At 65.7% G+C, this 108,517-nt stretch carries 115 protein-coding genes and 1 tRNA gene (1 of these 116 cut by a window edge); 57 read left to right on the top strand and 59 right to left on the bottom strand.

Translation table 11 applies throughout. The features are described 5' to 3' along the window. Positions 1-664, bottom strand: partial view of a hemolysin family protein gene (locus AB4Z10_RS17710; RefSeq protein WP_441471807.1) — the 5' portion only. It extends 599 nt beyond the left edge of the window; 664 of the gene's 1,263 nt are visible here — the first part of the coding sequence; it begins with the start codon at positions 662-664; its stop codon lies off the left edge, out of view. A 126-nt stretch (positions 665-790) separates the two neighbouring features. Between AB4Z10_RS17710 and AB4Z10_RS17705 the strand changes: the two genes are divergently transcribed. Next, positions 791-1,438: a DUF938 domain-containing protein gene (locus tag AB4Z10_RS17705; protein WP_441471698.1), complete on the top strand. Its 648-nt coding sequence runs from the start codon at positions 791-793 to the stop codon at positions 1,436-1,438. 133 nt (positions 1,439-1,571) lie between these two features. Next, complete coding sequence (locus AB4Z10_RS17700) at positions 1,572-2,171, top strand: DUF6778 family protein (protein WP_441471697.1); 600 nt, start codon at positions 1,572-1,574, stop codon at positions 2,169-2,171. 34 nt (positions 2,172-2,205) lie between these two features. Here the strand turns inward: AB4Z10_RS17700 and AB4Z10_RS17695 are convergent. The 4 genes from AB4Z10_RS17695 to AB4Z10_RS17680 form a co-directional block, all read right to left on the bottom strand. Next, positions 2,206-2,292 (bottom strand) — tRNA-Leu (locus AB4Z10_RS17695). A gap of 80 nt (positions 2,293-2,372) precedes the next feature. Then, positions 2,373-3,029 carry a DUF1190 domain-containing protein gene (locus AB4Z10_RS17690; protein ID WP_441471696.1) on the bottom strand — a complete coding sequence of 219 codons (657 nt, stop codon included), beginning with the start codon at positions 3,027-3,029 and terminating at the stop codon, positions 2,373-2,375. Positions 3,030-3,057: 28 nt separating this feature from the next. Further along, on the bottom strand, positions 3,058-4,623 hold the full coding sequence (locus AB4Z10_RS17685) for an AMP-binding protein (RefSeq protein WP_441471695.1): 1,566 nt from the start codon (positions 4,621-4,623) through the stop codon (positions 3,058-3,060). A gap of 221 nt (positions 4,624-4,844) precedes the next feature. Beyond that, positions 4,845-7,664, bottom strand: coding sequence for a phosphoenolpyruvate carboxylase (locus tag AB4Z10_RS17680; protein ID WP_441471694.1), 2,820 nt, complete (start codon positions 7,662-7,664; stop codon positions 4,845-4,847). A gap of 177 nt (positions 7,665-7,841) precedes the next feature. Between AB4Z10_RS17680 and AB4Z10_RS17675 the strand changes: the two genes are divergently transcribed. From AB4Z10_RS17675 to AB4Z10_RS17665, 3 genes are all read left to right on the top strand, one after another. Further along, positions 7,842-8,462, top strand: coding sequence for a DUF2239 family protein (locus AB4Z10_RS17675; RefSeq protein ID WP_441471693.1), 621 nt, complete (start codon positions 7,842-7,844; stop codon positions 8,460-8,462). Continuing rightward, positions 8,459-8,902, top strand: coding sequence for a DUF1330 domain-containing protein (locus AB4Z10_RS17670; protein ID WP_441471692.1), 444 nt, complete (start codon positions 8,459-8,461; stop codon positions 8,900-8,902). Before AB4Z10_RS17675 ends, AB4Z10_RS17670 begins: the two co-directional genes overlap by 4 nt. Before the next feature lie 114 nt (positions 8,903-9,016). Then, positions 9,017-9,910, top strand: coding sequence for a DMT family transporter (locus AB4Z10_RS17665; RefSeq protein ID WP_441471691.1), 894 nt, complete (start codon positions 9,017-9,019; stop codon positions 9,908-9,910). 16 nt (positions 9,911-9,926) lie between these two features. On the opposite strand, the gene gpt is transcribed toward AB4Z10_RS17665, so the two are convergent. The 5 genes from gpt to AB4Z10_RS17640 form a co-directional block, all read right to left on the bottom strand. Continuing rightward, the gene (gpt, locus tag AB4Z10_RS17660; protein ID WP_441471690.1) at positions 9,927-10,436 is read right to left on the bottom strand and encodes a xanthine phosphoribosyltransferase; all 510 of its coding nucleotides are present in this window, start codon (positions 10,434-10,436) and stop codon (positions 9,927-9,929) included. A gap of 122 nt (positions 10,437-10,558) precedes the next feature. Beyond that, entirely contained in the window at positions 10,559-12,367 is a 1,809-nt protein-coding gene (locus tag AB4Z10_RS17655) for a methyl-accepting chemotaxis protein (RefSeq protein WP_441471689.1), read from the bottom strand. Positions 12,368-12,691: 324 nt separating this feature from the next. After that, complete coding sequence (locus AB4Z10_RS17650) at positions 12,692-13,462, bottom strand: competence/damage-inducible protein A (RefSeq protein WP_441471688.1); 771 nt, start codon at positions 13,460-13,462, stop codon at positions 12,692-12,694. Between the two features lie 201 nt (positions 13,463-13,663). Continuing rightward, the gene (locus AB4Z10_RS17645) at positions 13,664-14,518 is read right to left on the bottom strand and encodes an FkbM family methyltransferase (protein WP_441471687.1); all 855 of its coding nucleotides are present in this window, start codon (positions 14,516-14,518) and stop codon (positions 13,664-13,666) included. Positions 14,519-14,583: 65 nt separating this feature from the next. After that, a complete protein-coding gene (locus tag AB4Z10_RS17640) occupies positions 14,584-15,765 on the bottom strand; it encodes an HD-GYP domain-containing protein (protein ID WP_441471686.1) in 1,182 nt (393 codons plus the stop codon). A 220-nt stretch (positions 15,766-15,985) separates the two neighbouring features. On the opposite strand from AB4Z10_RS17640, the gene map reads away from it, so the two are divergent. The 8 genes from map (at position 15,986) to AB4Z10_RS17600 (ending at position 24,579) form a co-directional block, all read left to right on the top strand. Continuing rightward, the gene (gene map, locus AB4Z10_RS17635) at positions 15,986-16,810 is read left to right on the top strand and encodes a type I methionyl aminopeptidase (RefSeq protein WP_441471685.1); all 825 of its coding nucleotides are present in this window, start codon (positions 15,986-15,988) and stop codon (positions 16,808-16,810) included. Further along, positions 16,807-17,559 carry a RadC family protein gene (gene radC, locus AB4Z10_RS17630; protein WP_441471684.1) on the top strand — a complete coding sequence of 251 codons (753 nt, stop codon included), beginning with the start codon at positions 16,807-16,809 and terminating at the stop codon, positions 17,557-17,559. Before map ends, radC begins: the two co-directional genes overlap by 4 nt. Positions 17,560-17,591: 32 nt before the next feature. Then, on the top strand, positions 17,592-17,963 hold the full coding sequence (locus AB4Z10_RS17625; RefSeq protein ID WP_441471683.1) for a DUF488 domain-containing protein: 372 nt from the start codon (positions 17,592-17,594) through the stop codon (positions 17,961-17,963). A 203-nt stretch (positions 17,964-18,166) separates the two neighbouring features. Continuing rightward, entirely contained in the window at positions 18,167-19,582 is a 1,416-nt protein-coding gene (locus AB4Z10_RS17620) for a circularly permuted type 2 ATP-grasp protein (RefSeq protein WP_441471682.1), read from the top strand. A 73-nt stretch (positions 19,583-19,655) separates the two neighbouring features. Further along, positions 19,656-20,597, top strand: coding sequence for an alpha-E domain-containing protein (locus AB4Z10_RS17615; protein ID WP_441471681.1), 942 nt, complete (start codon positions 19,656-19,658; stop codon positions 20,595-20,597). Positions 20,598-20,661: 64 nt separating this feature from the next. Continuing rightward, on the top strand, positions 20,662-21,489 hold the full coding sequence (locus tag AB4Z10_RS17610; protein WP_441471680.1) for a transglutaminase family protein: 828 nt from the start codon (positions 20,662-20,664) through the stop codon (positions 21,487-21,489). A gap of 42 nt (positions 21,490-21,531) precedes the next feature. Then, positions 21,532-22,281 carry a proteasome-type protease gene (locus tag AB4Z10_RS17605; protein WP_441471679.1) on the top strand — a complete coding sequence of 250 codons (750 nt, stop codon included), beginning with the start codon at positions 21,532-21,534 and terminating at the stop codon, positions 22,279-22,281. A gap of 72 nt (positions 22,282-22,353) precedes the next feature. After that, on the top strand, positions 22,354-24,579 hold the full coding sequence (locus AB4Z10_RS17600) for a putative bifunctional diguanylate cyclase/phosphodiesterase (RefSeq protein ID WP_441471678.1): 2,226 nt from the start codon (positions 22,354-22,356) through the stop codon (positions 24,577-24,579). A 9-nt stretch (positions 24,580-24,588) separates the two neighbouring features. Here the strand turns inward: AB4Z10_RS17600 and AB4Z10_RS17595 are convergent, their stop codons facing one another. Together AB4Z10_RS17595 and AB4Z10_RS17590 are read right to left on the bottom strand one after the other, a co-directional pair. Further along, positions 24,589-25,188: an exopolysaccharide biosynthesis protein gene (locus tag AB4Z10_RS17595; RefSeq protein WP_441471806.1), complete on the bottom strand. Its 600-nt coding sequence runs from the start codon at positions 25,186-25,188 to the stop codon at positions 24,589-24,591. Positions 25,189-25,309: 121 nt separating this feature from the next. Continuing rightward, positions 25,310-25,579, bottom strand: a complete 270-nt coding sequence (locus AB4Z10_RS17590; protein ID WP_441471677.1) for an usg protein — start codon at positions 25,577-25,579, stop codon at positions 25,310-25,312. A gap of 158 nt (positions 25,580-25,737) precedes the next feature. Here AB4Z10_RS17590 and bcsS point away from each other — a divergent pair, with 158 nt between their 5' ends. Then, a complete protein-coding gene (gene bcsS / locus AB4Z10_RS17585; protein ID WP_441471676.1) occupies positions 25,738-26,469 on the top strand; it encodes a cellulose biosynthesis protein BcsS in 732 nt (243 codons plus the stop codon). Between the two features lie 3 nt (positions 26,470-26,472). Here the strand turns inward: bcsS and AB4Z10_RS17580 are convergent, their stop codons facing one another. Genes AB4Z10_RS17580 through AB4Z10_RS17565 form a run of 4 tightly spaced genes read right to left on the bottom strand, consistent with a single transcriptional unit; the run spans position 26,473 to position 29,738 of the window. Continuing rightward, positions 26,473-28,074, bottom strand: coding sequence for an NTP transferase domain-containing protein (locus AB4Z10_RS17580; RefSeq protein ID WP_441471675.1), 1,602 nt, complete (start codon positions 28,072-28,074; stop codon positions 26,473-26,475). 12 nt (positions 28,075-28,086) lie between these two features. Beyond that, a complete protein-coding gene (locus AB4Z10_RS17575; RefSeq protein ID WP_441471674.1) occupies positions 28,087-28,779 on the bottom strand; it encodes an XdhC family protein in 693 nt (230 codons plus the stop codon). 4 nt (positions 28,780-28,783) lie between these two features. Continuing rightward, entirely contained in the window at positions 28,784-29,413 is a 630-nt protein-coding gene (locus AB4Z10_RS17570) for a LysE family translocator (RefSeq protein ID WP_441471673.1), read from the bottom strand. Position 29,414: 1 nt separating this feature from the next. Next, positions 29,415-29,738 (bottom strand): XdhC family protein, encoded by a 324-nt coding sequence (locus AB4Z10_RS17565; RefSeq protein ID WP_441471672.1) that lies wholly within the window; start codon positions 29,736-29,738, stop codon positions 29,415-29,417. Positions 29,739-29,898: 160 nt separating this feature from the next. Here AB4Z10_RS17565 and AB4Z10_RS17560 point away from each other — a divergent pair, with 160 nt between their 5' ends. Beyond that, the gene (locus AB4Z10_RS17560) at positions 29,899-30,555 is read left to right on the top strand and encodes an esterase/lipase family protein (protein ID WP_441471671.1); all 657 of its coding nucleotides are present in this window, start codon (positions 29,899-29,901) and stop codon (positions 30,553-30,555) included. On the opposite strand, the gene AB4Z10_RS17555 is transcribed toward AB4Z10_RS17560, so the two are convergent. The 3 genes from AB4Z10_RS17555 to AB4Z10_RS17545 form a co-directional block, all read right to left on the bottom strand. Then, positions 30,545-31,762: a vWA domain-containing protein gene (locus AB4Z10_RS17555; protein ID WP_441471805.1), complete on the bottom strand. Its 1,218-nt coding sequence runs from the start codon at positions 31,760-31,762 to the stop codon at positions 30,545-30,547. The genes AB4Z10_RS17560 and AB4Z10_RS17555 overlap by 11 nt on opposite strands. A 133-nt stretch (positions 31,763-31,895) precedes the next feature. Continuing rightward, positions 31,896-32,276 (bottom strand): nuclear transport factor 2 family protein, encoded by a 381-nt coding sequence (locus AB4Z10_RS17550; RefSeq protein ID WP_441471670.1) that lies wholly within the window; start codon positions 32,274-32,276, stop codon positions 31,896-31,898. Positions 32,277-32,330: 54 nt separating this feature from the next. Then, on the bottom strand, positions 32,331-33,251 hold the full coding sequence (locus AB4Z10_RS17545) for an AAA family ATPase (protein ID WP_441471669.1): 921 nt from the start codon (positions 33,249-33,251) through the stop codon (positions 32,331-32,333). A gap of 122 nt (positions 33,252-33,373) precedes the next feature. Here AB4Z10_RS17545 and AB4Z10_RS17540 point away from each other — a divergent pair, with 122 nt between their 5' ends. Then, entirely contained in the window at positions 33,374-33,727 is a 354-nt protein-coding gene (locus tag AB4Z10_RS17540) for a SnoaL-like domain-containing protein (protein WP_441471668.1), read from the top strand. Positions 33,728-33,881: 154 nt separating this feature from the next. Here the strand turns inward: AB4Z10_RS17540 and AB4Z10_RS17535 are convergent, their stop codons facing one another. The 3 genes from AB4Z10_RS17535 to AB4Z10_RS17525 all read right to left on the bottom strand — a co-directional run bounded on the left by AB4Z10_RS17535 (position 33,882) and on the right by AB4Z10_RS17525 (position 37,667). Then, entirely contained in the window at positions 33,882-34,691 is an 810-nt protein-coding gene (locus AB4Z10_RS17535) for an FAD binding domain-containing protein (protein WP_441471667.1), read from the bottom strand. A 17-nt stretch (positions 34,692-34,708) separates the two neighbouring features. Beyond that, on the bottom strand, positions 34,709-37,072 hold the full coding sequence (locus tag AB4Z10_RS17530; protein ID WP_441471666.1) for a xanthine dehydrogenase family protein molybdopterin-binding subunit: 2,364 nt from the start codon (positions 37,070-37,072) through the stop codon (positions 34,709-34,711). Between the two features lie 94 nt (positions 37,073-37,166). After that, positions 37,167-37,667, bottom strand: a complete 501-nt coding sequence (locus AB4Z10_RS17525) for a (2Fe-2S)-binding protein (protein ID WP_441471665.1) — start codon at positions 37,665-37,667, stop codon at positions 37,167-37,169. A gap of 327 nt (positions 37,668-37,994) precedes the next feature. Here AB4Z10_RS17525 and AB4Z10_RS17520 point away from each other — a divergent pair, with 327 nt between their 5' ends. Further along, positions 37,995-39,338, top strand: coding sequence for a methyl-accepting chemotaxis protein (locus AB4Z10_RS17520; protein WP_441471664.1), 1,344 nt, complete (start codon positions 37,995-37,997; stop codon positions 39,336-39,338). 47 nt (positions 39,339-39,385) lie between these two features. Here the strand turns inward: AB4Z10_RS17520 and AB4Z10_RS17515 are convergent, their stop codons facing one another. The 3 genes from AB4Z10_RS17515 to AB4Z10_RS17505 form a co-directional block, all read right to left on the bottom strand. Then, positions 39,386-39,838: an SRPBCC family protein gene (locus AB4Z10_RS17515; protein WP_441471663.1), complete on the bottom strand. Its 453-nt coding sequence runs from the start codon at positions 39,836-39,838 to the stop codon at positions 39,386-39,388. A 135-nt stretch (positions 39,839-39,973) separates the two neighbouring features. Next, the gene (locus AB4Z10_RS17510; protein ID WP_441471662.1) at positions 39,974-40,492 is read right to left on the bottom strand and encodes a flavin reductase family protein; all 519 of its coding nucleotides are present in this window, start codon (positions 40,490-40,492) and stop codon (positions 39,974-39,976) included. Positions 40,493-40,633: 141 nt separating this feature from the next. Next, positions 40,634-41,323 carry a GntR family transcriptional regulator gene (locus AB4Z10_RS17505; protein WP_441471661.1) on the bottom strand — a complete coding sequence of 230 codons (690 nt, stop codon included), beginning with the start codon at positions 41,321-41,323 and terminating at the stop codon, positions 40,634-40,636. Positions 41,324-41,501: 178 nt separating this feature from the next. On the opposite strand from AB4Z10_RS17505, the gene AB4Z10_RS17500 reads away from it, so the two are divergent. From AB4Z10_RS17500 to AB4Z10_RS17465, 8 genes are all read left to right on the top strand, one after another. Continuing rightward, positions 41,502-41,828, top strand: a complete 327-nt coding sequence (locus AB4Z10_RS17500; RefSeq protein ID WP_441471660.1) for a cupin domain-containing protein — start codon at positions 41,502-41,504, stop codon at positions 41,826-41,828. Beyond that, positions 41,825-43,057, top strand: coding sequence for an NAD(P)/FAD-dependent oxidoreductase (locus tag AB4Z10_RS17495; protein ID WP_441471659.1), 1,233 nt, complete (start codon positions 41,825-41,827; stop codon positions 43,055-43,057). The genes AB4Z10_RS17500 and AB4Z10_RS17495 overlap by 4 nt, the downstream gene beginning before the upstream one ends. Positions 43,058-43,449: 392 nt before the next feature. Next, complete coding sequence (locus tag AB4Z10_RS17490) at positions 43,450-44,373, top strand: branched-chain amino acid ABC transporter permease (protein WP_441471658.1); 924 nt, start codon at positions 43,450-43,452, stop codon at positions 44,371-44,373. Between the two features lie 4 nt (positions 44,374-44,377). Beyond that, entirely contained in the window at positions 44,378-45,763 is a 1,386-nt protein-coding gene (gene livM / locus AB4Z10_RS17485) for a high-affinity branched-chain amino acid ABC transporter permease LivM (RefSeq protein WP_441471657.1), read from the top strand. Further along, entirely contained in the window at positions 45,763-46,617 is an 855-nt protein-coding gene (locus AB4Z10_RS17480; RefSeq protein WP_441471656.1) for an ABC transporter ATP-binding protein, read from the top strand. The genes livM and AB4Z10_RS17480 overlap by 1 nt, the downstream gene beginning before the upstream one ends. Further along, positions 46,614-47,345, top strand: coding sequence for an ABC transporter ATP-binding protein (locus AB4Z10_RS17475; protein WP_441471655.1), 732 nt, complete (start codon positions 46,614-46,616; stop codon positions 47,343-47,345). The genes AB4Z10_RS17480 and AB4Z10_RS17475 overlap by 4 nt, the downstream gene beginning before the upstream one ends. Positions 47,346-47,469: 124 nt before the next feature. Beyond that, the gene (locus AB4Z10_RS17470; RefSeq protein ID WP_441471654.1) at positions 47,470-47,844 is read left to right on the top strand and encodes a DUF6867 family protein; all 375 of its coding nucleotides are present in this window, start codon (positions 47,470-47,472) and stop codon (positions 47,842-47,844) included. Positions 47,845-47,972: 128 nt separating this feature from the next. Further along, complete coding sequence (locus AB4Z10_RS17465; RefSeq protein ID WP_441471653.1) at positions 47,973-49,088, top strand: branched-chain amino acid ABC transporter substrate-binding protein; 1,116 nt, start codon at positions 47,973-47,975, stop codon at positions 49,086-49,088. Positions 49,089-49,148: 60 nt separating this feature from the next. Here the strand turns inward: AB4Z10_RS17465 and AB4Z10_RS17460 are convergent, their stop codons facing one another. From AB4Z10_RS17460 to AB4Z10_RS17430, 7 genes are all read right to left on the bottom strand, one after another. Next, positions 49,149-49,613, bottom strand: coding sequence for a VOC family protein (locus tag AB4Z10_RS17460; protein ID WP_441471652.1), 465 nt, complete (start codon positions 49,611-49,613; stop codon positions 49,149-49,151). Positions 49,614-49,853: 240 nt separating this feature from the next. Beyond that, positions 49,854-50,519, bottom strand: coding sequence for a class I SAM-dependent methyltransferase (locus AB4Z10_RS17455; RefSeq protein WP_441471651.1), 666 nt, complete (start codon positions 50,517-50,519; stop codon positions 49,854-49,856). Positions 50,520-50,580: 61 nt separating this feature from the next. Then, a complete protein-coding gene (locus AB4Z10_RS17450; RefSeq protein WP_441471650.1) occupies positions 50,581-51,159 on the bottom strand; it encodes an RBBP9/YdeN family alpha/beta hydrolase in 579 nt (192 codons plus the stop codon). 43 nt (positions 51,160-51,202) lie between these two features. After that, positions 51,203-52,507, bottom strand: coding sequence for an adenylosuccinate lyase (purB, locus tag AB4Z10_RS17445; RefSeq protein WP_441471804.1), 1,305 nt, complete (start codon positions 52,505-52,507; stop codon positions 51,203-51,205). Between the two features lie 141 nt (positions 52,508-52,648). Beyond that, positions 52,649-53,332: a ribulose-phosphate 3-epimerase gene (gene rpe, locus AB4Z10_RS17440; RefSeq protein WP_441471649.1), complete on the bottom strand. Its 684-nt coding sequence runs from the start codon at positions 53,330-53,332 to the stop codon at positions 52,649-52,651. Positions 53,333-53,368: 36 nt separating this feature from the next. After that, complete coding sequence (locus tag AB4Z10_RS17435; RefSeq protein ID WP_441471648.1) at positions 53,369-54,052, bottom strand: glutathione S-transferase family protein; 684 nt, start codon at positions 54,050-54,052, stop codon at positions 53,369-53,371. Between the two features lie 47 nt (positions 54,053-54,099). Next, entirely contained in the window at positions 54,100-55,077 is a 978-nt protein-coding gene (locus AB4Z10_RS17430; RefSeq protein WP_441471647.1) for a hypothetical protein, read from the bottom strand. A 264-nt stretch (positions 55,078-55,341) separates the two neighbouring features. Between AB4Z10_RS17430 and AB4Z10_RS17425 the strand changes: the two genes are divergently transcribed. The 3 genes from AB4Z10_RS17425 (at position 55,342) to AB4Z10_RS17415 (ending at position 58,924) form a co-directional block, all read left to right on the top strand. Next, a complete protein-coding gene (locus AB4Z10_RS17425; RefSeq protein ID WP_441471646.1) occupies positions 55,342-56,592 on the top strand; it encodes an NAD(P)/FAD-dependent oxidoreductase in 1,251 nt (416 codons plus the stop codon). Between the two features lie 194 nt (positions 56,593-56,786). Further along, entirely contained in the window at positions 56,787-57,926 is a 1,140-nt protein-coding gene (locus AB4Z10_RS17420; RefSeq protein WP_441471645.1) for a dipeptidase, read from the top strand. Positions 57,927-58,105: 179 nt separating this feature from the next. Continuing rightward, a complete protein-coding gene (locus tag AB4Z10_RS17415; RefSeq protein ID WP_441471644.1) occupies positions 58,106-58,924 on the top strand; it encodes an RNA methyltransferase in 819 nt (272 codons plus the stop codon). Positions 58,925-59,029: 105 nt separating this feature from the next. Here the strand turns inward: AB4Z10_RS17415 and AB4Z10_RS17410 are convergent, their stop codons facing one another. Next, a complete protein-coding gene (locus AB4Z10_RS17410; RefSeq protein WP_441471643.1) occupies positions 59,030-61,174 on the bottom strand; it encodes a TonB-dependent hemoglobin/transferrin/lactoferrin family receptor in 2,145 nt (714 codons plus the stop codon). 501 nt (positions 61,175-61,675) lie between these two features. On the opposite strand from AB4Z10_RS17410, the gene AB4Z10_RS17405 reads away from it, so the two are divergent. Continuing rightward, positions 61,676-62,953 (top strand): flavin monoamine oxidase family protein, encoded by a 1,278-nt coding sequence (locus tag AB4Z10_RS17405; protein WP_441471642.1) that lies wholly within the window; start codon positions 61,676-61,678, stop codon positions 62,951-62,953. On the opposite strand, the gene AB4Z10_RS17400 is transcribed toward AB4Z10_RS17405, so the two are convergent. Next, a complete protein-coding gene (locus AB4Z10_RS17400) occupies positions 62,942-63,892 on the bottom strand; it encodes a bifunctional helix-turn-helix transcriptional regulator/GNAT family N-acetyltransferase (RefSeq protein WP_441471641.1) in 951 nt (316 codons plus the stop codon). The genes AB4Z10_RS17405 and AB4Z10_RS17400 overlap by 12 nt on opposite strands. A 135-nt stretch (positions 63,893-64,027) precedes the next feature. Here AB4Z10_RS17400 and murI point away from each other — a divergent pair, with 135 nt between their 5' ends. From murI to rpsD, 3 genes are all read left to right on the top strand, one after another. After that, the gene (gene murI, locus AB4Z10_RS17395; RefSeq protein WP_441471803.1) at positions 64,028-64,888 is read left to right on the top strand and encodes a glutamate racemase; all 861 of its coding nucleotides are present in this window, start codon (positions 64,028-64,030) and stop codon (positions 64,886-64,888) included. Between the two features lie 63 nt (positions 64,889-64,951). Further along, entirely contained in the window at positions 64,952-65,182 is a 231-nt protein-coding gene (locus AB4Z10_RS17390) for a hypothetical protein (RefSeq protein WP_441471640.1), read from the top strand. Between the two features lie 301 nt (positions 65,183-65,483). Continuing rightward, positions 65,484-66,101, top strand: coding sequence for a 30S ribosomal protein S4 (rpsD, locus tag AB4Z10_RS17385; protein ID WP_441471639.1), 618 nt, complete (start codon positions 65,484-65,486; stop codon positions 66,099-66,101). Positions 66,102-66,371: 270 nt separating this feature from the next. Here rpsD and AB4Z10_RS17380 read toward each other — a convergent pair whose 3' ends face one another. Beyond that, entirely contained in the window at positions 66,372-66,692 is a 321-nt protein-coding gene (locus tag AB4Z10_RS17380) for a DUF1059 domain-containing protein (protein ID WP_441471638.1), read from the bottom strand. Between the two features lie 76 nt (positions 66,693-66,768). Between AB4Z10_RS17380 and AB4Z10_RS17375 the strand changes: the two genes are divergently transcribed. After that, positions 66,769-67,077, top strand: a complete 309-nt coding sequence (locus tag AB4Z10_RS17375; RefSeq protein ID WP_441471637.1) for a hypothetical protein — start codon at positions 66,769-66,771, stop codon at positions 67,075-67,077. Positions 67,078-67,108: 31 nt separating this feature from the next. On the opposite strand, the gene AB4Z10_RS17370 is transcribed toward AB4Z10_RS17375, so the two are convergent. Further along, entirely contained in the window at positions 67,109-67,261 is a 153-nt protein-coding gene (locus tag AB4Z10_RS17370) for a hypothetical protein (protein WP_441471636.1), read from the bottom strand. A gap of 210 nt (positions 67,262-67,471) precedes the next feature. On the opposite strand from AB4Z10_RS17370, the gene AB4Z10_RS17365 reads away from it, so the two are divergent. Then, complete coding sequence (locus AB4Z10_RS17365) at positions 67,472-67,714, top strand: hypothetical protein (RefSeq protein WP_441471635.1); 243 nt, start codon at positions 67,472-67,474, stop codon at positions 67,712-67,714. Positions 67,715-67,770: 56 nt separating this feature from the next. On the opposite strand, the gene AB4Z10_RS17360 is transcribed toward AB4Z10_RS17365, so the two are convergent. Together AB4Z10_RS17360 and AB4Z10_RS17355 are read right to left on the bottom strand one after the other, a co-directional pair. Then, on the bottom strand, positions 67,771-68,487 hold the full coding sequence (locus AB4Z10_RS17360) for an MgtC/SapB family protein (RefSeq protein WP_441471634.1): 717 nt from the start codon (positions 68,485-68,487) through the stop codon (positions 67,771-67,773). A gap of 119 nt (positions 68,488-68,606) precedes the next feature. Continuing rightward, a complete protein-coding gene (locus AB4Z10_RS17355; protein ID WP_441471633.1) occupies positions 68,607-69,233 on the bottom strand; it encodes a Spy/CpxP family protein refolding chaperone in 627 nt (208 codons plus the stop codon). Positions 69,234-69,406: 173 nt separating this feature from the next. On the opposite strand from AB4Z10_RS17355, the gene AB4Z10_RS17350 reads away from it, so the two are divergent. The 5 genes from AB4Z10_RS17350 (at position 69,407) to AB4Z10_RS17330 (ending at position 74,780) form a co-directional block, all read left to right on the top strand. After that, on the top strand, positions 69,407-70,405 hold the full coding sequence (locus AB4Z10_RS17350; RefSeq protein ID WP_441471632.1) for a P1 family peptidase: 999 nt from the start codon (positions 69,407-69,409) through the stop codon (positions 70,403-70,405). A 123-nt stretch (positions 70,406-70,528) separates the two neighbouring features. After that, positions 70,529-70,843: a hypothetical protein gene (locus AB4Z10_RS17345; RefSeq protein ID WP_441471631.1), complete on the top strand. Its 315-nt coding sequence runs from the start codon at positions 70,529-70,531 to the stop codon at positions 70,841-70,843. Continuing rightward, positions 70,840-72,300: a methyl-accepting chemotaxis protein gene (locus tag AB4Z10_RS17340; RefSeq protein WP_441471630.1), complete on the top strand. Its 1,461-nt coding sequence runs from the start codon at positions 70,840-70,842 to the stop codon at positions 72,298-72,300. Before AB4Z10_RS17345 ends, AB4Z10_RS17340 begins: the two co-directional genes overlap by 4 nt. A gap of 42 nt (positions 72,301-72,342) precedes the next feature. Further along, positions 72,343-73,131: an ATP12 family chaperone protein gene (locus AB4Z10_RS17335; RefSeq protein WP_441471629.1), complete on the top strand. Its 789-nt coding sequence runs from the start codon at positions 72,343-72,345 to the stop codon at positions 73,129-73,131. A 119-nt stretch (positions 73,132-73,250) separates the two neighbouring features. Beyond that, the gene (locus AB4Z10_RS17330) at positions 73,251-74,780 is read left to right on the top strand and encodes an acyl-CoA carboxylase subunit beta (protein ID WP_441471628.1); all 1,530 of its coding nucleotides are present in this window, start codon (positions 73,251-73,253) and stop codon (positions 74,778-74,780) included. A gap of 9 nt (positions 74,781-74,789) precedes the next feature. On the opposite strand, the gene fabF is transcribed toward AB4Z10_RS17330, so the two are convergent. The 6 genes from fabF to AB4Z10_RS17300 all read right to left on the bottom strand — a co-directional run bounded on the left by fabF (position 74,790) and on the right by AB4Z10_RS17300 (position 80,470). After that, positions 74,790-76,055, bottom strand: a complete 1,266-nt coding sequence (gene fabF / locus AB4Z10_RS17325) for a beta-ketoacyl-ACP synthase II (protein ID WP_441471627.1) — start codon at positions 76,053-76,055, stop codon at positions 74,790-74,792. Between the two features lie 10 nt (positions 76,056-76,065). Continuing rightward, positions 76,066-76,581 carry a winged helix-turn-helix transcriptional regulator gene (locus AB4Z10_RS17320; RefSeq protein ID WP_441471626.1) on the bottom strand — a complete coding sequence of 172 codons (516 nt, stop codon included), beginning with the start codon at positions 76,579-76,581 and terminating at the stop codon, positions 76,066-76,068. Between the two features lie 73 nt (positions 76,582-76,654). Next, entirely contained in the window at positions 76,655-77,794 is a 1,140-nt protein-coding gene (locus AB4Z10_RS17315; protein ID WP_441471625.1) for an ABC transporter permease, read from the bottom strand. Then, positions 77,791-78,684, bottom strand: coding sequence for an ABC transporter ATP-binding protein (locus AB4Z10_RS17310; protein WP_441471802.1), 894 nt, complete (start codon positions 78,682-78,684; stop codon positions 77,791-77,793). The genes AB4Z10_RS17315 and AB4Z10_RS17310 overlap by 4 nt, the downstream gene beginning before the upstream one ends. A gap of 29 nt (positions 78,685-78,713) precedes the next feature. After that, positions 78,714-79,673 carry an HlyD family secretion protein gene (locus tag AB4Z10_RS17305; protein WP_441471624.1) on the bottom strand — a complete coding sequence of 320 codons (960 nt, stop codon included), beginning with the start codon at positions 79,671-79,673 and terminating at the stop codon, positions 78,714-78,716. Continuing rightward, entirely contained in the window at positions 79,670-80,470 is an 801-nt protein-coding gene (locus tag AB4Z10_RS17300; RefSeq protein WP_441471623.1) for a CerR family C-terminal domain-containing protein, read from the bottom strand. The genes AB4Z10_RS17305 and AB4Z10_RS17300 overlap by 4 nt, the downstream gene beginning before the upstream one ends. A gap of 20 nt (positions 80,471-80,490) precedes the next feature. Between AB4Z10_RS17300 and AB4Z10_RS17295 the strand changes: the two genes are divergently transcribed. From AB4Z10_RS17295 to dksA, 3 genes are all read left to right on the top strand, one after another. Further along, positions 80,491-81,864, top strand: a complete 1,374-nt coding sequence (locus tag AB4Z10_RS17295; protein WP_441471622.1) for an MBOAT family O-acyltransferase — start codon at positions 80,491-80,493, stop codon at positions 81,862-81,864. Positions 81,865-81,964: 100 nt separating this feature from the next. Then, on the top strand, positions 81,965-82,873 hold the full coding sequence (locus tag AB4Z10_RS17290) for a hypothetical protein (protein ID WP_441471621.1): 909 nt from the start codon (positions 81,965-81,967) through the stop codon (positions 82,871-82,873). 184 nt (positions 82,874-83,057) lie between these two features. Continuing rightward, entirely contained in the window at positions 83,058-83,480 is a 423-nt protein-coding gene (gene dksA, locus AB4Z10_RS17285; RefSeq protein ID WP_441471620.1) for an RNA polymerase-binding protein DksA, read from the top strand. 120 nt (positions 83,481-83,600) lie between these two features. Here dksA and AB4Z10_RS17280 read toward each other — a convergent pair whose 3' ends face one another. From AB4Z10_RS17280 to flgF, 6 genes are all read right to left on the bottom strand, one after another. After that, positions 83,601-84,578 carry an HAD family hydrolase gene (locus AB4Z10_RS17280; RefSeq protein ID WP_441471801.1) on the bottom strand — a complete coding sequence of 326 codons (978 nt, stop codon included), beginning with the start codon at positions 84,576-84,578 and terminating at the stop codon, positions 83,601-83,603. Positions 84,579-84,740: 162 nt separating this feature from the next. Continuing rightward, positions 84,741-85,463 carry a 2'-5' RNA ligase family protein gene (locus AB4Z10_RS17275; RefSeq protein ID WP_441471619.1) on the bottom strand — a complete coding sequence of 241 codons (723 nt, stop codon included), beginning with the start codon at positions 85,461-85,463 and terminating at the stop codon, positions 84,741-84,743. Between the two features lie 320 nt (positions 85,464-85,783). Continuing rightward, positions 85,784-86,536: a flagellar basal body L-ring protein FlgH gene (gene flgH / locus AB4Z10_RS17270; protein WP_441471618.1), complete on the bottom strand. Its 753-nt coding sequence runs from the start codon at positions 86,534-86,536 to the stop codon at positions 85,784-85,786. A 17-nt stretch (positions 86,537-86,553) separates the two neighbouring features. Further along, entirely contained in the window at positions 86,554-87,609 is a 1,056-nt protein-coding gene (gene flgA, locus AB4Z10_RS17265; RefSeq protein WP_441471617.1) for a flagellar basal body P-ring formation chaperone FlgA, read from the bottom strand. A 16-nt stretch (positions 87,610-87,625) separates the two neighbouring features. Beyond that, positions 87,626-88,417, bottom strand: a complete 792-nt coding sequence (gene flgG / locus AB4Z10_RS17260) for a flagellar basal-body rod protein FlgG (protein ID WP_441471616.1) — start codon at positions 88,415-88,417, stop codon at positions 87,626-87,628. A gap of 21 nt (positions 88,418-88,438) precedes the next feature. After that, the gene (flgF, locus tag AB4Z10_RS17255; protein WP_441471615.1) at positions 88,439-89,182 is read right to left on the bottom strand and encodes a flagellar basal-body rod protein FlgF; all 744 of its coding nucleotides are present in this window, start codon (positions 89,180-89,182) and stop codon (positions 88,439-88,441) included. Positions 89,183-89,465: 283 nt separating this feature from the next. Here flgF and AB4Z10_RS17250 point away from each other — a divergent pair, with 283 nt between their 5' ends. From AB4Z10_RS17250 to AB4Z10_RS17230, 5 genes are all read left to right on the top strand, one after another. Beyond that, positions 89,466-89,963, top strand: coding sequence for a flagellar basal body-associated FliL family protein (locus AB4Z10_RS17250; RefSeq protein ID WP_441471614.1), 498 nt, complete (start codon positions 89,466-89,468; stop codon positions 89,961-89,963). A gap of 43 nt (positions 89,964-90,006) precedes the next feature. Beyond that, a complete protein-coding gene (gene fliM / locus AB4Z10_RS17245; RefSeq protein ID WP_441471613.1) occupies positions 90,007-91,134 on the top strand; it encodes a flagellar motor switch protein FliM in 1,128 nt (375 codons plus the stop codon). A gap of 11 nt (positions 91,135-91,145) precedes the next feature. Next, a complete protein-coding gene (locus tag AB4Z10_RS17240; RefSeq protein ID WP_441471612.1) occupies positions 91,146-91,607 on the top strand; it encodes a DUF6468 domain-containing protein in 462 nt (153 codons plus the stop codon). Beyond that, positions 91,604-92,437: a MotE family protein gene (locus AB4Z10_RS17235; RefSeq protein ID WP_441471611.1), complete on the top strand. Its 834-nt coding sequence runs from the start codon at positions 91,604-91,606 to the stop codon at positions 92,435-92,437. The genes AB4Z10_RS17240 and AB4Z10_RS17235 overlap by 4 nt, the downstream gene beginning before the upstream one ends. A 276-nt stretch (positions 92,438-92,713) precedes the next feature. Next, positions 92,714-96,118 (top strand): hypothetical protein, encoded by a 3,405-nt coding sequence (locus AB4Z10_RS17230; protein WP_441471610.1) that lies wholly within the window; start codon positions 92,714-92,716, stop codon positions 96,116-96,118. A 107-nt stretch (positions 96,119-96,225) separates the two neighbouring features. Here the strand turns inward: AB4Z10_RS17230 and AB4Z10_RS17225 are convergent, their stop codons facing one another. The 3 genes from AB4Z10_RS17225 to AB4Z10_RS17215 all read right to left on the bottom strand — a co-directional run bounded on the left by AB4Z10_RS17225 (position 96,226) and on the right by AB4Z10_RS17215 (position 99,186). Next, positions 96,226-96,570 (bottom strand): lipid-A-disaccharide synthase N-terminal domain-containing protein, encoded by a 345-nt coding sequence (locus tag AB4Z10_RS17225; protein WP_441471609.1) that lies wholly within the window; start codon positions 96,568-96,570, stop codon positions 96,226-96,228. Continuing rightward, positions 96,570-97,313, bottom strand: coding sequence for a glycosyltransferase family 2 protein (locus AB4Z10_RS17220; RefSeq protein ID WP_441471608.1), 744 nt, complete (start codon positions 97,311-97,313; stop codon positions 96,570-96,572). The genes AB4Z10_RS17225 and AB4Z10_RS17220 overlap by 1 nt, the downstream gene beginning before the upstream one ends. A 181-nt stretch (positions 97,314-97,494) precedes the next feature. After that, complete coding sequence (locus AB4Z10_RS17215) at positions 97,495-99,186, bottom strand: ArnT family glycosyltransferase (RefSeq protein WP_441471607.1); 1,692 nt, start codon at positions 99,184-99,186, stop codon at positions 97,495-97,497. A 238-nt stretch (positions 99,187-99,424) separates the two neighbouring features. Here AB4Z10_RS17215 and AB4Z10_RS17210 point away from each other — a divergent pair, with 238 nt between their 5' ends. After that, entirely contained in the window at positions 99,425-99,601 is a 177-nt protein-coding gene (locus tag AB4Z10_RS17210) for a DUF4118 domain-containing protein (RefSeq protein WP_441471606.1), read from the top strand. Positions 99,602-99,631: 30 nt separating this feature from the next. Then, complete coding sequence (locus AB4Z10_RS17205; protein WP_441471605.1) at positions 99,632-100,069, top strand: hypothetical protein; 438 nt, start codon at positions 99,632-99,634, stop codon at positions 100,067-100,069. A 117-nt stretch (positions 100,070-100,186) separates the two neighbouring features. Here the strand turns inward: AB4Z10_RS17205 and AB4Z10_RS17200 are convergent, their stop codons facing one another. Both AB4Z10_RS17200 and AB4Z10_RS17195 read right to left on the bottom strand, forming a co-directional pair. Beyond that, positions 100,187-100,321, bottom strand: a complete 135-nt coding sequence (locus AB4Z10_RS17200) for a DUF7696 family protein (RefSeq protein WP_441471604.1) — start codon at positions 100,319-100,321, stop codon at positions 100,187-100,189. Positions 100,322-100,330: 9 nt separating this feature from the next. After that, positions 100,331-100,537, bottom strand: a complete 207-nt coding sequence (locus AB4Z10_RS17195) for a hypothetical protein (protein WP_441471603.1) — start codon at positions 100,535-100,537, stop codon at positions 100,331-100,333. Positions 100,538-100,937: 400 nt separating this feature from the next. On the opposite strand from AB4Z10_RS17195, the gene AB4Z10_RS17190 reads away from it, so the two are divergent. The 6 genes from AB4Z10_RS17190 (at position 100,938) to AB4Z10_RS17165 (ending at position 105,118) form a co-directional block, all read left to right on the top strand. Further along, the gene (locus tag AB4Z10_RS17190) at positions 100,938-101,159 is read left to right on the top strand and encodes a hypothetical protein (protein ID WP_441471602.1); all 222 of its coding nucleotides are present in this window, start codon (positions 100,938-100,940) and stop codon (positions 101,157-101,159) included. 565 nt (positions 101,160-101,724) lie between these two features. After that, the gene (locus AB4Z10_RS17185; protein ID WP_441471601.1) at positions 101,725-103,788 is read left to right on the top strand and encodes a DNA cytosine methyltransferase; all 2,064 of its coding nucleotides are present in this window, start codon (positions 101,725-101,727) and stop codon (positions 103,786-103,788) included. A 31-nt stretch (positions 103,789-103,819) separates the two neighbouring features. Then, a complete protein-coding gene (locus AB4Z10_RS17180) occupies positions 103,820-104,122 on the top strand; it encodes an ASCH domain-containing protein (protein WP_441471600.1) in 303 nt (100 codons plus the stop codon). After that, entirely contained in the window at positions 104,115-104,318 is a 204-nt protein-coding gene (locus AB4Z10_RS17175; RefSeq protein WP_441471599.1) for a hypothetical protein, read from the top strand. Before AB4Z10_RS17180 ends, AB4Z10_RS17175 begins: the two co-directional genes overlap by 8 nt. Further along, a complete protein-coding gene (locus AB4Z10_RS17170; protein ID WP_441471598.1) occupies positions 104,308-104,760 on the top strand; it encodes a hypothetical protein in 453 nt (150 codons plus the stop codon). Before AB4Z10_RS17175 ends, AB4Z10_RS17170 begins: the two co-directional genes overlap by 11 nt. Positions 104,761-104,875: 115 nt before the next feature. Then, on the top strand, positions 104,876-105,118 hold the full coding sequence (locus AB4Z10_RS17165) for a hypothetical protein (RefSeq protein ID WP_441471597.1): 243 nt from the start codon (positions 104,876-104,878) through the stop codon (positions 105,116-105,118). A gap of 208 nt (positions 105,119-105,326) precedes the next feature. On the opposite strand, the gene AB4Z10_RS17160 is transcribed toward AB4Z10_RS17165, so the two are convergent. After that, positions 105,327-105,689, bottom strand: coding sequence for a hypothetical protein (locus AB4Z10_RS17160; RefSeq protein WP_441471596.1), 363 nt, complete (start codon positions 105,687-105,689; stop codon positions 105,327-105,329). Positions 105,690-106,008: 319 nt separating this feature from the next. Between AB4Z10_RS17160 and AB4Z10_RS17155 the strand changes: the two genes are divergently transcribed. Then, complete coding sequence (locus AB4Z10_RS17155; protein ID WP_441471595.1) at positions 106,009-106,191, top strand: hypothetical protein; 183 nt, start codon at positions 106,009-106,011, stop codon at positions 106,189-106,191. Positions 106,192-106,228: 37 nt separating this feature from the next. Beyond that, entirely contained in the window at positions 106,229-106,678 is a 450-nt protein-coding gene (locus tag AB4Z10_RS17150) for an NUDIX domain-containing protein (RefSeq protein ID WP_441471594.1), read from the top strand. Positions 106,679-106,951: 273 nt separating this feature from the next. Here the strand turns inward: AB4Z10_RS17150 and AB4Z10_RS17145 are convergent, their stop codons facing one another. The 3 genes from AB4Z10_RS17145 to AB4Z10_RS17135 form a co-directional block, all read right to left on the bottom strand. Next, positions 106,952-107,116: a hypothetical protein gene (locus AB4Z10_RS17145; RefSeq protein ID WP_441471593.1), complete on the bottom strand. Its 165-nt coding sequence runs from the start codon at positions 107,114-107,116 to the stop codon at positions 106,952-106,954. Between the two features lie 182 nt (positions 107,117-107,298). After that, complete coding sequence (locus AB4Z10_RS17140; protein WP_441471592.1) at positions 107,299-108,057, bottom strand: SOS response-associated peptidase family protein; 759 nt, start codon at positions 108,055-108,057, stop codon at positions 107,299-107,301. Next, positions 108,050-108,430, bottom strand: a complete 381-nt coding sequence (locus tag AB4Z10_RS17135) for a hypothetical protein (protein WP_441471591.1) — start codon at positions 108,428-108,430, stop codon at positions 108,050-108,052. Before AB4Z10_RS17135 ends, AB4Z10_RS17140 begins: the two co-directional genes overlap by 8 nt. Positions 108,431-108,517 lie beyond the last annotated feature (87 nt).

The following is a 108,517-nucleotide window of genomic DNA, read 5'->3' as shown; positions in this document are numbered from 1 at the left end:
CGATCACCTCGACCTCGCGGCGCGGCGTCATCAGGGCGCGCGCCGAGCGGTCCGCCAGTCGCATCACGCCAGCGATCATCTCGCGTTCGTCGCGCTCCAGCACGCCGGCGGTCTCCGCCTCGGCAATGATGGTGCGCACCTCCTCCTCGGTCACCTTCTCGTCAGTTTCGCCCTTCTGGCCGAGCAGTGCGAGCACCGACTTGCCGGAGACGTCGAGCAGGAATACGAGTGGCGCGCCGATCTTCGACATGAACAACATCGCGGGAGCGACGCGTGCCGCCACACGCTCGGGGTCGCGCAGCGCGATCTGCTTCGGAACCAATTCGCCGAGGATCAGCGACAGATAGGTGATCGCGACGACGACGATGCCGACGCCGAGCGTATCCGACACCGATTGCGAAAAACCCTGGGTGCCCAGCCATTCCGACAGGCGCGCGCCCAGCGTGGCGCCGGAGAAGGCACCGGAGAGCACACCGACAAGCGTAATGCCGATCTGAACAGTGGAGAGAAAGCGGCCGGGGTCTTCGGCCAGGCGAATCGCGGTCGCGGCGCCCTTGTTGCCCTGGTCGCTAAGGACCCTGAGGCGAGCCGGCCGCGACGAAACTACCGCGAGCTCGGACATGGCGAGAAGTCCATTCACGATCGTCAGCGCCAGGACGATCAGGATTTCGGTTAACAAAACCAATCCGTTTGCTGCGGCGCTGCGACATTTGGCAGCCCGCTTCCACGCTCCTTATAGCGGATCGTTGCACTAACGCGATAAGCCAGACGAAAGAATCGTGAGCGAATGATGACGAAGTCGAGGTTCTGGCAACCGACGCAGGGCGAACATGCGGGCATCGACCGCCGCTTGCAGGCACCGGCCGCCGAGCGTAATCGCGATGCGATCCTGGACGTGTTGCGCCATGTGCTGCCGCCTTCCGGGCTTGTGCTGGAGATCGCGAGCGGCTCCGGAGAGCATGCCATCCATTTCGCGGCCGCCCTGCCCGCCCTGACTTTCCAGCCGAGCGATCCCGCTCCCGACGCGCTGGCGAGCATCGCAGCCTGGACGCAGGCATCCGGGCTAACAAACATCCTGCCGCCGCTGATGCTCGACGCCTGTGCCCCACAATGGCCGGTCGAAGCTGCCGACGCCATTCTCTGCATCAACATGATCCATATCTCGCCCTGGAGGGCCACCGAGGGCTTGTTCCGCCAGGCGCGGCTGCTGCTGAAGCCGGATGGCCCACTCTATCTCTACGGCCCCTATCGCCGGCCCGGTCGGCCGCTCGAACCGAGCAACGCGGCCTTCGACGAAAGCCTGCGCGGCCGCGATCCTGAATGGGGCCTCCGCGACCTCGGAGAGATTACGACCCTTGCCGCAGCGAACGGTTTCGGCACCCCGCAAGTCATCGAGATGCCAGCCAACAATCTGAGCGTGATCTTCCGAGCCGGTTGAGAGAAACCGCCGTCGAAAGCTCCGCAGGCGCCTGCCAAAGCCACCCCCGCAAAGCCTCTGTCTCGTCCATTCGTCGGGCTGGCGAATCCGGCGAGCGCTGGATTACGCCGGCCACTGATCCAAGGGGGCGTTCATGATTAAGCGTATTCTATGCCTAGGCTTTTTGGCGTTTGTTCTTGCTGGCTGCGTCACCATGCAAAACCCGCTGTCGCAGCGGGACGTCGAAACCTTCCGCCTCGCCAGCATCCATGTAGAAACCGACGTTGCAGCGACCCTGTGGTGGGGGGACGGGGACCGCGCCTATGCGAGATCCAAGGGACGGTCGGAGGCCGAATCCGAAGAACTCTCCAAGACGCCTGAAGCGCGCGCTTTTGTCGCCAAGCTGGCTTCCGCGAAGATCGGCAACGCTCTCGAGGAGCAGCTGAAGCCGGTCATGACCGGTCACCGCCCGGTGAAAATCAGGATCAATCTGCGTCGGCTCTACATCGCCTCGGCCATCCAGCGGGTGGTCGTGGGCGGAGGCCACGAGATGGTCGCCGATGTCAGCGTGACAGACGCCAAAACCGGAGCTGTCCTCGTGAACTATCCGGAGTTCAGCGCGATCGCGCTGGCCGGCCAGGGAATCGGCGGAACAATGCTCGATGCGGCCTTGATGGCCGATCCGATCGATCGTCTGGCCCTGAACTTCGCCACCAAGTATCGCGACTGGTTGGCGCCGCAACACGCTCCCTAGACCGGGCTGCTGATGAATCACCTCGCGGCCAGCTTGGTGCGGACGGCGGGACTCGAACCCGCAAGCCTTTGAAGGCGCAAGATTTTAAGTCTCGTGCGTCTACCAGTTTCGCCACGTCCGCAGGCGTCACAGCGATAGCGGGCGGGCACGGTGCGCGCAAGCCTCCGGCCCGCCTTCGCACAGGGCGATCGCAGCGTTCCCTCAGTGCGGGCGCGCCGGCTTGTACCATTCGACCCCGTCTGGATCGACATAGAGCCCCGGCGGCACGTTCGAACCGATGCTCTTCTCCTCCATCGGAACGCGCACCGTGTCGTCGCGGTCGCCGCGTTTCACATAGGTGCCGGAGGCCTGTTCGGAATGGCGGTGTGCGCCGCGCCCGACGCTGCTGGCAAGCCCGATCACGCCCTGCCGGCCCCCAACCTTGTCCTGCAGTTCCGTCACCGGGCGGCCGACGAAGGCGACCTTGGCGCTGCCTTCGACCATGGGCAGGGCCCGCCTCGCTGCGCCCTCGCCCGTCACCCTGACGCCGACGAAACGCGGCACATAGGTCGCGCCACCCTTGCCGAAGGATTCCCAGCCGCCGGCCGAGACGACCTGCGCCCCGCAGCGCTTGTGGGCACGCTCGCAGGCCGTGCGCGTGGCGTAACGTGGCGCCCGTTGCTCGAATTCGGCGCGTGCGTTGCGATAGGCGAACTCGCATTGCTCTGCGCTGAGCAGGCCGCCTGCGATGCATTCGTCGCGCCGGACATAGGTGTTTCCGGGGCTCTGGGCCGCCAGATCGCCTGGGCTCGCAAGCGAGAGGGCAGGCGCAAGCGCGGCGACGCGCAGCGTAACGAGAATCGAGGCCGGAATCATCATGCGGTGAAACAACATTACAATTATGGCTTTACAGCAGCGCGCGCCGCGAGGCGGCGAGCTCCCGGGTTGCGCCATAGTCGATTTTGCCATTGCCGAGCACGGGGATCGATGGCGTCACCAGGATGGCGCGCGGCACCCACAGCTCCGGGAAGCCTTGCGCCTTGGCCGCCTCCTGCAGCGCCGCACGGTCTGCGTCGGGCTTCTCGGTGACGAGGATGAGCTGCTCGCCTTTGCGCGGATCGGGCAGGCCGACCACGACATGGTTCTGGTCCGGCCAGAGCTTGGCGATCATGGTCTCGACCGCTGCGAGCGAAACCATTTCGCCGCCGAGCTTCGCAAAGCGCTTGGCCCGGCCACGGATCGCGACGAAGCCGTCCTCGATCACGACGATGTCACCGGTGTCGTGCCAGCCGCCCTCCGGCGGGATGACGCGACCCGGCTGCTCCGGGTCGAGATAACCGGCCATGACGTTCGGCCCGCGCACGGTAAGCCGGCCGCCCTCATGGATGCCCTCGACGGGCTCCAGCTTCGCCTCGATGCCGGGCAGGAGCTTGCCGACAGTGCCCTCCCGGATCGCCGCCGGCGTGTTGACCGCGAGCACCGGCGAGCACTCGGTACAGCCATAGCCTTCGAGGATGGTGGTGCCGTAGGGCTCCCACATCCGCTTCGTCTCGGCCTTGACCCGCTCCGCCCCGGCGACGACGTAGCGCACGCTGCCGAGATCGTTCTTTTCCGCAGCGCGAGCGTATCCCTGCAAAAACGTATCGGTCGCCAGCAGGAAGGTCGCCTTCATGTCGCCGATCAGCTTCGGCACCTGCTTGTAGTGCAGCGGGCTCGGATAGAGCACAACCTTCATGCCGTGCAGCAGCGGCACCATCATCCCGGCGGTCAGCCCGAAAGAGTGGAAGGYCGGCAGCGGATTCATGAAGACGTCCCGCTCGGAGATCGCGCCGGCGGCATGGGCAAAGACCTGCCGCGCATTGGAGACGATGTTGGCATGGCTCAGCGCCACGCCCTTCGGCTTGCCCTCGGTTCCCGAGGTGAAGAGGATGACGGCCGTGTCGTCCGGCTTGGCCTCATAGGAACGATGGACGAGCCCCGGCAGCAGGCTCTGCAACGCGCCGAGCGCCTTGTCGAAGCTGGTGATCTGCTTGCGGAGGTCCTCGAGATAGACGACGCGCCGCCCCTCGCCGAGCGCCGCGACCTCCTCATCCAGCTTGCCCTGATCGACGAAGCGGCGCGAGGTGACGATGGTCTTGAGCTGCGCGACCTCCGCCGCCGCCCGCAGGTTGCGGACGCCGGCCGTGAAGTTGAGCAGCGCCGGCACGCGGCCATAGGCCAGGAGTGCGAACAGAGTCACCGCCATGCCCTGCATGTTCGGCAGCAGCACGCCGACATGCTCGCGCTGGGCCGTCAGCGCCGCAAGCCTGCGGCCGAGCACCAGCGCGCCCAGCACGAGCCGGCCATAGGTGATCGGCTGACGCTCGGGGTCCTCCAGCGCGATGCGGCCCTTGCCGTGGCGCGCGATGGTCTGCAGCAGGGCGCGAAAGATCGTGATCCGCGCGCCCGCGGCGTCGAAGCTGGTGGCGGCCATATCTGGCGCGTCTCCCGGTCAGCATGTCCTCTGCCGGTCAAACTAGTGAGATCGGCGCCGGTTTCAACGCTGCTTCAGACAATGCGCGGGTGCCACAGCCGTCATGCTCGCCCTTGTGGCGAGCATCCACGTCTTGAACACTGCCCTCGAAGAAGAGAAGACGTGGATGGTCGGGATAAGCCCGACCATGACGCGCGGGGCGCGGCAGCCGCCTCCCGGCATTACCCGAAGGCCCCGATCTCGTGCTGGATCGCCCCTGAAATCTCGCGGATCAGCGCGAACAGCGCCAGGATCGGCGCGAAGACGTCGCGGTGCAGGGCCTCGTAGGTGCCGCCTTCGCGCGGACCCGGAGGCTCGCCGAAATCGAGGCCGATGGTCGGGTCGGGATCGCGGGGGAATATCTCGGCCAGGAAAGCGAGACAGGCCGGCACATCGAGGCGCAGCAGCCGCTCGATCAACGCCTCGCGCGTCAGCCCCGCATGCGGCCGAAAATCCGGGATATGGGCGCAGGCAAGCCAGATCCGGTGCATCGCCGCGAGCCTGAGAGCATGGAGCGCCGCAAGCCGCGCCGGCATCTGCGGGGTGTCCTCCGCCGCCACCTTTAGCTTCAGCGCATCGGCCGAGAGCCGCCAGAACAGGCGGCGCAGCGCGGGCGCCAGCTCCAGCCGCGACAGCGCTTCCGCCACCGCCAGCAATTCCTCGCGCCGGCCTTCGCGCACCGTTCGGCGTGCCCGGTCGAACCAGCTGCCGGGGTCGAGCGAGTCGAGATAGGCCCGCAGCACGTCGAGGTCGCTATGCGCCATCGCATAGGCTGCGAGCCGATAGGCGCGATCGAAGCGCTCGGAGCGCTCGCGCATGGCGCGGAAAAGATCCGGCGAGCGCGAGGCCGCGTGGCCGACGCCGTGCATGCTGTTCGCCATCCAGCCGAGCTGCTGGAGGATGGCGTTGTTGGGGATGGCGCGCAGCTCGCGCGGATGCCGGATGCGTGTCGGCCCCGTCCCTTCCGACTGGCGCGCGGCCGGGCGCGAGCCGGTCTTGTCGAGCAGCGAGGGGCCGAAGGTGCCGATCAGGGCGGCGTAGCCGGGGTCGTCGACCAGTACGTTCATCTCCTCGCGCACGGTCTGGAAGAACTCGCTGGCAAAATCCGGCTCGTCATAGATCGGGTCGTCCACCTCCTGGGTCGGCGCGAACACCGCTTCGGCGATCCGGCCGACCGTCGCACCAGCGAGCTGCGAGGTGCCGAACAGGAGATAGCCATCGCTGCCCTGGAAGCTGGTCTCACGTACCGTCCTGATGCCGGCGCGCGCGAAGGCCTGCCGCGCATAGGCCGGGTCAAGATAGGCCAGCCGGTCCGACAGGCTGTCGGGATGGGCGCCGCGCCCGACCGACTCGCCATGGGTGTCGAAGATGACGAGCTCGACATCCTCGAGTTCGTAGCGCGCGAGCAGCTCGCAGATGCGGATGCGCAGCCGCTCGACCCAGAAGGTCGAGGCGACCTGCCCGATATAGCGCCCGGAATCGGAATAGCCGAACTGGATACACAGCCGCCCGTGGCGCTTGAGGTATTCGCGGAAATGCGGGCTACGGAGTGCCTCGTCGATGATGCGCGGCCCCTGTTCCAGCGCGTCCGAGGTCTCGAACAGCGGCGAGATCTCGATCCGGTCGGCGATACCGAAGCGACTGGCGAGCCAGAGCGCACAGAGCAGCGTGTAGCCGGTCTCGGTTTCCGCGATCAGGAAGCGCACAGGCTTCGTGCCGTCGATATGCTTCACGATCTGCGCGATCGTCATCATCATCCGCGCCGCCGAGGCCCGCTCGGCCGCCAGCGCCCCGAAATCGACGGCAACCGGTTCGACCTTGCCGAGCTCGGTGTTGGCCGCAGCGAGGAAGGCGCGGCGTTGGGCGGGCTGGCCTGGCTCCTCCTCCAGCGGAATGACCGAGCGCAGCGCGTTGTGGAGCTGCGAGGCGTTGAGCCGGAAATGCGGCAGCGCGATCGAGACGCCATGGGCGAGGCAGCCGGCCCGGATCTGTGCAAGTACGAGCCGCGTCTCGTCGTCGGCGGCATCGGCCAGGGCTGCGTCGAGCATCTCGATCAGGCCGGAGGCCTCCGGCAGCGCGGTCTCGCGTTCATGCACCAGTGAGAGCGCGAAGGCCTGCAAGGCCTGCAGCGAGGGCTGCGTGCCGATCGGCGGCGCCAGCGCGAGCTGGCGCTCCACTGCCGCCAACGCCGTGCCGACCAGCGCGTGGACAGGCCCAGCCACCGGCACGTTCGGCAGCTTTTCGAGGATGCGCGCGAACTGCCCGCTCTTCGATTCCAGCCGGTAGCGCAGCGTGTCCCACCAGCCGATATCGGTGCGCCCGTCCGTATCGCAGCCGACCCAGGAAGCGAGCGTGATCGGCTTCGGCGCAAGCTCGGTCCAGCGCTCGGGCCAGCGTTCGAGGGCGATAGCAAAGAACGCGGCGTTCAGCCGGTCGAGGGCATCGCGCGCATGGCGCACGGCGTAGCGCGCCTGCTCGAACTCGTCCTGCAGCGTGATCCGGCCATCGGGGCGGAAGCTCAGATCGGCCTCTCCGACGACCGCCTCCCCCGCAGTGCCGCCGGAGGCGAGATCGGCGAGTGCATGGCAGAGCCGGCGCGCCATGCCGAAGGTCGGATGCGCGGTGAAGACGGCGGCAAAGCGCGCCCGCTCCACGGCCTGCCGGAAATCGTCGAAGGACGCGGCCGCACCGGCCACTCCCTCCGCCAACCCGGAGAACACAGTCGCTTCATCCTTGTCGAGCCCGACATAGCGGGCGACGCGCACGGCCCGCTGCCGCAGAGCCTGCCGCCCGAGCTGACGAACCAGTTCGCCTGCCCCTTCCACGGTCAGTTCGCTGCGGTCCATCAGCCGGGTCAGCCAGAGCGTGACCCGCAGCACCGGGTTGCCAAAGGGGTCGTCGCGAGAATCCCGGCGCGCCTCCTCGATCCGACTCAGCAGTTCGTCTGCGAGCGCCTCGACGCCGGGAACTACCGGGCTTTCCTGCGCGATCTCTGCAGCCATGACCGCCCTCCCGTGGCGCGTCCGGCTTCGTAGGCACAGCCGGTTCGTGCTGCATTGCAGCATCGGATGACCGCAGCCGCAAGCCGGAACGGTATCGCCGACTCGGATAAATTTTACCCGGATCATATTGCGCGGACAAAACTACCCGGATAATAAACCCTCCGTCGAGGAGAACAGATGTCCACCAGCCTGCCCATGCACTGCACCGCCTTCCATGACGCCACCCGTATCGCCGGGGGGGCGCTGCCCGACGTCGCGCTCGCCGTGAAGGCGGCGCTGGCAGCCGATGCAGCAGCAGCGATCCTCGTCTTCGACGACGCAAGCGGAAAGGTCGTCGACCTCGATTTGCGCGGCAGCGATGCGGAGATCGTCGCACGGCTTGCGCCTCAACCAGACAAGGCCTCGAACACCGCTTCGGAAACAGGCGGTGCCGAAGCGCCGCGCGGGCGGGGCCGGCCCAAGCTCGGCGTCGTCGCGCGCGAGGTCACACTGCTGCCGCGGCATTGGGACTGGCTCGCTCTGCAGCCCGGCGGCGCTTCCCAGGTCCTGCGGCGCCTCGTCGACGAAGCGCGCAAGAACAATGGCGGGCGCAGCCGCGCCCGCGCCGCGCAAGCTGCCGCCTATGCCTTCATCTCCGCCATGGCGGGCAACCGCGAGGGCTTCGAGGAAGCCTCGCGCGCCCTCTTCGCCAGCGACGGCGAAGGTTTCGCCACCCACAGCCGGTCCTGGCCCGCCGATATCCGCGCCTACGCGCAAAAGCTGCTTGCAGGTTCGGCCGATCCGGAGCCGCGCCCGTGACGGCCTATCTCGCTCCGAGCTGGGAATCCGGCCGCGACCTCTTCAAGCGCAACATCGCCGGCGACGTCGTGATGCTCAATCTCCTGCGATTGCGGGAAATTGCCGACTACTCCGCCACGCCGCAGCTGGCGCCGGACGAACCGATCAGCGGCGCGCAGGCCTTCGAGCACTACGTCGCCCACACCCTGCCCTATCTGGAGGCCAGCGGCGGTTCTCTGCTCTTCATCGGCGAAGGCGGTCCGTTCTTCATCGGCCCGGAAGCCGAGCGGTGGGATCGCGCCATGCTGGTCAGGCAATCCTCCGTGCAGAACTTCCTCGCCTTCGCCAGCCACGAGGCTTACCTCGCCGGCTACGGGCACCGCCTGGCCGCCATCGAAGATTCGCGCCTGCTGCCGCTGGTCCTGACGCCGCCGGCGGCAGGCGGCAACCGCGCGGCATAGGCGGCACGCCGGGGCGGGCTGCGCTCAGCGCCATTGCCGGGCCTTGCGCCCAACGGCATAGCGGCGGCACTGCGCTCGCCGCGCCCCGCCCGGATCTCACAAGGCCGCCTCGACATGACCACCCGCGCGCAATGGCTCGGCATCCTCTGCGGGCTGCTGACCTCGATGATCTGGGGGGTGCAGGCCGTGGTCTCGCGGCACGCCATGCTGATCGACCTAACCCCTGCCGACGTCACGATCCTGCGCTTCGTCTCGGCCGGAGCCGTGCTGCTGCCCTGGGCGCTGAAGAACATGCGCCCCTTCCCGGTCGGTTCGCTCGGCTGGCCGCGGGCCTGGGTCATGGCCCTGCTGATCGGCCCGCTCTACAGCCTGATCCTCGTTGGAGGCGCCCATTTCGCGCCGGCCCTGCATTCATCGATCATCTCGCCCGGCCTGATCCCGGTATTCACCGCCCTGCTGGTCTTCCTCGTCACCGGCGAGCGCGCCGGGCGGATGCGGCTGATCGGCCTCGGGATTCTCGTCATCGGCATCGGCATCTTCTCACGGGACGCGCTGGCGGTGACGCCGTCGCGGCCGGACGCCTGGATCGGCGATCTGCTCTTCGTGCTGATCGCCTGCCTGTGGTCGATCTTCGGGTTGCTGGCCAGGCGCTGGGGCGTGAGCTCGCTCGAGGTCACCGCCGCCTCGTGCCTGCTCTCGGTGCCGCTGCTGGTGATCGTCGCGCTGGTGCTACCCATTCACATGGCGCGGGCACCCTTCGCCGAACTGCTGCTGCAGGCGCTCTATCAGGGCGTGCTCGTCGGGGTGGTCGCGCTCTATCTCTACGCCCGCACGGTGGCGACGCTCGGCGCGGCGAAGGCAACGCTGTTCCTGCCGCTCGTGCCGATCGCGACCGCTACCGCCAGCGCCCTGCTGCTGGCGGAAACCCCCACGCCGACGGAGCTCGTCGGCATGGCCGTGGTGGTGACGGGTATGCTGATCGCCTTCCGCTCACCCTCCGTCGGCTGAGCGGGCGAGCGTCTTCTCAGCCCTGATGCCCCTTGGCGATCGGCTCGACATAGGTGAGAGCCATATCCCAGGGGAAGTAGATCCAGGTGTCCTGGCTGACCTCGGTGACGAAGGTGTCGACCGTCGGCACGCCGGCCGGCTTGGCATAAACCGTGGCGAAATGCGCGTTCGGCAGCATTTCGCGCACGACGCGGGCCGTCTTGCCGGTGTCGGTCAGGTCGTCGACGACCAGCACGCCCTTGCCCTTGCCGTCGCCGATCGCCTTGATGTTCGGCGCGATGTCCTTGAGCACCCTGAGTTCGGACTGGTTGCGGTAATCGTGATAGCTCGCGACGCAGACCGTCTCGATCATGCGCAGGCCCAGCTCGCGGCAGATGATCGCCGCCGGCACCAGACCGCCGCGGGTGATGCAGACCATCGCCTCGAAGGGTCCCTTTTCGGCGAGGCGCCAGGCGAGCGCGCGGGCATCGCGGTGGAACTGATCCCAGGAAACCGGGAAAGCCTTGTTCGAGGACGGTTCGGCCATGGCGTCGCGCTCCGGGCTGGTGGCGGCGCAGGACGCGCCGGTTTTAAGTCCGAAAAGCCTATCGGCGCGCGCCTGACAAGAGGCACGCGCCGAACATCCCCAGCCGAGCCGGCGATTGCGCCTCAGAATTCGGCCCAGCCATCCGCTCCGCCGCCGGACGCCACTCTCCGGCCACGGGGGATGGACACCGCCGACGGCACGGCGCGCAGCGCCGGTGCCGCAGCGCGGATGGGCTGTAGCGCCGGCCTGGAATGCTCGCTTCCAAGCCTGAAAGACGCCGCCATCGTGCTCAATTGCTCGGTTTCCAGCTGGAGGTCGCGGGCAACCCGGGCGCTCTGTTCGGCAAGGAGCGAGTTCTGCTGCGTGATCTCGTCCATATGCGCGACCGTGCGGGCCATCTCGTCGATGCCGTTGGCCTGCTCGGTCGTTGCCTGCGAGATCTCGCTGACGGTCGAGGCGACTTTCGAGGCCGCATCCACGATCTCGTGCAATGTCGTGCCGGCATCCTTGACGAGGCCGACACCCGCTTGAATCTGTTGCGCGGAATTCGCGATCAACGCCTTGACGCCGTTGGCGGATTCGCTGCAGCGGGCAGCCAGCGCACGCACCTCGGTCGCAACCACGGCGAAGCCGCGTCCTGCCTCGCCGGCCCGGGCAGCCTCGACCGCGGCATTGAGCGCCAGCAGATTGGTCTGGAAGGCGATCTCGTCGATCATCGAGATGATCTCGGAGATGCCGGACGAGGCCTTCTCGATCCGCCCCATCGCCTCCACCGCCTGCGTGACGATGGCGCCGCCGCGCGCGGCAACTGCGCTCGCATCATTGCCGAGCTGCACCGCCATTTTCGAATTGCCGGCGCTGTGCTTGACCGAAGCCGCAAGCTCTTCCGTCGTCGCCGCCGTCTGCTGCAAACTGGCGGCATTGGCCTCCGTTCGCTCCGCCAGCTGCTGGCTGTCGGAAGTGATCTTCAGCGAGGCGCCATCGATGCGTCCTGAGATGTCGCGGACCGAGCCGACCACCTCCGCCAGCGTATCGAGCAGATCGTTGACCCCGTTGCAGAGCGTAGCGACTTCCCCGCTCTTGCCGTCGAGCGGCACGCGGCCGGTCAGATCCTTGTTCTTGGCGAGCGCGATGACCTCGCTCGTCTCCTTCACGGCAGCTTCGAGCTGCTTGCCCTTGAAGGTCGCGGTGATGTCGCTGGCGAACTTCACGACCTTGTAGGGCCGTCCCTGCGCATCGAGGATCGGGTTGTAGCTCGCCTGGATCCAGATCTCCTTGCCGCCCTTGCCGATGCGCCGGTACTGCCCGGCGTCGTATTCGCCGCGTCCCAGCCGCTCCCAGAAGGCGCGGTAGGTCGATGATTCGCGCTCTGCGGGATCGACGAACATCCTGTGGTGGTGGCCGACGATATCCGCAAGTTCATAGCCGAGAACGCTCAGGAAGTTCTCGTTCGCGTGCAGGATCTTGCCGGAGAGATCGAACTCGATCACGGCCTGCGCCTTGTCGATTGCGGCGCGCTGCCCTTCGAGATCGGCAAGGCGGTTCTTCTGTTCGGTGACATCGAAAGCGTATTTGATCACCCCGATCGGCTTGCCGCCGGCGCCCATGATCGGATTGTAGCTCGCCTGGATCCAGACTTCCTTGCCGCCCTTGCCGACGCGAAGGTATTGCCCACGCGAAAATTCGCCTCGCCCAAGATCGACCCAGAACTGCTGGTAGCTCGCGCTGATCTTTTCTTCCGGCGTCACGAACATGCTGTGGTGCTGACCTTTGATTTCGGCCAGCGTGTAACCCATCGTAGTGAGAAAATTTGCGTTTGCGTCCAGTATTTTCCCGTCGATATCGAATTCGATGACCGCTTGCGATCGGTTGATCGCCTCAAGCTGGCCCGCGGTATGCTTGTTCGAGAATAGGCCGGAAAAGAGCGACATCAATATCCCCCCTTTTGGCGCGGCCCCGCGCATCAGGCTTCGTCTCGGGCCAGCGCCGTCATGAAAGCCGTCATCGAACGCCCGCTACGCGAAAACGTAGCGACAAGAGCCGAATTCTTTTCGGCTACTGGGGGATCATGGCGTCAACTGATTGATGAATGATGTATATGTAGTTCAATATGCCATAAGACATAAAATAAAGAAATATTCACGTATAAAATACTGCTACAAAACAATAAGAAGACAGGCCATTACCCTATTCCGCATCGTTTTGGAGCAGAAAACAAGAGTTGAATCGTGCCCTAGCCGCAAAGGCCGAAACACTTATTTATCGTCTTTCCTACTTTGATTTTCGAAAGCAATCATAGCCTTCACATCGCCCATGGCAGCCTGGAGCTTGTCTGCTTCGCGCGACCGCACGACGATGTTCGTGTCCGGCCCGGTGTCCGACCAAAACGGATAGGAGCCGATCGAGACCGCCGGATGAGCCCTAGCGATCTCCGCCAGCGGGCCGCCTATATCGCCCTCGCGGAGACCGGCGCGGACGGTGTCGGAGAGGATCTTGGTCCCGGTCCGCAGCGTCGGTGCCACGACATCGAGCATGGCTTGCATGATCGCCGGAACGCCAGCCATCACATAGACATTCCCGATATTGAAGCCCGGCGCCTTTGAGATGGCATTGGCGATCAGTTCGGCACCGGCGGGAATGCGGGCCATCCGCATGCGCGCCTCGTTGAGCTCGGCCGGCGAGAAGCGCTCCGACAGCATCGCGACCGCGCGCGGATCGTAGTCGATGTCGACGCCAAAGGCGGCCGCGACCGAATCGGCCGTGATGTCGTCATGGGTCGGCCCGATACCGCCGGTGGTGAAGACATAGCTGTAGCGGTTCCGCAGGGCGTTGAGCGCCGCGACGATCTCCTCGGTGACGTCCGGCACCACCCGGACCTCGCGCAACTCGATGCCGATATTGGTGAGGTACTCGGCGATATAGCCGATGTTCTTGTCCTTCGTGCGCCCCGACAGGATCTCGTCGCCGATCACCAGGATCGCGGCCGTCACGATGGCGGCGGAGGAACTGGCTTCACTGGCGGTCATGGCGGCGCTCCTGGCTTGCAGCACAAGAGCTATAGCATCAGGCCGAAAAGTGGAATCGACTTTTCGGAAAAATGCGATGCGATAACAGATAGATAGAATACCACCGCCGCGTCCGGCGGGACGCGCGGTGGTCTATGGCATATTTGCGCGGTGCTCAAGCAGCTCCGCAGACGCGCCCCTGCGCGGCACGGACGCGCCGGTTCAGGCGCGCTTGCGCTCGAAGGCGAGATTGAGCCGCGTCTGCGAAACGAGTTCGTAACCGCTGCGCGTCAGCAGCCCGACGAGGTCGCTCTGCCAGCGCTGGCGCGAATCCTCGATGATGATGAAGCTCGGCCAGAGCGCCTCCGGCGCATCGCGCAGGAAAGGCTCGAGAATGATGTCCTCGGCGCCCTCGACATCGAGCTTGATCGCGTCGATCCGCTCATAGCCCTCGCCCTGGACCAGAGCGAGCAGGGTCATCGCCGGCACCTTCAGCGCGGTTCCCGCGCTCGAATTGATGATACGGACGCTCGACTCGCCGCGATTGGCCTGATCGATGAACAGGGTCAGCTCGCCCGGCTTGTCGGCCAGAGCGCAGGCCACCGCCTTGATCGTGCCGAACGGGTTCTGCGCGATGTTGAAAGCGAGCCGCGCGAAAATATCCGGCTGCGGCTCGACCGCGAGGATGCGCGCGCCGCGCCCCGCCTGCGCCGCCACGAACAAGGAATAGGCGCCGACATTCGCGCCGACATCGATGAAGGTGAAGCCTTCGCGCAGCCGCGCCGTCAGCATCTCGCGCTCCGACACGTCGAAACTCTGCGGCGTGAACAGCACGCGCTTCTCGCAGATATTGCCGTTCGGATGGAGCCGCATCCTGGCGCCGAGCGCCTCGATGTCGACCGGGGTACCGTCGAGCGCGCGCACGGCGATGCTGCGCAGCGCAAGGGCGAGCTTGCGCCCCAGGAAGCTGTTGGTGGTCGCGCGTGTCCAGGCGATGATGCGTGCGACGAAGGCTTTCGGGGCAAAGGCGCCGTAAGGCCGCTCCTCGCCAGCGGATTGATCGATCATGGTGGCCATCGGGCCAGCCTGATACACCTCGCGGCGCCGGGACGCCAGTCGTCAGGATACACAATCGCCTGACGTCACCGCGCGTCGGCGAAACGCGAATGGATCTCGCCGAACAGGGGCGCGATCTCGATGAAGACATCGACGAGCCGGGGATCGAACTGCCGCCCACGTTCGCTCAGGATCACGGCGACCGCCTCGTCATGCGTCATCGCCGCCTTGTAGACCCGCTCCGTGACAAGAGCGTCGTAGACGTCGGCAATCGCCATCAGCCGCCCCGCCAGCGGAATGGCCTGGCCGGCAAGACCTTGCGGATAGCCGGCCCCGTCCCAGCGCTCATGATGCGTATAGGCGATTTCCTTGGCGAGCCGGAGAAAGGAGCTCGATCCGCCCAGATGGCGCTCGGCATTGGCGATGGCGACACGTCCGAGCTCGGCATGGGTTTGCATCACGGCCCGCTCTTCCTCGTCGAGCTTTCCGGGCTTCAGCAGGATGCTGTCGGGAATGCCGACCTTGCCGATGTCGTGCAGCGGAGCCGACTTGAACAGCAGGTCCAGGGCCGCGTCGTCCAGTTCCTCGGAGAAGAGGCCTCGCTCCCGGGCGCCCTCCGCAAGCGCTCGCAGATAATGCTGGGTGCGGCGGACATGATTGGCCGTCTCGTTGTCGCGCGTCTCCGCGAGCGACGCCATGGCCAGGATGATGGCATCCTTCGCCCGCTCCGCTTCCTCCAGCGCGGCCGAGAGCGAATTCACCAGCGCGATGTTCGTCATGGCGACGGCCGCGCTGTTGGCGATCCGCCTCAGGGCCCGGATCACCTCGGGCTGGGGACGATGACGGCGGGCCCAGTAGGCACCGATCGCGGCGACCGGGTCGTCCTGCCTCACCGGCACCATGACCAGGCTGCGCACGAAGGTCGGACGATAGGCGGCATGGGGAACGCGGTCGTCCGCGTAGATGTCCTCGATGACGACGATCTCGCCGTGCCGCATGGCCCAGCCGGAAATGCAGGCCTCCATCGGAAAACGCTGGCCTTTCCAGAGCGGCGTAACGGCGTCCTCGTCGGCATAGTAGCAACGGCCGTTCTCACGCAGGACGAAGCTGATGCCGTCCGCGCCGGTCAGCCCCCGCGCGTTGCGGCGCACCACGGCCATGACCTCGTCGAGGCCGCGGGCCATTGCGAGATCGACGACCAAGGCATCGAGCGCGCTGAGCGTCGGGTCGGGAGTATCGGCGGCCAGGCTGGAAACAGACGCTTGCATGTGTCCAAAGGGAAGCGAGCCGGTCGAATCGAGGGTGCGGCGACGAATTGCCTCAAAAAAGTTACAATCCCGCAAATCCCGAAGCAACAATCATTCGCGCGCCACGAACCTTACGGCATCACGGAAGCTGCATGCCCGCACCCGCATGCCTCCCGCATTCAACCGGCTTGCGCCTCCCACCAAACGCAATAGATATGGGGGGAGGAGTTTTCCGCGCGCGATGACATTCGAAGACACCATCGGCCGCTCGCGTTCGCGCGAGCCCGCCATCAAAATTCATGGCCCCGAAGCCTTCGCGGCCATGCACAAGGCCGGGCGCCTGACGGCGGAGGGGCTCGACATGCTCGGCTCTTATGTCAAGCCGGGCGTCACCACCCAGCGCCTCGACGATCTCGCCTTCCAGTTCGCCATGGACAACGGCGCCTACCCGGCAACCTTGTTCTATCGCGGCTACACCAAGTCGATCTGCACCTCGATCAACCACGTCGTCTGCCACGGCATTCCCGACGACAAGCCGCTGCGCGAAGGCGACATCCTCAACATCGACTACACGCTGATCGTCGATGGCTGGCACGGCGATTCGAGCCGCATGTACGGCGTCGGCGAGATCTCGCGGAAGGCCGAGCGGCTGATCGAGATCACTTATGAGAGCTTGCTGCGCGGCATCAAGGCCGTGCGCGCCGGCGCCACGACCGGCGACATCGGCTTCGCCATCCAGCGCTATGCCGAGGCCGAGCGCTGCTCGGTGGTGCGTGACTTCTGCGGCCACGGCATCGGCCAGCTCTTCCATGACGCGCCGAACATCCTGCATTACGGCAGCCCCGGCGAAGGCATCGAGCTCAAGCCGGGCATGGTCTTCACCATCGAGCCGATGATCAATCTCGGCAAACCGGGGGTGAAGGTGCTTTCGGATGGCTGGACTGCGGTGACGCGCGACCGCTCGCTCTCCGCCCAGTTCGAGCATCAGATCGGCGTCACCGAGACGGGCTGCGAGATCTTCACGCTCTCGCCGGCCGGCCTCGACAATCCGCTCGCCGCAAAATGAGCGCCGGCGTCGGCAAGGGACCACGCAAGGCACCCTCGCCTGACGTCTTTGCCGAAGCCCCTGCCCCGCAAGCGCCGGCGCCGCATTATCACGGCCACCGCGAGCGGCTGCGCGCCCGCTTCCAGGAAGGCGGGGCCGACGCGCTGCCCGATTATGAGCTGCTGGAGCTGCTGCTGTTTCGTTCCATCCCGCAGCGCGACATCAAGCCGCTCGCCAAGGAGCTGATCCAGCGCTTCGGCTCCTTCGCCGAGGTGCTGGCCGCGCCGGCCTCGCGTCTCACCGAGGTGAAGGGCGTCGGCGAGGGCGTGGCGCTCGATCTCAAGATCGTCGAAGCCGCGCTGAAGCGCATGGCCAAGGGCGCGGTCTCCAAGCGGCCCGTCCTGTCCTCCTGGTCCTCGGTGCTCGATTATTGCCGCATGGCGATGGCCTTCGCGGAACGCGAGCAGTTCCGCATCCTCTTCCTCGACAAGAAGAACGCACTGATCGCCGACGAGGTGCAGCAGACCGGCACGGTCGATCACACGCCGGTCTATCCGCGCGAGGTCATGCGCCGGGCGCTGGAACTCTCGGCTTCGGCGATCATCCTCGTGCACAACCACCCGTCCGGGGACCCGACGCCCTCGGGGGCCGACATGCGGATGACGCGCGAGCTCGTCGATATCGCCAAGCCACTCGGCATCGCCATCCACGACCACATCATCGTCGGCCGCGACGGCCATGCGAGCTTCCGCAGCCTCGGCCTGATCTGAGCCGCACACCACCTCCACGGGAGGCAGAGCACATGTCGCAGCTGACAGTGAAACGTGTCTACGATTCGCCGGCCCCCAGCGATGGCATGCGAATCCTGGTCGATCGGTTGTGGCCGCGCGGCATCGCCAAGGACAGGATCGACCTCTGGCTCAAGGAGATCGCGCCCAGCGACACCTTGCGGCACGAATTCCACGGCCACCCCGACCGCTGGGATGAGTTTCGCGCAGCCTATGCTGCCGAACTCGGCACAGCGCCGGCGCAGGCGGCCGTTGCCACGCTGGACGAGAAGCTGAAGGAAGGCCCGGTGACCTTGCTTTACGCTGCGAAGGACGAGCATCGGAACAATGCCGAAGCCTTGAGGCTCTGGCTGCAGGAACGATCCATTTCGACTAAAACCGCCTAGAAGCGCCCTCGCCGCGAGGCTTGGCGGCAGAAGTGCCCGCCGTCGGCGCGATTTCATCTTCGCGTATTTCCGCTCGGTTGCGCGAACACCTCACGCAATCTTGCTCATGAATTAGGCAGACCCGACCAATTGGCGGCCTCTCCCCCCTCTTCCCGAACGCCAGCGAATGCGCATAGGCTGGCCGAAAAGGGGAAGAGGGCAGCATGGTCGCATTCGATGAAATGACCGGCTCGGGCACGGAGCTGCGGCCCGCCTACGAAGCTCTCGACCGCTGGCTGAAGGAGGCCCCGCCGGAAACCCTCGCCTTGAGGCGTAGCCAGGCCGAACTGTTCTTCCGCCGCATCGGCATTACCTTCGCCGTCTATGGCGACGCCGAATCGACCGAACGGCTGATCCCCTTCGACATCATCCCGCGCGTCCTGACCAAGCCGGAATGGACCAAGCTGGAGAAGGGCCTGCGCCAGCGTGTCACCGCGCTCAACATGTTCCTTGCCGATGTCTACGGGCCGAAGGAATGCCTGAAGGCCGGCATCATTCCGCCGGATCTGGTCTACCGGAACGCCTGCTACCAACTCGAAATGGTCGATTTCAAGGTGCCTCACGGCATCTACTGCCACGTCGCAGGCATCGATGTGGTGCGGGTCGACGCGGATACCTTCTACGTCCTCGAGGACAATGCGCGCACGCCCTCCGGCGTCTCCTACATGATGGAGAACCGGGAGGTGATGCTCAGGCTCTTCCCCGAGCTCTTCGCCACGCATCGCGTCGCGCCGGTCGATAATTATCCGGACCAGTTGCTGGCGACGCTGCGCTCGGTCGCACCGCGCAGCGCCCCCTCCGACCCGACGATCTGCCTCCTGACGCCCGGCCAGTACAATTCGGCCTTCTACGAGCACTCCTTCCTCGCCGACAAGCTCGGCGTCGAGCTGGTCGAGGGCTCGGACCTGCTGGTCAAGGACGACGTCGTCTACATGCGCACGACGCAGGGGCCGAAGCGCGTCGACGTGATCTACCGGCGTATCGACGACGATTTCATCGATCCGCTCGTCTTCCGCAGCGACTCGATTCTGGGCGTGCCGGGCATCATCGGCGCCTACAAGGCCGGCAACGTCACGCTGGCCAACGCGGTGGGTACCGGCGTCGCCGACGACAAGGCGGTCTACAGCTACATGCCGGAGATCGTGAAGTTCTTCACCGGCGAGGAGCCGATCCTGAAGAACGTCCCGACCTTCCGCTGCCGCGAGCCGGAAGCCAACGCCTACGTCCTCGACAATCTCGAGAAGCTCGTCGTCAAGGAGGTCAACGGCTCCGGCGGTTACGGGATGCTCGTCGGCCCGCACGCCAACAAGGCGCAGATCGAGACATTCCGGCGCAAGCTCAAGGCCCAGCCCGAGGGCTTCATCGCGCAGCCGACGCTGGCGCTCTCGACCTGCCCGACCTTCGTTGCCTCGGGCGTGGCGCCGCGCCATGTCGACCTGCGTCCCTATGTGCTTTCCGGCGCCAACGGCATCTCCTGCGTGCCCGGCGGGCTGACCCGCGTCGCACTCAAGGAAGGCTCGCTCGTCGTCAATTCGAGCCAGGGCGGCGGCACCAAGGACACCTGGGTGCTCGACGCATGACGGACGCAGCCTCACGCCACGCCATCATGTCCCCGCAACCGACTGCCCTGCTGCGGAAAGGCTCTCGCTGATCATGCTTTCGCGTACTGCCGACAGCCTCTACTGGGTTTCCCGCTATGTCGAGCGGGCCGAATATCTCGCCCGCATCCTCGACGCGACCACCCGCCTCACCAACCTGCCCTCGACCTATGGCGGCGCCGGCACGGAATGGCAGAGCGCGGTCTTGACCGCCGGCTGCGAGGACACCTTCGCCCGGGCCTATGGCGAAGCGAACGAGCGCAATGTCTGCGATTTCCTGACCTTCAATCCCGACAACCCCTCCTCGATCCGCAACTGCCTCGCCCAGGCGCGCTCCAATGCGCGAGCGGTGCGCACGGCGCTGACCTCGGAGATGTGGGATGCGCTGAACGGCGCCTGGCTGGAACTGCAGCGCTTCGAGAAGAAGCGCATGGATCGCGAGGAATTCGCCCGCTTTCTCGACTGGGTGAAGAACGTCTCGCTGGTCTTCGATGGCTCGGCCTACCGCACCATGCTGCGCGACGACAGCTACTGGTTCTCGCGGCTGGGCGTCTATATCGAGCGCGCCGACAACACCGCTCGTATCCTCGACGTGAAGTACCATATGCTGCTGCCGGCCAACGAACAGGTCGGCGGCTCGCTCGACTACTTCCAGTGGACGACAGTGCTGCGCGAGGTTTCCGCGCTGACTGCTTATCACTGGGTCTATCGCGAGGCGGTGAAGCCGATCCTGATCGCCGATCTGCTTATCCTGAACCGCCGCATGCCCCGCTCGCTCGCCGCCTGCTACGAGAACATCTCGCGCTTCCTCGACCATCTCGGCGACGCCTATGGCCGGCAGGGCGCGGCCCAGCGCCAGGCGCGCAAGACGCTGGCGGGCCTCAGCAACACCCGGATCGACGATGTCTTCGATCATGGGCTGCACGAGTTCATCGAGGAGTTCATCACGGAGAACAATCGCCTCGGCAACACCATTTTCGAGCAGTATCTGCAATGAAAGGCTTGCTCGCGTTCAGGCTCGCCGCAAAAACGCGGCTGCGGTAACCCGCTCGGATTGGATCATGCGGATCAGGATTTCCCACACGATCAGCTACGACTACGCCGAGCCGGCGCGCCACATCACGCAGATCCTGCGCCTGACGCCGCGCGACCATGACGGCCAGCATGTGATGTCCTGGCGCATCGAGCCGAGCGTCGACGGCCGTTTGCGCGCGACGCAGGATGCGCACGGCAACATCGTCCATAGCTTCTACGCCGAAGGCCCGATCTCTTCGCTCGGCATTCGCATTGACGGGTTGATCGAGACGATCGATCTCGCCGGTGTGGTTCGCGGCGGCCTCGAACGGGTTCCCTGCGATGTCTATCGACGCGAGACCTTGCTGACCGGACAGGACGAAGCGCTCCGCAGCTTTGCGGACGAGGTGACGGCGGGCGCCGCCACGCCGCTGTCGCAGATGCATGCTCTCATGGCTGCCGTCGGCGACAGGATGAATTGCATCGATGCCAGCGGCCGCAGCGGCGTCGGCGCGATCGCGGCCTTTGCCGAGCAGGAGGCGATCGCGCAGGATATTGCCCATGTCTTCATGGCCTGCGCCCGGCATCTCGGCATGCCCGCCCGCTACGTCTCGGGCTATGTCGCGCACTCAGACGGCCTGCCACACGGCAATGGCGCCCATGCCTGGGCGGAGGTTCATCTGGACGACTATGGCTGGATCGGGTTCGACTGCGCCAACGGCCTGTGCCCGATCGATACGCATGTTCGCGTGGCAGTGGGGCTCGACTTCGCCGATGCTGCGCCGGTCCGCGGCTCGCGTCAGGGCGGCGAGGGCGAAAACCTCAACGTGCTCGTCAGCGCCCGCGAGGCCGAGGGCCGTTTCGCCAACCAGTGATCGCGCCTCCCCGGGAGTGCCGCAGATGCAAGGACAAGCCCCGTGACCTACTGCGCCGGAATCCTCGTGCAGGATGGCCTCGTCATGATCGCCGATACCCGCACCAATGCGGGGCTCGACGACATCTCGACCTTCCGCAAGCTCCACGTGTTCTCGTGGCCGGGCGACCGGAACTTCGGTCTGATGACCGCCGGCAACCTCTCGATCACCCAGTCGGTCGTGAGCTTCCTGCACGAAGGCCTGCCCAATCCGGAAACCGGCGAGGTCGACACCCTGCAGAATGTGAGCTCGATGTTCCGGGCCGCGCAGCTCGTTGGGCGCTGCATTCGCCATATCCGCGAGATCGACGGCACCGCCCTGGAGGAAGCGCGGGTCAAGTTCGACATCTCAATGTTGTTCGGTGGCCAGATCAAGGGGCAGCCTATGCGGCTCTTCATGATTTATGGCGCCGGCAACTTCATCGAATGCGGTGTGGACGCGCCCTTCCTCCAGATCGGCGAGCACAAATACGGCAAGCCGATTCTGGACCGTGCCGTGACCTTCAAGACGCATCTCTACGATGCCCTCAAGGTCGGATTGATCTCGATGGATTCGACGATGCGTTCCAATCTCGGCGTCGGCTTGCCGATCGACCTGCTCGTCATGCGGCGCGATGCCGACGATCTCGAACTCAACCGGCGGATCGAGGCTGGGGAGCCCTATTTCCACGACCTGCGCGAGCGCTGGTCCGCCGCCTTGCGGGCGGCCCACATGGCGATCCCGCGCCCGCCTTACCTCCCCTCCGAATCCTGATGCTATCGAACTGCAACGGGATATCAATAATTTCGGCTTTAGATCGCGCCAACGACCTGCCTTGGATAACGAATGCTGCAACCGTTTGCCGCGAAGATGACGAATGCGGGGGCCTCCGCTCGTATGTTCGCGAGCACGGTGGTGACTCTCGGCTGCGCGTTCCTGCTCCTGATGGCAGCCGGCATCGGCGTCGTCATCGCGATCACCCGCGAGGCCAATCGTCTCGAAGTGCAACGCCAGGCGGAACGGATCGAGGCCGCCTTCAACGCCCAGATCAAGGCCAATGAACTGCGCCTGCAGGGCCTGACCGCGACCGGCGAGCTGCCGGATGCCTTGGAGGGGGATGATCCCAAGCCCGCGCTTCAGGCGGCCTTCAAACGCCTGCGCGGTCAGTTCGCCGATTTCGACGGGGCCTATATCGCGTCCGCGCGCGGCATCGTGCTGGCCGGCATCGAGACGGACACGCAGCTGGGCCGGGCGGGTGCGGAAGGGCTGCGCCATCTCGAGATGTTGCTGCACGGTGCGAAAAAATCTCYGGTTTCCGCCGCCGTCGGCGAGGAGATCCTTCCACAGTTCGGAGCCACGCGTTCGACGATTGTCCGGGACGGGGACGAAACCCTGATGCTGACGGTCGTCGACCTTTCACGCGTCATGCCGTTCAACGCCGCGAGCACGCCGGAAGCGCTCTTCCTGCTTGCCTACCGGCACATATCGACAGGCCTGCTGGCTGAGCTCTCCAACCGCTATCGCATTGCCGACATCCGCCTGGTCGCCGCGCAGCCTAGCGACGCGCTTAACGGGTTGGCATTGCGGGCTCCCGACGGGGCGGTCTCCGGCTGGCTGAGCTGGACACCGGCTCGCCCCGGCGACGTCATGCTGCACCGGTTCCTCTGGGCCCTGATCGCAGTGGCATTGCTGTTTTCGGCGATCTTCATTTTCGTCGTTCAGCGCCTGCGCGCAGCCGCCGGGCAGATCGAACTGCGCGAGCGCCAGATCCAGCGTCTCGCCGGCCAGGACGAGCTCTCGCTCCTGCCGAACCGGCGCAGCTTCGACCTGACTCTCGACCAGACCCTCGCCGATATGCAGCAGGACGGCCAAAGCCTTGCGGTGATGCTGATCGACCTCGATCGCTTCAAGGCGGTCAACGACACCTATGGCCATACTGCGGGCGACGAGCTGATCCGGCAGGTCGCCACGCGGCTCGCAAGCGCCACACCGGCCGAAGGCACGGTCGCGCGCATCGGGGGTGACGAGTTCGGCATCATTCAGACGCAGGCCACGCCCGCCCGCTGCACCGCGCTGGCGGAACGCATCCTTGCGCGCCTTACCGAGCCCTTCCTCGTCATGGGCATCGAGGTCACGATCGGCTGCTCGATCGGCATCGCGATGGGCCCGCGCGACGGCAAGGACCGCGAGATGCTGCTGAAGCTGGCAGATACGGCGCTCTACCAGTCCAAGAACAACGGCCGGAATCGGTTTGCTTTCTTCGAAACGCAGATGAACCGGTCGCTGCAGCTCAAGCGGATGGTCGAGGATGATCTGCGCCGCGCCATCGAGAATGACGAGCTGACGCTGCACTACCAGCCGCAGGTCTCGGTCGACGGCTCCACCATCGTCGGGGTCGAGGCGCTGGTGCGCTGGCMGCACCCGGTGCATGGCATGATCCCGCCATCGGACTTCATCGCCATCGCCGAGGAACGTGGCCTGATCGTGCCGCTGAGCGAATGGGTGCTGCGGCGCGCCTGCACGGAAGCCAGGCGCTGGTCGGGCGTCCGGCTCGCCGTCAACGTCTCGCCGATCCAGTTCCGCCACAAGGACTTCGTCGCCAACGTCATCCGCATCATCGAGGAGACCGATTTCGATCCGGCACAGCTGGAGCTCGAGCTCACCGAAGGCGTGCTGATCGAGGATGCCGATGCGGCCGAGACCGCGATGATGGATATCCGCGCTCATGGCGTCGGCCTGGCGCTCGACGATTTCGGCACCGGCTATTCGAGCTTGATCTATCTGCGGCGCTTCGCCTTCGACAAGATCAAGATCGACCGCTCCTTCCTCGAATACATGGAAGCGACCGGCGAATCCGCGATTCTGGTTCACTCCATGGCGCATCTCGGCCGCGCACTTGGCCTGCGCGTCTGTGCTGAAGGCGTCGAGACGGCCGAGCAGCATCGCTTCCTGCAGGCAATCGGCTGCCATGAGCTCCAGGGCTTCCTGTTCTCGAAGGCTGTGCCCGCCAACGAAATCGACCGGCTGCTGGATCTCAACAACCCTTTTGCTGAAGTCCTCGTTGCCGCCTGAAATCCGTCTTCAGAACAGCAGCTCGTGGATGCCGCTGAAGATCGCGTAGGCGAAACCGGCGCTGAGCAGCAGCCCCGCCGCACCGAAGACCGCCCCGATGATGATCAGCACCCCGTCGCGCTCGACGAGGCCGAGTCCGACCAGACAGACGGCGAGGCCGAGCGGTATCTGGCCGATGAACGGCGCTGCGACGATCAGACCCAGCGCCAGGACCAGTATCAGAAGTCCCAGTATCGGGACCGCGTAGGGGCTGCCCAGCATCGTCAGGCGCGGCTTGGAGAAGCGTTCGAGCCGGACCAGCGCTGGAAGCGCCCGCTGCACAGCGCGATTGAGCTCGGGCTTGCCGATGCTGCGGGTAAGCAGCGCCTGCGGAAGCCACGGCATCCGCCGGCCCATCAGCATCTGCAGGGCAATGAAGGCGAGGACCAGACCGCAGACCAACGGGATCGGCGGCGGCATCGGAAGGCAGTTCGGCAGGCCGAGCAGCACGACGAGCAGGGCGTAGGCCCGGTCCTGAAGTGCGGCGACGATCGTACCGACCGCAATCCGTTCCCCGGGCAGTCCGGCGAGAGCCGTGAGAAGTCCGGAGGTGCGCAGGGAAGATGACAAGGGAACAAAGGCCGTGCCGAAGCGGAAGCGCCCGCCTAGCATGGCCGACCGCCGCCCAACAAGCACGCCCCGCGCAGGCGTTCAATGCCCGGCGCTCAAGGCCACCCCAAGGGCGGCCTGCTCAGTGCAGCGTCAGCACGCCGTTCAGGTTGCGGATTTCGGCCGGCCGGATCAGGCGTGAATGCGCGACGGTGACCGAATGAAGCGGTCCATCGAGCTCGCGCCGCCAGAAGGCGAGAAATTCCTGAAGCACCGGAAAGCGAGGCGCCAGGTCGTATTGCTGCCAGATATAGGTCTGCAGGACGTGGAGGTGATCCGGCATACGATAGAGGATCGTCGCCGTTGTCAGCCCGTAGCCTTCCAGCTGCTTGATGAAGTCTGCCGAGACCATCGCCACCTCCTCTCCTGAAACGGAATGAAAGCTTTGCCGGATATGTCGAGGCTGCTCCCGGTTGGTTAACAAACCCTTGCAATTTTAATGCCAACCTGCTGCAATCTCAACCGGTACGTGGGTCGGCGCCCGCGACATCGCGTTATCGGGGGGTGTGCGTGGCGTATGGCTGGGGCAAGGCCAAGCGGGCCGGGCTGGTGCTTGTCGTGACAGCCGCTCCTGTCGATCTGCCTTGTGCGGAGGAGGCCTCGGAAGAGCGTTCCCCCGTCTCGGTGGTGATATTCGGCTCGATGGAAGCAGGGCCGACAAAAACCTTCGCATCGGTCGGCACGAAACGGGCGCTCGGCGGCGGGCTTGCCGAAAGTGGCTTCAGGCTCTTCCTCAAAGCCGGGGGCTCGCAGGAACAGACGCGGCGCCAGCCACCGCATGGCACCACCTACAAGGCCGAGTCACAGGCGCTGCTGGGCTATGAATGGCGCATTGGCGACAGCTTTTTCGCGCTTTATGCCGGCTCCGACGTCGAAAGCGAGCAGAGCGTCGAAACCTTCGGTCCATCGATGATCACGACGCGCTACGGCGCGCGGCTCCAGGCCGATCTCTGGGCAATGCCTGCCGATGGCATGATGCTGCAGGCCAATGCCTATGTTTCCTCGGTCAATCATCGGCTCTGGGGGCGGCTTGCACCCGGCTGGCAGATGCCGACCGGGTTCTATGTCGGCCCCGAAGTCGAGGCCTATCGCGAGCAAGACTATCGCAAGCTGCGGCTCGGGCTTCACCTCACGGGCCTGCGATTCCTCAATCTGGAATGGCGCCTGTCCGGCGGCTGGCAGAGAACAAGCGACCGGCCTTCGAACGCCTATGGCTCGCTGAGCCTGCACTGGCTCCTTTGACGCTCAGCCCTGCAGCGCCCGCAACGCCTCCGGCGTATCGACGTCGATCGCGATCGCCGGATCTTCGAAGGCGACCTCGACCACCCGCTCGCCGGCTTCGTCGAGCAGCCGCCGCGCCCCGCGATCGCCCGTGAGCAACGACACTGCCGGGAAGACCTCTCGCGCCAGCAGCACCGGGTTGCCCCGCTGCCCGAACAGCGTGGGCACGACGGCGAGCGCCTCGGGCCGCGCTCCATGCGCGTCGATCAGCCGCTCGATCACATTCGGGGTCACGTTCGGCATGTCGCCGAGCGAGACCACCGCCCCCCGCACCTCGCCGGGCAGGGCCGCGATCCCGGTTTTCAAGGAGCTCGCCAGGCCCGAGGCATAATCGGGGTTGTGCACGACCCGGACGGGCAGATCCGCAAGGGCAGCCGCGACGGCACCCTGCTCGTGACCGGTAATGACGAGGACCGGAGACAGGCCGGCTTCGAGCTGCGCCTCCACTGCGTGACGCAGGATCGGCTTGCCGCGCAGCGGCTGAAGCAGCTTGTTGCTTGCCCCCATGCGCGCCGACTGCCCGGCGGCGAGCACGATTCCGGCAATCGAGCCGGCTTCGCCATGCCCGGGCGCGCGCGGCTGCGGCCGCGAGACGATCTCCATCAGCAGCCCGCCGACGCCCATCCGCTGGACGTCCGACCGTCCGACCCGGATGCCGGCGAGGCTGCGCTGCAGCACCCAGTCGAAGCTGTTTTCCTTGGGCGAGCGAGCACAGCCGGGCGCCCCTATCACCGGCTTGCCTTCGAGCCTGCCGAGCATCAACAGATTGCCGGGGTCGACCGGCATGCCGAGATGCTCGACCTCGCCGCCGGCTTCCACCAGAGCCTGCGGAATGACGTCGCGCCGGTCGGTGATGGCCGAGGCGCCGAACACCACGATGATGTCGGCATTTCCCTTCGCCTGCTCGGCAATGGCCTCGGCGAGCGGCCGCGGCTGATGCGGCACGCGCTTGTCGGCCGCCAGAACGGCCTGTGCCGGCGCCAGACGCTCCTCCATGATCCGCAAGGTTTTGTCGACGACGCTCGGCTTGAGGCCCGGCAACAGGGTCGAGATCACCGCCACCCGCGATGGACGATAGGGTGCGACCGCGATGGCCGGCCCGGCCCCGAGCGCCGCCAGCGCCTGCTGCATCTGGGTCTCGGCAACCGCGTAGGGAATGATCTTGACCGTCGCAACGAGCTCGCCCGCCACCACTGCCTTGAGGGCCGGCAGTGTCGCGACCGTGATCGCCTCATCCACCGCGTTGAAGGCATCGATGGCGGCCACGTCGATCTTGAGAACGCCCGCCGCGGCGGCGAACATGTTGACCCGGCCGGTGAAGGGCAGCTCGGCGGTAATCGCCTCGCCGGTCATCTGTGCGGCCAGGCGCTCGGCAGCTGCGTTCTCGCCGATATCGCCAGGCTCCAGACGTACCGCGACGATCTCGCGGACACCGGCTTCCTGGAGCCGCGCCGCCATCTCCGCCTTGATCGTGGCGCCCTTCTTCACCGTCGCCCCGCCGGCGCGAATCGTATGCGCCGCAATGCAGCCGACAGCCTCGGCGATGGGGACGGGCCCGAACCTCATCTGCTGCGCCTTTCAGGCCGGCTTGCGGCGCGGGCCGCGCAAAGTCGAGACGATCTCCGCGAGGATCGCGAGCGCGATCTCCGCCGGCGAAACCGCCCCGATATCGAGCCCGATCGGCGCGCGGATGCGCTCGATCGCGGCAGAATCGAAGCCCGCCGCGGTCAGGCGCTCGACACGCTTGCCATGGGTCTTCCGGCTGCCGAGCGCGCCGACATAGAAGCAGTCCGAACGCAGCGCCGCTTCCAGGCCGGGATCGTCGATCTTCGGATCATGCGTCAGGGCGACGAAGGCGGTGTAGCTGTCGAGGCCGATCCGGCCGATGGCCTCATCCGGCCATTCCGCCAGCAATTCGGTCTCCGGAAACCGCTCGGGCGTCGCGAAGGCGGTGCGGGGGTCGATGATGACGAGGTCGAGGTCGAGCGTCTTCGCCATCGGCGCCATCGCCTGCGAGATATGAACGGCGCCCGTCACCACGATCCGCGGATGCGGGGCCTGCACGGTGAGGAAGTACTGGACACCCTCGACCTCGACCATGCCGCTCTTGCCCATGCGCAGCTGCCGTTCCAGCGGCTCGGCCAGCGGATCGCCGGTAATCGCCGCCTGCCTGACGAGCCGCTGCGCACCACTGGCTATGTCGGTGACGAGCACGGTGGCGCGGCGTGCCTGGCGCTCGGCATTGAGCGCCGCGAGGAGTGAGAGATCCACGGGCTCAGCCCCTGTCCACCGCGAGTTTCAGCCCCAGCCCGATCATCAGCGAGCCGCCGATCCAGCGTCCGAAGGCGAACCCCGCCTTGGTCTTCTTCATCGCGCCCACAACGAAGGAGGCGCCGAAGACAGTGACGAGATCGGCCGAGGAGAAGGCAAAATTGACGATCGTGCCGAGGATCAGGAACTGTACCCAGACCGGCAGCGAGGCGGCGGGATCGACGAACTGCGGCAGGAGCGCGATGAAGAACAGCGCGACCTTCGGGTTCAGGATCTCGACGATGAAGGAATCGAGCAGGGCGCGCTTCACCGTCTTCGGAGGTGCGACAGGCTGATCGGGCGCGCCCATCCGCGAGCGGATCATGCCGATGCCGATCCAGACCAGATAGATCGCTCCGGCGATCTTCACCGCCATGTAGAGTTCCGGCACATGCTTGAACACGGCGGAGAGGCCGAAGGCGGCGGCGAAGACGTGGACATAGCAGCCGAGATGGATTCCGAGCATCGCCATCAGGCCAGCCTTGCGGCCATGGCTGATCGTCTGGGCAGCGGTGTAGAGCAGCGCCGGCCCCGGAAAATAGGCGACAAGGATCGTCACCGTCGCGAAGGCGATCAGCGTTTCCCAGGAGGCCATCTCAGTTCACCTTCTCGACATAGACCTTGATGCGGCCGCCGCAGGAGAGGCCGACCTTCCAGGCCGCCTCGTCGGCGACACCGAATTCCAGCATGCGCGCCTTGCCGTCGGCAATCACGTCGGCGGCTTCGGCCACCACCGCGCCTTCGACACAGCCGCCGGAGACCGATCCGAGGAAATTGCCCTCGCCGTCGATGACGAGATGCGAGCCGACCGGGCGCGGCGCCGAGCCCCAGGTCTCGACCACCGTGGCGATCGCCACATGCCGGCCACCGCGGCTCCACTCCTCGGCAGCGCGCAGGATGTCGGTGTCGGTGCTGATCATCGCCGGGCCTTTCGCGGATGACGCGGAAACGAGATGCGATCTTATGCGCCAATGGCCGGTTCGCGTCGAGCGAACCCAGCACGGTCGTTATGCTCAGCCGATATATGTGCTAGCGCTCTGCCAAGTTCAAAGCCCTTCCCGCTCCGATCCGAGGAAATCCATGGCCGCGACCGGCCAAGACGGCGTCGTCCTGCTGCACGGCATACTGCGCCGCGCAACCTCCATGAAGCTGCTCGAACAGGCCCTCACGGCGGCGGGCTATCGCGTCCTCAATCTCGATTACCCCTCGCGCCGGCAGGATCTGTCCGAGATCGTGGAAGGGCTTCGCGACCCGATCGCGGCCTTCGAGGCCGCGCTGACCGGGCATCTCCACTTCGTCACCCATTCGATGGGCGGGCTCGTCGCCCGCGCCTATCTCAACCGTTTCCCCCCGGAGCGGCTTGGCCGCGTGGTCATGCTCGCCCCGCCGAACGAGGGCAGCGAGATCGCCGACCTGCTGCAGCGGAACTGGCTATATCAGAGCGCCTTCGGCCCGGCAGGCGGGCAGCTCGCGACGCAGCGCAGCGAAGAGCTGTGCCGTCTGCTCGGAGCGGTGGATTACCCGCTCGGCGTCATCGCCGGTGATCGCTCGCTCTATGTCTTCGCGTCGCTGGTGCTGCCCGGCCCCAATGACGGGCGCGTCTCGGTCGAGCGCACCCGCGTCGCCGGCATGAGCGACCACATCGTCCTGCCGACGAGCCATCCCCTGATCATGCGCGATCCGGAAGCCATGGCCCAGACCATCCACTTCCTGCAGCACGGCCGCTTCAGGCGCTGATCCTCGGCATCTGCGCCCGTTTCAACCACAGGCGCGGATCGTTCTCGCGCCCCACCTCCCGCGAAAGCGCCGTGCAGAGATCCGCCATGGCAGCGAGATTGTGGATCGGCCGGAAGCTGTCGACATGCGGCAGCATCGCCCGGATGCCGCTCGCCCGCGCAGCGAAGGCGTCGTAACGCAGCAGCGGGTTGAGCCAGATCAGTTGCCGGCAGGAACGGTGCAGCCGGTCCATTTCGAAGGCGAGGCTGTCGTCGAGATGGCGCTCGAGCCCGTCCGTGAAGAGCAGCACCACCGCCCCGCCCGCCAGCACGCGCCGCGACCAGACGCGGTTGAACTCGTGCAGTGCCGCGGAGATGCGGGTGCCACCCTCCCAATCCGGCGCCGCCCTCCCGGCAAGCGCCAGCGCCTCGTCCGGATCGCGCGCCTTCAGCATCCGGGTGACGTTGGTCAGCCGGGTGCCGAAGACGAAGGAATGCACGCGCCGGCGCTTCTCGGTCAGCGCATGCAGGAAATGCAGGAAGATGCGCGAATACTCCGCCATCGAGCCGGAGATATCGACCAGCGCCACGATCGGCGGATGCATCTCGCGCCGCTCACGGAAGGCCAGGTCGATCGAGCCGCCGCCTCCCCTGAGCGATTGCCGGAGCGTCCGGCGCAGATCGATCGTCCGTCCATGCGCCAGGGGCCTGAACCGCCGCGTCGGCACGCTGTCGTCCGGCAGCCTCAATTCGGCCATGAGCTGCTTGGCGCGGGCGATTTCCGCCGCGGTCATCTGCGCGAAGTCGCGCGATTTCAGCATCTCGCGATCCGAGACCGTCAGCCGCGCCGTAAGCTCCGTCAGCTCAACCGGCGGCTCATCCTCGCGGGCAGGCGGCGAGAAGGCCTCGGCCACGCGCAACGCCCCCGCCTCGGCCTTCTGCGGCTGGCGCTCGGCCCCGGGCGAAACCGGCGACATCTGCGCCATGATCTTCTCGATCAGGTTGCGGCGGCGCCAGAACAGCCGGAACGCCTGATCGTAGATCGGGCTGTCCTCATGCTTCTTCACGAAGATCGCGTGGAGGGCCCAGTAGACATCGTCGCGGTCGCCCAATGCACCATCGCCCAAGGCCTCGACCGCCTCGACCACCGCCCCGGACCCGACCGGCAGCCCGGCCGCGCGCAAGGCTCGCGCAAAATAGGCAACGTTCTCGGAGAGCTTCCCGGTCATGGGGGACAGCACATAGCTCAACCCTCCTCCTGAGGAGCGGGCACCGCCCGCGTCTGGAAGGATGTTCCAGTTCGCTCTGAAGCATCCTTCGAGACGCCGCTGCGCGGCTCCTGAGGATGATGGCCGAGGTTGATCATACCGGCTTCGTCTCCGTCATGAACACCTTCTGGACAACCTGCCAGCGGCTCTCGATCTTCAGCAGCGAGAGCAGATCGGTGAAGTAGCGCGGCGGCATCTGGCATTTGACCTTGACCAGCGCCAGCGTCGGCCCGACGAGATCGATGGTCAGGATATGGTCGTCGCGCTGCAGCCCCGCGGCGTGGGGCGAAGGCCGGTTCCGAACGAGATCGAGCCATTGATCGCGCGGGACGATGTGGATCGTGCCGTCCTCGCGGGCGGTGGTGAGCGCGCTTGTCGGATGAAATACATGCGCGAGCTTTTCCGCATCCCCCTCATAGAGCCCATCGAGATAAGTCCGCACCGTCGCTTCAACGGCCTTGATGTCTGCGTTCACGACATCCCTCCTCACGCTGCTCCGCCGATGTCGCTTGTTGTCGCGAGTTGAAGACTAGCGACCCACCTCGGCCTTGGCCTGATCCAGCAACTCCTTCACCTTGGAGCTCTGCATCGCCTGGATATCGTCCTGGTACTTCAGCAGCGCGCCCAGCGTGTCGGAGACGATGGCCGGATCGAGCGCAACGGCGTCGAGCTCGACCAGCGCCGTCGCCCAGTCCAGCGTCTCGGCCACACCCGGCGCCTTGAACAGCTCCTCCTTGCGGATCGCCTGCACGAAGCCGACGACCTGCTTCGAGAGCTTGGCAGGCGCGTCCGGCACCTTTGCCTTGAGGATGGCGAGTTCGCGCGCCGCGTCGGGATACCCGACCCAGTGATAGAGGCAGCGCCGCTTCAGCGCGTCGTGGATCTCGCGCGTGCGGTTCGAGGTCAGGATCACGATCGGCGGTTCGGCAGCCTTCACCGTGCCGAACTCCGGGATCGTCACCTGCGCATCAGCCAGCACTTCGAGCAGGAAAGCCTCGAAGGCCTCGTCGGTGCGGTCGAGCTCGTCGATCAGCAGGATCGGCGCACCGCCGTCCTGCGGTTCGAGCGCCTGCAGCAGCGGCCGCTTCACCAGATATTTCTCGGAGAAGATATCGCCTTCCAGCCGTTCGCGATCCTCGGCAACGCCGCCGGCCTCGGCGAGCCGGATCGCCATCATCTGCCCGGAATAGTTCCACTCGTAGACGGCGGAGGCGAGGTCGAGCCCCTCATAGCATTGCAGCCGGATGAGCCGCCGGCCCAGGCCAGCGGCGAGCACCTTCGCGATCTCGGTCTTGCCGGTGCCGGCCTCCCCTTCGAGCAGCAGCGGCCGCTTCATCCGGAGCGCCAGAAACAGCACTGTCGCCAGCGCGCGGTCGGCGACATAGCCCTGCGACTGCAGCAGGGCGAGCGTGGCGTCGATGGAGGCGGGAATGCGGGAAGCGTTCAGCATGACCGATTTTCTATCGCGGCGGGCAGGATGAAGGAAGGCGCGGAACGCACGGCCATGCTGCTGACATGGCAGAGCGGTAGAGAACTCCAGGCTCGATATGCCTGAACGACGGAGCGCAGATCATGACCACCGATCAGATCGCCAAGGACTTCGTTGCCCTGCTCAAGGAGGGCAAGCACCACGAGGCCGCCAACCGCTTCAACGCCGACGACATCGTCAGCTACGAGAACATGTCCGGCCCGATGGCCGTCTGCCGCGGCAAGGAAGCCGTCAGGCAGAAGGGCGAGTGGTGGGTCGCGAACCACGAGATGCACGATTTCAGCAGCGAAGGCCCCTATCTCAACGGCGACCAGTTCGCCGTCCGCTTCCATGTCGACGTCACCGTCAAGGAGACCGGCGAACGCCGCGTGATGGACGAGGTCGGTCTCTACACCGTCGCGAACGGCCGGATCGCCGAGGAACGTTTCTTCTACTGAAGCATCTCCGTAGATCGTCATTCTGGGGGCAGCGCGAAGCGCTGACCCGAGAATCTCCTGCCGGAAGAAGCACGCCTCGCCTTCACGAGATGCTCGGGTCGAGCCCGGGCATCACGGAGCATGTGCCGCCATGCCTCGGACAAACCCTCGGCCGTCAGCCCGCCTTCGCCGTCGCCTGCGCCACGGCTTGCTTGGCCATGGAGCCGATCAGGTGGGCGCGGTACTCGGGGTCGGCGTGAATGTCGCCGTTGATGCCGTCAGCCGTGTGCTTGAGCCCGTCGAGCGACTTCGGCGCAAAGCGCGTCTTGAGCGCCGCTTCCGCCTCCGGCCAGCGGAAGACGCCGCCCTCGCCCGCGCCCGTCACCGCGACGCGGATCTCGCTGCCGCGCTTGGCGACGAAAACGCCGACCATGGCATAGCGGGAGGCCGGATTGCGGAACTTGGCGTAGCCCGCCTTCGAGGCGAGCGGGAACGAGACCTTCGTGATGATCTCGCCCTCTTCCAACGCCGTCTCGTAGAGCCCGGTGAAGAACTCGTCGGCGGTCAGCTTGCGCTTGTTGGTGACGACTGTGGCGCCGAGCGCCAGCAGCGCCGCAGGATAGTCCGCCGCCGGGTCGTTGTTGGCGACCGAGCCGCCGATCGTGCCGCGATGGCGCACATGCGGGTCGCCGATATGGTCGGCGAGGAAGGCGAGCGCCGGAATGGCTTCCTGCACCTCAGCCGAGGCAGCGACCTCGGCATGGGTCGTCATCGCGCCGATGACGAGGTTGCGGCCCTTGCGGGCGATGCCCTTGAGATCGGCGCAGCCGCCGAGATCGACGAGCGCGGTCGGCGAGGCCAGCCGCTGCTTCATCGTCGGCAGCAAGGTGTGGCCGCCGGCCAGCAGCTTGGCGTCCTCCTTCTTGGCAAGCAGCGTCGCCGCCTGCCGGGCGCTGGTGGGCTTGTGATAGGTGAAAGCGTACATTTGCTCTTCCTTTCAGCTCACTCGGCCGCCATGCGGCTGATCGACTTCTGCGCCGCGCGCCACACCGCCTGGGGTGTGGCCGGCATCGCGATGTCCTCATGGCCGAGCGCGTCGGTGATGGCGTTGATGACGGCGGGGGGCGATGCGATGGCTCCGGCCTCGCCGCAGCCCTTGATGCCGAGCGGATTCGACGGGCATGGCGTCACCGTCATGCCGACATCGAAGGACGGCAAATCGTCTGCGCGCGGCATGCAGTAGTCCATGAAGCTCGCGGTCACGAGCTGGCCGTCGTCATTGTAGCGCGCGCCTTCCAGCAGCGCCTGGCCGACGCCTTGGGCGATGCCGCCATGGACCTGACCCTCGACGATCATCGGGTTGATGATGTTGCCGAAATCGTCGACCGCCGCCCAGCGATCGATCCGGGTCACACCCGTGTCCGGGTCGATCTCGACCTCGCAGATATGGACGCCGGCCGGGAAGGTGAAGTTGGTCGGGTCGTAGAACGCCCCCTCCTTCAGCCCCGGCTCCAGCTCCTGCCCGTTGAACTTGTGGGCGATATAGGCCTGCAGCGCGCAGGAGCCGAAATCGAGCTTCCGGTCGGTGCCCTTCACCGCGAAATGCCCGTCGGCAAAGTCGATATCGGCCTCATCCGCCTCCAGCACATGGGCGGCGACCTTCTTGCCCTTGGCGATGACCTTGTCGAGCGCCTTGAAGATCGCCGACATGCCGACGGCGCCCGAGCGCGAGCCATAGGTGCCCATACCCATCTGCACCTTGTCGGTGTCGCCATGGACGATCGAGACATTGTCGATCGGAATGCCGAGCCGGTCCGAGACGAGCTGGGCGAAGGTCGTCTCATGGCCCTGGCCATGGCTGTGCGAGCCGGTGAGCACCTCGACCGTCCCGACCGGATTGACCCTGACCTCCGCCGATTCCCACAGGCCGACGCCTGCGCCAAGCGAGCCCACCGCCGCCGAAGGCGCGATGCCGCAGGCCTCGATATAGGATGAGAAGCCGATGCCGCGCAGCTTGCCGTTGCGGGCGGAGTCGCGCTTGCGCTTGCCCAGCCCCTTGTAGTCGATCATCTCCAGCGCCTTCTTCAGCGAGGCGCTGTAGTTGCCGGTGTCGTACATCATGATGACCGGCGTCTGATGCGGGAACTTCTTGATGTAGTTCTGCAGCCGGAACTTGGCCGGATCCTTGCCGAGCTGGCGCGCCGTGACCTCGACCAGCCGCTCGACCACGAAGGTCGCCTCCGGTCGCCCGGCGCCGCGATAGGCATCGACCGGGGCGGTGTTGGTGTAGACCGCGTCGACCTCGCAATAGATCGCCGGGATGTCGTACTGGCCCGAGAGCAGCGGGGCGTAGAGATAGGTCGGCACCGAGGAGGAGAAGGTCGAAAGATAGGCGCCGAGATTGGCCGTGGTGTGCACCCTCATGCCGAGGATCCTGCCCTCCGCGTCGGTCGCGAGTTCCGCGTGGGTGACGTGGTCTCGGCCATGTGCGTCGGAAAGGAAGGCCTCCGTCCGGTCCGCCGTCCACTTCACCGGCCGCCCGACCTTCTTCGCCGCCCAGACGCAGACGGTCTCCTCGGCATAAATGAAGATCTTCGAGCCGAAGCCGCCGCCGACATCCGGCGCGATCACGCGCAACTTGTTCTCCGGCGCGATGCCGATAAAGGCAGAGAGCACGAGCCGCGCCACATGCGGGTTCTGGCTGGTCGTATAGAGTGTGAAGACGCCGTCTCCGGCGTCGTAATCGCCGACGGCAGCGCGCGGCTCCATCGCGTTCGGCACCAGCCGATTGTTGACGAGGTCGAGCTTCGTGACGTGCTTGGCCGCCTTGAACGCCTTCTCGGTCGCGTCCTTGTCGCCGAGATGCCAGTTGAACACGCTGTTGTCGGGCGCCTCGTCATGGACAACCGTCTTGGCGCCGATGGCCGTGGCGGTGTCGACCACCGCCGGCAGCTCCTGGTAATCGACCACGATCGCCTCTGCCGCGTCGCGCGCCTGCGCCAGGGTCTCGGCAACCACCACGGCGAGATGGTCGCCGACATAGCGCACCTTGCCCTGCGCCAGCGCCGGGTGCGGACCGGCACGCATCGGCGAGCCGTCCTTGTTGTGGATCATCCAGCCGCAGATCAACCCGCCGATCTTGTCGGCGGCGAGATCGGCACCGGTGAAGATGCCAAGCACGCCCGGCATCGCCGCGGCTGCCTTGGTGTCGATCGCCCCGATCTTGGCATGGGCATGGGGCGAGCGCAGGAAGTAGGCATGAGCCTGCCCCGGACGGTTGACGTCGTCGGTATAGCGGCCCTGGCCGGTGATGAAGCGGTGATCTTCCTTGCGGCGGACTGCGGCGCCGATTCCGGTAACGGACATGGTGTTCCCTCCTCGCACAGCGCCTCTTTCGGACGCCTCACTGCTGGAACGCATGAAGGATGAAAACCCGCGCCACGGGGCGCAGGCGGGTGCCTCACTCGGCAGCCTGGCGCACCGGCGCCGCGCTCTTGCCCATCGCCTCCGCACCGGCGGCGATCGCCTTGACGATGTTATGGTAGCCCGTGCAGCGGCAGATGTTGCCTTCGAGATCCTCGCGGATCGTCTTCTCGTCGAGCTCGTGGCCGCGTCGGTTCACCATGTCGACGGCGGCCATGATCATGCCGGGCGTGCAGAAGCCGCATTGCAGGCCGTGATGCTCGCGGAACGCCTCCTGCATCGGGTGCAGGGTGGCGCCATCGGCCAGCCCCTCGATGGTGGTCACGTTCGCACCGTCGACCGAGACGGCCAGCGTGGTGCAGGATTTGACGGCCTTGCCGTCGAGATGCACGACGCAGGCGCCGCACTGGCTGGTGTCGCAACCGACATGGGTGCCGGTCAGTCTCAGATCTTCGCGAAGAAGCTGCACCAACAGCGTGCGCGGGTCGACATTGGCGGTGACGGCTTTGCCGTTCACCGTCAGCGAAACAGTGGTCATGAGCACATCTCCTGTGACCCGTCTCTGATGCCCGCCCACCCCCTCCCTGGGTCTGGGTCAGGCTGAGCGCTTCCGGCAGCTTCGCCCCATCGGGCAGCTTTTCCTTGGAACAGCTCAAAAACGAATGTGGACCCACGATTTTGCCGGGTCAAGCGGCAGGTACTTTCAGTGTGCTATGCATTTTGCGCCGAATTAGGACGGTTTTCGTCTTGCTCGGACGCTGACCGGAAATCGTGAGCCAGCTTGCAGCGTTGGTGCTTTTTTAAGGGTATTGCCACAACATCGGCGCTCGTGGCCGCCATCCCGGCCGCGAACGAGGGTCGCCGCGTGCCCGTGTTGATGGAACAGATTCAACGCCGGCTGCTGGCGATCGGCTACGGCGAGAAGCAGCGCACACGTCTGCGCCTCTACCGCCCTTTGGTCGACGACGTGATCGACCAGTTGGTTGCAGCCGATTTCGAGCGCGCCTTTTCCATCCACAGCGAGCTTCGCAACAGCGTCGCCCCCGTATCGGAGACGCTCTACCCAGCCTCCGCCGCGCATTTCCGCCTGTTGTTCGAAGGCGATTACGACGAGAACTACGTCACTTCGGCCGAGCGGCTCTGTCTGCTCGAGAGGGAAGCCCGCGTTCGCGCCAGGGCTCGCTCCTCGATCGCTTTCTCGCTGTTCCGMGAGCTCTGCCTCGAGAGCCGCCGCCGCTCGCTGTTCACACCGCGGCAATTCGCCGAGGATCTTTTCGTGATCGAACGGGTGCTGACCTACGACGTCAACACCGCGATGACGATGAACCGGGAGTACGAGGAAGCCGATGCACGGCGGCGGGCCTCCGCCATCGATCAGACCGCCGCGACCCTGCGATTCCGAATCGGCAACCTGGACAACACCATCAGCGAAGCGGTCGAGCAGTTCGTCTCCACGGCCACCGAAACCGGTCGCGCCACCGCCTTCATCAAGGATACGGTCGGCAAGGTCGCGAGCGCATCGGTGGTCGTCCGGGAAAAGTCGATCCAGACCGCCGCCGCCACGGAGGAGATGTCGGCCAACATCGCCGATATCGGCCAGCGCGCCCGGCAGAGCTTGTCGATCACGCATCAGGCCGTGCTCGATGCCGGGCAGATGAACGAGGCGATCGCCCGCTTGCGCGAAGTGACGGGCAATATCGGCAAGGTCGTCGGCATGATCGCCGACATCGCGGCGCAGACCAATCTGCTCGCCCTCAACGCCACGATCGAGGCGGCGCGCGCCGGGGAGTCCGGACGCGGCTTCTCCGTGGTCGCTTCCGAAGTAAAGTCACTGGCGACGCAGACCGCGAACGCCACGCAGGACATTGCCGGCCAGATCGCCGAGCTGACCGCCAGCGCCCAATCCTGCAGCGCACATGCTGCAGCCATCGCCGCCACGGTTGACGCGATCAGGCAGGATTCGGAGGCGATTTCGGACGCCGTCTCCCAGCAGAGCCGGGTGACGGCGATGATCGCTCACGATGCCTCGCTGGTCGCCGGCAGTTCGGATGTCGCGATCGAGAGCGCCAACGCCGTCAACGACAGCCTCGACATGACGCAGGGCGCCCTGGAACGGGCAAACGCGGCCGCGGCGGACGTCGCCCTTCAGGTCGGCGCGGCCGAGACGGCGGTCTCCCAGGCGCTGGACGCTCTGCGCAAGGCCTCCTGAGGTCCGAGATAGATCGCCACTTCGCGTCGGAAAGGACGCGCGGCGATCTAGCCTTCACTGACCGCCTTGGCAAAATTGGCGAAGAACTCGTCGGCGAGCTTCTTCGAGACCGAATCGATCAGCCGCGAGCCCAGCTGCATCAGCTTGCCGCCGACCTGGGCCTCGACCTCGTAGCGCAGCAGCGTCTGACCGCCTTCGGCATCGCTCAGATTGACCCGGGCCCCGCCCTTGGCGAAGCCGGCGATGCCGCCCTCGCCCTCGCCTGCGATGCGATAACCGTTCGGCGGGTCGAGGTCGTTGAGCTCGACCTTGCCCTTGAAGTTGGCCTTCACCGGCCCGAGCTTGACCTTCACCACGGCGGAGAAATGCGTTTCATCGTCCTTGTTGAGCTGCTCGCAGCCTGGAATGCAGGCCTTCAGCACGTCAGCATCGTTCAGCTTGGCCCAAACCACTTCCTTTGCGGCGGGCAGAGTCACCTCGCCGTTCATCGTCATCGCCATGGCGCATCTCCCGAGCTGTAGGCCGCGGCTCGGACGACTGCGGCCGGCGCGGTTCGAAGGCTGTCCAGTTCCTATCCATGGTCGCAAAGCGCTCGTCTGCACAAGGGGCGAGGCGGACAGGTGATTGATGGAAAGTCAGACGGAACCGAACAGCCGCTGACGATAGATCAGGCTCGCACCCTGCCCCGCCCCGCCGAGGCCCGCGACCTCGCCGATCAGGATGCGATGGCTGGCAATATCGTGCGCAGCGACCAGCCGGCAGTCGAAGGCGGAAATCGCGTCGAGCAGAACCGGCGCGCCGGTCGTAAGCGTGCCCCAGCGCGCCGTCATGAAGCGCGCATCGCCATCGATGCCGCGCCGGCTCGCGAAAATCTCCGCCAGCTCGGCGAGATGGGCCGGCAAGGTATTGATGCAGAAGGCGCCGCTTGCCTCGATCGCCGCCAGCGTGCGGCTCGCCCTTGCGAGGCAGGCCAGCACCGTCGGCGGCGAATCGGAAACAGAGGCGACCGCCGTCGCCGTCAGCCCCACGCGACCGCCAGGCCCCTCCGTCGTCACGACATGCACCGCACTGACGACCTGCGCCATGGCATCGCGGAACGCGGCAGCATCCGGGCGCTCCAGGGCGGGCGGCAGCGGGTGAACGGTTTTCGTCATGGACTAGGGCGCCGGCTCACTGTTCCGGATCAGAGGATACCTGACCATGTAGAGGTTCGGAGCCGCCAGCACCAGTCGCCGCCGGGCAAGCCACGGCCCGGGTCGTACCATCAGATATATCAGATGGAGACCGCGGTCATCTCAGCGGTCCAGCGTCGCCAGCAACCCTTTGCGAAGATGCGACATCAGCGCATCGCTCGCCGCCGTGGCGGCAAGCGAATCCGCGCCTGCGATGGCTTGGGCAAGGCTGCCATGGTGCAGGGCGGCGGGCACGAGGTCGTCCTGCCGCTCGAAATGATACCAGGCGCGCCGGATCAGCGCCTGCAGAGGCTCGACCGCGCGGGTCGCATAGGGGCTGCGCGCGGCCTGGGCCACCAGCCCGTCCAGTTCCTTGTCGAGCCGCATATAGCCCGCAACATCGCCATCCTCGGCGGTCCGGCGCATTGCCTTCGCGGCTTCGACAATCGCGATCCGCTCGACAGGCCCCGCCCGCTTCGCCGCCTCGCCGACCACGAGGCGTTCCAGCACCTCGCGCGCATCGAGAGCCGCAATGATATCGATCGCGCTGATGTCGGCGACAAGAATGCCCTTGCGCGACAGGATCTGGACAAGCCCGTGTTGCGCCAGCCGGATCAAGGCCTCGCGAACCGGCGTCCGCCCGAGCCCGACGAGGTCGATCAGCTGCGCTTCCGTCAGCACCGCGCCGGGGCGCAGAGAGAGCGTGACGATGGCCTCTTCCAGGCGCCGGTAGGCGACCTCGGCCAGGCTCCCGCCCGCTCCGGCGACGTCCGTGCCGTCACGGCCCGGATCGATGGCCTCCTTTTGCTTCATAGCTTCCCCGAGCGATGCCGCGGCACCTTGATCTCGCCTGGCAGCTTGATATATCAATCCAGATATATCAAGCTCGGCAGCGATCGCCGCGATTGGTTGGCAGCAGCCCGACAACCGGTCCGATGGATCGGAGCGCTGCACCGACCAATGATGCGGCGGACCGAGAAGGAGTTAGCGGATGGCCTTCGCCTGTTCGATTCCCGCCGTGCCGACCGTCCAGCAGGATGACGAGACGATCCGGATCACGCGCTGGGATTTCGAACCGGGCGCCGTGACGGGCTGGCATCAGCATGGCTGGCCCTATTTCGTGGTGATGCTCATCGCCGGCACGCTGCGTATCCATAATGGCAACGATGTCATCGATACGCCGCTGGATCAGGGGCAGGCCTATATGCGCGCGGCCGGCATCCGCCATGACGTGATGAACGGGTCCGACCACCCGATCGCATTCATCGAGATCGAGGTGAAGCAGCCTTCGGCTCTCCAGGAGCTCGCCCTGTCATGAAGGTCGCGGTTGTCGGCGCAGGGATCGTCGGCGTCGCGATCGCCCATGCGCTTATCGATGAGGGGCATGAGGTCCTGATCGTCGAACGCCAGGAGCCGGCCTTCGGCCCCTCGCGCGGCAATGCAGGCTGGATCGCCCATACCGATATCCTGCCGATCGCCAGCCCCAAGATCCTGGGGCAGGTGCCGAAGTTCCTGGCCGATCCGCTCGGCCCGCTCAGCATCCGTCCGGCCTATTTGCCGAAGCTCCTGCCCTGGTTGCTGCGTTTCGCGCTCGCCTCGCGCCCGCAAGCCTATGAGCGCTCCATCGTCGGAATCGCCGCCCTGCAGAAGCGCGCCCTGCCGGCCTGGCTCGCGCGCGCCGAGCGCACGAACCTGACGCGCCATATCCATCAGAAGGGCGGACTTTACGTTTTTGACGATGCCGGGGCGCTGGCCGCGGCGCACAAGGTCGCGGAGCGCCAGGCAGCCTTCGGCATCAAGGTCGAGATGATCGGGGCCGCCGAACTGCGTCAGCTCGAGCCCGCGCTAAAGCCCGCTTTCGTCGGCGCGGCCTTCCACCCCGACGCCGCCCATATCAGCGACCCTCACCAGCTGACCCTCGCCTTGTTCGAGGCCGCGTTGGAACGCGGCGCCGTCTTCGAAAAGGCCGACGTCAGCAATATCTCCCTCGGCGATCGCCCCGCCCTGATCGGCCCCGATGGCTGGCAACGCGTGGTAGACCGCGCGGTCGTCGCAGCCGGCGCCTGGGCCAGACCGCTGGCGGCAGCTTTGGGCGATGCCGTGCCGCTCGACACCGAACGCGGCTACAATGTCAGCTTTCCCGATGTGTCCGGGATCTTGTCGCGCCCGGTCGGCTTCGAGGGCCACGGCTTCGTCACGACACCTCTCGACTCGGGCCTGCGAATCGGCGGCGCGGTCGAGTTTGGCGGTCTCGATGCTCCGCCGAATCATGCCCGCACCCGCCGCCTCTACGACAAGGCCAACCGCCTGATCGACGGTCTGCCTGCCTTCGACAGCGGCAAGCTCTGGATGGGCTTCCGCCCTTCCCTGCCCGATTCGCTGCCGGTGATCGGCACGGCGCACCGCAATCCGCACGTGATCTATGCCTTCGGCCATGGCCATTACGGCATGACGCAATCCCACGCGACGGCCGATCTCGTTGCCGCACTCGTCGCCGGGCGCCAGCCGCCGATCGATCTTTCCCCCTTCAGCCCCGCGCGGTTCTGACATGGCGAACCCAGGAGCAATCATCCCCTTCGATGACTGCCCTGGAGCGGAAAAACCGCTGACCGCCCGTCAACCGCTATCCCGGGCGCACCTCCCTGAAGAGTTCCTGTTTCGAACCGCCGTTGTCGTTCGGAGCCGCTCGCCGAAGCCGTTCGGCACAGATGGCGCGCGCGCATGGCGCAATCATCATGCGCCGAAAGCGCGCTGCGGCGCAGAGTATTCTGCACAATTTCGAGGCGTTTCGTTCGTAATTGCTTTTGACAGAAATTTGACGCGGAGCGATTGTCGGTGGCGCAAGCCATTGGTAGCTCTGCATGGAAATCGCATCCCGCATGCGTCAGCGTCATGCTGATGACGAGAACGGGAGCTGGTTCGAGGGGTCGGCGTCGTCAATGGAAGTCTTTCTGCAGCAGCTCATCAACGGGCTGACACTGGGATCGATCTACGGTCTCATCGCCATCGGATACACGATGGTGTTCGGCATCATCGGCATGGTGAACTTCGCCCACGGCGATATCTTCATGCTCTCCGCCTTCATCGCCCTGATCTTCTTCATGCTGGTCACGGCGGTCCTCGGCACGAGCGCCGGCATGATCCTGCTGGCGCTCGTCATCGTCCTGGCGCTGGCGATGTTCTTCACCTCTCTCTGGAACTGGACGATCGAACGGGTCGCCTACCGGCCCTTGCGCGGCTCCTTCCGCCTCGCGCCGCTGATCTCCGCGATCGGCATGTCGATCTTCCTGGTGAACTTCGTGCAGGTCGTGCAGGGCCCGCGCAACAAGTCGATCCCGCCGATCCTGAACAAGTCGATCACGCTGATCGACAGCGCGGTCTACACGGTGCAGATCTCCTACAAGCAGATCGTCATCATCCTGACGACGGCGGCGCTGCTCGCGGCCTTCTGGTACATCGTCCAGAAGACGCCGCTCGGCCGCGCCCAGCGCGCCTGCGAGCAGGACCGCAAGATGGCCGCCCTCCTCGGCATCGACGTCGACCGCACCATCTCGATCACCTTCGTGATGGGTGCAGCCCTCGCCGCGGTGGCCGGCGTGATGTACCTCGTGCTCTACGGCGTGGTGAACTTCGCCGACGGCTTTACGCCGGGCGTCAAGGCCTTCACCGCGGCGGTGCTCGGCGGCATCGGCTCACTGCCCGGCGCGGTGATCGGCGGCCTGCTGATCGGCCTGATCGAGGTGATGTGGTCCGCCTACTTCACCATCGACTACAAGGACGTCGCCGCCTTCTGCATCCTGGCCCTCGTGCTGGTCTTCATGCCCTCGGGCATCCTCGGTCGCCCCGAAGTCGAGAAGGTCTGACGTCATGGCGAGCAAACCGACCACACCCACGGCCGCTCCCGGCCGCGACTTCAAGGCGGCCTTCAAGGAGGCCGGCTTCGCAGCCCTGGTCACGCTCGGCCTGTGCATTCCGGTCGTGGCCTGGGGCACGCGCCAGAACATGGACAACGTGCTGGTGCTCGATCCGCGCTGGGACGCCGTCGCCTGGGCCATCGGCATCGTCTTCGTCGGGCGCTTCCTGATCGCGCTGCGCCAGCAGGGGCGCGGCAAGGAGAAGGCGCGAGTGCGCCTGCTGCCGCACGGCACCATCGCCTTCTTCCAGCGCCATTCGCGGCTCTTCTCGCTCTTCGGCCTCGGCTTCCTCGTCAGCTTCCCCGCAATCGCGATCGGCCTCGCCGGCTGGGGCGGCGCGCTGAAGTGGATCGATAATTTCGGCGTCCAGATCCTGATCTACGTCATGCTCGGCTGGGGGCTGAACATCGTCGTCGGCCTCGCCGGCCTGCTCGATCTCGGCTACGTCGCCTTCTACGCGGTCGGCGCCTATTCCTATGCGCTGCTCGCCAAGAACTTCGGCCTCTCCTTCTGGATCCTGCTGCCGCTCGCCGGCATCCTCGCCGCCTTCTGGGGCATGCTGCTCGGCTTCCCCGTACTGCGCCTGCGCGGCGACTACCTCGCCATCGTGACGCTGGCCTTCGGCGAGATCATTCGCCTGGTGCTGGTCAACTGGACGGAGTTCTCCAACGGCTATGCCGGCATCTCCGGCATTCCGCGCCCGACCTTCTTCGGCATTCCCTTCACCGCAGCCGATAATGGCTTCGCGGCGACGTTCGGGCTCGAATTCTCGCCGCTCTACCGAACGATCTTCCTCTACTACCTCATCCTGTGCCTGGCTTTGCTGACGGCCTTCGTCACGCTGCGCCTGCGCCGGCTGCCGGTCGGCCGCGCCTGGGAGGCGCTGCGCGAGGACGAGATCGCCTGCCGCTCGCTCGGCATCAACACCACCAACACCAAGCTCACGGCCTTCTCGATGGGCGCGATGTTCGGCGGTTTCGCCGGGGCGTTCTTCTCCGCCCGCCAAGGCTTCATCAGTCCCGAATCCTTCGTCTTCATGGAATCGGCGGTCATCCTGGCCATCGTCGTCCTCGGCGGCATGGGCTCGCTCTGGGGCTGCGCCATCGCGGCGATCGCCATGATCGGCGGCACTGAATTGCTGCGCGAACTCGATTTCCTGAAGCAGATCTTCGGGCAGGATTTCGACCCGACGAAGTACCGCATGCTGATCTTCGGCTTCGCCATGGTTGTGATCATGATCTGGAAGCCGCGCGGCCTGATCTCGGTACGCGAGCCAACCGCCTTCCTGAAGGAAAAGAAGACGATCTCGGCCGATCTCGTTCAGGAGGGGCATGGCTGATGGCCTCGACCACCTCCCCCGGCCGTTCCCTGCTCGAAGTCGAGCAGCTCACCATGCGCTTCGGCGGCCTGACCGCCGTCAACGCCCTCTCCTTCGAGGCTCGCAAGGGCGAGATCACCGCGCTGATCGGCCCCAACGGCGCCGGCAAGACCACGGTGTTCAACTGCATCACCGGCTTCTACAAGCCGACGCAGGGCCTGATCGCGCTGAACCATGACGACGGTTCCAGCTTCCTGCTGGAGCGCATGCCGGACTTCCGCATCTCCTGGAAGGCCAAGGTCGCCCGCACCTTCCAGAACATCCGCCTCTTCGGCGGCATGACGGTGCTGGAGAACCTGCTCATCGCCCAGCACAACCCGCTGATGATCGCCTCTGGCTTCACCTTCCTCGGCCTGCTCGGGATCGGCGGCTACAAGGCCAGCGAGCGGGCGGCGATCGAGAAGGCCAAGTTCTGGCTCGACAAGATCAACCTCACCCATCGCGCCGACGATCCGGCCGCCGACCTGCCCTATGGCGATCAGCGCCGGCTCGAAATCGCGCGCGCCATGTGCACCGACCCGGTCCTGCTCTGCCTCGACGAGCCGGCTGCCGGCCTCAACCCGCGCGAAAGCCTAGACCTCAACGCCCTGCTGCTCTCGATCCGCAAGGATCTCGGCACGGCCCTGCTGCTGATCGAGCACGACATGTCGGTCGTCATGGAAATCTCGGACCATGTCGTGGTCCTCGACTACGGCACCAAGATCGCAGATGGCACGCCGGCCGAAGTGCAGGCCGACCCGAAGGTCATCGCCGCCTATCTCGGCGTCGACGACGAAGAGGTCGAAGTGGTGGAAGCGGAGGTCGGCATCTCGTGACTGTGGCCCAACCTCTCCTCGCCGTCCGCGGCGTCAAGACCTATTACGGCAAGATCATCGCACTGAAGGGCGTCGACATCGACGTCAATGCCGGCGAGATCGTCACCATGATCGGCGCCAACGGCGCCGGCAAATCCACCCTGATGATGACGATCTTCGGCAACCCGCAGGCGCGAGAAGGCTCGGTCACCTATGAGGGCCGGGACATCACCCGGATGCCGAGCCACCAGATCGCCCGTCTGGGCATAGCGCAGTCCCCCGAAGGACGACGAATCTTCCCGCGCATGACGGTGTTCGAAAACCTGCAGATGGGCGCCGCCGTCCGCAATTTCGAGCATTTCGACGAGGACCTCGAGAAGATCTGCGTGCTCTTCCCGCGCATCAAGGAGCGTCTGCAGCAGCGCGGCGGCACGCTCTCGGGCGGTGAACAGCAGATGGTCGCTATCGCCCGCGCACTGATGGCCCGGCCGAAGCTGCTGCTGCTCGACGAGCCCTCGCTCGGCCTCGCCCCCCTGATCGTGAAGCAGATCTTCGAGGCCATCCGCGAACTCAACAGGACGCAGGGCCTCACCGTCTTCTTGGTCGAGCAGAACGCCTTCCACGCGCTGAAGCTCGCCCATCGCGGCTACGTCATGGTCAACGGCGTCATCACGATGAGCGGCTCCGGCAAGGAACTGCTCGCCAATCCGCAGGTGCGCGCCGCCTATCTCGAAGGCGGCCGCCACTGATGCCTGGCGGCCGGGCTTGCGCCTGCCGCTGCAACTTTTTGATGAGAGACGGCTGCGCGCCCGCCATGCCATCGCTGTGGCGACGCTGGCCGCTTCCACCCTCGCGTGAAGCCGGGAGCACGAGATGCAGGGCATCATCTACGAAGAACCGACGGTCTGGCTCTTCCTGCTGGTCACCGTGATCATGGGTGGCTGGCTCGCCTGGATGTCCGGCCGCGCCATCGCCCTGACCTGGCGGCCGAACTGGCAGCTCGTCGTCTACATGCTGATCCTCGGCCTGTTCGTGCGCTTTATTCATTTCGCACTGTTCCAGGCCACGCTGCTGACGCTGCACTACTACATCGTCGACTGTGTCGTGCTGCTCGCCTTCGGCTTCGCCGGCTGGCGCTACAACCGCGCCAAGCAGATGACGCGGCAATATCACTGGCTCTTCGAGCGCGCCGGCCCCTTCGGCTGGAGGCCGCGCCCCGGGGTCCCGATCAGGCCTGAATTGCTCTGAAGAGCTCACGAGCTTGGTGCGTGACAGACCACCGAAAAAGCGCAAGACTGCTGCTTAGGGTGACGAAAACGCACCGAGACGGGTGGACCGTCCAACCCGTTGTCAATCATAGAGGGGAGTTGCATCACATGAAGAAACTGCTGTTGGGCGGCATTGCACTCGGGGCGGTCCTCGCCATGTCCGGCGTGGCCAATGCGCAGATCAAGCTCGGCGTCGGCGGCCCGATCACCGGCCCGAACGCTGCGTTTGGCGCGCAGCTCAAGAACGGCGCCGAGCAGGCGGTCGAGGACATCAACGCCGCTGGCGGCGTCCTCGGCCAGAAGATCACCATCTCGGTCGGCGACGACGTCTCCGATCCGAAGCAGGGCGTCTCGGTTGCCAACAAGTTCGTCGGCGACGGCGTGAAATGGGTTCTCGGCCACTTCAACTCCGGCGTCACCATGCCGGCCTCGGAAGTCTATGCCGAGAACGGCATCCTGATGATCTCGCCTTCGGCCACCAACCCGAAGATCACCGAGCGCGGCCTGTGGAACACCTTCCGCACCTGCGGCCGTGACGATCAGCAGGGCAGCGTCGCCGCCGCCTATCTGCTGAAGAACTTCAAGGACAAGAAGATCGCCGTCGTCCACGACAAGACGACCTATGGCCAGGGCCTCGCCGACGAGACCAAGAAGGGCCTCAACGCCGGCGGCGTGAAGGAAGTGCTCTACGAAGGCGTCAACGCCGGCGAGAAGGACTTCTCTGCGCTCGTCTCGAAGATCAAGGCCGCCGGTGCCGACTACCTTTACTGGGGTGGCCTGCACACCGAAGGCGGCCTGATCGTGCGTCAGATGCGCGACCAGGGCCTGAAGACCGTGCTTGTCTCGGGTGACGGCATCACCACCGACGAGTTCGCCACGATCGGCGGCCCCGGCGTCGAAGGCACCCTGATGACCTTCCCGCCGGACCCGCAGAAGCGCCCGGAGGCTGCTGCCGTCGTCCAGAAGTTCGCGGCCAAGAACTTCAAGCCGGAAGCCTACACGCTCTACAGCTACGCTGCCGTCCAGATCATGGCGGAAGGCGCCAAGCGCGCGAACTCAACCGATCCGAAGAAGATCGCCGACGTGCTGCATGGCGGCCAGCCGGTCAAGACCGTGATCGGCGACATCGGCTTCGACAAGAAGGGCGACATCACCCGTCCGGACTACACCGTCTACACCTGGAAGAAGGGTGCCGACGGCAAGATCACCTATATCGAGAACTGATCTCGGCGGCTGATCCGGCCCGACGTGAAGAACCCGTCCCGGACCTCCGGGGCGGGTTTTCTATTGAGGAGAGGAAGCCCAGGCGTCGGCCCGGACGATCTGCTCAAGTTCAAGAATGTTGCCTTCTGGATCGCGCGCATAGGCAATGAGAAATGGCTTCGCCGCCGTTCCAAAGTCTACGATTTCACCGACCCGCGTCCCGCCTGCTTCGATGATCTCCGACAGACCCGCGCTGATATCTCCCAACTGAAAGGAGATATGCCCGAAGCCAGGTTCATTCACCCTGGGCCGCTTCCGGTCATGCGTGACTTTGTGCTCATGTATCTCCAGGAATGGGGCGTCGCAATCGGGGAATTTCAGCCAGATCGAGTATATCTCTGAATTCGGAAGGCCGTTCCCTCGTGATACTTTCTCGCCCGACAACACCTTGGGTTCACGAAGGTGCTCGCATTTGAAGACATTCACATAGAAGGCCGCGAGCGCTTCTGCGTTACGGGCGACCAAGTTGATGTGAGCAAGTTTCATAATGTTGACGGCCTTCGTGATGGGCAGACCATAGCGACTGATGGAATTGCCGCTTGAGGGCTCTTCGGCAATAGAGTCTTGACCGGATTGGTATCCGCCAGCCAGCGCGGCGACGGCGACTGCCGCGCTGCCTCAGCGAAGGATCGATGCTCAAGTGACAATTGCCGGCATCATCCAAACTATGGAGGCAGGCGCTCGGTCTTCGCCTGGATGTTCGGCCCTGCGACGATGGCCGCTCGCCTAAGCGTAGGCGACCCAACCGCGGAACGCGAAGCCGGCATAGAAGAGGCTGACATCGCTGAACCCGGCATCGCGCAGTAGCCGCTCGTCCTCCTCGGGAGCGAGGATAGGCAGGCGCGCGGCGATCATCGACCGGGCCTTCTGCGCCTGCGATGCCTCGATGCCGGACGCCGTCGCAAAGGCGGCATAACGCGACAGCCAGAGATCGCGATCGCCTTGGGGGAAGCTGAAATGTGCGACGGCGAAGGGGGCGCCAGGTTTCAGGCGCCGCCGCACCTCTCCAAGCGTGCGCAGGCGCTCCTCCCTCTCGACGAAGTGCAAGGTCAGGATGCACGCCGCGGCATCGAATGGCCCCTCGGGCGCGATGTCGATGAGCCCATGATGCAAATCCGTGCGGGCGACGAGAGGGCCGAGGGTCAGCCGTGCGAGATCCAGCATCTCGGCGGACGGATCGACCCCGTCGAAGCGCCAGCCGGGCTGCGCCTCGGCAAATGCCTTGATTTCCAGGCCGCCACCAGCGCCGAGGACCAGCACCCGCGCATCATCCGGGGCCCGCTCCGCAAGCAGGAGCATGACCATGCGTTGCAGATCGGCAAAGCCGGGCACCAGACGCGGCGGCCCCTCGGCATAGCGGGCGACGGCCTGCGGATCGGAGAATGCATCCATGCTCGAACAGTCTCGCCAGCGAAATGCCTCTCGCGAGATGTCGCGAGGGCGGGCAGCGTGCCTACTGGCTCAACCTCTGAGGAACCGCAGTCAAGCTCTTGAGAAACCCGCCGAACCGCAGCAGGCCATCCGGCCAAGGACCATGCCCGGACTCGCTGTTGAGATGGCCGCTGTCCCCGGCATCGACGAACTCCGAACCCCAGGCTTTCGCCAGTTCCCGCGCCTCATCCTGCGTGCAGTAAGGGTCGGTCGCACTGGAGATCAGCACCGAGGGAAACGGCAGCCTCTCGCGGCGGTGCTCGATGAAGTCCGGCCCCATGCCGGGGATCGCGCGCTTGGCCGCCTCGGAAGCCGGGGCGACCAGGAACGCGCCGGCGACCTCGCCCGGATGCAGATGTTCCGCCGCATGGGCGACGGCGCTCACGCCGGCCGAATGGGCGACGAGCACGACCGGCCGCGTCGCGCTGCGCACCGCCTGCACGATGCGCCCGGCCCAGACATGGCGAGACGGCTTGTACCAGTCGTCCTGAACAACGCGGCGCGCCGTCTGGAGCCGGGACTCCCAACGGCTTTGCCAATGATCCGGGCCAGAGCCCGACCAGCCGGGGATGATGAGGATATCGACGTCGGAGGATTTCATCAGCCGTAGATAGCCCTGCCGTCGCCGAAGTCCAGACCGTCAGTTATTCCCCGAACACCCGGCGGAAGATCGTGTCGACATGCTTGAAGTGATAGCCCTCGTCGAACATCGCCTGCAGTTCGGAGGCCGAGAGCTTCTCCGCCACGTCCTTGTCGGCGAGCAGATTGGTCAGGAAGTCCTCGCCATGCTCCCAGGTGCGCATCGCGTTGCGCTGGACCATGGAATAGGCGTCCTCGCGGCTCGCGCCCGCCTGCGTCAGCGCCAGCAGCACGCGCTGGGAATTGTGCAAGCCCCCGAGGCGGTCGAGATTCCGGCGCATGTTCTGCGGATAGATCAGCAGCTTGTCGACGACGCCCGTCAGCCGCGCCAGCGCGAAATCGAGCGTCACCGTCGCATCCGGGCCGATCATGCGCTCGACCGAAGAGTGCGAGATATCCCGCTCATGCCAGAGCGCAACATTCTCCAGCGCAGGCGTGACCATGCCGCGCACGAGGCGGGCAAGGCCGGTCAGGTTCTCGGTGAGGACGGGGTTGCGCTTGTGCGGCATCGCCGAGGATCCCTTCTGGCCCGGCGAAAAATACTCCTCCGCCTCATAGACCTCGGTGCGCTGCAGATGGCGGATCTCGGTGGCCAGCCGCTCGATGCAGGAAGCGACGACGCCGAGCGTCGCGAAATACATCGCGTGCCGGTCACGCGGGATCACCTGGGTCGAGACCGGCTCGACGGTGAGCCCCATCTTTTCGGCCACATAGGCTTCGACCTGCGGGTTGATATTGGCGAAGGTGCCGACCGCGCCCGAGATGGCGCAGGTTGCGATCTCGGCCCGTGCAGCGATCAGACGAGCCTTGCATCGATCGAACTCGGCATAGGCCTGCGCGAGCTTGAGCCCGAAGGTCACAGGCTCGGCATGAATGCCGTGCGAGCGGCCGATCGTCGGGGTGAGCTTGTGCTCGAAGGCACGGCGCCTGATCGCGGCGAGCAGCGCGTCGACATCGGCAATCAGGATATCGGTGGCCCGCGCAAGCTGAACCGAGAGCGTGGTGTCGAGGATATCCGACGAGGTCATGCCCTGGTGGACGAAGCGCGCCTCCGGCCCGACGATCTCGGCCAGATGGGTGAGGAAGGCGATGACGTCGTGCTTGGTGACGCGCTCGATCTCGTCGATGCGCGCGACATCGAAGACGGCGTCCTTGGCCTTGGCCCAGATCGTCGCCGCGGCCTCCTTCGGCACCACGCCGAGCTCGGCGAGCTTGTCGGTGGCGTGCGCCTCGATCTCGAACCAGATGCGGAAGCGGGTCTGCGGCTCCCAGATGGCGACCATCTCGGGGCGGGAATAGCGCGGGATCATGCTCGTTTCAGCCTCTGCACCGCCGTCATGCTCGCCCTTGTGGCGAGCATCCACGACTTGAACACCACCCTCGATCTGCCAAGACGTGGATGGTCGGGACAAGCCCGACCATGACGGTCGGCGCCGAAAACGGCAATAATCTCAAACCCAGTCGCCGCGCGCGGCTTCTGCCGCCTTGCGGATCGCTTGGATATTCCCGGCATAGGCCGAAGGCCCGCCCTTGAACACGGCCGAGCCGGCGACCAGCGCGTTCGCGCCGGCCTTCACGACCAGCGGCGCGGTCTCCGGCGTCACGCCGCCGTCGATCTCCAGCGCAATCGGGCGGTCGCCGATCAGCGCCTTCACCTGCGCAACTTTCTCGACCACGGAGCGGATGAAGCTCTGCCCGCCGAAGCCGGGATTGACCGTCATCAGCAGGATGAGGTCGACATCCGCGATCAGTGCCTCGATTGCGCTCGCCGGTGTACCGGGATTGAGCACGATGCCGGCCTGCTTCCCTTGAGCCTTGATCGCCTGCAGCGTGCGGTGCGGGTGCGGTCCGGCTTCGACATGGAAGGAGATCAGATCGGCGCCGGCCTTGGCGAAGGCTTCGACATAGGGGTCGACGGGCGCGATCATCAGATGCACGTCGAAGAACTTCTTGGTGTGCGGGCGGATCGCCTTCAGCACATCGGGGCCGAAGGTGATGTTCGGCACGAAATGCCCGTCCATCACGTCGCAATGGATCCAGTCGGCACCGGCCGCATCGACCGCGTGCACCTCCTCGCCCAGCTTGGCGAAATCGGCCGAGAGGATGGAGGGGGCGATACGGATGGGGTGCGTCATGGCTGGCGGTTTAACGCCATGCCCCTGCCGCCGCAATCATGCCGAGCGCAGTTTCACCGGAAAGGACAGCCTTCTGTCGGCTTCCGCGATCTCCGCCGCCACCTTCGCGAAGGCCGGGCGCAGCTTCAACCGGACGAACCAACTGGCCAGCGCCTCGAAACCGTCGAGCGGCGGCCCGCCGAGCCGGCGGGAGAAGAGCACGCTCATGAACAGCGCGATATCGGCCAGCGAAAGCCGGCCGCCGAAGAACTCGCGCCCCGCCAGCTTCTGCTCCAGCACCTCGTAATGGCGCATCAGCGCCTCCTCGGCGATCAGGGCATCGGCCTCCTGCGCGATGCGCCGGTCGCGGTCGGGCGAAGGCGGGCTCGTCCGGTTCATCAGCGGCCTCAGCGCCTGCAGCATGATCTCGTCGGCATAGAGCTCGTCGAGCCGGCAGCGCGCTCGCTCGACCGGGCTGTCGGGCATCAGCTTCGGCTCGGGATAGGCCTCATCGAGATATTCGTTGATCACTGTGGAGTCGTAGAGCACGAGCCCGCAATCGCTGAGGACCGGCACCTGCTCTTTCGGGTTGAGCGCGACCACCTCGGGATGCTTGGGATCGTAGCCGGTCGTCTGGTTGAACGGCACCATGATACGCTGAAAGGCGAGGCCCTTTTCTTCCAGCGCGATCTCGACCTTGCGCGAGAACAGGCTCAGCGGCCCGGAATAGAGTGTGATCATGACGCGGTTCTCCTGCGGCGGTGAAAACCTCGCAGGACGGCGCGTCATCACCCGTCAGCAGCCTGACTGGACTCCTTGCGCCGGATTCGCGCCGCGATGCCGCCCAGCAGCCACGGCAAGAGGTAGATCGGGAACTGCGCCAGCGCGAAGAACAGGAAGGTCGTCGGCGAGACGCCGGCGCCCAGCGCCGCCACCAGCAACCCCATATTCCGCTGGCCCGTGCCGTAGCCGATCATGAAGCGCTCCGATGCGGGCAGCTTCCGCAACACGAGCCAGCTCGAGAGCAACCCCGCCGCAGAGACCGCGAAGACGCAGGCCAGGACGAACAGGACGAGCCGGGGATTGCCGAGCGCGGCCCGCGTCACACCATCCATCGCCGCGATGGCGAAGATGAAATACATCAGCACGCCGAAGCCATCGAGATTGGCCTTCATCGCCTTGATCCGCTTGGTGCCGAGCCACGCGCGCAGCGCGAAAGCGACCGCCATGCCGCCGCCGATGAAAATCAGCAGCCGCAGCATCAGCACCCCGCGGTCGAGCGGCACCGCCGCCCCCGCCAGCAGCTCGACCAGAAACGGCGCGATGAGGGGGCTCAGAATGGTGGTGACGATGACACTGGCGATGATCAGCGACGGCTCGAAGCCGTAGAGGATCGCCACCGCCGGCGAGGACATGATCGGCGGCGCCGACCCCATGATCGCGAGCCCGAGCACGATCCCCGGATCGAGGTTCTCGCGCCCGACGAGCAGCAGCGCCCCGCCGATCAGCAGCACCGGGCCGGTGATCAGCCACAGGCAGGAGGCCGCAAGCTTGGCCGGCCGGCGCAGCAGCCGGGCGGTGACTCCCAGATCGACCCGCATGAATACGACGGTCGTGAAGCAGAAGATGGTGATGGGCAGCACCGGCCGCGCCGCGGCGGAAAACTGCGGGAGCGCGAGACCGAGAAAAATGGACAGCGCGAAGCCTTGCGTGCCGTAGCGCCCGAGCCATGCGAGCGCGGCGGCGAGAAGGGCGACTGGACGCATCGGCATAGCTCTGGAATCGTTCGCGAAACGGCCCCACACTGGCCCATCGCGCCCGGGGCGTCACCTGCACGCCGAGCGGAGCGGTCCTGCGCCGGCATAAAGTTGCGCCCATACGCCTCGAATGCTGCCTTAACGGGACACTTTCACAAAGATGGCGCAGAACTTACGAAAGATACCGCGATCCGACGCAAAATCCGGTCGCGCCGCTGACAAGCCGGCGCAAACCGGTATTTTGCGGAAAAAGGGGTTGGCAGGAGTAGGTTCATGAAGGTGGATACGATCGTTCTTGGCGCCGGCATCGTCGGCATTTCGGTCGCGCTTCACCTGCAGAAGGCCGGCCGCTCCACGCTGCTCGTCGACCGGCGCGGGCCGGGCGAGGAGACGAGCTACGGAAATGCCGGCCTGATCCAGCGCGAGGGCGTCTACCCCTACGGCTTCCCGCATGATTTCGGCGCGCTCTTCCGCTACGCGATGAACAACACCATCGACGCGTCCTACCATTGGAGCGCGATCCCGAAGCTCGCGCCCTTCCTGTTCTCCTACTGGATGCATTCGCGCGCCTCCCACCACGAGGCGATCGCCCACAAATACGCGAAGCTGATCGAGCACTGCGTCACCGAGCACGACGCTCTGGCGCAGGAAGCCGGCGCCACGGAGCTTCTGCGCCGCAAGGGCTGGATGAAGGTGTTCCGCACCGAGAGGGAGCGCGAGGAGCGCCTCGCCGAGGCCGCCCGCTGGAAGCGTGAATTCGGCGTGAACTACCGCGCCCTCGACATGGCCGCCCTCAGGGCCGAGGAGCCGCATCTCGACCATGCCAGCCTGATCGGCGGCCTGCACTGGACCGATCCGGTCACCGTCATCGATCCGCTCGGCCTGTCCAAGGCCTATGTCGCACTCTTCGAGAAGCTCGGCGGCAAGCTCGCCATCGGCGATGCCGCGACGCTCGCGCAGAGCGGCGCCGGGTGGAGCGTCACCCTCGCCGACGGCACCAAGGCCGAAGCGAAGGACGTCGTCGTCGCGCTCGGCCCCTGGGCCGACGTGCTGACCAAGCAGCTCGGCTACCGGCTGCCGCTCGCGGTCAAGCGCGGCTACCACATGCATTACAAGCCGCAGGGCAATGCTGTGCTCAACCACCCGGTGCTCGACACCGAGCGCGGCTATTTCCTCGCGCCGATGCAGCAGGGCATCCGCCTGACCACCGGCGCCGAGTTCGCCGATCGCGACGCACCCAAGACCCCAGTCCAGCTCGCACGGGCCGAGCCGATCGCCAAGGCGCTCTTCCCGCTCGGCGAACGTGTCGATCCCGAGCCCTGGCTTGGCCGCCGGCCGTGCACACCGGACATGATGCCGATCATCGGCCCGGCGCCGAAGCACAAGGGTCTGTGGTTCTCCTTCGGCCACGCCCATCACGGCCTGACGCTCGCCGCCGTCACCGGCCGCATGGTCGCCGAGATGGTGAGTGGCCGGAAGGTCTTCGTCGATCCGTCGCCCTTCGCGCCGTCGCGCTTCGCCTAAGCAGCGCCGTCATTCTCGGGCCGCGCCTGCGCGGACCCGAGAATTGCCAGCCTATAGCGGCGCCTGTCGGCATGAGATGCTCGGGTCGAGCCCGAGCATGACGCGGGAAGACGGTCAGCCCTGCGCCAAGCCCCCTCGCCTGCCAGTCCGCGCCCTGCCACGATCCGGCTCCCGATTCTCACCGAGACCTCGCCATGGCCCTCGCCAAACCGCCCGTCCAGGACAATGCCTACGCCGCCGCGCTCGCCCTGCTTGACCGTGTGCCACTGATCGACGGCCATAACGACCTGCCCTACGTCATCCGCAAGGACCGCAACGCGAAGGGCGATGTCGCCGCCTACGGCCTCGACGAGGTCCACGCGGAAGGCGACACCGATATCCCGCGCATGCAGGCCGGCAAGATGGCGGCGCAGTTCTTCGCGGCCTATGTCCCGCCGAAGCAGGCCAATCCCGCCGGTTTCGCCCTTGCCCAGATCGCGCTGATGCGCGACATCCTCAAGCGCCACGCGAGCGCCTTCCGCCCCGGCCTCTCCGCGGCGGATGTCGAGGCCGCCAAGGCCGAGGGGCGCATCGCCCTGTTCATGACGATCGAGAACGGCTCTGCCGTCGACGGCGAACTCGACGCACTCGACGCCTACTACGATCTCGGCGTGCGCTTGATGACGCTCTGTCACAACGACACCACCGACTGGTGCGATTCCGCTACCGACGCCCCGCGCCACAATGGCCTCACCGCCTTCGGCAAGGACGTGCTGCGCCGAATGAACAAGCTGGGCATGGTGATCGACCTCGCCCATGTCGCGCCGAAGGTGATGCATGACGCGCTCGACGTCTCAAGCGCGCCGCTGGTCTGGTCGCATTCCAACGCCTTCACGCTCTGCGACCACCCGCGCAACGTTCCCGACGACGTGCTCGACCGTGTCGCCGGCAATGGCGGCGTCGTGATGGCGACCTTCGTGCCGGATTTCATCAGCCAGGCCTCGCGCGACTGGCACCGCCCGGCCAAGGACCAGTACGGCAAGACGCCCGAGAGCATGGACTATGCAAAGGTCGAGGCCGAGATCGTCGCCAAGTCAGGCCCGCGCCCGACCGCGACGCTGCCGGAGTATTGCGACCATGTCGAATACCTCGCCAAGCGCATCGGCCATGATCACATCGGCATCGGCTCGGACTTCTTCGGCTGGGTCAATCCGGACGGGTTGGAGGACACCACGACCTTCCCGTCGGTGATCGCCGAGCTGATCCGCCGCGGCTGGTCGGAGGAAAACCTCGCCAAGCTCGCCGGCGGCAACATGCTGCGCGTGCTCCGTGCGGTGGAAGCGGCGGCGGGCTGACGCTCCCGATAGCGTCATGGTCGGGCTTGTCCCGACCATCCACGTCTCTCATTGTCTGGCGTGGGATCAGGACGTGGATGCTCGCCACAAGGGCGAGCATGACGTATGAGCTTGCCCATCGCGCTCGGCCAGTCGGAGTGCGATGCCAGCCTCATCGCAAAGACAAGACCTGATTTCCCATGACCGGTTCCGGCACCGACCGCACCCGCCCGGCCGTCCAGGCCACTGCCCCCATTGTCATCCTGGTCGAGCCGCAGCTCGCCGAGAATATCGGCATGTGCGCCCGTGCCATGGCGAATTTCGGCCTCTCCGAGATGCGCCTCGTCGCGCCGCGCGACGGCTGGCCGGGCGGTGGCGGCCTCAAGAAGGGCGCCACGGCGGCGGCCTCCGGCGCGACGCATATCCTCGAGAATGCCCGGCTGTTCGGCAGCGCGGCCGAGGCGATCGCCGACCTCAACCATGTGCTGGCGACGACGGCCCGTGAGCGCGGCCAGATGAAGCGCGTGCTCACCCCGGCCGAGGCGATGCCGGAGGTCGCGGGCCGCATCGGCGGCGGCGAGCGCGTCGGCATCCTGTTCGGGCGCGAGCGCATCGGCCTGACCAACGAGGAAATCAGCCTCGCCGACGCGATCCTGACCTTCCCGGTCAATCCAGCCTTCGCCTCGCTGAATCTCGCCCAAGCCGTGCTGCTCAACGGCTATGAATGGTTCAAGACGACCAATGGCGAGCCGCCTTTCCGCGAGAATAATCCCTCTCCGCCGGCCAAGCGGGAGATGATCCTGTCGATGTTCGACTATCTCGAAGCCGAGCTCGACCTCTGCGGCTTCTTTCCCGCCGGCAAGAAGCCGGTCATGACCGCTAACCTCCGCGACATCCTGCACCGGCTCGACATGACCGAGCAGGAGGCCCGCACGCTGCGCGGCGTCTTCAAGTCGCTGGTCGAGGGACCGAAGAAGGCCCGCCTGCTCGCGCGGCAGGCCGAAACCTCGGAAGACTGATCGACAAAACGCACCGTCATTCCGGAATGAAGGCGCGCTCTTCTCAAGAAAAAAGCCGGCCCCGAAGGGCCGGCTCGTCTGGTCGGGGGGTCTCGAAACACCCGGTCAGAATTGATACTTCAACGTCGCCTTCACGGTGCGGCCCGGCTCGGTATAGTAATCGCGAGCCTGCGCCAGTACCCCGGTGGGAACGTTAACCGCATCCCAGTACTTGCGATCAAAGATATTATAGACGCCGATCTGCAATTCAAGGTCTGCGATCTGCGGCATCGGTCGCCACCAGGCCGAAGCATTGAAGATTGCATAACCCGGCGCCCGGAAGCCCTGGTTGGCGCCCGTCGTCGCCGCGACATCGTCGCGCTTGCCGGCGAGCTTGGTCGAAACCTCCGCACCCCAGCTGTCCGTGCCATACGCAATGGCGAGGATGCCCTGCACCGGCGGGATCGAGTTCAGGTAGGTATTGTCGGTCTGGTTCACGCCACGGGTGTAGGCGAAGGAGCCGCGGACCAGCCAGTTCTGAGCGAAGGCATATCGGCCGTTGATCTCCACGCCCTGGATCTCGGCACGCGGAATGTTGCGGAAGCCGACGATCCCGCCCTGCGGATAGAGCGCGTTCGGGGGAGCGATCTGCTGCTGTTCGATGAAGTTGTGGTACTTCGTGTAGAAGTAAGTGATCGAGCCGCCGAGCTGCTTGTCGCCGAAGCGCAGGCCGACATCGATGCCGTTGCCCTCTTCAGGGCGCAGGTCGGGATTGCCGACGCGCAGATAGGTCCCCGGCCCGCCGAAGCGGCCATAGAGCTCGTTCGCCGTCGGGGCGCGGAAGGTCTTGGCCCACTGCGCGAAGAAGGTGACGTCCTTCACCCAGGGCGCGTTCTTCAGGATGTCGTATTCGAGGCGCACCCGCGGCGACCAACCGGTATCGCTGGAGGACGCCGGCAGCCCCGTGGGGCGGGAACCGCCCAGCGTGTAGGCCGGCGTGTTCTGCGGCTTCTCCTCATACCAGTCGAAGCGCGCACCCGGCGTCAGGCGCAGGCGATTGTCGAGCATGCCGATCTCGTCATGCAGGTAAATGCCGACGAGCTTGCCATCGACCTTCGGCTGGTCGGCCTGGTTGGTGTGCAGATTGTTGCAGGTCGTGAACGGCGCGGCGAAGAGGCCGGAAGCCGGCCGCGCCGGGCAGTTGTCGATACCCGAGGAGAACTGCTCCAGCGTCGACATGCGCAGCTCAGTACCGGCCAGCACGCGATGCGAGAACGCGCCGGTCTGGAAATTCTTGATAACGTGGCCGTTGAAGCCGTAGGCGTTCTCTTCGTTCTCGTTGTCGCGCGCATAGGGGCCGACAATGCTGGTGTAGCGCCAGGCGTTGACGAGATCGTTGCGCTTCAGGCGCTGCCAATAAGCGACGGCATGGGCCTCATCGAAGAACGAGCCCGGCATGTTGTAGTCGTAGCTCAGCGAGACGCGATTGCGCTCGACATCCTCGCCGGTCTCGTAGGAACCGGGGCGGAAATTGCCGGTCAGCGAAACAGCGTTCGTGCGGGTCTGGACGCGGTCGGCGCGCTTGAACATCTCACCGGTGAGACCAAAGCGATGCGCCTCGCCGACCTGCTGATAGATCTTGCCGAGGAAGTTGTACTGGTTGAAGTCGGTCGGGTTGGGCGCCGTGCGCGCCGCACCGATGGTCTTGTCATCGCCCCGGTTGTCGGTCTCGTGCCCGTTGCGGAAGCCGCCCTGCAGCAACACGGAGGTATTGCCCATGCGCGCTGCCGCAGCGGCGCTGCCGAACCAGGCGCGGTCGGTGCTGTCATAGCCGGTCTTGGCGAGCGCGCCGTAGGAGCGGCCATTGCGCAGCAGGTCTTCCGGATCGAGCGTGCGCACCGCGAGCGCGCCGCCGAGCGCGCCGCCGCCGAGCGTGCTGGCGCCGCTGCCGCCGCGCAGCAGGTCGAGCGTCGACAGTGAATCGAAATCGAAGGCGTTCTGGGCGCCGCGATTGACGCGGGTATCGATGAGGAAGGGCTGGCGGATGCCATCGATGGTCGTCAGCACGCGCGCGCCATCGAGGCCGCGGATATTGAGCGAGTTGGTCTGGCGGTTGAGCGTGATGCCCGCCTCGACCCGGTTCGACAGGTCCGTCAGGCTCTGGATCTGCTCGCGGTCGAGTTCCTGGCGCGTCACGCGCGTCGTCGTCGGCCCGCTCACCAGCGCGCCGCCTGGCGCACCCTCCCCCTGCACATTGATCTGATCCAGCACAACCGGCGCCTCGCCGACGGAACTCGGTGCAGGCGCCGCCTGCTGGTTCCGCTGTTGCGCTTCAGCAGTCGAAACAAAAAGCACCAATGCCAGGCTTCCAAGCGCAACACTGCCGCGAAGCCGGCCGGAAAGATTCCCCATCGCCCGTATCCCGTCCTTGCCGCTCGGCCCTTCGGCCTTGAGCGGCAATTTAAAATGAGTAAAAAGAAGGCCTTATACGCTAATGCAAGGCGACAGGATCGATATTGATTGAGTCGTATACTGTCAATTGTCGGAAAACATTCGCATAAACAATAGATTCATTCCAAAAGAGAACTATTCTAATGTAGAATTACACGCGATAGATTTGTGGCCACGCCTCGCTCCCGATGTCGTGATCGTCAAAGCCGCGTCTTCCGCGCTTCCGGCCATTGCAACGTCGCAGACAGCGCGCATTGTCGTGTCATGAATCTCCGTCATGCCAGAGTGACCCGCCGCAGGCTGCTGACTGGGGGCAGCGCCATGGTCACTGCTTTCGCCGTCGCCGGCCGCAGCTCTGCCGCGACCGATGCCGATGTTGTCGTCGTCGGCGCGGGAGCGGCAGGCATTGCCGCGGCTCAGGCGCTGCGCGCCGCAGGTCGCAAGCCCATCGTGCTGGAGGCCCGCGGACGCGTCGGCGGACGCGCCTTTACCGATGCCTCTCTCGGCGCGGCATACGACGCGGGCGCAATGTTCATCCATTGGGCGGAGCGCAACCCTTGGGTCCAGATTGCCCGCGATCTCGGTGTCGAGACCGCATCGGAACCCCGGGGTGGCGGTTTCCGGGTCTTTACCGACGGCCACCCCATGGCTGACGCCGATCGCCGCCGCCGGCGCGATGCCTTCAACCAGATCGACCGGCGGCTCGAGACGGTAGATCTCGCCGGGCGCGACATGTCGATCGCAGAATTGCTCGGCGATCTCGGCCCGAACAGCGCCCCCATCGCGGCGTCGGGCCTGCTGCTCTCGATCGGCGAGGAATCAAGCCGGATTTCGGCGCGCGACTATCAGCGTCTCTGGGCCGGCGACGATCTCGTTGTCCCCTCGGGCTATGGCAATCTCGTCACGCGCTCCGCCGCGGGCCTCGATATTCGCCTCAATCAGGCGGTCGAAGCGATCCGCTGGGACGGACCGGCCGTGACGGTCACCACGCCTTCGGGCGACATCCGCGCCAATGCCTGCATTCTCACCGTGCCGGTCGGCGTGCTCAAGTCGGGCGCCATCCGCTTTGCCCCGGACCTTCCGGCAGCCACCCGCGACGCCCTCGGCGGGCTGCACATGGGAGCGCTGACCAAGATCGCGCTCAAGGTCGAAGGCGATCGCTTCGGCCTCACGCCTGGCGCGAGCCTGCTCGAGACCGGCGCACCCGAGCGCATGATGAATTTCGACATGTACCCGGACGGCAAGGACATCGTCATCGGCTATTGCGGCGGCGATTATGCGCGCAAGCTCTCCGAGGCCGGCCCGGAAGAAGCGCGCGCCCATGTCGTCGACCTCCTGGCGAAGATGGTCGGCGCCGACTTCCGCAAGACGGTCAAGGCCGCTTCCTTCCCGGCCTGGTGGACCGACCCGTTCGCGCGCGGCTCCTATTCCGTCTGCGATCCCGGCCATGAGAAGGCCCGGGAAGCCCTCGCCCAGCCGATCGGCGGGCGCCTGCTCATTGCCGGAGAGGCGACTGCGGGCGGCGGCGCGATGACCGTGGGCGGGGCCACGCTCGCCGGCCGGGCAGCAGCCGCAGCACTGGCGCGGCTAAAGGCCTGACGCCATCTCGGGCCGGAGCACAAGCTCCCAGTTCTGCCCGACCAGGTCCTGGCCAAAGGAATGGAGCCGCTCTTCCGCAACCAGGCGGAAGCCCTCCGCGACATAGATCGCGCGGGCGGCATGGAGAATGTCGTTGGTCCAGAGCGCCATGCGCCGGTAACCCGCCCTGCGGGCGAAGTCGACGGCATCGCGCACCAGCGCTTTGCCGAGCCCCAGCCCCTGCGCGCGCTTCTCGACCAGCGAGAGCCTGAGCTTCGCGGTCTCTTCGTCCTCTTCGACGACAAAGGATGAACCTGCCGGCATCCCCTCCAATTCAGCGATGAAGCAGCGCTCGCGATCGGGCTTGAATTCGCGCAGGAATTTGGCGGCAATCTCGGCGACCAGCGCCTCGAAACTCTGATCCCAGCCATATTCCTCGGCATAGAGCCGCCCATGGGCAGCAATCACCCAGCCGATATCGCCGGGCCGGTGCTCGCGGATAGTGGGACGAGGACAGGCTTGCCGCTCTCCCGAGAGAAGGCGCTGCGTCGTGGCGAGCGCGTCAACCAGGTCAGCCTGCTCGGGGAGAGGCAGTCGCGACAGGATCGACCGCGCCTGAGCGTCTGACGCACCGTCGAGCGCGGCGAAGGCGGCCCTGCCCTCATCGGTCAATTGCAGGCGCCATGCCCGCCCGTCGACCGAAGACCGGCTGCGGTCGAGCCACTCACGCGTCGCGAAGCGCCGCAGGATGCGCGACAGATAGGCCGGATCGAGGTCGAGCGCCTTGGCCAGCTCCGCCGCCTGCCAATCGTCGCGCTGCGCCAGTTCGTGGAGCACCTGCGCGTCCGCCAGCGACAGCCCGGAGCTATGCCGGCTGCCGCCGAGCGCCCCGACCCAGCGGGTATGGAAGCGATTGAACCGGCGGATCGCAGCGACGGCTTCGGTCTCAATGGCATCCATGGCTCACCTCCGCCGCGACACCAATTCAACTAGTAGACAGAATCAACTAATTTCGAGACAGGCTGACGATACGACATTGACCATCCTTTAACCGGTCTCTGGCGAAGTCGGGTTTTGATGTCTCACGGCGCTGACATGCAGGTCGATCTTCTCGCCGGAACGGGATACCGCCCCCTCGCGATCCCGCGCCCCCAACCCACCATCCTTGTCTTCGATTCCGGGCTCGGCGGCCTTACCGTGCTCTCGCGCACGACGCAGGCCTGCCCGGGCGCCCATATCGTCTACGCCGCCGACGATGCCGGTTTTCCCTATGGCCGGCTCGCGGAGGACGCGCTCGTCGCCCGCATCCTCGCCGTGATGGAGCGGCTGATCGCGCGCTGTCATCCCGACCTCGTGGTAATCGCCTGCAATACGGCCTCGACGCTGGTCCTGCCAACGCTTCGGGCGCGCTTTGCCATCCCCTTCGTCGGCACCGTGCCGGCGATCAAGCCGGCAGCAACCGCAACCAAGAGCGGGATGATCTCCGTGCTCGCCACCCCCGGTACGGTCGCGCGCGTCTATACCCGCGAGCTGATCGAGACCTATGCCGCCGCCTGCGACGTCACGCTCATCGGCGCGACGCGGCTCGCGGGCCTGGCCGAGCAGGCGCTGAAGGGCGAACCCGTCGATGATGAGGCGCTGCTCGCCGAGATCGCGCCCTGCTTCGTCGAGGCGAACGGGCGACGCACCGACGTGGTCACGCTCTCCTGCACGCATTACCCGCTTCTGCTGGAGCGGATGAAGCGGCTCGCGCCCTGGCCCGTGGAATGGATCGATCCCGCTCCGGCGATCGCGCGCCGCGTCGTCGAGTTGCTCGGCCCCGTGGGCGACGTCCCCTGCCCGAACGCCACCGCCATCTTCACTTCCGGCGCAGGGCTGAGCGGTCCCTTGCGGATCGCGCTCGCCGGCTACGGCCTCGCGCATGTGGCGATCGAGCCCATGCCGCTGGTGAGCTGACAGGAACTCTGATTCCCTCCTCGCGTTCCTTGTGATGGCGACCATCGCAAGGAAGGCATGCGCATGAGAAAATTGCTGCTTCTGTCAGTGCTTGCACTCGGCTTCGCCTTCATCGGTTTCGGAGCGACCTCCGAAGCGCAGGCGAGGCCTCACGGCTGGCACGGGGGCCACGGACATCATGCCTATCATGGCCATGGTCCGCGCCGGCACCATGGCTGGCACCGCGGCCATCACTATGGCTGGTACAACCACCACCGACATCACCACCACTATTATCGCCGCTATCGCTACTAGCGCTGAGCGGTGGTTTCCGCCGGAGCGGAATTGACTCGAAGCCGGCTTTAGGTCATAGGCCTCTCGTCACGCGGCTCCTCACGGGGCCGCGTGACTTTTTCCGCACCCGTGATCCGCTTTCCTTCGGAAGCCGGATCTGTCGCCCCGGTGCATCGGTCCGAAAAGTGGTTCCCGCTTTTCGGGCAAACCGATGCAAAGAAAATGGCAGCTTACCAACGTGGCATCCGCAGGATGCCCGGCAAGATGCCAGGGAGCAGGAGGGCGCGGTCCTCAAACTCGCGAACCATAGAGGACACGCGACATGTCGAAGCGCCATGAGGCGAAGTACAAGATTGACCGCCGTCTCGGTCAGAACATCTGGGGCCGCCCGAAGTCCCCGGTCAACCGCCGCGAGTACGGCCCCGGCCAGCACGGCCAGCGCCGTAAGGGCAAGCCGTCCGACTTCGGCACCCAGCTGCGCGCCAAGCAGAAGCTGAAGGGCTACTACGGCTCGATCTCCGAGAAGCAGTTCCGCCGCTATTACGCCGAGGCCATCCGCCTGAAGGGCGACTCGGGCGAGAACCTGGTCGGCCTGCTCGAGCGCCGTCTCGACGCGGTGATCTACCGCGCCAAGTTCGTGCCGACCGTTTTCGCGGCCCGTCAGTTCGTCAACCACGGCCACGTCACCGTGAACGGCAAGCGCGTCAACATCGCTTCCTATCAGGTCAAGCCGGGCGACGTCGTCGCGATCAAGGAGAGCTCGCGCCAGCTCGCGATCGTCATCGAGTCGGCCACGCTGGCCGAGCGTGACGTTCCCGATTACATCGACGCCGACCACAGCAAGTCGACCGCCACGTTCGCCCGCACCCCGACGCTGTCGGACGTGCCCTACGCGGTGCAGATGGAACCGAACCTGGTTATCGAGTTCTACTCGCGCTAAGCCGTTCGGCACGGGCAGAATATCCGTTTACGTTCAATGCTTTGGGGGAGGGCAAGATTTTGCCCTCCCCCAAAATGTTTTTACCTCCCTTCGGGTGGCCGCATATTCGGCGCGGCTCCCTCAAGGCGCTCTTGGAGACGCCCGGCAGAGTTCCGCAGGCTCCCCGCTCTCCTGGTAGAAGCCAGCCTTCATGTGCTCATGGCCAACGCTGCGAGGCGCTTTATCGCTGTCCAACTGTGCTGTTTAAGCGGAGCCGCCGCGTTTGGCGCGTCAAGCGGCGCGATCCGGCGCCCTCTCGGAGGGCATGCCATCCCTGATGACACTTTTGATCTGGTCACGTAGCTCGGGCGTATCCTGATGCCTGTGCACTGCGACGGCATGCTGCACCGCCGCCTCCAGGAGTTCGCCTTCAGTATCGGCACTGATCGCGATTGAGCACTTCATCTCACTCGGAAATGCCCGGCAGTCGATGAACTTGCGACCCATGGCATCCTCCCTTGGGAAACAGCAAACCCTCCGCTGCATCAGCTGAAGGCTGCGCAACTCACCATACGCTTCTGCCGAGGCCGCCGCAAAAAGATACAGCGGCAAGCGAGCCCCTCCGATCCGAGGGCAGCCGCCCGTCCTTGAGCACTCGGCGCCGCTTTCCTAAGATTCACCGATGCCAATGAAGACGACGACCGCGCATTTCGCCGGGAATCCCGATGTCCGGGCCCGCAGATGCCTGCGCGGCCGCGCTCTTGGATGGCTCGCCCTGTTGGGCTTTCTGGCAACGCTATCGACGGCGCAGGCCGAAGTGCGGTTCGGGCGTAACGTCCGCGTCGGAGGCCATGATTTCTCGAACCAGAGCTTCGACCGCAAGCGCCGCGCGGCCATCCATCTCTATGATCGGACGCCGAGCAACTCCGGCTGCGTCTGGCGTTCGGATGGACGGGGCGGAAGAGTGAAGACCTGTCACCTGCGTCGGATCAGGTGAACCGCGACCGAGCAGCCGCGGCGGGCATCTCCTAGAGATGCGAACCGACCTCGTCACGGAAGAAGTAGCAGCCCAGCCCGATGCAGCCGATCAGGATCGACAGCGCGTAGGGCCCGAAAAGGCACACGACAAAAACGGAGCCGATAAAGGCCCGCATAGCCCATGCTAACCACATCTGCTTCATGGCTAACCTCTCGCATTGCCTTTCCTGACAAAACGTAAACGGCAAGCCGTGAATCCGATCTGAACGGATATGGTAAATCACGAAATCCCTATTCAGATCCGCACGTTAGCAAGTTCGGCAAAATCGGGGCGAAGCCGATGAATTCCGTTCTCAGTGTCGCCATAATGCCGTAGCGTCATCGTTGCCCTCGCTACCGCGGAGAGATTCGCCATGACCAAAACCTTGTTGATTGCCCTCGCGCTGTCCTGCTCCGCGAGCCTGGCCTATGCCCAAAGCTGCAATATCCAGGCTTCGGACAAGAAGTTGGCTGGCGCTGCCAAAACCAGCTTCCTGACCAAATGCGAGAAGGACGCGACCTCGACCTGCGACAAGCAGGCGGCCGACAAGAAGCTGGCCGGCGCCGCCAAGACGAGCTTCACCAAGAAATGCGTGACCGACGCCGTCGGCGGCTGAGCGCCTGAGCAAAGTCGGCAGCATCGCGATACGGCCGCTCGCAATGACCGGCCCGGTCAATCGGCGGTGCTGCTCTCCCAGGTCGCATGGCTCACAGCCGGCAGGCGCGCCAGCCTGTCGACGACCTGATCGAGTTCTTTCCGGTCGACCGCCGTGCTGATCAGCTTGGCAACGATCTCGACTGCGTCCTCGCCACGCTCGACCGTCGTAATGTCGCTGACCGGATATTGCGCCGCTTCGAGATAGTCGACGAGCGTCTCGCGCACCTCGGCGAGCGCCTGGGTCCTTGCGGTGACAACGACTTCGTAGGTCGCCTCGAGTGTCCGCTCGTTGAGCGGGATGCGGTTGATCGCGTTGACGAGCGGCCGCAGCAGCGTATTGCCGAGGATGACGAAGGCCGCGACGAGCACCGCCTCGGCGATCATATCCGCGCCGGCACAGGCCCCCACGGCAGCAGAGCCCCAGAGCGTCGCCGCCGTGTTGAGGCCGCGAACGTTCGTGCCCTCCTTCATGATCACGCCGGCGCCCAGGAAGCCGATGCCCGAGACGACATAGGCGATCACGCGGATGGCGCCGGGCGCTCCCTCGATGCGCATGCCGAGATCGACGAAGGCCGCAGCCCCGAGCGCGACGAGAACGGTCGTGCGCAATCCCGCAGTGCGCTGCCGATACTGGCGTTCGGCGCCAATCAGTATGCCCAGCACGAAAGCGGCCGTCAGGCTGACGACCGTGTCCAGGAAAGGCGCGAGTTCGAAGGTCTGGATGAAGCGCATGGCCGCTGGCTCGCGTGGCAGGCGGCGGTGCTTCGCATGAAGGTGCGCCTCCGGCAAGCCGGAGGCGCCATGTCGTCAGGATTCAGTGCCAGGCAGGAATTGGCGGCTGTAACCTTAGCTCACTCGTCGTCGTCGTACCCACCACGATCGCGCCGGTCTTCCCGGTCGCGCCAGCGGCGCGGCCCGCGATCGTCCTCGTTCTGCTGCCAGCCGCCGCGCCCGGCCCGCATCTCGCGGAAACGCTCACGCCCTTCCGCCACTGCCTCGCGCACCGAGCGGCGCAGCACGGTCTTCTGCTCGTCGCTGAGCGTGACCCAGAGCGGGCGAACCGTGTCCGCCAGTTCCTTGGAACGCACCGCCCGCTCATTCTGCCGCGTGGCCGCTGCATCCAGGCGCTCCATCAGATCGGCATGGCGCAGCTTTTCGCGCTCCTCGCGCATCCCCGCCATTTGCTGGACACGCTGCTCGCTCCGTCGCTTGACGAGCGCCTCGACCTTGTCGAACAGCGGGACCTGTTCGGGCTTGAGCTTGAGGTCGGCGCGCACCTTCGCCAGCCGCTCGTCAAGCCGCGCCTTGGCGCGCTCGGCACGCTGCTCGCGCCAATCCTGCCGGCGCTGGTCGCGGCTGTCGGTACGCTCCTGCTTCTGATCGCCACCTGCCGGTGGAACCGGCTGCGGCTGCGCGAATGCGAGGGTGCCGGCGAGCATCGCAATCGACGAAGCGGCGATGAGGGCGATGGGTTTCATGGGAATCTCCCTTGAGGCAGTCCGGTCGGTGTGTCGCGCAGCGGGTCTCGAAGCCGATTGGCGATGAGGTCAGCCTGCCTCCTGATGTCTGACCCGGCAATGGCCTCAAGATGAAAAGATCGTAATGTGGCGACAACGCGCGCGACGCGATTCGGTTCGCCATCGGACGTTCCATGCAAAACCTCATCACTGACGTCCGCGGCCTCCATGTCGGCCATGCCGATGACGTCGCGGCAGCGACCGGCGTGACGGCAGTCGTCTTCGAGCGCCCGACGGTCGCCTCCGTCGCCGTGCTCGGCGGCGCGCCCGGCACCCGGGAGACGGCGCTGCTCATCCCGGAGATGACGGTCGAGCATATCGACGCGATCGTGCTTTCCGGCGGCTCCGCCTGGGGGCTCGGTGCGGCCGACGGCGTGATGCGCTGGCTGGCGGGAGAAGGGCGCGGGTTCCAGGTCGGCGCCTTCCGCGTCCCGATCGTCCCGCAGGCCATCCTCTTCGACCTCACCAATGGCGGCGAGAAGCCCTGGGCGCGTGGAGACGGCGACACGCCCTATGGCGAACTGGGCGCGAAGGCCGCCGCAGGCGCATCGACCTCTTTCGCGCTGGGTACTGCCGGAGCCGGCTTCGGCGCGACGACGGCCAACCTCAAGGGCGGCATCGGCTCGGCGAGCGCCCGTGCCGCGACCGGGCAAATCGTGGGCGCCCTCGTCGCGGTCAACGCCGTCGGCACCGCAACGATCGGCGACGGCCCGCATTTCTGGGCCGCGCCCTATGAGCGTGAAGGCGAGTTCGGCGGGCTCGGCTGGCCGGCGACGATCGCCCCGGCGGACCTGGCCCTGCGCTTCAAGGGAGGCACCGGCCAGAACACGACGATCGCGCTCGTGGCGACCGATGCGGTGCTGACCAAGGCCCAGGCGCGGCGGCTTGCGCTGGCAGCTCATGACGGGCTTGCCCGCGCCCTGCGACCGGCCCACGCCCCGCTCGACGGTGACGTCGTCTTTGCCGCAGCGACGGGCCATAGCGGAGCGCCGTCCGACGCTTTCGCTCTCACCGAACTTTGCGCCACCGCAGCCGATGTCCTGGCCCGTGCCGTCGCCCGCGGGGTATATGCCGCAACGGCACTGCCCTTCCCCGAAGCCAGACCGGCCTGGAGAGACCGTTTCGGCAGCTGAGCGGCGACGCAACCACCGCGGGCACACCGCTTCCGAACCCAGCCGATTTACCAAATCGCAAGCCTGCTCCTGCAACCTGAGCGATAGGTTCAGCCTGCAAGGCCGGAAGGCTAGGGGGGCAGGATGCGGGAGATCGGCTTTGGCCTGGTCTGCGGTATTGCCGCAGCGTTAGGTGCCTTCCTGATCGCGGCGTGGCCGGTGCAAGGCCGCCCCGTCGCGGCCTTTTTCCCGGCCGGCAGTTCGGCGCACGACATGGCCGCCGCCATTGCCACTGCCGGCGGCAGCCTGATCCGGATCGACACGACACCCGCCGTCACCGTCACGCTTGGCGAGAACGACCGCTTTATTGGAGCGCTCTATCAGGCCGGAGCCTGGCTGGTGATCGATGCTGGCCTCGCCCGACTCTGCGTAGGCTCTGCCGAATGGAGCAGTCGATGAACGACGTCGCCCGGTTTCGCGCACATTTCGCCCGCCTGCTGCTCCTCCTCCTGTGGATCAATGCGACCCTTTTGGCGCTCGCCCCGCTCACCGAGCCTCTGATCAGCCGGCGATCTCTTGTTTTGGCGGGGGCGGCGCTGGCCGCGCTCGGCACTCTGGCGTGGCGTGTCTATGGCACGGGTTGGCCCACCCGGCAGATCACCAGCATCGCGACACTTTGCCAGGTCATGCTGCTGGTCTACGCCTTTGCCGGGCACCCCTATCAATCCGACATGCACATGTACTTCTTCGCCATGCTGGCCGTGCTCGCCGGCTGGCTCGACTGGCGCGTCTTCGTCCCGGCCACCATCGCGATCGCGGCTCATCATCTCCTCCTCAGCCTTCTGCAGCCGACAGGCGTCTTTCTGAACGGCAACGATATCGGCCGTGTGCTGCTCCACGGCCTGATCGTCGTCGTGCAGTCCGCAGCACTCAGCTGGCTCGTCTGGTCCTTGCGACAATCCCTCGAAATCTCGGAAACCGAACGCCGGCAGGCCGACGCCGCGCGCGAGGTCGCCGACGAGGCCCGCCGCGACGTCGCCGAGACCACAGCCCGAGCGGCGAACGAAAAGCAGCGGATCCTGCACAGCGTCGCGAATGACTTCGAGCACGCCATCGCCCGCATCGCGCGCGACGTGATAGCGTCCGTGCAGTCTCTTCGCACCGCCGCGCAGCAGATGAAGAACGGCGCGCTTGAGGTATTGCAGCGCTCGACCGCAGCCTCGCAATCTTCGCGCCAGACCTCGTCCAACGTTGTGGCGGTGACGCAGGTCACCTCCGAGCTGGCACAGTCCTTCGCGGAGGTGGACCGGCAAGTAACGGAAACAGCACGTATCGTCGGCGACGCGACCCTGCAGGCCGGCAACGTCCTGCACACCGTCGGCGATCTCTCGCGCAAGGCCGACGAGATCCGCAATATCGCCGGGGTGATCTCGACGATCGCCAAGCACACCAACCTGCTGGCGCTCAATGCATCTATCGAGGCGGCGCGGCTCGGGCGCTCCGGCGGCGGCTTCACCATCGTGGCGCAGGAGATCAAGTCCCTTGCGAACCAGACCTGGCGCGCGACGGAGGAAATCCAGGGCCAGATCGAGGCAATCCATCGTTCGGGCTACGAGGCCATCGCAGCGATCGACGCAATGAACGCAACCATTGGCTCGCTGAACCAGATCTCCGGCACGGTCGCGGTCGTCGTCGAACAGCAGAACGTGGCGACGGCTGGCATCGCCGACAACATTCGTCAGGCTGCCGATGAAACGATCGCTGCCGCCGGCCACATCGATATCGTCAGCCGCGTCGCGGCCGAGACCGACGAGGCCGCCAGCCACATTGCCCAGTCCGCCGATCAGCTCTCGCTCCAATCTTCACATCTCGATGCCGAGGTCGCGCAGTTCCTCGGGCGCGTCCGAGCTGCCTGAAGACCGGTTTCATGCCTGGCGCGAATGCGGTATGGCAGCGCCATGTCCACTGACGATTTTCTCGCCCGCTTCGGTTCGCCCGGCGCCAGCCAGCCCGATCCCGTGGCGGCCGCCCAGCAGGCCATGCGTAATCCCCTGCCCGCCCGTTTCTACAAGGAGGCCGGCGTGCTCGAGCGCGACGGTCTGTTCCATGTCGCGCTCGACGGCCGCACCGCCCGCACCCCGGCGCGCAAGCCGCTGGCGGTGGGCTCCCGCAATGTCGCAGACGCGCTCGCGGCGGAATGGGAGCGGCAGGCCGAGCGGATCGACCCCGCGCAGATGCCGCTCACGCGTCTGGTCAATTCGGCGCTGGACGGCGTCGAGGATCAGCAGGAAGCGGTTCGCGCCGAGATCGTGCGCTACGCCGCTTCGGACGCGCTCTGCTATCGCGCCGGCGAACCGGAGGCGCTTGTCGCGCGCTACGACGCCGTCTGGCAGCCCATCCTGGAGAGCGTCGAGGCGCTGATCGGCGCCCGCTTCGTTCTGGCCGAGGGCGTCGTCTTCGCCGAGCAGCCGGCCGAGACGCTGGCCGCCGTCGCCCGGCAGGTCGGGGACATCCCCGCACCGCTCGCTTTGGCCGGCGCGCACAACGTCATGACGTTGACGGGCTCGACGATCATCCTGCTCGCCCTCGCCAGCGGGTCGATCGACGCGGAAGCGGCCTGGCAGGCTGCCCATCTCGACGAGGACTACCAGATCTCCGTCTGGGGCCAGGACGAGGAAGCCGCCGAGCGCCGCGCCATCCGCCGCCGCGAGTTCGACGCTGCAGCGCTTCTGCTGTCGAAAGGCTGAGCCGCCGTTCGTCTGCAGAATGCGCGGGCGCGCTTCGGCAAACGTCGCAATGGACTCTCAACACAGCCCCGCTTAAGCCGGCTTTCGAGACGCGATTTCCGGCCGGGAGCCTTGCCGCCATGAAGGACATCCTCGAACAGCTCGAAACCCGGCGCGAGGGCGCCCGCAAGGGCGGCGGCGAGCGCCGCATCGAGGCCCAGCACAAGCGCGGCAAGCTGACGGCCCGCGAGCGCATCGAGCTCCTGCTCGACAAGGACTCCTTCGAGGAGTTCGACATGTTCGTGCAGCACCGCGCCGTCGACTTCGGCATGGACAAGGGCGAGAAGATCCCCGGCGACGGCGTCGTCACCGGTTGGGGCACGGTCAACGGCCGCACCGTCTTCGTCTTCTCGAAGGACTTCACCGTCTTCGGCGGCTCGCTCTCCGAGACCCACGCGCAGAAGATCATCAAGATCCAGGACATGGCGCTGAAGATGCGCGCGCCGATCGTCGGCCTGTTCGATGCCGGCGGCGCCCGCATCCAGGAGGGCGTCGCGGCGCTCGGCGGCTATGGCGAGGTCTTCAAGCGCAACGTGCAGGCTTCGGGCGTCATCCCGCAGATCTCGGTGATCATGGGCCCCTGCGCCGGCGGCGACGTCTATTCCCCGGCGATGACCGACTTCATCTTCATGGTCCGCGACACCAGCTACATGTTCGTCACCGGGCCGGAGGTGGTGAAGACCGTCACCAACGAGACCGTGACCTCCGAGGAGCTCGGCGGCGCCAAGGTCCACACCTCCAAGTCCTCGGTCGCCGACGGCTCCTTCGAGAACGATGTCGAGGCGCTCCTGCAGGTGCGGCGCCTGCTCGACTTCCTGCCGGCCAACAACACGGCCGGCGTGCCGGAATGGCCGAGCTTCGACGTGCCCGACCGTGTCGACATGAGCCTCGACACGCTCGTCCCCGATAATCCGAACAAGCCCTACGACATCAAGGAACTGATCCTGAAGACGGTCGACGAGGGCGACTTCTTCGAGATTCAGGAAGCCTACGCGAAAAACATCGTCACCGGCTTCGGCCGCATCGAGGGCCGCACCGTCGGCATCGTCGCCAACCAGCCGATGGTGCTGGCCGGCGTGCTCGACTCCGACGCTTCGCGCAAGGCCGCCCGCTTCGTGCGCTATTGCGACGCCTTCGAGATCCCGATCGTCTCACTTGTAGATGTTCCCGGCTTCCTGCCGGGCACGGCGCAGGAATATGGCGGCCTGATCAAGCATGGCGCCAAGCTGCTCTTCGCCTATAGCGAATGCACCGTGCCGCTGGTCACGATCATCACCCGCAAGGCCTTCGGCGGCGCCTATGACGTGATGGCTTCCAAGCACATCGGCGCCGACGTCAACTATGCCTGGCCGACGGCGCAGATCGCGGTGATGGGCGCGAAAGGCGCGGTCGAGATCATCTTCCGCGGCATGGACGCGGATGGCATCGCGGCCAAGACGAAAGAATACGAGGACCGCTTCATGTCGCCCTTCGTCGCCGCCGAGCGCGGCTATATCGACGAAGTCATCATGCCGCACTCGACGCGCCGGCGCATCGCTCGGGCGCTGGCCATGCTGCGGACGAAGAACGTCGAGCGGCCCTGGCGCAAGCACGACAACATTCCGCTGTGAGCGGTCTGCCTACGGCCAGCGCCTGAACACAGCGCTGGCATTGACCCCGCCGAAGCCGAAGCCGTTCGAGATGGCGTGCTCCATCGCGAGTGGGCGCGCCTCCTTCGCCACGAGGTCAAGCCCGGCCGCCGCCTCGTCCGGGCTTTCCAGGTTGAGCGTCGGCGGAGCGATCTGGTCGCGCAGCGCCAGGATCGTGAAGATCGCCTCCAGTCCGCCGGCGGCGCCGAGCAGATGGCCGGTCGCCGATTTCGTCGCGCTGATCGCGATGCCGCCCTCATCGCCGAATACCGCCTTGATCGCGGCCAATTCGCCACGGTCGCCGACCGGGGTCGAGGTCGAATGGGCGTTGAGATGGGCGACATCGGCCGGCTGGAGCCCGGCCTGCTTCAGCGCCGTCTCCATCGCCCGCCGCGCGCCTGAGCCATCCTCTGGTCCCGAGGTGATGTGATAGGCGTCGGCGCTCGTGCCGTAGCCGGTCAGCTCGGCCAGGATCGTCGCGCCGCGCGCCTGCGCATGCTCCAGCGCCTCGATCACCAGCAGGCCGGCGCCCTCGCCCATGACGAAGCCGTCGCGATCCGCGTCGAAGGGCCGCGAAGCCTTCTCGGGCTCGTCGTTGAAGCCCGTCGAAAGCGCGCGCGCGGCAGCAAAACCGCCCAGCGCGACGAGATCGACGCAAGCCTCGGTGCCCCCGCAGAGCGCGATATCGACCTCGCCGGCCCGGATCAGGCGTGCCGCGTCGCCGATCGCCTGAACACCGGCGGCGCAGGCTGTGACAGGCGCACCGATCGGCCCCTTGAAGCCGTGCTCGATCGAGACATGGCCGGCGGCGAGATTGACGAGAAAGGACGGGATCGTGAAGGGCGAAAGCCGCCGCACCCCACGCTCGTCGGTGGTCCGCACCGCCTCGGCGATCGCCGGGAAACCGCCGATGCCGGAGGCGATCACCGTCGCGGTGCGCTCGCGCTCGGCCTCGCTTTGCGGCTGCCAGCCGGCCTGCGTCAGCGCCTCCTTGGCGGCGACCAGTGCGAACTGGATGAAGCGGTCCATCTTGCGCTGGTCCTTCGGCGCGATGACCGCATCGGGATCGAAGCCGCCCTCGGCATCCTCGGCCTTTGACGGCACGATGCCCGCGACCTTGGCCGGCAAGGTCTCGACGATGGCGTCAGGCAGGCGGCGCAGGCCAGAACGCCCCGCGAGCAGGCGCTGCCAGGCGATCTCGGTTCCACAGCCGAGCGGCGAGACCACGCCCATTCCGGTGACGACGATACGGCGCATGCGAAAACTCCTATGTGCGGTGGACCGGCGCAGCCACATCCCGCGCCGCCACGATGGCGAGGCGTTGCAGCATGCCGGGGCTGGCCTGCGGGCCAGCGATGACGGTGACGTTGTCGGAATTCACGGGCTGTAGGGTTTCTGCATCGGCATAGGCCGGAACGACCGGCCGCCCGCTTTCCCGATCAGCGAGCAGCAAGGCTTGCCCTTCCGGCGCGAGATGCTGGTTACCGAAGGCCACCAGCGCAGCGACGACCGGGAAGAAATCCCTGCCCCGCTCGGTCAGCACATATTCGTAGCGCTTGGGCCGCTCGCTATAGAGCCGCCGCTGGAACAGCCCGGCTTCGGTGAGATGTTTCAGGCGTCGCGCCAGCATGTTCGGCGCGATGCCGAGGCTGCGCTGGAACTCGTCGAAACGGGTGAAGCCCTGCAGCGCGTCGCGCAGGATCAGGATACTCCACCACTCGCCCACGGCCTCGACCGCGCGGGCGCAGGGACATTCGGCGAGCGGGACGAGCCGGGGCTGCATGGGCCCCAGCTAGTTCAGTTACTATCATTTTGCAAGTTACTTCGGCGATCTGCTTTTCACGCGGCAGCTCCGCTCAATCCAGCGTGTTCCGGAACCGCATCAGTGCAACGCTGGCATAAACCGGCACGAACAGGCTGAGATAGAACACCTCGTCGCCGATATCCCCGAGATCGGCGCCCTTCAGCATGATCCCGCGGATGATGCGCAGGAAGTGCGTCAGCGGAAACAGTTCGCCCAAGGTCTGCGCCCAGCCCGGCATGCCTGCGAAGGGGAACATGAATCCGGACAGCATCAGCGATGGCAGGAAAAAGAAGAAGGTGAGTTGCATCGCCTGAAGCTGCGTGCGCGCCATCGTCGAGATGGTGTAGCCGAGCAGCACGAGCGCCAGAACGAAGATCAGGACACAGCTCAGGAGAAGCGCAAGATCGCCGAGGAACGGCACGCCGAAGAGCAGCTTGGCCGCGCTGAGCACGATCACGACCTGTATCGCGCCGACCACCAGATAGGGCAAAACCTTGCCAAGCATGATCTCGCCGGCCGTCGTCGGCATGGCGAGCAGGTTCTCCATCGTGCCGCGCTCGATCTCGCGCGTCAGCGCCATCGCCGTCATCATCACCATCGTCATCTGCAGGATGACGCCGAGCAGGCCGGGGACAATGTTGTACTGCGTGATGTTCTCGGGATTGTAGCGGCGATGGACCACGAAGGAGAGCCCGTCCGCGCCGGCGGCAGCCGGGTTCGTCTCGGGCTCGCCTTGCACGCGCAGCAGCGCGCGGCTGACGATCGTCCCCAGCGCCGAGACCGCGCCGCTCGCAGCAGCCGGATCTGTCGCATCCGCTTCGACCAGGATGCGCGGCTGGTCAGCCCGCTCGACCCGCACGCCGAAATCGCTGGGAATGGTCACGAGGAAGGAGATATCCCCCTTGGCCATCAGGCTCTCCGCCTGCGCCGCGCTCTGCGGCCGCTCGCGAAAGCGATAGTAGTCCGAGACCTCCAGCGCCGAGACCACGGCGCGCGTATAGCGGTCCTGCCCGAGCGCCAGGATCGCGGCCGGCAGGCCACGCGGGTCGTTGTTGATCGCATAGCCGAAGAGCAGGAGCTGGAGGATCGGCACCGCCAGCATCATCGCGAAGGTGATGCGGTCGCGCCGCATCTGCACGAATTCCTTGGCGAGCAGCGCGCCAAGCCGGCGAATGGAGAACAGCGCGCTCATACCGCCCGCTCCCCTGCGTCGGCCATGAACTTGATGAAGACATCCTCCAGGCTGGTCTCTCCCGGCTCGACACGGAGCCCGCTCGCGCGCGCAAGCGGCGCAAGCGCGGCTTCCAGCTTGTCCCTGTCCGTCCCGACGACATGCAGCGCCGCGCCGAACGGAGCGACCTGCTCGACTCCCTCGGCCGCCGACAGCGCCGCGATCTGCGCGGGCTTCAGCGCCCCATGGACGACATAAGTGACGAGGCCGGAGCCGCCGACCACGTCATCGACGGTTCCCGTCGCCAGCATGCGGCCATGGGCGATGTAGCTGATGCGATGGCAGCGCTCGGCCTCGTCCATGTAGTGGGTGGAGACCAGCACGGTGATCCCCTCGCCGGCAAGCCGATGGATCTCGTCCCAGAACTCCCGTCGCGCCTTGGGATCGACGCCCGCAGTAGGCTCGTCGAGCAGCAGCAGCTTCGGCTGGTGCATGATGCAGGCCGCAAGCGCGAGCCGCTGCTTCCAGCCGCCGGAGAGCGTGCCGGCGAGTTGGTCCTTGCGCGAGGCGAGCCCGAGCCCGTCGAGCGTCTTCGCCACCGCCTCCTCGACCGACTCCAGCTCGTAGAGCCGCGCCACGAAGGTCAGGTTCTCGGCGATAGTCAGGTCTTCGTAGAAGGAGAAGCGCTGCGTCATGTAGCCGACCTGGCGCTTTATCGCGGCGCTCTGCGTGCGGATATCGAGCGCCAGCACCGTGCCCTCCCCGGCATCGGGCTTGAGCAGGCCGCAGATCATCCGGATCGTAGTCGTCTTGCCCGAGCCATTGGGGCCGAGAAAGCCGACGATTTCCCCGGTCCCCACGGCCAGGTCGACGTTGTCGACGACCGTACGCCGGCCGAAGCGTTTGGTCATGCCGCGCACATCGATGGCGAGCGGCGCGCTCACCGCTGCCCCCGCAACATGACGTCGACGATCTGGCCGGGCTGGAGTGCCGATTGCGGCCCGCCATCCGGGCGTGCCTCGACGAGATAGACCAGCTTCTGGCGCGTCTGCGCCGAATAGATCACCGGCGGCGTGAATTCGGGCTCCGGCGAGACATAAGTGACGCTCGCCGTCAGCCCTGCCGCGCAGCCATCGCAGTGCACATCGAGCCGCATCCCTGGCTCTACGCTCGAAATCCACGCTTCCGGCACATAGAGCATCAGCTTGGCCGCCCCGTCAGGCAGCATCAGCAAGACCGGCGCGCTCGGTCCCGCGAGCTCCCCGACGCGCCGCAGCACGTCGCTGACGCGGCCGGCCGAGGGAGCCGCAAGGCGGCGCTGTTCCAGCTTCCAGCGTGCCTGTGCCAGCGTAGCCTTCGCCTCCTCGACAGCGTTCTCGCTCGCCTTGATCTCGTCGGGACGTGCCGCCAGCTTCGCGACGGCGAGATTAGCGGCGCTTTGGCGCACGCTCGCGGCTGCCACGTCGCGCGCCATTTCCGCCTGGTCGAAATCGGCCTGGGTCGAGACGCCGCGCCGCAGCAGATCCTGTCGCCGCTCCAGCGCCCGCTCGGCCTCGCGCTGCTGCGCCTGGGCCGAGACGAGGCTCGCCTCGATCACGGCGATCTCCTCCGGGCGCCTGCCAATGCGCAGATTGTCGAGCTGCGCCTGCGCCTGGATCAGCCGGGCCTCGCTTTCCGCGACCGCATTCTGCGCATCCGTCGTCTCCAGCGTAGCCACGACCCTTCCGGCCGCGACGCGCTCGCCACGGCGCACGTCGATGCGTTCGATACGTGCCGTATCGATCGGGCCGAGCCGCACATATTCGCCCTCGACATAGCCGGCGATCGTGATCGAATCCGACACGCAGCCCGGAATGATCGAGCCCAACAGAACGACGGAACAGAGCAAGCCGAGAATCATGAGCGTTCTCCTCGCGCTGCCAGAACCGAGGCGGTGATCGTCGCGCGGATGGTGCTGGCTATGGCTTCGCTCTCGACCTCGCCGATCGCCTGCCATTCCATCCGCCGGATGACGGCGGGCCGTGCGAGCCGGAAGTAGAGGACCTGACCAATCATCGCGAAGACGGCGAGCTTGGTTCCCTGCGCTTCGCGATCCCCGCCGGTCGCCATGCCCCACAGAGCGCAAAGCCGGCCGTGAATCGGCCCCACCATGCCCTCGTAGAGCAGATCGAAGGCGGAAGACGGCTCCATCATCTCGCGAACGACGAAGCGGGCGATCGCCTCGCTCTCGGGAGCCCGGGTGGCGAAGGCGATCACGCGGCTGACCGCCATGAGCACGGCCTCCAAGGCCTCGTCCGGATGCAACGCCGACGGCAAGGGAGCGAGCTTTTCCTGCCCCAGAACCCGCTCCCGCATCGTGGCCACGATCGCCTCGGCACAGGCCCGGCGCAGACCGTCCTTCCCCCCGAAATGATAGGCGATACCGGCGCTGTTGACCCCTGCAGCCTGCGCGATTTCGCGGATCGAACTCGCGTCGAAGCCGTTTTTTCCGAACAGCTCCAGCCCCGCACGGATCAGGGCCTCCCGTGTTCCACGGTCTGCATCTGAGGTCGCGATCATCCGAATGAAAATACTCCTTGTGCGATATTCAATCAATTGATTGATTGAATATCGCACAAGAACTCCCGCGGCTTTCCCGGCAACTCCGCCGCTCCATGACATGACTTGCGCGGGAGAATGGGCTAAGGCGGCAGCCATTCCCTCACCCACCCCGCCCGATGCTTTTCAACTCCTTCGCCTTCCTGCTCGCCTTTCTGCCGCTGGCACTGGCCCTCCACTGGCTGGCCGAGCGCTTCGCGCCGCAATGGCGGCTGCCGGTGCTGGTCGTGCTGTCCTTCGCCTTCTACGGCTATTGGGACTGGCGCTTCCTGCCGCTGCTCGCCCTCTCCGTCGGGGTGAACTGGCTGATTGCCGAAGCATTCCTGAAGACGAAGTCGAGCGGGCTCATCACGCTGGCCATCGTGCTGAACCTCGCCGTTCTGGCGGTATTCAAGTACTTCAACTTCTTCGCCAGTCTCGCCGGAATGATTCCCGGTTTGCCGGCGCCGAAATTCGACATCGCGCTGCCGCTCGGCATCTCCTTCTTCACCTTCCACCACATCATGTACCTGACGGATCTGAGGCGCGGGCAGGCGCCGCGCTACGATCTCGTCCGCTACGCGCTCTACATCGCCTTCTTCCCGCAGGTGCTCGCCGGTCCGCTGGTGCGCTGGCGCGAGATCATGCACCAGTTCGACGAGCGGCCCTATCAGCGCCCCGACGCCGCCGAGCGGATCGCGCGCGGCCTGATGCTCCTGACCTTCGGCCTCGCCAAGAAGGTGCTGATCGGCGATCCGCTGGCGGAATATGCCAACCCGATCTTCGCAGCCGCCGCTGCCGGCAAGGTCGTCAGCGTGATGGAAGCCTGGCAGGCGACGCTCGCCTTCACCTTCCAGATCTATTTCGACTTCTCCGGCTACACCGACATGGCGCTGGGCCTCGCGCTGCTCTTCGGTATCGTGCTGCCGCAGAATTTCGAGGTGCCCTATCGCTCGCTCAGCATCCAGGATTTCTGGCGGCGCTGGCACATGACGCTGTCGCGCTTCCTGCGCGATTATCTCTACATCCCGCTCGGCGGCTCCCGATCCGGCCTGCCGACCCAGGTCTGGGCGCTCTTCGCCACCATGGCGCTCGGCGGCCTCTGGCATGGCGCGGGCCTCACCTTCGTCGCCTGGGGCGTGGCGCACGGGCTCGCGCTGATCCTCGCGCTGTTCTGGCGCCGCGCCGGCTGGCCGATGCCGGCGCCGCTCGGCTGGCTCCTGACCTTCCTCTTCGTGGTGCTCTGCTGGGTGCTGTTCCGGGCTTCGAACTTCGAAGCCGCGATGACCATCTACAAGGGGCTGTTCGGCCTCGCCCCGATCGGGACCGGCTTCAAATGGCGCGCGCTGGTGCTGGCCGCGGGCTTCGCCATCATCGGCCCGACCGCCTGGAACCTCGTCCACAAGCTGCCACCGGCCCGCTGGATCGCCGTGCTGACCGGGCTGCTGTTCGTCATCATCCTGCTGAAGATCGGCGAAGACGCGAATTATGAGTTCATCTACTTCCAGTTCTGAGCCGGCCGGCACGCCGGGTCAGGCGGCCAGGTGGAGGAACTTCATCGCGACGCTGCTTGCCGCGGCCGCGCTGATCTCGGCCGCCTTCCTGACGCTCGCAGTGCTGGTCGACCCCTATGATTCCGGCCGTACACCGCTTGCCTTGAAAGAGGGAGTGCGCCCGCAAGGGCCGCGCACGGCCTTGGCCAGCCGCGGGCGTGATCCACAGTTCACCGGGGCGATCTTCGGCAATTCGCAGATCCAGCTGATCTCCCCCGGGCAGTTGCGGGAGAAAACCGGCATCCCCTTCGTCTCATTGATCGCACCTGGGACGATGCCGCGGGAGATACTGGCAACGATCGACTGGTTCCTGAGACACCATCGCCAGCCCCCGGCCCGGGCGATCGTCGTCGGCATCGACAGCTACTGGTGCACCTCCAACCCGGCCCTGCCGAACGAGAGGCCGTTTCCGTTTTGGCTGCTGAGCCGCAGCATCTTCGACTATGTCGGCGGACTGATGCGCTACGACCTGATCGAGGAAATTCCGGGCCGTTTCGCCTATCTGACCTCGCGAAAGACCGAGCGCGCGCGCCCCGACGGCTACTGGGACTACGAGGCCGGCAATGAGCTACAGGGCCATGAGCAACGGCCTGAGCTTCGTGCGCGCCTGGAGCAACCGGTGGAACTGGGCGGCGGCAACGTCGACGGTCCCTTCCCCGCTGCGGCGAAGCTCGAGGAATTGATGAAGTCGGCGCCGCAGCGGACGGCCCTGATTCTCGTGCGGCCGCCGGTCTACGTCACCGCGCTCTCGAAGCCGGGAACACCGGACGCCGCGGCTGACGCGGCCTGCCGAAAGGCGTTCGCCGACCTCGCCGCTCGGCGCCCGAACACCGCTCTTGTCGACTGGCGGGTTGATCGGCCAGCCCTGCACGAGCCGAATCTGTTCTTCGATCACAACCATTATCGCGGGCCTATTGCCCGGTTGGTCGAGGCCGACATCGCGGCGGCACTCGGCAAGTTCGAAAGATAGGCCGTTAATCGCGGTTTTCTTCACGTTTTCGGCCTTTCGGCGGGCCGCGATCACGAAGCCGTTGATTGCGATGTCGGAAGCGATTGTTCCGCTTGAAACGGATCGCTATAAGGGCGCCAAATCGGCTCACCCTCCCACGGCAAAGCCGAGGGGCGCGTGAGCGGACAACTCAGAGAGCGCGCCCATGTCGAAGCAGATCATCCTCGATGCGGACTACAAGCCGAGCGATGACGAGCCGTTCATGAACGATCGTCAACGTGAGTATTTCCGCGGCAAGCTCCTCGCCTGGAAGGACGAGATCCTGAAGGAGGCGAAGGAAACCCTCGTCACCCTGCAGAGCGAGAGCGAGAATCACCCTGACATCGCCGACCGGGCCTCGTCGGAGACCGACCGGGCCATCGAGCTGCGCGCCCGCGACCGCCAGCGCAAGCTCATCGCCAAGATCGAGGCCGCCATCGCTCGCATCGACGACGGCTCCTATGGCTTTTGCGAGGAGACCGGCGAGCCGATCTCGCTGAAGCGTCTGGAAGCCCGGCCGATCGCGACGCTTTCGCTCGAAGCCCAGGAGCGCCACGAGCGCAACGAACGCGTCTTCCGCGACGATTGAGGAGCGGCGCCTCGCTGCCTACCAGTTCGAAGGCCCCGCCCCCATGGCGCGGGGCCTTTTTTAGATGGTCAAGAGTTGCGGCGGAATGGCGCCTTCCGACCCAACTCGGGACCTTAGCTGCTACTCAAACGCAAATATGCGCTTCCAGTCGTTCTTCATGTCGACCACCGTCCACTTATTCAGGATCGCGGCATCTAGCGCCTTGTCGAGCTGTCCGAAGGGCGAGTCCCTATCGTAAGCGTATTCACGCTCTGCGTCGGTATGGTGGACAATGAGGCCGAAGCGTAAGCCTCCAGCCAGCGTCGTCCATTGCAGCATTTCTAAGTCGCCGTCGGAATTGCCGAAAGCGGCGACCGGGCGGCGTCCAATGAACTCGTTTATGCCGACCGGTTTGCCGGCCTTGTCGTCGATGAAGTTCATCTCCGCCAATCGGAAGAGCTCGGGCCTGCCGTCGCGCAGCTCAAACCTGGTCTTGATCGAGGAGCCGACAACGTGTTCCGGCGGTACACCATAGACCCGCTCGGTCCATGGACGCATGAACTCGATGCCGCCGCCTGAGACGATGTAAGTCCTGAACCGATTGGAGCGGAGATAGGCGAGCAACTCGACCATCGGCTGATAGGCAAGTTCGGTGTATGGTCGCTTGAAGCGCGGGTGCCGAGCGGTCGCGAGCCAGTCGATGACGATCTTCTGAAACTCCTCTGTCGTCATTCCCGCGTGGCTCGCCAAGACCAACTCGGCCAAGCCCCGCTCCCCAGTTTTGGAGAGCGTTTCCATATCGTTTTCCAGCACTGCCTTGAATGGTTGTGTGTCTTTCCATTCTGGATGCAGGGGCGCCAAAGCCTTCACCCGGTCGATTGCGAATGCCAACTGAGTTGGCCCAGGCTGCTCCACCCAAAGGGTGCCGTCATTATCGAATGTCGCGATGCGCTCTTCGGGAGGCACGAAATCCGGCGAACCCTCGCGTGTCACAGCGGCTACGAATGCCAGGATCGCTTGCTTGGCTGAGCCATCGTTCCAAGAGGGGAGCGGAATGCTCGCAGTCTCTGTTTGTGCCAATGCGGAGAAGGTTAGGGCTCCGGAAAACGCCGGAAGCATTGCCAAGGCCGAGACCAGTTTGCGACGGCTAGGCCTGGAGAAAAGCGCATTCGGTGACATGATTGGCTCCTTTCGAGGCCAGCGCCTGCCATGAAAGCCAAATATACTGTGCCCACGCGGGCGCGACGCGTGTCCTGAGCTTATGCGTCCTCTCCGCCTCCCTTAGGGTGTCAGTGCCAAAGCCCTGAGTTCCTTGCGAGCGGTGCCAAAACTGCCAAGCTGATAAACTGAAGCTCCCACTGGCGAGAACGTAAAGGCGGCGAACGGTTCCGCGAGCATGGTGTCTAGATAGGGGATGGTACCAACACCGATCGTGACGTGGGGATTGAATTTCTCGCCAGCTGCTATTTTCGGAAAATTGGAGACGTAGCCGATCAAGAATTTTTGGATGTCACGGCCATTTTCAGTACTCATGAAGGCTGCTGGCGTTCCAGTCTTCGCCGTGAAAGGCGCAACTGCCTCGATTATTTTCTGCTGCAGCCGATGTAATTCATCTGTCGGTTCAACGACGATTCCCGCCAGCCCGATCGGTGGCGAGGGGATATAGTAATACTTGTATGCTTTCAATTTCCAACTTGTCGGCTTCTCGGTAGACAAGACGTTATTGACCGCCCCGTAGACTTTTTCGAGATCGGCGGTGCGGACAAATGTCTGCAGCATCGTGATGTGCGGATGGCGTGTCGCGTCCAGAGCAAAGCCTTTTGGGAAGGCTTTCAGCAGGCGGGCATTATCCGCCTGTGCATGCTGGATCATTGTTGCATCTGGTTCCAGCGCGATATCGATGGCGGTGACCGGATTTTGCTGAGAATTAGACGGCGACACACTCATCAGAGCTGCCGCCAGACCAAAGCACAACGCGACAAGGGATTTTGCATTGTTTGACATGGCGAAACCCTTCAAATCGATGCAGCACACATCCTATCACATTCGCCGCCGCCTATGGTCGAACCAGGTCGAGATCGGGCGATGTCCACTTGCGGAGCGGCACTCGGGTTCTGCTTCCCACCGATCCCGGACACTCCCCACGCCATCGCCCAACGACGAAAGCCCCGCGTCGGGAGAACGCGGGGCTTCTGGCCGCCAGCTGGTTGGCTTGGGGAGCGTTGCGGGCGGCCGGGGTTGTCGGCGGCTCGGGAGAGACCGCCGGCTCGGGCCGGCGCGGAGACAAGGGGGAGCGTTCCGCGCCGTCCGGATTTCGGGAAAGGTCAGAAGGGCAGCAGGATATCCATCACCTGCTGGCCGTAGCGCGGCTGCTGGACATCGGTGATCTGGCCGCGGCCGCCATAGGCGATGCGGGCCTGGGCGATCTTGGTCGAGTCGATGGTGTTGTCGGACTCGATGTCCTCCGGCCGGATCACGCCGGCCACGATCAGCTCGCGTATTTCGAAGTTGACGCGGATCTCCTGCTTGCCCTCGATCACCAGGTTGCCGTTGGGCAGGTTCTGGGTGACCACGGCCGCGACATTGGTGGCGAGCTGCTCGCTCCGGCGCACGGAGCCGGCACCCTCGCTCGAACCTTCGGAATCGAGCTTCAGAAGCTCGCCCGCATTCGCACCGTCCGGCAGGAACTTGTCGAGCTTGTTCTCGAAGCCCATGATCCTTCCAGCGCCGAAATCCTCGCCGTTCTTGCGGCTGCGCTTGGTTGTATTGTCGAGCTGCGCCCGGTCGGTGACCTTGACCTTGACGGTGACGAGATCGCCGACATTGCGGGCGCGCTGATCCTTGAAGAAGGCCCGCGAGCCGGTGCGCCAGAGCGAGTTCGGCGCGTAGGAGGCATGCTCCATCGCCGGCATCGGCATCTGCACCGGCTTGTAGCCCTTGGCGGCGGTCGGATCATCCACAGGCGAGAGCGTCGGCGCCTGGCCCACATTGGCGAGGCGGTCACCGATGCCGCAGGCCCCGAGCGAGGCGGTGAGCATCAGCAGGCCGGAGAGCTTGGCGAGGCGGTGCGCATACATAGCGGTTTCCATGAGGGTCACTGGGCGCTGGCGATGCGGCCGTTCAGGGAGGGTTGGACGGAGACCCGCCCCGGCCCGCTGACCTTGCCCTGCAGCACGCGCTTGGATTGGGGATTGGTGACGGAGACGACATCGCCCATCGCGCCAGCCTCGTTGGCCTTGCCGCGCAGCGTGATCATCAGCCCCGGCGCCTCGTAGACGATGGTGACGAGATCGCCCTTGCCGACGATCTCCTCGCGCTGGACGTCGCTGCCGCGCAGCGGCACACCGGCGAGCAGCGCCCGGCGCGCGACCTTGTCGACCGCCGCGCGGGCGTCGCTGATGATCTCGCCGCCCTGCCCGTCGCGCGGGCGGCGCTCGACGATGACATCGTCCTTGCCCAGCGTCTCGCCGCGGGAGATCAGGCGCTTCGGCACCACCACCTCCATCGTTTCGACGAGCTGACCGGAGATGCGCAGCGGCTTCAGCCGCATCGCCATGCTGCCGGGCACCGCAAGCCGTGCCTGCAGGCGACGCGAGCGGGCGTCGAAGGAGAGGTCGAGGACGCCGACATCGCCGGTAAGCTCGGGCTCGACCGCAACGGCCGGAGCGCCGCCATCGATTGCCAGCGCGAAGATGCGGGCATCGATGCCGAAGCGCTCCTGCAGCCCGATCTTCACCGCGATCTCGATGTCCGCGGCAGTGATCCGGCGCGCGGCGCGCGTCACGACCACCTGGGCGAAGCCCTGGCTGTCGAAGTCCGACGTTTCGCGGATGATGCCGGCAGCCCGCGCCGCCTCGATGATACGCGCGACCTGGATCGTACCGGTCTCGCCGAGGCCCGGCGCGCGGAAGGCGGCCGTCGCGGCGGTCTCGCCCGAGAGCCCCGGGATGAGATCGCCGAAGGTGACGAGATCGCGGGGGAGGTTGACCTCGGAGCGCAGCTGCAGCTTGCGCGGCAACGCGGCAACCGGCGCCGCGGCGGCAGGTGCGACCGAGGCCGGCGCAGGCTGCGGGTGCTGCTGGCCGTGCTGCGGAGCCGCCAGGGTGGCGGTGCCGGAGAGCAGGAGAGCGATCAGGGAGAGGCGGACCATGATGCGAAGCCTCCGATCAGCCGCGGAACATCTGGGTCGTCGCCGACATCATCTGGTCGGCGGCCGTGATGACCTTGGAGTTCATCTCATAGGCGCGCTGCGCCGCGATGAGAGAAGAAAGCTCCGTCACGGCCTGCACGTTGCCCTCTTCGAGATAGTTCTGCTGCAGCGTGCCGAAGCCCTCGCCGCCGCCGAAACCGTCGATCGGCTGCCCTGAAGCGGCGGTCTCGACATAGAGGTTGTCTCCGATCGACTCGAGGCCGACCTTGTTGACGAAGCGCACCAGCTGGATCTGGCCGAGCTGCTGCGGCGCAGTCTGCCCCGGCAGCATGGCCTCGACGATGCCCTGCGCGTTGATGCTGACGCTGGTGGCGTTGTTGGGCACGGTGATGCCGGGCTCGACCTGATAGCCGTCGCGGGTCACGAGCTGCCCTTGCGAGTCGAGGTCGAAGGAGCCGTCGCGACTATAGGTGGTGCGGCCGTCCGGCATGCGGACGCGGAAGAAGCCCTCGCCGCGGATGGCGAGGTCGTAGGGCTTTTCGGTCGGGCTGATATTGCCCTGCGTCATCACGCGACCGGTCGAGACCGTCTTGACGCCGGAGCCGATGAAGGTGCCGGCCGGAGCCTGCGTGTTCTGGTCGGAAGTGGCCGAGCCGGCGCGCCGGAAATTTTCGTAGAGCAGGTCCTGGAAATGGACCTGCTGGCGCTTGTAGCCGGTGGTCCGGACGTTGGCGATGTTGTTGGAGATGACCTGGACGTTCATCTCCTGGGCCATCATGCCGGTCGCGGCTGTCTGCATGGCGCGCATGGGAGTCGCTCCTTTCCGCTATCAGGCTTGCTGGTCCGCCAGGCGCGAGATCGCCCGGCTGCGCAGCTCGTCGGATTTGGTGATCATGTTGGCGACGCTCTGGTAGTTGCGCTGCACCTCCATGAGCCGGGTCAGCTCGACCACGGCCTTGACGTTCGAACGCTCGATCGCGCCAGGCTCGAGCCGCGCCTCGGGGCCGGCAGGCTGGACGCCGGCCGTCGCCGAGAACAGGTTGGTGCCCTCGCTGACGAGCTTGGTCGCGTCGGAGATGCGGACCTGACGCAGCTTGCCGCGCGTGCCCTGGTCGCTGCTCACCGTGCCGTCGGCCGCGATTCGCATCGCATATTCGCTGGAGCCGAAGCTGATCGGCCCGGAATCGCCCATCACCGGCAGTCCGGTCTGGGTCACGAGGCGGCCTTGCCGGTCGACGGTCAGCGATCCCGCCCGGGTATAGCGCTCGCCGCTCGGCGTCTGCACGACGAGGTAGTTGTCGCCTTTCAGCGCCACATCCAGCGGATTGCCGGTCATCTCGATCGTGCCCTGCGACAGGTCGATCGGCGTGCCGTTGTCGATGACATAGGACAGCGGCCGGTCGGACGGCTTGAAGGCGTCGGCCTTGGCGACCGGCATGATGAATTCGTTGAAGCGCGCACTGCGCGCCTTGAATCCATTGGTGCCGACATTCGCCATGTTGTTGGCGATGACGTCCAGCTCGCGCGCCAGGGCAACCTGGCGCGACAGGCCGATGAGAAGCGCGTTCTCCACGGCTCAACTCCCGATCATGTCCCGCGGCGACCTCGACGCTCCCCAGCGCAGTCGCCACGGCCCATTCCCCGCAATCGCCGTGCCAGCATGGTTAATTTTCGTAAAGCACTGATATTATTTGTTTTATTCTCATTCCGATTGCTCGCCACAACCCGGCACGAACGGCAAAAGCGGCAAGAACGACCCGGCAAATTCTGCCGTCCTTAACGACGCGTTAACCGTAATTGGCGAAGGTGCGTACATGGGCGGCAGAACGCGGCCCGGCGGCCGGGGCGCAGACGAGATGGCGAAGAAAGCCAAGACGGAAGAGGGAAGCGCGTCGGGTCCGGATGCGCCGAAGAGCAAGAAGAAGCTCTTCATCATCGGCGGCGTCGTGCTGCTGGCGGCTGCCGGCGCCGGCGGCTGGTTCTTCCTGAAGAAGCCGACGCCGGAGCAGATCGCCGCGACCGAGGCGGCCAAGGCGAAGAAGCCCGCCACCTTCCTCGAAATGAAGGACATGATGATCGGCATGTCCAATGGCGGCCAGCAGGACCGTCAGCCCGTCATGAAGATCAAGGTCGTGCTCGAGATCGCCGATGCGAAGGTCTCCGAAGAGGTGAAGCCGCTGTTGCCGCGCGTCGAGGACGCCTTCCAGGTCTTCATGCGTGAGCTGCGCCCCTCCGACCTCGAAGGCTCGGCCGGCATGTATCGGCTGAAGGAAGAGCTTCTGCGCCGCGTCAACCTGACGGTCTATCCGGCCAAGGTCGACGCAGTGCTATTCAAGGAACTGCTGGTGCAGTGAGCCGGGGTATCCCTGAGCCCCGGAACGAGATGACGGCGGAACGATGAGCACCGAGCGCGACAACCCCGCACCGACCGACGAGCCGCTGACGCCGGAAGGCATGGCGGCCGGCTGGGCCGCGATGCCGGACATCATCGAAGAGGACGGCGAAGCGGAAGGCGGCGTAGACCGCCTGATGTCGCAAGACGAAATCGACACGATGCTCGGTTTCTCCAGCAGCGACGACGGCGCGTCCCGCAACGGCATCCAGGCGATCGTCGATTCGGGCTCGGTCGCCTATGAACGCCTGCCGATGCTCGAGATCATCTTCGAGCGTCTGGTGCGCCTGCTCTCGACGAGCCTGCGCAACTTCTTCACCGACAACGTCGAGGTCACGCTCGAGAGCATCCGCTCGGTGCGCTTCGGCGACTACATCAACTCGATCTCGCAGCCGGCGCTGCTCTCGGTGTTCAAGGCCGAGGAATGGGATAATTTCGGCCTCGTCACCATCGAGTCGGCGCTGACCTATTCGGTGCTCGACGCCATGTTCGGCGGCAAGCGCGGCCAGCCGGCTCCGCGCATCGACGGCCGCCCCTTCACCTCGATCGAAATCCGCATGGTCCGCCGCGTCATCGAGCTGGTGCTGGGCGATGCCGAGGCTGCCTTCAGGCCGCTCTCGCCGGTGACCTTCACGGTCGACCGCGTCGAGTCCAACCCGCGCTTCGTCTCGATCTCCCGCCCGGCCAACGCCGCGATCCGCGTCGAACTCAAGTTCGACATGGAAGGCCGCGGCGGTGCGCTGCATATCCTCCTGCCCTACGCCTCCATCGAGCCGATCCGCGAATTGCTGCTCGAAAGCTTCATGGGCGAGAAGCTGGGGCGCGACCCGATCTGGGAGAACCATCTCGCGACCGAGGTCTGGCAGGCCGATGTCGACGTCACCTGCGTGCTGCACGAGACGCAGATGCCGCTGAAGCGCGTCATGAAGCTCGAGATCGGCGACACGCTGATGTTTGACACCCGCCCCGACTCCACCGTGTCGCTGCGCTGCGGCGACTTCATCGTCACCGAAGGACGGATCGGACGCGTCGACGACAAGATCGCCGTCCAGGTGGTCGCGCCGCTCCGGCGCTCGAAGACCACCCTCGCGGCCTTCGACAGCCTTGCCAGCCATCTCGGCGCCACGACCTGAAGCAGGATGCCATGACGATCAATCTCATTGCCGACGTGCTGGTCGCCAGCCTGCTGGTCGCCACCATCATCACCTGCTTCGTCCTGACCAAGCGCATCGAGCGCCTCAAGGCCGACGAGGCCGGCATGCGTCAGACGGTCGGCGCCCTCATCACCGCCACCGACAATGCCGAGCGCGCCATCGCCGGCCTCAAGCTCACGCTTGGCGATTGCGACCGCACGCTTGAGGAGCGTCTGCGCACTGCCGAGCGCTATGCCGCCGATCTCGCCGCCCAGGTCGAGGCCGGCCAGGCGGTGATGGAGCGCATCGGCCAGATCGTCAGCGCCGCCACCCTGGTCGGCGCCAAGCCGCCGGCGGCGGATGCCGCTCCGATTGCCGAGCCCGCGCCGGTGTCCCGCCTTGAAAGCGCCGCCCAATCGGCTGCAGCCATCCGCGCCCGCGCCGCCCGCCGCCTCGAGGAACAGGCTGCGTGATCGAAAGACCCCGCCTCCTGCCGGCAGTTATCCTCGGCGCCATGGGTCTCCTGGCGCTGAAGCTGCTCGCCTGGACGGCGGACCCCGCCCCCGGCAAGATTCCCCCTGACGCGCCGTTCTTCGCGAAGGCCCCCGCCGGCAAGGCCGTTGCCGAGAAGGACGTCTGGGGCCAGGCGAAGATCATCGCGCGCGCCCAAGCGCCGGACTTCTTCGATCCCGAGACGACCGGCTCCGTGCCCGCTCCCGACCCAAAGAAGGAGCAGGAAAAGAAGGAAGCCGAGGCGAAGGCCGAGGCTGCCCGCGCCGCCAACCCTAACAACAAGGCCGGCGTCATGAACGGCACGGCCAAGCCGCTCTCGCCGGCGGAGAAGGCCATTCTCGAACGCCTCGGCGAACGCCGCGACGAGCTCGAAGGCCGGATGCGCGAGCTGGAAATGCGCGAGCGCCTGCTGGATTCGGCCGAGAAGAAACTCGACGGCCGCGTCGGCGATCTCAAGACCCTGGAAGAGAAGGTCAGTCCAGCCGCCAAGGCCTCCGCCGACGAGGCGAAGGCGATCAAGAATCTCGTCATCATGTACGAGGCGATGAAGCCGAAGGACGCCGCCCGCGTGTTCGACCGCCTCGGCCTCGACGTGCTCGTGCCGGTGGTGCAGCAGATGAATCCGCGCAAGATGTCCGAGGTGCTCGCCGCCATGTCGCCGGAGCGCGCCGAAAAGCTGACCGTCGCGCTGGCGACCAGCGGCCGGATGCCGGGCTTCGAACGGGTGGCGAACGAGGCTTCGCTGCCCGGCAACGAACTGCCAGCGATTGCGCCCGCCCCGCTGCGGTAGAACTGCTGTGCTCGGCTAGAAGGCGGCGCCATTCAAGGCTTGACCCGGAATCCATCACAGAGCGCCGAACCCTCCGATGGTTTCCGGATCGGCCCCGCCAGCTGCAGCTTGCCCGGAATGACCGCGCGGTTCCCTCAAAATGCAACGCACTCCAGCTGCGAAAATGCCCATGCCGCTCCCGTTAAGACGGCATTATGGTTGACGCGCTAGCGTGCCCGAGGGCCGCCGCGTCTGCGTGATGCAAAGGCCATAGTCGCGTTGGGTCGAGTATTCCGTTTGCCTCTGTCGCGTTCCCTCGCCTTCGGTATCGGGCTGGCCGCTCTCGCGCTCGCCGCCGGCCTGAACGCGCCTGCATGGGCCGCCAGCGCCACGATGCGCGGCGAGGCCATGCAGGCCGGCTTCGGCCGCGTCTCGCTCGCCTTCGACGAACCGATCCAGACCCGCATCCGCGTCGCCAACGGCGTGCTGATCGTCGCCTTTGGCAGCCCGGTCCGCGTCGATATCGCACGCATCGCCCGCGAATTGCCCAATTACGTCTCGGTTGCGCGCGTCGACCCCGATGGACGCGGCATGCGCTTCGCGCTGACCCAATCGTACAAGGCGAACCTGATCGAGGCCGGCGACAAGGCCTTCATCGATCTCCTGCCGCAGAACTGGGCGGGCGTGATGCCCGGCCCGCCGCCGGAAGCCATCGCGGAATTGACCGAACGGCTGCGCGTCGCCGAAGCGAAGGCCCGCGAAGCCGCCCGCCAGCAGGCCGCTCCGCCTGCGGTGCTGACGATGCGCTCGGCCAGCCTGCCGACGCTGGAGCGCCTGATCTTCAAGGCCCCCGCCGAGACGAAGCTCTCCAGCGACCTCTCGGACGGCATGCTCAAGCTCGTCTTCAACAAGCCGATGAACGTCGAGGCGGCCGAAATCCGCAACGCACTCCCGGCCGACGTCGCGCTGTCCGGGCTCGACGCCGGCAAGGATGCGCTCACCCTGACGCTGGCCCTGCCAAAGGACTGGCAGGCCCGCAGCTTCAACGACGAAACAGGGCTGGTCGTTGACCTGTTGCGGCCTGCCAAGATCGACGCGCTCTCGCTGCCCGGTACCGACAAGCCGCAGCCGCCGGCCACGCCGACGCCCGCACCGGCCGCCGCAGAGCCGACCAAACCTGCCGCCCCTCAGCCGGCCGTGCAGCCGGCCACGCCCGCGCAGCCTGCCGCTGTAGCGCCAGCCCAGGAACCGCCGCCCGGCCCGGTCGCTATCTCCGCTGCCGAGACGCGCCTCGATTTCCGCTTTCCGCGCCAGACCGGCGCCGCCGCCTTCCTCGATGCGGGCGTGATGACGCTGGTCTTCGACACGCGCGACACCATCGACCCCGCCCGCCTCGCCGGCCTGCTGCCGAAGCTCATCGCGGAGAGTTCGGTGACGCGCGAGGGCCGCGTGACGCTCGTCCGCTTGCGCCTGGCCGGTCAGCCGCTCGCCCGTTTCTTCGATGATGGCAATGGCTGGTCGCTCGATCTCGGCGAGGATGCGGGCAAGCCTGCCGCCGTGATCAAGCCACAGCGCAGCATGGATGAGCGCGGTCAGACCATCCTTGCCGTTCCACTCGCCGGGCTCACCGGCATCCACTGGCTGGAAGTGGGGCCCGCAGGCCTGCCGATCGCGGTCGCCACGGCAACCGGGCCGGTGCTTGTCACGCCCAAGCCGTATCAGTTCGTCGAATTCGGCTTGCTCCAGACCGCGCAAGGTCTCGCTGTCCAGCCGCGCTCGGACGATATCGCGGTGCGCGCCGGCACCGAGCAGGTGCGCATCGGCCGCACCGGCGGCCTCACTGTTTCGCTAGATGTTGCCGAGCCGAACAAGCAGCAGGCCGAGGCACAGGCCGAGAAGAGCGCCCCCCCGCCGCTGCTCGACGGCGATGCCTGGGCGAAACTCAGGCTCGGCAACCTGCGCGACCGCGCCCGGACGCTGATGCTCGACGTGACCGACGCCTCGCGCGGCCGCAAATCGGATGCGCGCCTGGCGCTCGCCCGCTTCTACGCCGCCAACGGCCTGATGCCGGAAGCCGCCGGCCCCCTCCGCGCGATGATGGCGGACGACCCGGCCATGCGCGGCAACCGGGAAGCTCTCTTCCTGCGGGGCGTCATCGCAACCCAAATGCACCGCGATCAGGATGCGGTCGCCGCCTTCAACGCCGAGGCCATCAAGGACGACATCGAGACAGGCCTCTGGCGCGCTCTGGTCGAACAGCGTTTGAACCGGAACGCTCAGGCGATGGTCGGCTTCCGCCGAGCCGAAGCGGTGCTCGACCGTTACCCCGTCGATCTTCAGGGCGAGTTCCGGGAGGCGATGGCGCGCGCCGCGTTCGCCACGCAGGACATGGGCGTAGCCGAGCGGCAGGTGCAGGCGCTCACGGACATGCCGCGCGGCAGCTTCGACCAGGAGCACCTCGCCCTGCTGCAGGCACGGCTCGACGACGCCAGCGGCCGCCCCGAGGCGGCAATGAACGGCTACAAGGCGCTGTTCGAGGCGAAGAGCCGGCCCGTCGCCGCCGAGGCGCAGCTGCGCGCCGTCAAGCTCGCCGACGCCGAGAAACGGACGGACCTCAAGCCGGAAGAGGCCATTGCCCGCCTGGAGACCGTCTCAGTGATCTGGCGCGGTGGGCGGCTCGAGATTGAGGCGCTTGCCGAGCTCGGCCGGCTCTATGCCGACCAGCAGCGCTGGCGCGACGCCTTCCTGATTGCGCGCCGGGCCAATGAGAACTTCCCCGACGATCCGCTGACCCGCCGGATGCATGATGAAACGGCTCAGCGCTTCGCCGAGCTCTTCACCGGCTCAGGCCTTGGTACCCTGCCGCGCATCGAGGCGCTGGCGCTGTTCTACGACTTCAAGGAATTCCTGCCGATCGGCCGGCGCGGCGACGAGATCACCCGCCTCCTCGCCGACCGGTTGGTCGAACTCGACCTGCTGGATCAAAGCGCCGAGATCCTGCGCTACCAGATGGATCGCCGCCTGACCGGCGCGGCCCGCTCCACGGTCGCCGCCCGCCTCGCCATGATCGACCTGATGAATGGCAAGCCGGCCGAGGCGGTCCGCGCGATCAACGCGACCCGGCTCGTCGAATTGCCCGCCGACGTCAAGCGTRCCCGGCTGCTGCTGGAGGCCAAGGCGCTCTCCGATCTCTCACGGACCGACCAGGCGCTGGAGATGCTGGAGGGCGAGCGCGGCGCCGAGGTCGACCGGTTGCGCGCCGACATCTACTGGACCGGGCGGCGCTGGCGCGAGGCCGGCGAGGCCTATGAGCGTATCCTCGACGAGAGCTGGCGCGGTGACGCGCCCCTGACCGATGCCGAGCGAGCCGACGTGATGCGCGCCGGCGTCTCCTATGTGATGGCGAACGAAGCCCTGTCGCTGGACCGTCTGCGCAGCAAGTTCGCGACGAAAATGGCGCGCAGCGCCGATGCCCGCACCTTCGCCTTCGTCACCGGCGCCAACCGTTCCCGCGCGGCCGATATCCGGGAGATGGCACGCGCGACCGCGAATGCCGACAGCGTCTCGGAATTCCTGAAGGCCTATCGCGAGCGCTATCCCGGCCTGTCGACCTCCATGCGCAAGCCGCAGCAGCCAACAGACCCCCTGCCCTCGCCGGCGCAAGGCGCGACCGCCGAACCGTCAACGCCACAGCGCAGCTGAGCGTCGGTCATGCTCGGGCCTGACCCGAGCATCTTGTGAGGAACGAGGCTCCTGCGCTTTGTCCTGCCGGCGTTTCTCGGGTCAAGCCCGAGAATGACGCCCTTTGCCTAGCCCGGCCCGGAATTCGTATCCTCGCCGCGCGCCTTGGCGCGCAGCACGAATTGCAGGTTGCGGATGTAGACGAAGACGCCGAAGCCCTGCCCGAGGATGAAGACCGGGTCGCGCCGGTAGAGCGCGTACATCAGCAGCAGCGCACCGCCGCCGATCGAGAACCACCAGAAGGTCATCGGCACGACGGAACGACCGGCCTTCTCGCTCGCCAGCCACTGCACGACGAAGCGCATGGTGAAGAGCCCCTGCGCCACGACGCCGAGCAGCACCCACCAGTCGATGTTGTTGACGAAGACGTCGTGGAAGTAGTTGCCGATAGTTTGTTGCAGGTCGATCAGCATCACATCGTCTCCGAGACGATCTGGGGCACGCGCTTGCGCCGCCGGATCAGCCACCAGACGCCGGCCAGGTCGAGGATACCGACCCAGAGCCGGTCGAAGAAACCGTAGTTCGAGACGCCGGTCAGACGCGGCCGGTCGCGCACGTCGACATGCAGCACCTTGTAGCCCTCGCGCGCCATCAGTGCCGGCATGAAGCGGTGCAGCGCGTCGAAATAGGGCAGCGCCAGATAGGCCTCGCGCCGGAAGCACTTCAGCCCGCAGCCGGTGTCGCGTGTATCGTCCTTCAGCACCCGCCCGCGCACGCCGTTGGCGACCTTCGACTGCCAGCGCTTGAAGCCGGTGTCCTTGCGGCCGACCCGCTGGCCCTGCACGAGCCCGGCATGGAGGCCGCCCTTCTGCAGGGTCTCCACCATTTCCGGCAGGAACACGGGGTCGTTCTGGCCGTCGCCGTCGAGCGTCGCGACGATGGCGGAACGCGCATGGCGCACGCCGCTGCGCACCGCCGCACTCTGCCCGCAGGATTGGCCATGGGTCACGACCCGCAGCCAAGGCCGCGTCGCCGCCAGCTCCGCGAGTTTTTCGGCCGTGCCGTCGGTCGAGCCGTCATTGACGTAGACCACCTCGAATGGGCCGATCATCGCGCAGGCCTTCTCGATATCGGCGACGAGCGGCGCGATGTTGCCGGCCTCATTGCGCACGGGCACGACGACGCTGAGCAGGGGATGGGAGGAGGTTTCGGTCAAAACGGCATCTTCCGGCAAAATGGCCCGCAAACTGCGTCAGCGCAGCCCATAGAGCATTGCGCAAAAAAGTGGGAACCGGTTTTTCGCTTAAAGCAATGCTCCAAGCGACAGGAAACGATCACGCTTTTTTCCCATTTTGACAGTTCCGTCAAAATGCGACGCGACCGGGGGCAAGCATTTATCAACCCGGCTCCCTGACGAAGACGGCGATTTCGAGGAGGCGGCCGCCATTGAGGTTGAAGCCGCGGATCGTCGTGAACAGGCGCGGCTTGACCGGCTGGTTCGCGAGCGCGGCCTGGAACTCGTCGGCGAAGCGCTTTTCGACGAAGGCGACGCGGCATCCGGGCAGGCTGAGGAAATCGGCCGCCTGCTGGCCGCTCGCGGCCATGCCGAGATTCGTGCCGGTCAGGAAGACCAGGCTCGGCTCGCGATAGCCCAGCGTCTGCACGGCAGGGTCTGGACAGGCCGCCCGCGCCGCCTCGGCGAGCCGCGGCGAAAGCTTCAACGAGCGCAGGCTCTCGATGGCGAAGGGGTAGACCGAGGCCGTCAGCAGCAAGCTCGCGAGCACGCAGCGCCAGAGCGCGCCTTCAAGGTCGAGACGCCGGAAGGCGGCAATGACGCCGGCAGCAGCGAGGAGCACCAGCGCGAAGCCGGGCAGAGCCAGCCAGGGCAGGGTCTGGTCGAGCTTCCAATTGCCGAAGAGGATCACGCCCATGAGCGCAAGCGGGACGATCAGCACGAGGCAGGCGGTTGCCACCGCGCCGCGCCGATAACGATCGATGCCGCCGTTGATCATCGCCAGCAGCAGAAGCGCGGTGATCGCGGGATAGAGCGGCAGCACGTAGTGCGGCAGCTTGGTCGGCACCGCCTCGAAGACGAGCCAGCTCGGCACGATCCAGGCGATGAGGAACAGGATCTGCGGCTCCTTGCGCCTGATCCAGGCGAAGGGCACCGCCATCGCGGCGAAGGCCGCCGCCGGCCAGTAGGTCGCGAAGAAGACCAGGAGGTAGAACCCAGGCGGCCCCCAATGCTTCTCCTGCCCCTCCGCGACCTTGCCCAGCATGTCCTGCCCGACGCTCTCAGCGAAGAAGCTGCCGCCGGTCTTGAGCATGATCGCGACGAACCAGGGCAGCGCCACGATGAGGCAAAGCAGCAGCCCCGGCCCGAAGCGCAAGGGCTTCAGCCAGCGGAAGGAACGCTGGCTCGCGCTCAGCACCAGGATGGCGAGGCCCCAGACCATCGGCACGATCGGCCCTTTGATCAGGAGCCCGATCGCGGTCGCGCCCCAGAACACCAGCCAATTGCGCCGGTCCGGCACGAAAGCGAGCGAGCGCGTCCAGTCGAACCAGGCCCGTGCCAGCGCGCCCATGCTGGCAACCGCGCAGGCTGCGAGCACGGCATCCGTCTTGGCGATACGGGCTTCGACGCCGAGCAGCACCGCAGCCGCCATCAGCGAGGCGCCGAGCAGCGCATAGCGCCGCGCCAGGAAGGCCAGCAGCGCCCAGTAGGTCAGCAGCACCGTCGCGATAGCACCGAGCAGCGAGGGGATGCGGTAGAGCCAGATCTGCGTGCGCGCCTGCGGCACGCCGAGCGCCTCGCCCGCCTTCACCGCCGCGCTCTGCAGCCAGTAGATGCCGACCGGCTTCTTGTGCCGGGCTTCATCCTGGAAGCGGATGTCGACGAAATCGCCGGTCTCAAGCATCTGCTTGCTGGCCTGGGCGAAGCGCGGCTCGTCGCGGTCGAGCGGCTGGAGCGTGCTGAAGCCGGGCAGAAAAGCGGCGAGCGACAGAAGAACCAGAAAGGCGCAAACGCGCGCATGGCTGGCCGCCAGGACACTCGTCAGCCGATCGATCGCTGGCGTGAGCGAAAACATCATCCATCCTCGCGACCGCCGGGCCGCGCCTGTGCTGAAAGCCGGTCGCGCTGGAACGCCGCACGCTTGCCGGGCCTTTCGGGCACGATCAAGGCGAAGCCGCGCGCGGTTTACGCTGCGGGGCGCGAGCGGGCAAGCGCGAGGACGACGCATGATCGCCGCCCGGCCCGTGAAATTGTGGCGGGTATCCCCGCGGAACGCTATCGAAGCATATGGCTGCCGCGCGCTCGGCGCGCTGATGACGACGCTGTTCTATCCGCCGCTCTTCAGTGCGCTGGTCTTCGAGCCGCCGCAGATCGTCGACCTGATCACCTCACTCGTCGTCGCCCTCGCCGTGGGGCAGCTCGCCGGCAAGCTCAGGCGGCAGATGGTTCAGGCGACGGAAGGCGAGCGGACCATACGGCGCATCTACTAAGTCAGCAGCGCGCTCGCAGCTGCAACCGGTGTGGACTCGGTCTACCGCATTGTGGCCGAGCAATTGTCGCAGGCACTCGGCCGTCCGGCGGCGCTGTTCGCCATGGCGGGGCCGGGGCAGCTGGCGACGGTCCATTCGCCCTTTTCCCGCGATGTCACGGAAGCCCTCGCCGGCCGCGCCCGGCCGATCTTGCTGGACTCGGCCGCTCCGTTCGCGGCGGCGACCTTCACGTTGCCGCAACGAGGGCACTGGCTTCTCTGTCGGCTCACCGGGACTGATGACGCCCGCGCGATCGTCGCGATCGAGGTCGATACCGCCGACGACGCGGCCCATGCCGCAGGGCTGGAGCGCGTCGGGCTCGTGCTCGCCGAGGGAAATCGCTCGCTGGAACGGCTGGGGCTGTCGCAGATCCTGGAGGAGCGGCGGCGAGGGCGCGCAACAGCGCGAACTGCTTGGGCGAAAGTATAATCGCCGTGCCGCCTCAGCTGACGAGAGGGCGGGCGATGTCAAACCGTCTTATAAGCCCGAAAACGCCGACAATACTCGTCAATTCGCCATAGCCGATCCGGCAAGTCTTGGATCAATCTACAGCCGTTGGTGATCGACCTCGGCCAGAGACCGCACCTCGCACTCGTGCTTCCATTCCTCCGACCAGGCCGAAACCTCGCGGCCGGCGAGGATGGAGAAGGTCATGGGCGGGTTGTCGGGTGGGTAGGACATCGGCGCAAATCAGTGCTTGGAACGAAGCTTAGCCTGTTCCAGATTCGCTTGCCCCAGGAAAGCCTCGAGCTTCGTTAGCGCTTCAGGCGCCAGCAGGATTTCGATTTCGCGATCGTCGAATCCGCGTCCAACAATGACCGCGGCCCCTCCCGGTTCTACTGTGACAGCAAGATGAGTGATATCGCGCAGCTCGAGCTTCAGCGGTTTGGTCGTCACCGGAGCATCCATCGACGTTAGTGCTCGCACCGGATTAGCATTTTCCCCGATGGAAGTGAGAAGCGGCACTCATCTTCATAGTGAACCGGTGTGCCGTCCTTGAGCGTGTAAGATGTCGTTGGGAGGCCGGGCCACTCGCGCCAGACAATGACGATATGGCGGCTGCCATACTCATCCTGGCAGCACTCTCGATAAAGCTCACACTCAGGCGGCATCGCCCCCGCGCGCGGACGGCCCTGCAGGCTTTCGCAACGCAACCATTTTTCACCTCCCACAACGCTCTTTTGAGGGTTCAACCTGATCGATCGGGGCGGGGTTCCGCACTGGTGTGAAAGCTCTTGCGAACCGCTCCTCAGCACCTAAATTTTTCCCCACGGTTCACTTCTAGGGGAAAGGAGTCATGCCGTTTTTATCATTGACCGATCCTGCCGATCTCGCTCGGGCCTATGCCGCACTGGAGGCCGTCTGGGACGAGGTCAAGAGGTCCATTCCCGAGCCGGAGCATGAAAGGGAGCGGACCAGAATCGCCTGCCTCGTCGCCGGTTTTGCGCCCTTGGCGCTCGACGAGGAGGATCTGAAGCAGAACGTCCTGCTTCATTACAATCATTCAGTGCTCAGCTGAGCCACGCCCGCCGACGATTGCCGGCGGGCTCCTCGTCGACTTGTCACGGCGCTCTTCGGCTTTCTCGTAGTGTTCGCTGATTCTCCCGCGAGACGAGAGATTGTGCCGCCGCACTTGGAGCAGCGATAGCGCAGGCAGATGTCCGGGATCGGCAGATCGCCAGGCAGCCCGTACAGGCTGATCTCAGCATAGCGAACACAGTCGTTACACCAGACCTCCGCCAGCTTGTATCCGGGAGATCGAGCAGTATTGCCGTGAAGCCCAGCGGAAGGTGCTGGCCAGAGCCGCCATGGCGAAATCCGCCGCGGCATTCGATCAGGATTTGACTAACGAGAAACCGGCTAGTCAAATCGGCGGATCTAACCCCTTAAAAGGAAAGGAGTTTTTAGGAGAATGGCGAGCCCGGCAGGATTCGAACCTGCGACCGATAGCTTAGAAGGCGAGTGTGAATCGGGGAATACCAACGCGTATTCTGACACGTTCGCGAAAATCCCCCTCATTGATATTGCTGAACTATTCGGCGCCGTCAGAATGTCCCTCCCCTCCCCTGCGAGGAGCGCGCGCCATGGGTGAGCGGGGCCTGATCTTCGACAGCTTTGCGGGCGGCGGCGGCGCGTCGCTCGGGATCGAGTGGGCGCTCGGCCGTGGTCCAGACTTCGCAGTCAACCACGACGCAGACGCGCTGCTGATGCACGCCCGCAACCATCCCAAGACGATCCATCTCAAGGAGAACATCTGGAAGGTTGACCCCCATGCGGTGAGCAAGGGCAAGCCGGTCTTCCTGCTCTGGGCATCGCCGGACTGCCGCCACCATTCGAAGGCCAAGGGAGGCAAGCCCGTCTCGCGCTCCGTGCGCGGCCTGGCCGATGTGATCCTGCTCTGGGCGCAGGAGGTGAAGCCTCAGATCATCCTCCTGGAGAATGTCGAGGAGTTCCGAGACTGGGGACCGCTCGGCGCCGACGGCATGCCGATCAAGGAGCAGAAGGGTCGGGAGTTCGCGCGCTGGGTCCGAGGGCTCGAGGCTCGCGGCTACATGGTCGAGTTCAAGGAGCTTCGCGCCTGCGACTACGGCACGCCGACGATTCGGAAGCGCCTGTTCGTCGTCGCGCGCCGCGACATGAAGCCGATCATCTTCCCGAAGCCGACCCATGGCGCAGGCCTGATCCCCTACCGCACTGCTGCCGAGATCATCGACTGGTCGATCCGCGCGCCGTCGATCTTCATGACCAAGGCCGATGCGAAGGCAGAAGGGCTCAACATCATCCGACCGCTGGCCGACAAGTCCATGGCGCGGATCGCCAAAGGGTTTGGCCGGCATGTGCTGGCCCGCGCTAAGACTGAGAAGGGTGCCTTTGTAGTCACGGTGAACCACGGCGGCGAGCAGTTCCGCGGGCAACCGCTTGGCGAGCCCTTCAAGACAGTGACCTCGGCGCGCGACGCTCACGGTCTGGTCACGCCATTCATCGGCGTGAATCGCTTCAGCAGCGACGGCCGCCCCATCGACGCCGCCATGCCAACCGTCACTGCCAACAGCTTCGAGAAGCGACCTGGCGCCGGCGGCCCGCTGTCCGTCATCACACCCTTCATCAGCCACGCGCAGCAAGGCGGGCGCAACCGTCCGGCGACGGAGCCGCATCACACGGTCTGCGCCAACGCCAAGGATCAGAACCAGGTCGTTATGGGCTATCTGGTCAGCCGGTATGGTGAGCGCCCGGCGACAGAAACAGCGCCTGGACAAGAACCGCGCGCTCGCGGGCTGGAGGAGCCCTACCCGACCGTTGTCGGGACCGGGAACGGCGGTGATCTTGCTGCCGTCTATCTGGCACAGCACAACCTCGGCGCAATCGGGCGCCCGGCAGACCAATCCACTGCCACGATAGCAACAGCTGGAGCCCAAGTGCAGCCCGTCATGGGCTACATCGCCAGCCTGCAGAACAACACGGTCCGCGGCGCGGTCGACGAACCGGTCGGCGCCGTTCTGGCCGGCGGCAATCACCACGCCGTCGTCGCGCCGTATCTCTCGGAGATGCGCGGCCGCAGCGAGGCGCGCGGGGCTGACGAGGCGCTATCGACCGCGACACAGCAGGCGACGCACGGCCTGATGGCCCCCTTTATCGGTAGCTACTACAGCGAGGGCAGCACCGACGCCGCGACCGACGCGCCAATGCCGACGGTGCCCACGAAGGCGCGGTTCAGCCCGGTCCATTGCTATATCGCCGTCCCGCCGATGACGCCGTTCATGCTCGAACGGGCCAAGATGGTGGCCCGCTTCCTCCATGCTCATGGCGTCTGGCACGACCCCAACGTCCTGGTCGAGATCGCCCCCGGCCTGATCGTCTGGGACATCGGCATGCGGATGCTGACGCCGCGCGAGCTCGCCTGGGCCCAGGGCTTCCCGGACAGCTACGACATCTCAGCCGGAGGCCAGCTCACCGAGACGGCGCAGCGCCACAAGATCGGGAACTCGGTCTGTCCGCAGGTCGCCGCGGCTATCGTCGCCGCCAACTGCATTGAGGCTCTGGCGCTTCCGGATCTGAAGCGCCGTAAGCGCTGCGTCCTGCCGCGCTTCGACGATCTGCGTCCCGACAATGATCCGACAACCGACCTCTTCGGGAGTGCCGCAGCATGACCCCTCTCTCACCCCCGCCGCGCAGGGGACGATGGCTAAACTGACCCTGCCGCTCAAGGCGGAATACTTCGACGCGATCAGGGACGGCACTAAGCCGGAAGAGTTCCGGCAGGTGACGCCGTTCTGGCGGAGGCGCATCGAGGGCCGGACCTATCACAGCGTCGTGTTGACGAAGGGCTACCCGAGGGCGGACGACACAGAGCGGCGGCTTGAGGTGCCATGGATCGGATACCGGCAAATCACGCTCACGCACCCGCACTTCGGCCCAGATCCGGTCGAGGTGTTCGCCATCAACGTGACGGGCCTCCCCGCCAAGGAGAACGACCATGGCTGAGAAGCTGAGCCCAACCCGTCGTAAGGCGCTCAATCGGCTTTCGACGGAGCCCACGCTGCTGATAGGGACAGAGCTGACTGCCGCCGCTTGGTTGGTGATGAAAGGCCTAGCGCACCGCCATCGCCTCAACCACTTCACGATCACGCCGGCCGGTAGCGCGGCCCGCGCCGCCTTGGAGCCCCGCGATGAGCGCTGACACAGCCCCTGCCGCGATGCCGAGCGAGGAGGACGTGGCGCGGGCCTTATGCATTGCACAGGGCAACAACCCGGACTTCGACTACGATCCGAACGGCGTTTCCGACGCCCCTGGCACGAACCTCTGCTGGAAGCTTTATCTCGGACAAGCCCGCGCCATCATCGCCCTCTTCGCCCCGATCCTGGCGGACGCTCGCACGACCAATTCACAGGGCTGGCGACAGATGGCGCTCGATGAGCATCAGAAGCGTCTAGCCGCCGAAGCCGCGCTCGCTGCGGAGAAGGAGCGGTGCATTGCCATCGTCGACGCGCAGGTACGCGATTGGGTGAAAGAGCGTTCCGGGCCATATTGGGAAGGCTACAGGGACGCGATGGAAGACGCCACCGAGGATATGCGCAAAGGCGTCCCCCGTGCCGCTGCCATCCGGGCGCAGGGAGAGTGAGATGGGAGTGATGCCAACCGTTTGAATTTTACATGGCGCAGTGACGCATTGCTTCAAACTTCGGGGTTACAGTCATCGGGTAACCGCGCCCCGCCACTTCCTGAGGATTGCATCTATGACTGACAATGCCGAAACCCGCCCTGCTGATGCTTTGGATGACCAGGATCTCGAAGCCGTCAATGGCGGGGTCTCTTACGAGAGCATAGTGTCCACTCTCTTCCGCGTCGCCACTGCCGTCGTACCTGCTGCGATACAGTCAGCTCAATCCAAGGGCATGGAGGCCGGTGCTCCGGGAATTGTCAGCTCGCTGCCGCAGCTCTTCGCGCCGCGTGACGTGCTGACCGGCCAGGATCGTTGAACGCATTTCCGGATGCCGGGGCACCCATGATCCGCGCCAACGGCTTCACCATCGCCCTTGCCTTCATGGCGCTGGTCTTCGTCGCGGTCTATGGATGGCTGAGCGGGGCTTGGCGGTGATCAGACGAGCTTACCGCAGTCGGCTGAACAGGCCAGTCCACCGGCCTTGCCCGTTGAGCCTGCGGTTCGAGGCGAGCGGCAGGCTAGGGTTATCGTCTCGCAATCAGGAGTGTTAAGCGTCCGCGGGGGCTGGTCTCTGCCGATAGAACATTCGTTGGCGACAACTGCTTTGCCCGAAGCGCGGAGACAATGCTCGGTACAGCCTCAATCGCACTCCTAAGTTTCTGAAGTTCGGCCTCACCCTTCTCCGCAACACGACGATGGATCTGCACTTGCTTCGCCTTCGGCAGCAAGCTGATGTCAACAATTGCGATTGGTTGGCTTTTCAGGGAGCCAGATGGGCTTGTAGGGTCAGGCAGCTGCCGTTCCAGCGACGATTCATTCAATTCCTGCGCGCTGGCGCCGACCACGGCGAGAGTGAGGCCAGCCACTACGAGCGTGAGTGCATGCATTAGGCCGACCTCCGTGTGTATCGACCGCATGGTACGATTCCACGCGGCAGCTCATGACTGAGCCGGGTCGTTTCAAAAGCGGGAAAATCTCGCGGCCTACCTGGCGGGATGATGGCCACCCTTCGCCAGCAACACGCGCATTAGGTACGCGCGGCAAGGGAGCATTGCGCCTTTTAGCGGAGGGAAGCGAATCCGGCTGGCTCACAACTCCGTTAGTTCTGGGCCCTCCGAGCCAAGCTGCCGTCGAACGTTTAGTGGAGTGGTGGAACCCTTTTTCGAACTACCCGTTCACCGACAGGGGGCAATACCGGAGGCTCTCATGCGGGACGGACAAGGCAATAAGCTTTCACCCGAAGAACAGCAGAAAATACGCTCGATACAGGGCGCACCAGGTCGGGATTCAGTCAGCGGCATTTCGATCGATCCGAACGCCGGCAAGGACACCAGTAAAGAACCACAGGCGAAGCCTGTCGAGAAACCGGCCGCCGGCCCTGGAGAATAGGGTTTTCTCCAGCGTAGACCGGGGTGGAGGTTAAGAGATGCCTGATCCCGACTATGAAGCCAAATATGGCAGGGGCCCTCACCTAACGGCCGATGCGGTGGTTTTTCGCGGAGACGAAGTCGCCCTGATCCGCCGCAAGAAGGGCGGCCACTGGGCCCTTCCCGGTGGCTTTCTTGACCAAGGCGAGACCTTCGGAGCTTGYGCCTTACGCGAATTCGAGGAGGAGGCCGGAGTGAACCTCCAGGCTTCGCCGGGTCTGATTATCGCCACCTACCCGCCTATTGCCTTCGATGCGATCGACCGCGATCCGCGGAGCCGCATCATCTCGGGAGCAGTCCTTTTTGAACTCTCGTTGGACCACGGCCGGCCACCTCTCCAAGCCGGCGACGACGCCGTCGCTGCTGAGTGGTTCGCGGGGAATGACATCCCTGCCCTCTACGCAGACCACAACAGCATTATCAGGGTGTTGAAGGCCACGTATCTCTAATTTGGCCATTTCACCGGTGGCGGCACTGTCCGCCGAACTGTGCTTGAAATGCGCGAGCATGGCGTTCGTCGGAAAAACTCACTTGCACGCTTCCTGAAGGGGGGTCCATTTTGATCCGCGCTTGGTGAGGAATATTCCACTCCACGAGCCACCTACCAACTTCGAATAACTGCTCGTTTAGCGTGGCCGGATCCAACGGGAGATCCACGCGAAAGTATCCCTCGGGGCCGACTTTAGTCGTGATCGATATCGAGCCTTGCGACATCATCGAAGTCAGCCGTTTTCGCCCTCAAAGGCCATCACAGCAAGGGCTGATGCACCCGCGACGACGAGCCAGATGGCGTCCCCCATCCACGTCGCTGGAATCGTCGGAGACGCGACAACCGTCGTGATGCCCGCTACTGAAAACAACGTCGATAGAAACGAAAAACGCCACATTTCCGCCTCCATTTTTGGAGGCGCTAACGTTTGGCAATGGCGCCGGTTCCATCGAAAATTGGGCGAGGGCCACGAACATGTCGGGGCACGCCTTCGTTTCCAAGCACCGACCCTGCCAACGTTCAGGATACGACGGCGCGTTCGCTACCGTCCGCAAAGCTCTGCGTCGCGGCGGAGGGCCGTCAGATCAAGAAGGCCTGCGCCGGCCGCTCAACCTCCGGGTCTCCGCCATCCGTTTTCATACCGCGGGCTACGATGCTCAACGAGCCATCCGGCAACGGTCGCTGCAGCGCCCACGCCTGTTCCCACGGCGCCGTCATCCAGGTTTCGCACTCCTCCGGTGTCGTGAGGATGACCGGCATCGCCTTGGGATGGATCGCCTTCACCTCGGCATTCGGATCGGTGGTGAGGAAGGCATAGAGATCGGCCGTCACCTCACCCTCCTTGACCTTCCGCACACTCCGCCATTGAGGCGTCCACACCCCGGCGAAGAACGCGGTTGGGCGCTCCTCCCCGAACGCGAACCAGATGTCGCCGCCAGCGTCCTTGTTGAATTCGGAGAAGGATGTGAACGGCACCAGGCAGCGATGCCCGACCCCCAGAAATTTCTGCCAGTGCGAGTATTTCGTATCCCGGATGTTCGTGTTGCCGGCGCTCGGCTCCATGCGGATCATCTGAGCCATGTCGACGGCCTTGCCCTTCGCCGCGAGTTTGTCTGCCCGCAGCTTCGCCGCTTTCTCGATGACGAAGAATGGAGACGGCATGCCCCAGCGCGCCATGGCGAGCTCAGGGAGGCCACCGCCCACCGGATTGCGGATCACAGGAGCGGTATAGTCGGGGAAGATGCCGGGTTGCTGGACAATCTGCGCCGCAACGTCGAACCGGGCGAACAGCTTGCGCATCGCCTCGACGTTTCGCGTGTGGCTGTAGAGATTACACATCGTCACCGCCAACCCTGCGCCTGCGCTCAATCGGCGCTGGCTCGGCCGGCAGCATGTCCGTCTTGCCGCCCTCGATCAAGCTGAGGCCCATCATCGGCGGAGGCCAGTCGGGTGGCGACGTTCGGCCGATATCAGGGCAGTAGGCCCCGCACTTCATGCCGTACTTCTGCGGCTTGCGTGTGGGGTTACCGTGCCGCCAAGGGCAAGGCTCTCGGAACAGTGCGAGGAGTTGGGCGAGCGTCGCGTGTGCGCCATACCGCCAGGCCAAGGAAGCCAGCCGAGCGTCCCCGCTGCGCCGGCAGTAGTGGCAGCGGAAGCGCACCACCACCCACGGAAAATCCCGAAGCTCGGTCTGGTCGTTCGGCTGTTTCATTGGTCATTCGGGTTCGCGAACAGGCCGCGCTCCCTGTGAGAACAGCCCGCGCAGATACCCGCGCGAGACGGAACGATCGGCGTCGGC

Source organism: Allobosea sp. RAF48 (assembly GCF_052114025.1).
GTDB lineage: Bacteria > Pseudomonadota > Alphaproteobacteria > Rhizobiales > Beijerinckiaceae > Allobosea.
The sequence above is the reverse complement of the archived record's forward strand: the minus strand, read 5'-3'. Positions and strand labels throughout refer to the sequence as shown.

Excerpts from the sequence above, each read along its gene's own strand:
- AB4Z10_RS17705 (WP_441471698.1), top strand. The coding sequence starts at position 791 with ATGACGAAGTCGAGGTTCTGGCAACCGACGCAGGGCGAACATGCGGGC.
- AB4Z10_RS17700 (WP_441471697.1), top strand. The coding sequence starts at position 1,572 with ATGATTAAGCGTATTCTATGCCTAGGCTTTTTGGCGTTTGTTCTTGCT.
- AB4Z10_RS17690 (WP_441471696.1), bottom strand. The coding sequence starts at position 3,029 with ATGATGATTCCGGCCTCGATTCTCGTTACGCTGCGCGTCGCCGCGCTT.
- AB4Z10_RS17680 (WP_441471694.1), bottom strand. The coding sequence starts at position 7,664 with ATGGCTGCAGAGATCGCGCAGGAAAGCCCGGTAGTTCCCGGCGTCGAG.
- AB4Z10_RS17675 (WP_441471693.1), top strand. The coding sequence starts at position 7,842 with ATGTCCACCAGCCTGCCCATGCACTGCACCGCCTTCCATGACGCCACC.
- AB4Z10_RS17665 (WP_441471691.1), top strand. The coding sequence starts at position 9,017 with ATGACCACCCGCGCGCAATGGCTCGGCATCCTCTGCGGGCTGCTGACC.
- gpt (WP_441471690.1), bottom strand. The coding sequence starts at position 10,436 with ATGGCCGAACCGTCCTCGAACAAGGCTTTCCCGGTTTCCTGGGATCAG.
- AB4Z10_RS17655 (WP_441471689.1), bottom strand. The coding sequence starts at position 12,367 with ATGTCGCTCTTTTCCGGCCTATTCTCGAACAAGCATACCGCGGGCCAG.
- AB4Z10_RS17650 (WP_441471688.1), bottom strand. The coding sequence starts at position 13,462 with ATGACCGCCAGTGAAGCCAGTTCCTCCGCCGCCATCGTGACGGCCGCG.
- AB4Z10_RS17645 (WP_441471687.1), bottom strand. The coding sequence starts at position 14,518 with ATGGCCACCATGATCGATCAATCCGCTGGCGAGGAGCGGCCTTACGGC.
- AB4Z10_RS17640 (WP_441471686.1), bottom strand. The coding sequence starts at position 15,765 with ATGCAAGCGTCTGTTTCCAGCCTGGCCGCCGATACTCCCGACCCGACG.
- map (WP_441471685.1), top strand. The coding sequence starts at position 15,986 with ATGACATTCGAAGACACCATCGGCCGCTCGCGTTCGCGCGAGCCCGCC.
- radC (WP_441471684.1), top strand. The coding sequence starts at position 16,807 with ATGAGCGCCGGCGTCGGCAAGGGACCACGCAAGGCACCCTCGCCTGAC.
- AB4Z10_RS17625 (WP_441471683.1), top strand. The coding sequence starts at position 17,592 with ATGTCGCAGCTGACAGTGAAACGTGTCTACGATTCGCCGGCCCCCAGC.
- AB4Z10_RS17620 (WP_441471682.1), top strand. The coding sequence starts at position 18,167 with ATGGTCGCATTCGATGAAATGACCGGCTCGGGCACGGAGCTGCGGCCC.
- AB4Z10_RS17615 (WP_441471681.1), top strand. The coding sequence starts at position 19,656 with ATGCTTTCGCGTACTGCCGACAGCCTCTACTGGGTTTCCCGCTATGTC.
- AB4Z10_RS17610 (WP_441471680.1), top strand. The coding sequence starts at position 20,662 with ATGCGGATCAGGATTTCCCACACGATCAGCTACGACTACGCCGAGCCG.
- AB4Z10_RS17590 (WP_441471677.1), bottom strand. The coding sequence starts at position 25,579 with ATGGTCTCGGCAGACTTCATCAAGCAGCTGGAAGGCTACGGGCTGACA.
- AB4Z10_RS17580 (WP_441471675.1), bottom strand. The coding sequence starts at position 28,074 with ATGAGGTTCGGGCCCGTCCCCATCGCCGAGGCTGTCGGCTGCATTGCG.
- AB4Z10_RS17570 (WP_441471673.1), bottom strand. The coding sequence starts at position 29,413 with ATGGCCTCCTGGGAAACGCTGATCGCCTTCGCGACGGTGACGATCCTT.
- AB4Z10_RS17565 (WP_441471672.1), bottom strand. The coding sequence starts at position 29,738 with ATGATCAGCACCGACACCGACATCCTGCGCGCTGCCGAGGAGTGGAGC.
- AB4Z10_RS17560 (WP_441471671.1), top strand. The coding sequence starts at position 29,899 with ATGGCCGCGACCGGCCAAGACGGCGTCGTCCTGCTGCACGGCATACTG.
- AB4Z10_RS17555 (WP_441471805.1), bottom strand. The coding sequence starts at position 31,762 with ATGACCGGGAAGCTCTCCGAGAACGTTGCCTATTTTGCGCGAGCCTTG.
- AB4Z10_RS17545 (WP_441471669.1), bottom strand. The coding sequence starts at position 33,251 with ATGCTGAACGCTTCCCGCATTCCCGCCTCCATCGACGCCACGCTCGCC.
- AB4Z10_RS17540 (WP_441471668.1), top strand. The coding sequence starts at position 33,374 with ATGACCACCGATCAGATCGCCAAGGACTTCGTTGCCCTGCTCAAGGAG.
- AB4Z10_RS17535 (WP_441471667.1), bottom strand. The coding sequence starts at position 34,691 with ATGTACGCTTTCACCTATCACAAGCCCACCAGCGCCCGGCAGGCGGCG.
- AB4Z10_RS17530 (WP_441471666.1), bottom strand. The coding sequence starts at position 37,072 with ATGTCCGTTACCGGAATCGGCGCCGCAGTCCGCCGCAAGGAAGATCAC.
- AB4Z10_RS17525 (WP_441471665.1), bottom strand. The coding sequence starts at position 37,667 with ATGACCACTGTTTCGCTGACGGTGAACGGCAAAGCCGTCACCGCCAAT.
- AB4Z10_RS17515 (WP_441471663.1), bottom strand. The coding sequence starts at position 39,838 with ATGGCGATGACGATGAACGGCGAGGTGACTCTGCCCGCCGCAAAGGAA.
- AB4Z10_RS17510 (WP_441471662.1), bottom strand. The coding sequence starts at position 40,492 with ATGACGAAAACCGTTCACCCGCTGCCGCCCGCCCTGGAGCGCCCGGAT.
- AB4Z10_RS17505 (WP_441471661.1), bottom strand. The coding sequence starts at position 41,323 with ATGAAGCAAAAGGAGGCCATCGATCCGGGCCGTGACGGCACGGACGTC.
- AB4Z10_RS17500 (WP_441471660.1), top strand. The coding sequence starts at position 41,502 with ATGGCCTTCGCCTGTTCGATTCCCGCCGTGCCGACCGTCCAGCAGGAT.
- AB4Z10_RS17495 (WP_441471659.1), top strand. The coding sequence starts at position 41,825 with ATGAAGGTCGCGGTTGTCGGCGCAGGGATCGTCGGCGTCGCGATCGCC.
- AB4Z10_RS17490 (WP_441471658.1), top strand. The coding sequence starts at position 43,450 with ATGGAAGTCTTTCTGCAGCAGCTCATCAACGGGCTGACACTGGGATCG.
- livM (WP_441471657.1), top strand. The coding sequence starts at position 44,378 with ATGGCGAGCAAACCGACCACACCCACGGCCGCTCCCGGCCGCGACTTC.
- AB4Z10_RS17480 (WP_441471656.1), top strand. The coding sequence starts at position 45,763 with ATGGCCTCGACCACCTCCCCCGGCCGTTCCCTGCTCGAAGTCGAGCAG.
- AB4Z10_RS17470 (WP_441471654.1), top strand. The coding sequence starts at position 47,470 with ATGCAGGGCATCATCTACGAAGAACCGACGGTCTGGCTCTTCCTGCTG.
- AB4Z10_RS17465 (WP_441471653.1), top strand. The coding sequence starts at position 47,973 with ATGAAGAAACTGCTGTTGGGCGGCATTGCACTCGGGGCGGTCCTCGCC.
- AB4Z10_RS17460 (WP_441471652.1), bottom strand. The coding sequence starts at position 49,613 with ATGAAACTTGCTCACATCAACTTGGTCGCCCGTAACGCAGAAGCGCTC.
- AB4Z10_RS17455 (WP_441471651.1), bottom strand. The coding sequence starts at position 50,519 with ATGGATGCATTCTCCGATCCGCAGGCCGTCGCCCGCTATGCCGAGGGG.
- AB4Z10_RS17450 (WP_441471650.1), bottom strand. The coding sequence starts at position 51,159 with ATGAAATCCTCCGACGTCGATATCCTCATCATCCCCGGCTGGTCGGGC.
- purB (WP_441471804.1), bottom strand. The coding sequence starts at position 52,507 with ATGATCCCGCGCTATTCCCGCCCCGAGATGGTCGCCATCTGGGAGCCG.
- rpe (WP_441471649.1), bottom strand. The coding sequence starts at position 53,332 with ATGACGCACCCCATCCGTATCGCCCCCTCCATCCTCTCGGCCGATTTC.
- AB4Z10_RS17435 (WP_441471648.1), bottom strand. The coding sequence starts at position 54,052 with ATGATCACACTCTATTCCGGGCCGCTGAGCCTGTTCTCGCGCAAGGTC.
- AB4Z10_RS17430 (WP_441471647.1), bottom strand. The coding sequence starts at position 55,077 with ATGCGTCCAGTCGCCCTTCTCGCCGCCGCGCTCGCATGGCTCGGGCGC.
- AB4Z10_RS17425 (WP_441471646.1), top strand. The coding sequence starts at position 55,342 with ATGAAGGTGGATACGATCGTTCTTGGCGCCGGCATCGTCGGCATTTCG.
- AB4Z10_RS17420 (WP_441471645.1), top strand. The coding sequence starts at position 56,787 with ATGGCCCTCGCCAAACCGCCCGTCCAGGACAATGCCTACGCCGCCGCG.
- AB4Z10_RS17415 (WP_441471644.1), top strand. The coding sequence starts at position 58,106 with ATGACCGGTTCCGGCACCGACCGCACCCGCCCGGCCGTCCAGGCCACT.
- AB4Z10_RS17405 (WP_441471642.1), top strand. The coding sequence starts at position 61,676 with ATGGTCACTGCTTTCGCCGTCGCCGGCCGCAGCTCTGCCGCGACCGAT.
- AB4Z10_RS17400 (WP_441471641.1), bottom strand. The coding sequence starts at position 63,892 with ATGGATGCCATTGAGACCGAAGCCGTCGCTGCGATCCGCCGGTTCAAT.
- murI (WP_441471803.1), top strand. The coding sequence starts at position 64,028 with ATGCAGGTCGATCTTCTCGCCGGAACGGGATACCGCCCCCTCGCGATC.
- AB4Z10_RS17390 (WP_441471640.1), top strand. The coding sequence starts at position 64,952 with ATGAGAAAATTGCTGCTTCTGTCAGTGCTTGCACTCGGCTTCGCCTTC.
- rpsD (WP_441471639.1), top strand. The coding sequence starts at position 65,484 with ATGTCGAAGCGCCATGAGGCGAAGTACAAGATTGACCGCCGTCTCGGT.
- AB4Z10_RS17375 (WP_441471637.1), top strand. The coding sequence starts at position 66,769 with ATGAAGACGACGACCGCGCATTTCGCCGGGAATCCCGATGTCCGGGCC.
- AB4Z10_RS17370 (WP_441471636.1), bottom strand. The coding sequence starts at position 67,261 with ATGAAGCAGATGTGGTTAGCATGGGCTATGCGGGCCTTTATCGGCTCC.
- AB4Z10_RS17365 (WP_441471635.1), top strand. The coding sequence starts at position 67,472 with ATGACCAAAACCTTGTTGATTGCCCTCGCGCTGTCCTGCTCCGCGAGC.
- AB4Z10_RS17360 (WP_441471634.1), bottom strand. The coding sequence starts at position 68,487 with ATGCGCTTCATCCAGACCTTCGAACTCGCGCCTTTCCTGGACACGGTC.
- AB4Z10_RS17355 (WP_441471633.1), bottom strand. The coding sequence starts at position 69,233 with ATGAAACCCATCGCCCTCATCGCCGCTTCGTCGATTGCGATGCTCGCC.
- AB4Z10_RS17350 (WP_441471632.1), top strand. The coding sequence starts at position 69,407 with ATGCAAAACCTCATCACTGACGTCCGCGGCCTCCATGTCGGCCATGCC.
- AB4Z10_RS17345 (WP_441471631.1), top strand. The coding sequence starts at position 70,529 with ATGCGGGAGATCGGCTTTGGCCTGGTCTGCGGTATTGCCGCAGCGTTA.
- AB4Z10_RS17340 (WP_441471630.1), top strand. The coding sequence starts at position 70,840 with ATGAACGACGTCGCCCGGTTTCGCGCACATTTCGCCCGCCTGCTGCTC.
- AB4Z10_RS17335 (WP_441471629.1), top strand. The coding sequence starts at position 72,343 with ATGTCCACTGACGATTTTCTCGCCCGCTTCGGTTCGCCCGGCGCCAGC.
- AB4Z10_RS17330 (WP_441471628.1), top strand. The coding sequence starts at position 73,251 with ATGAAGGACATCCTCGAACAGCTCGAAACCCGGCGCGAGGGCGCCCGC.
- fabF (WP_441471627.1), bottom strand. The coding sequence starts at position 76,055 with ATGCGCCGTATCGTCGTCACCGGAATGGGCGTGGTCTCGCCGCTCGGC.
- AB4Z10_RS17320 (WP_441471626.1), bottom strand. The coding sequence starts at position 76,581 with ATGCAGCCCCGGCTCGTCCCGCTCGCCGAATGTCCCTGCGCCCGCGCG.
- AB4Z10_RS17315 (WP_441471625.1), bottom strand. The coding sequence starts at position 77,794 with ATGAGCGCGCTGTTCTCCATTCGCCGGCTTGGCGCGCTGCTCGCCAAG.
- AB4Z10_RS17310 (WP_441471802.1), bottom strand. The coding sequence starts at position 78,684 with ATGACCAAACGCTTCGGCCGGCGTACGGTCGTCGACAACGTCGACCTG.
- AB4Z10_RS17305 (WP_441471624.1), bottom strand. The coding sequence starts at position 79,673 with ATGATTCTCGGCTTGCTCTGTTCCGTCGTTCTGTTGGGCTCGATCATT.
- AB4Z10_RS17300 (WP_441471623.1), bottom strand. The coding sequence starts at position 80,470 with ATGGCTGCCGCCTTAGCCCATTCTCCCGCGCAAGTCATGTCATGGAGC.
- AB4Z10_RS17295 (WP_441471622.1), top strand. The coding sequence starts at position 80,491 with ATGCTTTTCAACTCCTTCGCCTTCCTGCTCGCCTTTCTGCCGCTGGCA.
- dksA (WP_441471620.1), top strand. The coding sequence starts at position 83,058 with ATGTCGAAGCAGATCATCCTCGATGCGGACTACAAGCCGAGCGATGAC.
- AB4Z10_RS17280 (WP_441471801.1), bottom strand. The coding sequence starts at position 84,578 with ATGCTTCCGGCGTTTTCCGGAGCCCTAACCTTCTCCGCATTGGCACAA.
- AB4Z10_RS17275 (WP_441471619.1), bottom strand. The coding sequence starts at position 85,463 with ATGTCAAACAATGCAAAATCCCTTGTCGCGTTGTGCTTTGGTCTGGCG.
- flgH (WP_441471618.1), bottom strand. The coding sequence starts at position 86,536 with ATGTATGCGCACCGCCTCGCCAAGCTCTCCGGCCTGCTGATGCTCACC.
- flgA (WP_441471617.1), bottom strand. The coding sequence starts at position 87,609 with ATGGTCCGCCTCTCCCTGATCGCTCTCCTGCTCTCCGGCACCGCCACC.
- flgG (WP_441471616.1), bottom strand. The coding sequence starts at position 88,417 with ATGCGCGCCATGCAGACAGCCGCGACCGGCATGATGGCCCAGGAGATG.
- AB4Z10_RS17250 (WP_441471614.1), top strand. The coding sequence starts at position 89,466 with ATGGCGAAGAAAGCCAAGACGGAAGAGGGAAGCGCGTCGGGTCCGGAT.
- fliM (WP_441471613.1), top strand. The coding sequence starts at position 90,007 with ATGAGCACCGAGCGCGACAACCCCGCACCGACCGACGAGCCGCTGACG.
- AB4Z10_RS17240 (WP_441471612.1), top strand. The coding sequence starts at position 91,146 with ATGACGATCAATCTCATTGCCGACGTGCTGGTCGCCAGCCTGCTGGTC.
- AB4Z10_RS17225 (WP_441471609.1), bottom strand. The coding sequence starts at position 96,570 with ATGCTGATCGACCTGCAACAAACTATCGGCAACTACTTCCACGACGTC.
- AB4Z10_RS17215 (WP_441471607.1), bottom strand. The coding sequence starts at position 99,186 with ATGTTTTCGCTCACGCCAGCGATCGATCGGCTGACGAGTGTCCTGGCG.
- AB4Z10_RS17210 (WP_441471606.1), top strand. The coding sequence starts at position 99,425 with ATGACGACGCTGTTCTATCCGCCGCTCTTCAGTGCGCTGGTCTTCGAG.
- AB4Z10_RS17200 (WP_441471604.1), bottom strand. The coding sequence starts at position 100,321 with ATGTCCTACCCACCCGACAACCCGCCCATGACCTTCTCCATCCTCGCC.
- AB4Z10_RS17190 (WP_441471602.1), top strand. The coding sequence starts at position 100,938 with ATGCCGTTTTTATCATTGACCGATCCTGCCGATCTCGCTCGGGCCTAT.
- AB4Z10_RS17185 (WP_441471601.1), top strand. The coding sequence starts at position 101,725 with ATGGGTGAGCGGGGCCTGATCTTCGACAGCTTTGCGGGCGGCGGCGGC.
- AB4Z10_RS17180 (WP_441471600.1), top strand. The coding sequence starts at position 103,820 with ATGGCTAAACTGACCCTGCCGCTCAAGGCGGAATACTTCGACGCGATC.
- AB4Z10_RS17175 (WP_441471599.1), top strand. The coding sequence starts at position 104,115 with ATGGCTGAGAAGCTGAGCCCAACCCGTCGTAAGGCGCTCAATCGGCTT.
- AB4Z10_RS17170 (WP_441471598.1), top strand. The coding sequence starts at position 104,308 with ATGAGCGCTGACACAGCCCCTGCCGCGATGCCGAGCGAGGAGGACGTG.
- AB4Z10_RS17165 (WP_441471597.1), top strand. The coding sequence starts at position 104,876 with ATGACTGACAATGCCGAAACCCGCCCTGCTGATGCTTTGGATGACCAG.
- AB4Z10_RS17160 (WP_441471596.1), bottom strand. The coding sequence starts at position 105,689 with ATGCATGCACTCACGCTCGTAGTGGCTGGCCTCACTCTCGCCGTGGTC.
- AB4Z10_RS17155 (WP_441471595.1), top strand. The coding sequence starts at position 106,009 with ATGCGGGACGGACAAGGCAATAAGCTTTCACCCGAAGAACAGCAGAAA.
- AB4Z10_RS17145 (WP_441471593.1), bottom strand. The coding sequence starts at position 107,116 with ATGTGGCGTTTTTCGTTTCTATCGACGTTGTTTTCAGTAGCGGGCATC.
- AB4Z10_RS17140 (WP_441471592.1), bottom strand. The coding sequence starts at position 108,057 with ATGTGTAATCTCTACAGCCACACGCGAAACGTCGAGGCGATGCGCAAG.
- AB4Z10_RS17135 (WP_441471591.1), bottom strand. The coding sequence starts at position 108,430 with ATGAAACAGCCGAACGACCAGACCGAGCTTCGGGATTTTCCGTGGGTG.